Annotated in this window: 114 protein-coding genes (1 of these 114 running past the window's edge); 52 read left to right on the forward strand and 62 right to left on the reverse strand. The window is 63.5% G+C overall.

What is annotated here, in order from left to right; translation table 11 throughout:
* The 17 genes from K3174_RS02890 to K3174_RS02970 form a co-directional block, all read right to left on the reverse strand.
* Positions 1-761: outer membrane protein (locus tag K3174_RS02890; protein WP_221555423.1), on the reverse strand; the 761-nt coding region annotated here is incomplete at its 3' end.
* A gap of 191 nt (positions 762-952) precedes the next feature.
* A complete protein-coding gene (locus tag K3174_RS02895) occupies positions 953-1411 on the reverse strand; it encodes a DUF2793 domain-containing protein (RefSeq protein ID WP_247711857.1) in 459 nt (152 codons plus the stop codon).
* Positions 1412-1423: 12 nt separating this feature from the next.
* Positions 1424-3610, reverse strand: a complete 2187-nt coding sequence (locus K3174_RS02900; protein WP_221555424.1) for a phage tail protein — start codon at positions 3608-3610, stop codon at positions 1424-1426.
* Complete coding sequence (locus K3174_RS02905) at positions 3598-4029, reverse strand: NlpC/P60 family protein (protein WP_247711858.1); 432 nt, start codon at positions 4027-4029, stop codon at positions 3598-3600. Before K3174_RS02905 ends, K3174_RS02900 begins: the two co-directional genes overlap by 13 nt.
* Positions 4026-4841: a DUF2163 domain-containing protein gene (locus K3174_RS02910; protein WP_221555425.1), complete on the reverse strand. Its 816-nt coding sequence runs from the start codon at positions 4839-4841 to the stop codon at positions 4026-4028. The genes K3174_RS02905 and K3174_RS02910 overlap by 4 nt, the downstream gene beginning before the upstream one ends.
* On the reverse strand, positions 4838-7153 hold the full coding sequence (locus K3174_RS02915) for a DUF2460 domain-containing protein (RefSeq protein ID WP_221555426.1): 2316 nt from the start codon (positions 7151-7153) through the stop codon (positions 4838-4840). The genes K3174_RS02910 and K3174_RS02915 overlap by 4 nt, the downstream gene beginning before the upstream one ends.
* Before the next feature lie 146 nt (positions 7154-7299).
* On the reverse strand, positions 7300-7869 hold the full coding sequence (locus tag K3174_RS02920) for a tail tape measure protein (protein WP_221555427.1): 570 nt from the start codon (positions 7867-7869) through the stop codon (positions 7300-7302).
* On the reverse strand, positions 7862-8056 hold the full coding sequence (locus K3174_RS02925) for a phage tail assembly chaperone (RefSeq protein WP_221555428.1): 195 nt from the start codon (positions 8054-8056) through the stop codon (positions 7862-7864). The genes K3174_RS02920 and K3174_RS02925 overlap by 8 nt, the downstream gene beginning before the upstream one ends.
* Positions 8057-8171: 115 nt before the next feature.
* Complete coding sequence (locus tag K3174_RS02930) at positions 8172-8477, reverse strand: gene transfer agent family protein (protein ID WP_221555429.1); 306 nt, start codon at positions 8475-8477, stop codon at positions 8172-8174.
* Complete coding sequence (locus K3174_RS02935; protein ID WP_221555430.1) at positions 8477-8893, reverse strand: phage major tail protein, TP901-1 family; 417 nt, start codon at positions 8891-8893, stop codon at positions 8477-8479. Before K3174_RS02935 ends, K3174_RS02930 begins: the two co-directional genes overlap by 1 nt.
* A 219-nt stretch (positions 8894-9112) precedes the next feature.
* The gene (gp17, locus tag K3174_RS02940; RefSeq protein WP_221555431.1) at positions 9113-9505 is read right to left on the reverse strand and encodes a tail completion protein gp17; all 393 of its coding nucleotides are present in this window, start codon (positions 9503-9505) and stop codon (positions 9113-9115) included.
* Entirely contained in the window at positions 9506-9646 is a 141-nt protein-coding gene (locus tag K3174_RS02945; RefSeq protein ID WP_221555432.1) for a hypothetical protein, read from the reverse strand. It lies immediately after the preceding gene.
* Entirely contained in the window at positions 9643-9927 is a 285-nt protein-coding gene (locus K3174_RS02950; RefSeq protein WP_221555433.1) for a head-tail connector protein, read from the reverse strand. Before K3174_RS02950 ends, K3174_RS02945 begins: the two co-directional genes overlap by 4 nt.
* A gap of 154 nt (positions 9928-10081) precedes the next feature.
* Positions 10082-11233 carry a phage major capsid protein gene (locus K3174_RS02955; RefSeq protein WP_221555434.1) on the reverse strand — a complete coding sequence of 384 codons (1152 nt, stop codon included), beginning with the start codon at positions 11231-11233 and terminating at the stop codon, positions 10082-10084.
* 249 nt (positions 11234-11482) lie between these two features.
* Complete coding sequence (locus K3174_RS02960) at positions 11483-11905, reverse strand: HK97 family phage prohead protease (protein WP_345719572.1); 423 nt, start codon at positions 11903-11905, stop codon at positions 11483-11485.
* On the reverse strand, positions 11902-12210 hold the full coding sequence (locus K3174_RS02965; RefSeq protein WP_221555435.1) for a DUF6127 family protein: 309 nt from the start codon (positions 12208-12210) through the stop codon (positions 11902-11904). Before K3174_RS02965 ends, K3174_RS02960 begins: the two co-directional genes overlap by 4 nt.
* The gene (locus tag K3174_RS02970; protein ID WP_221555436.1) at positions 12207-13364 is read right to left on the reverse strand and encodes a phage portal protein; all 1158 of its coding nucleotides are present in this window, start codon (positions 13362-13364) and stop codon (positions 12207-12209) included. The genes K3174_RS02965 and K3174_RS02970 overlap by 4 nt, the downstream gene beginning before the upstream one ends.
* Positions 13365-13496: 132 nt before the next feature.
* Here K3174_RS02970 and K3174_RS02975 point away from each other — a divergent pair, with 132 nt between their 5' ends.
* Both K3174_RS02975 and K3174_RS02980 read left to right on the forward strand, forming a co-directional pair.
* Complete coding sequence (locus K3174_RS02975; RefSeq protein WP_221555437.1) at positions 13497-13796, forward strand: GIY-YIG nuclease family protein; 300 nt, start codon at positions 13497-13499, stop codon at positions 13794-13796.
* 181 nt (positions 13797-13977) lie between these two features.
* Complete coding sequence (locus tag K3174_RS02980) at positions 13978-14496, forward strand: hypothetical protein (protein WP_221555438.1); 519 nt, start codon at positions 13978-13980, stop codon at positions 14494-14496.
* Here the strand turns inward: K3174_RS02980 and K3174_RS02985 are convergent.
* The 3 genes from K3174_RS02985 to K3174_RS02995 form a co-directional block, all read right to left on the reverse strand.
* Positions 14493-15851, reverse strand: coding sequence for a DNA-packaging protein (locus K3174_RS02985; RefSeq protein ID WP_221555439.1), 1359 nt, complete (start codon positions 15849-15851; stop codon positions 14493-14495). The genes K3174_RS02980 and K3174_RS02985 overlap by 4 nt on opposite strands.
* Positions 15844-16512 (reverse strand): hypothetical protein, encoded by a 669-nt coding sequence (locus K3174_RS02990; protein WP_221555440.1) that lies wholly within the window; start codon positions 16510-16512, stop codon positions 15844-15846. The genes K3174_RS02985 and K3174_RS02990 overlap by 8 nt, the downstream gene beginning before the upstream one ends.
* Positions 16513-16965: 453 nt before the next feature.
* Positions 16966-17466, reverse strand: coding sequence for a hypothetical protein (locus K3174_RS02995; protein WP_221555441.1), 501 nt, complete (start codon positions 17464-17466; stop codon positions 16966-16968).
* Between the two features lie 241 nt (positions 17467-17707).
* Between K3174_RS02995 and K3174_RS03000 the strand changes: the two genes are divergently transcribed.
* On the forward strand, positions 17708-18370 hold the full coding sequence (locus tag K3174_RS03000) for a YqaA family protein (RefSeq protein ID WP_221555442.1): 663 nt from the start codon (positions 17708-17710) through the stop codon (positions 18368-18370).
* 107 nt (positions 18371-18477) lie between these two features.
* Here K3174_RS03000 and K3174_RS03005 read toward each other — a convergent pair whose 3' ends face one another.
* A complete protein-coding gene (locus K3174_RS03005) occupies positions 18478-19164 on the reverse strand; it encodes a Crp/Fnr family transcriptional regulator (protein WP_221555443.1) in 687 nt (228 codons plus the stop codon).
* A gap of 64 nt (positions 19165-19228) precedes the next feature.
* Between K3174_RS03005 and K3174_RS03010 the strand changes: the two genes are divergently transcribed.
* Positions 19229-20083 carry a sterol desaturase family protein gene (locus tag K3174_RS03010; RefSeq protein ID WP_221555444.1) on the forward strand — a complete coding sequence of 285 codons (855 nt, stop codon included), beginning with the start codon at positions 19229-19231 and terminating at the stop codon, positions 20081-20083.
* A gap of 49 nt (positions 20084-20132) precedes the next feature.
* On the opposite strand, the gene K3174_RS03015 is transcribed toward K3174_RS03010, so the two are convergent.
* The 5 genes from K3174_RS03015 to K3174_RS03035 all read right to left on the reverse strand — a co-directional run bounded on the left by K3174_RS03015 (position 20133) and on the right by K3174_RS03035 (position 23266).
* The gene (locus K3174_RS03015; RefSeq protein ID WP_221555445.1) at positions 20133-20564 is read right to left on the reverse strand and encodes an OsmC family protein; all 432 of its coding nucleotides are present in this window, start codon (positions 20562-20564) and stop codon (positions 20133-20135) included.
* A gap of 70 nt (positions 20565-20634) precedes the next feature.
* The gene (locus K3174_RS16775) at positions 20635-21207 is read right to left on the reverse strand and encodes a hypothetical protein (RefSeq protein ID WP_247711859.1); all 573 of its coding nucleotides are present in this window, start codon (positions 21205-21207) and stop codon (positions 20635-20637) included.
* A gap of 99 nt (positions 21208-21306) precedes the next feature.
* Entirely contained in the window at positions 21307-22557 is a 1251-nt protein-coding gene (gene spt / locus K3174_RS03025) for a serine palmitoyltransferase (RefSeq protein ID WP_221555446.1), read from the reverse strand.
* A complete protein-coding gene (locus K3174_RS03030; protein ID WP_221555447.1) occupies positions 22557-22799 on the reverse strand; it encodes an acyl carrier protein in 243 nt (80 codons plus the stop codon). Before K3174_RS03030 ends, spt begins: the two co-directional genes overlap by 1 nt.
* Positions 22800-22897: 98 nt before the next feature.
* Positions 22898-23266: a response regulator gene (locus K3174_RS03035; protein WP_221555448.1), complete on the reverse strand. Its 369-nt coding sequence runs from the start codon at positions 23264-23266 to the stop codon at positions 22898-22900.
* A 104-nt stretch (positions 23267-23370) separates the two neighbouring features.
* Here K3174_RS03035 and K3174_RS03040 point away from each other — a divergent pair, with 104 nt between their 5' ends.
* From K3174_RS03040 to K3174_RS03060, 5 genes are read left to right on the forward strand one after another with little or no spacing between them, the layout of a single operon-like run.
* The gene (locus K3174_RS03040; RefSeq protein WP_345719573.1) at positions 23371-23607 is read left to right on the forward strand and encodes a DUF3572 family protein; all 237 of its coding nucleotides are present in this window, start codon (positions 23371-23373) and stop codon (positions 23605-23607) included.
* A complete protein-coding gene (locus K3174_RS03045; protein WP_221555449.1) occupies positions 23604-24233 on the forward strand; it encodes an HAD family hydrolase in 630 nt (209 codons plus the stop codon). Before K3174_RS03040 ends, K3174_RS03045 begins: the two co-directional genes overlap by 4 nt.
* The gene (locus K3174_RS03050) at positions 24230-24685 is read left to right on the forward strand and encodes a RidA family protein (RefSeq protein ID WP_221555450.1); all 456 of its coding nucleotides are present in this window, start codon (positions 24230-24232) and stop codon (positions 24683-24685) included. Before K3174_RS03045 ends, K3174_RS03050 begins: the two co-directional genes overlap by 4 nt.
* Positions 24660-25430 carry a glycerophosphodiester phosphodiesterase family protein gene (locus tag K3174_RS03055; RefSeq protein ID WP_221555451.1) on the forward strand — a complete coding sequence of 257 codons (771 nt, stop codon included), beginning with the start codon at positions 24660-24662 and terminating at the stop codon, positions 25428-25430. The genes K3174_RS03050 and K3174_RS03055 overlap by 26 nt, the downstream gene beginning before the upstream one ends.
* Positions 25427-26563: a GNAT family N-acetyltransferase gene (locus tag K3174_RS03060; RefSeq protein WP_221555452.1), complete on the forward strand. Its 1137-nt coding sequence runs from the start codon at positions 25427-25429 to the stop codon at positions 26561-26563. The genes K3174_RS03055 and K3174_RS03060 overlap by 4 nt, the downstream gene beginning before the upstream one ends.
* A 3-nt stretch (positions 26564-26566) precedes the next feature.
* Here K3174_RS03060 and K3174_RS03065 read toward each other — a convergent pair whose 3' ends face one another.
* Entirely contained in the window at positions 26567-26896 is a 330-nt protein-coding gene (locus K3174_RS03065; protein WP_221556518.1) for an SEL1-like repeat protein, read from the reverse strand.
* A 289-nt stretch (positions 26897-27185) separates the two neighbouring features.
* On the opposite strand from K3174_RS03065, the gene dksA reads away from it, so the two are divergent.
* The 7 genes from dksA (at position 27186) to kynU (ending at position 32849) form a co-directional block, all read left to right on the forward strand.
* Positions 27186-27641 carry an RNA polymerase-binding protein DksA gene (gene dksA / locus K3174_RS03070; RefSeq protein ID WP_221555453.1) on the forward strand — a complete coding sequence of 152 codons (456 nt, stop codon included), beginning with the start codon at positions 27186-27188 and terminating at the stop codon, positions 27639-27641.
* 68 nt (positions 27642-27709) lie between these two features.
* Positions 27710-28114: a PilZ domain-containing protein gene (locus tag K3174_RS03075; RefSeq protein ID WP_345719574.1), complete on the forward strand. Its 405-nt coding sequence runs from the start codon at positions 27710-27712 to the stop codon at positions 28112-28114.
* 46 nt (positions 28115-28160) lie between these two features.
* Complete coding sequence (locus K3174_RS03080) at positions 28161-29621, forward strand: ABC transporter substrate-binding protein (RefSeq protein ID WP_221555454.1); 1461 nt, start codon at positions 28161-28163, stop codon at positions 29619-29621.
* A gap of 6 nt (positions 29622-29627) precedes the next feature.
* Complete coding sequence (locus K3174_RS03085; RefSeq protein ID WP_221555455.1) at positions 29628-30044, forward strand: DUF4112 domain-containing protein; 417 nt, start codon at positions 29628-29630, stop codon at positions 30042-30044.
* A 36-nt stretch (positions 30045-30080) separates the two neighbouring features.
* Positions 30081-30872: a tryptophan 2,3-dioxygenase gene (locus tag K3174_RS03090; RefSeq protein WP_221555456.1), complete on the forward strand. Its 792-nt coding sequence runs from the start codon at positions 30081-30083 to the stop codon at positions 30870-30872.
* Positions 30869-31534, forward strand: a complete 666-nt coding sequence (kynB, locus tag K3174_RS03095) for an arylformamidase (RefSeq protein ID WP_221555457.1) — start codon at positions 30869-30871, stop codon at positions 31532-31534. The genes K3174_RS03090 and kynB overlap by 4 nt, the downstream gene beginning before the upstream one ends.
* On the forward strand, positions 31527-32849 hold the full coding sequence (gene kynU / locus K3174_RS03100; RefSeq protein WP_221555458.1) for a kynureninase: 1323 nt from the start codon (positions 31527-31529) through the stop codon (positions 32847-32849). The genes kynB and kynU overlap by 8 nt, the downstream gene beginning before the upstream one ends.
* Before the next feature lie 40 nt (positions 32850-32889).
* On the opposite strand, the gene K3174_RS03105 is transcribed toward kynU, so the two are convergent.
* A complete protein-coding gene (locus tag K3174_RS03105; RefSeq protein ID WP_221555459.1) occupies positions 32890-33510 on the reverse strand; it encodes a TetR/AcrR family transcriptional regulator in 621 nt (206 codons plus the stop codon).
* Positions 33511-33618: 108 nt separating this feature from the next.
* On the opposite strand from K3174_RS03105, the gene K3174_RS03110 reads away from it, so the two are divergent.
* Together K3174_RS03110 and K3174_RS03115 are read left to right on the forward strand one after the other, a co-directional pair.
* On the forward strand, positions 33619-34740 hold the full coding sequence (locus K3174_RS03110) for an aromatic ring-hydroxylating oxygenase subunit alpha (RefSeq protein WP_221555460.1): 1122 nt from the start codon (positions 33619-33621) through the stop codon (positions 34738-34740).
* Positions 34737-35138, forward strand: a complete 402-nt coding sequence (locus K3174_RS03115; protein ID WP_221555461.1) for a PaaI family thioesterase — start codon at positions 34737-34739, stop codon at positions 35136-35138. The genes K3174_RS03110 and K3174_RS03115 overlap by 4 nt, the downstream gene beginning before the upstream one ends.
* Positions 35139-35351: 213 nt before the next feature.
* Here the strand turns inward: K3174_RS03115 and K3174_RS03120 are convergent, their stop codons facing one another.
* Positions 35352-35960 carry an HNH endonuclease gene (locus K3174_RS03120; protein WP_221555462.1) on the reverse strand — a complete coding sequence of 203 codons (609 nt, stop codon included), beginning with the start codon at positions 35958-35960 and terminating at the stop codon, positions 35352-35354.
* 227 nt (positions 35961-36187) lie between these two features.
* On the opposite strand from K3174_RS03120, the gene gluQRS reads away from it, so the two are divergent.
* From gluQRS to K3174_RS03145, 5 genes are all read left to right on the forward strand, one after another.
* Positions 36188-37018 (forward strand): tRNA glutamyl-Q(34) synthetase GluQRS, encoded by an 831-nt coding sequence (gluQRS, locus tag K3174_RS03125; RefSeq protein WP_221555463.1) that lies wholly within the window; start codon positions 36188-36190, stop codon positions 37016-37018.
* Between the two features lie 12 nt (positions 37019-37030).
* Positions 37031-37261, forward strand: a complete 231-nt coding sequence (locus K3174_RS03130; protein ID WP_221555464.1) for an HIG1 domain-containing protein — start codon at positions 37031-37033, stop codon at positions 37259-37261.
* A gap of 17 nt (positions 37262-37278) precedes the next feature.
* A complete protein-coding gene (locus K3174_RS03135) occupies positions 37279-37857 on the forward strand; it encodes a cob(I)yrinic acid a,c-diamide adenosyltransferase (protein WP_221555465.1) in 579 nt (192 codons plus the stop codon).
* A 71-nt stretch (positions 37858-37928) separates the two neighbouring features.
* Positions 37929-38801 (forward strand): 3-hydroxyacyl-CoA dehydrogenase NAD-binding domain-containing protein, encoded by an 873-nt coding sequence (locus K3174_RS03140; RefSeq protein ID WP_221555466.1) that lies wholly within the window; start codon positions 37929-37931, stop codon positions 38799-38801.
* Between the two features lie 49 nt (positions 38802-38850).
* A complete protein-coding gene (locus K3174_RS03145) occupies positions 38851-39171 on the forward strand; it encodes a hypothetical protein (RefSeq protein ID WP_221555467.1) in 321 nt (106 codons plus the stop codon).
* Here K3174_RS03145 and K3174_RS03150 read toward each other — a convergent pair.
* The 3 genes from K3174_RS03150 to mutS are packed head-to-tail and all read right to left on the reverse strand — an operon-like array spanning position 39168 to position 42669.
* Positions 39168-39599 carry a YidH family protein gene (locus tag K3174_RS03150; protein WP_247711861.1) on the reverse strand — a complete coding sequence of 144 codons (432 nt, stop codon included), beginning with the start codon at positions 39597-39599 and terminating at the stop codon, positions 39168-39170. The genes K3174_RS03145 and K3174_RS03150 overlap by 4 nt on opposite strands.
* A 17-nt stretch (positions 39600-39616) precedes the next feature.
* The gene (locus K3174_RS03155; RefSeq protein WP_221555468.1) at positions 39617-40021 is read right to left on the reverse strand and encodes a hypothetical protein; all 405 of its coding nucleotides are present in this window, start codon (positions 40019-40021) and stop codon (positions 39617-39619) included.
* Between the two features lie 23 nt (positions 40022-40044).
* Complete coding sequence (mutS, locus tag K3174_RS03160; protein WP_247711862.1) at positions 40045-42669, reverse strand: DNA mismatch repair protein MutS; 2625 nt, start codon at positions 42667-42669, stop codon at positions 40045-40047.
* Between the two features lie 114 nt (positions 42670-42783).
* Here mutS and K3174_RS03165 point away from each other — a divergent pair, with 114 nt between their 5' ends.
* Together K3174_RS03165 and K3174_RS03170 are read left to right on the forward strand one after the other, a co-directional pair.
* Complete coding sequence (locus K3174_RS03165; protein ID WP_221555469.1) at positions 42784-45045, forward strand: NADP-dependent malic enzyme; 2262 nt, start codon at positions 42784-42786, stop codon at positions 45043-45045.
* Between the two features lie 8 nt (positions 45046-45053).
* Entirely contained in the window at positions 45054-46190 is a 1137-nt protein-coding gene (locus K3174_RS03170; RefSeq protein ID WP_345719575.1) for an aminotransferase class V-fold PLP-dependent enzyme, read from the forward strand.
* 12 nt (positions 46191-46202) lie between these two features.
* On the opposite strand, the gene K3174_RS03175 is transcribed toward K3174_RS03170, so the two are convergent.
* The 3 genes from K3174_RS03175 to K3174_RS03185 all read right to left on the reverse strand — a co-directional run bounded on the left by K3174_RS03175 (position 46203) and on the right by K3174_RS03185 (position 47809).
* Positions 46203-46679, reverse strand: coding sequence for a hypothetical protein (locus K3174_RS03175; RefSeq protein ID WP_221555470.1), 477 nt, complete (start codon positions 46677-46679; stop codon positions 46203-46205).
* Positions 46680-46685: 6 nt separating this feature from the next.
* A complete protein-coding gene (locus K3174_RS03180) occupies positions 46686-47072 on the reverse strand; it encodes a DUF6152 family protein (protein ID WP_247711863.1) in 387 nt (128 codons plus the stop codon).
* A 65-nt stretch (positions 47073-47137) separates the two neighbouring features.
* Complete coding sequence (locus K3174_RS03185; protein ID WP_221555471.1) at positions 47138-47809, reverse strand: SDR family NAD(P)-dependent oxidoreductase; 672 nt, start codon at positions 47807-47809, stop codon at positions 47138-47140.
* Between the two features lie 195 nt (positions 47810-48004).
* Between K3174_RS03185 and K3174_RS03190 the strand changes: the two genes are divergently transcribed.
* Positions 48005-48613 (forward strand): outer membrane protein, encoded by a 609-nt coding sequence (locus K3174_RS03190; protein ID WP_221555472.1) that lies wholly within the window; start codon positions 48005-48007, stop codon positions 48611-48613.
* Between the two features lie 61 nt (positions 48614-48674).
* Here the strand turns inward: K3174_RS03190 and trmB are convergent, their stop codons facing one another.
* Positions 48675-49376, reverse strand: coding sequence for a tRNA (guanine(46)-N(7))-methyltransferase TrmB (gene trmB / locus K3174_RS03195; RefSeq protein ID WP_221555473.1), 702 nt, complete (start codon positions 49374-49376; stop codon positions 48675-48677).
* A gap of 18 nt (positions 49377-49394) precedes the next feature.
* Positions 49395-50159 (reverse strand): sulfite exporter TauE/SafE family protein, encoded by a 765-nt coding sequence (locus K3174_RS03200; RefSeq protein WP_221555474.1) that lies wholly within the window; start codon positions 50157-50159, stop codon positions 49395-49397.
* A gap of 189 nt (positions 50160-50348) precedes the next feature.
* On the opposite strand from K3174_RS03200, the gene K3174_RS03205 reads away from it, so the two are divergent.
* The gene (locus K3174_RS03205; protein ID WP_221555475.1) at positions 50349-51173 is read left to right on the forward strand and encodes a helix-turn-helix domain-containing protein; all 825 of its coding nucleotides are present in this window, start codon (positions 50349-50351) and stop codon (positions 51171-51173) included.
* Positions 51174-51288: 115 nt separating this feature from the next.
* Here the strand turns inward: K3174_RS03205 and ctrA are convergent, their stop codons facing one another.
* The 3 genes from ctrA to lptB form a co-directional block, all read right to left on the reverse strand.
* Positions 51289-51984: a response regulator transcription factor CtrA gene (gene ctrA / locus K3174_RS03210; RefSeq protein WP_221555476.1), complete on the reverse strand. Its 696-nt coding sequence runs from the start codon at positions 51982-51984 to the stop codon at positions 51289-51291.
* Between the two features lie 145 nt (positions 51985-52129).
* Positions 52130-53587: an RNA polymerase factor sigma-54 gene (gene rpoN / locus K3174_RS03215; protein WP_221555477.1), complete on the reverse strand. Its 1458-nt coding sequence runs from the start codon at positions 53585-53587 to the stop codon at positions 52130-52132.
* Between the two features lie 26 nt (positions 53588-53613).
* Positions 53614-54399, reverse strand: coding sequence for an LPS export ABC transporter ATP-binding protein (gene lptB / locus K3174_RS03220; protein ID WP_221555478.1), 786 nt, complete (start codon positions 54397-54399; stop codon positions 53614-53616).
* Between the two features lie 193 nt (positions 54400-54592).
* On the opposite strand from lptB, the gene K3174_RS03225 reads away from it, so the two are divergent.
* A complete protein-coding gene (locus K3174_RS03225; RefSeq protein WP_221555479.1) occupies positions 54593-54967 on the forward strand; it encodes a hypothetical protein in 375 nt (124 codons plus the stop codon).
* Between the two features lie 72 nt (positions 54968-55039).
* Positions 55040-56386 carry a TldD/PmbA family protein gene (locus K3174_RS03230; protein WP_221555480.1) on the forward strand — a complete coding sequence of 449 codons (1347 nt, stop codon included), beginning with the start codon at positions 55040-55042 and terminating at the stop codon, positions 56384-56386.
* A 37-nt stretch (positions 56387-56423) separates the two neighbouring features.
* On the opposite strand, the gene ppa is transcribed toward K3174_RS03230, so the two are convergent.
* Positions 56424-56957, reverse strand: a complete 534-nt coding sequence (gene ppa / locus K3174_RS03235) for an inorganic diphosphatase (protein WP_221555481.1) — start codon at positions 56955-56957, stop codon at positions 56424-56426.
* A 384-nt stretch (positions 56958-57341) separates the two neighbouring features.
* Between ppa and hisS the strand changes: the two genes are divergently transcribed.
* The 7 genes from hisS (at position 57342) to K3174_RS03270 (ending at position 65788) form a co-directional block, all read left to right on the forward strand.
* Entirely contained in the window at positions 57342-58589 is a 1248-nt protein-coding gene (gene hisS, locus K3174_RS03240) for a histidine--tRNA ligase (RefSeq protein ID WP_221555482.1), read from the forward strand.
* Positions 58590-58891: 302 nt separating this feature from the next.
* A complete protein-coding gene (gene prfA, locus K3174_RS03245; protein WP_221555483.1) occupies positions 58892-59959 on the forward strand; it encodes a peptide chain release factor 1 in 1068 nt (355 codons plus the stop codon).
* Positions 59956-60786: a peptide chain release factor N(5)-glutamine methyltransferase gene (gene prmC, locus K3174_RS03250; RefSeq protein WP_221555484.1), complete on the forward strand. Its 831-nt coding sequence runs from the start codon at positions 59956-59958 to the stop codon at positions 60784-60786. The genes prfA and prmC overlap by 4 nt, the downstream gene beginning before the upstream one ends.
* 240 nt (positions 60787-61026) lie before the next feature.
* Complete coding sequence (locus K3174_RS03255) at positions 61027-61686, forward strand: DUF4167 domain-containing protein (RefSeq protein WP_247711864.1); 660 nt, start codon at positions 61027-61029, stop codon at positions 61684-61686.
* A gap of 42 nt (positions 61687-61728) precedes the next feature.
* Complete coding sequence (gene lnt / locus K3174_RS03260; protein ID WP_221555486.1) at positions 61729-63324, forward strand: apolipoprotein N-acyltransferase; 1596 nt, start codon at positions 61729-61731, stop codon at positions 63322-63324.
* 30 nt (positions 63325-63354) lie between these two features.
* Entirely contained in the window at positions 63355-64593 is a 1239-nt protein-coding gene (metK, locus tag K3174_RS03265) for a methionine adenosyltransferase (protein WP_221555487.1), read from the forward strand.
* 16 nt (positions 64594-64609) lie between these two features.
* Complete coding sequence (locus K3174_RS03270) at positions 64610-65788, forward strand: DUF418 domain-containing protein (RefSeq protein ID WP_221555488.1); 1179 nt, start codon at positions 64610-64612, stop codon at positions 65786-65788.
* Between the two features lie 28 nt (positions 65789-65816).
* On the opposite strand, the gene K3174_RS03275 is transcribed toward K3174_RS03270, so the two are convergent.
* The 6 genes from K3174_RS03275 to K3174_RS03300 all read right to left on the reverse strand — a co-directional run bounded on the left by K3174_RS03275 (position 65817) and on the right by K3174_RS03300 (position 70698).
* Positions 65817-66221, reverse strand: a complete 405-nt coding sequence (locus tag K3174_RS03275) for a hypothetical protein (protein ID WP_221555489.1) — start codon at positions 66219-66221, stop codon at positions 65817-65819.
* Positions 66222-66307: 86 nt separating this feature from the next.
* Positions 66308-66856 (reverse strand): GbsR/MarR family transcriptional regulator, encoded by a 549-nt coding sequence (locus K3174_RS03280; RefSeq protein ID WP_221556538.1) that lies wholly within the window; start codon positions 66854-66856, stop codon positions 66308-66310.
* Positions 66857-66946: 90 nt separating this feature from the next.
* Positions 66947-68086, reverse strand: coding sequence for a CaiB/BaiF CoA transferase family protein (locus tag K3174_RS03285; RefSeq protein ID WP_221555490.1), 1140 nt, complete (start codon positions 68084-68086; stop codon positions 66947-66949).
* Positions 68087-68122: 36 nt separating this feature from the next.
* Positions 68123-69262, reverse strand: a complete 1140-nt coding sequence (locus tag K3174_RS03290; RefSeq protein WP_221555491.1) for a nitronate monooxygenase — start codon at positions 69260-69262, stop codon at positions 68123-68125.
* A 57-nt stretch (positions 69263-69319) separates the two neighbouring features.
* Complete coding sequence (locus K3174_RS03295; protein WP_221555492.1) at positions 69320-70246, reverse strand: 5'-nucleotidase, lipoprotein e(P4) family; 927 nt, start codon at positions 70244-70246, stop codon at positions 69320-69322.
* The gene (locus tag K3174_RS03300; protein WP_221555493.1) at positions 70243-70698 is read right to left on the reverse strand and encodes a Cif family virulence factor; all 456 of its coding nucleotides are present in this window, start codon (positions 70696-70698) and stop codon (positions 70243-70245) included. Before K3174_RS03300 ends, K3174_RS03295 begins: the two co-directional genes overlap by 4 nt.
* A gap of 385 nt (positions 70699-71083) precedes the next feature.
* Here K3174_RS03300 and K3174_RS03305 point away from each other — a divergent pair, with 385 nt between their 5' ends.
* Positions 71084-73411, forward strand: a complete 2328-nt coding sequence (locus K3174_RS03305; protein ID WP_221555494.1) for a CDC48 family AAA ATPase — start codon at positions 71084-71086, stop codon at positions 73409-73411.
* On the opposite strand, the gene K3174_RS03310 is transcribed toward K3174_RS03305, so the two are convergent.
* From K3174_RS03310 to polA, 3 genes are read right to left on the reverse strand one after another with little or no spacing between them, the layout of a single operon-like run.
* Complete coding sequence (locus K3174_RS03310; protein ID WP_221555495.1) at positions 73408-74496, reverse strand: mechanosensitive ion channel family protein; 1089 nt, start codon at positions 74494-74496, stop codon at positions 73408-73410. The two genes, K3174_RS03305 and K3174_RS03310, sit on opposite strands and share 4 nt — an antisense overlap.
* Before the next feature lie 39 nt (positions 74497-74535).
* Positions 74536-75831: a sensor histidine kinase gene (locus K3174_RS03315; RefSeq protein WP_221555496.1), complete on the reverse strand. Its 1296-nt coding sequence runs from the start codon at positions 75829-75831 to the stop codon at positions 74536-74538.
* The gene (gene polA / locus K3174_RS03320) at positions 75813-78677 is read right to left on the reverse strand and encodes a DNA polymerase I (RefSeq protein WP_221555497.1); all 2865 of its coding nucleotides are present in this window, start codon (positions 78675-78677) and stop codon (positions 75813-75815) included. The genes K3174_RS03315 and polA overlap by 19 nt, the downstream gene beginning before the upstream one ends.
* 248 nt (positions 78678-78925) lie before the next feature.
* Between polA and K3174_RS03325 the strand changes: the two genes are divergently transcribed.
* Entirely contained in the window at positions 78926-79180 is a 255-nt protein-coding gene (locus K3174_RS03325) for a hypothetical protein (RefSeq protein ID WP_221555498.1), read from the forward strand.
* Positions 79181-79267: 87 nt separating this feature from the next.
* Here K3174_RS03325 and K3174_RS03330 read toward each other — a convergent pair whose 3' ends face one another.
* Positions 79268-80284: a serine hydrolase gene (locus K3174_RS03330; RefSeq protein WP_221555499.1), complete on the reverse strand. Its 1017-nt coding sequence runs from the start codon at positions 80282-80284 to the stop codon at positions 79268-79270.
* A 139-nt stretch (positions 80285-80423) separates the two neighbouring features.
* Positions 80424-80831: a baeRF12 domain-containing protein gene (locus K3174_RS03335; RefSeq protein ID WP_221555502.1), complete on the reverse strand. Its 408-nt coding sequence runs from the start codon at positions 80829-80831 to the stop codon at positions 80424-80426.
* Positions 80832-80936: 105 nt separating this feature from the next.
* Between K3174_RS03335 and K3174_RS03340 the strand changes: the two genes are divergently transcribed.
* The 3 genes from K3174_RS03340 to K3174_RS03350 all read left to right on the forward strand — a co-directional run bounded on the left by K3174_RS03340 (position 80937) and on the right by K3174_RS03350 (position 85961).
* Positions 80937-82286, forward strand: a complete 1350-nt coding sequence (locus tag K3174_RS03340; RefSeq protein ID WP_221555503.1) for a phosphotransferase — start codon at positions 80937-80939, stop codon at positions 82284-82286.
* Positions 82286-83578 carry an acyl-CoA dehydrogenase family protein gene (locus tag K3174_RS03345; RefSeq protein WP_221556540.1) on the forward strand — a complete coding sequence of 431 codons (1293 nt, stop codon included), beginning with the start codon at positions 82286-82288 and terminating at the stop codon, positions 83576-83578. The genes K3174_RS03340 and K3174_RS03345 overlap by 1 nt, the downstream gene beginning before the upstream one ends.
* A gap of 91 nt (positions 83579-83669) precedes the next feature.
* Entirely contained in the window at positions 83670-85961 is a 2292-nt protein-coding gene (locus tag K3174_RS03350) for a DUF305 domain-containing protein (RefSeq protein WP_221555504.1), read from the forward strand.
* 80 nt (positions 85962-86041) lie between these two features.
* Here the strand turns inward: K3174_RS03350 and K3174_RS03355 are convergent, their stop codons facing one another.
* The 3 genes from K3174_RS03355 to groES all read right to left on the reverse strand — a co-directional run bounded on the left by K3174_RS03355 (position 86042) and on the right by groES (position 88727).
* The gene (locus K3174_RS03355) at positions 86042-86440 is read right to left on the reverse strand and encodes a DUF4168 domain-containing protein (RefSeq protein WP_221555505.1); all 399 of its coding nucleotides are present in this window, start codon (positions 86438-86440) and stop codon (positions 86042-86044) included.
* 297 nt (positions 86441-86737) lie between these two features.
* Entirely contained in the window at positions 86738-88384 is a 1647-nt protein-coding gene (groL, locus tag K3174_RS03360; protein ID WP_221555506.1) for a chaperonin GroEL, read from the reverse strand.
* Positions 88385-88439: 55 nt separating this feature from the next.
* Entirely contained in the window at positions 88440-88727 is a 288-nt protein-coding gene (gene groES / locus K3174_RS03365) for a co-chaperone GroES (RefSeq protein ID WP_221555507.1), read from the reverse strand.
* Positions 88728-88945: 218 nt separating this feature from the next.
* Between groES and K3174_RS03370 the strand changes: the two genes are divergently transcribed.
* Positions 88946-89779 carry a mechanosensitive ion channel family protein gene (locus K3174_RS03370; protein ID WP_221555508.1) on the forward strand — a complete coding sequence of 278 codons (834 nt, stop codon included), beginning with the start codon at positions 88946-88948 and terminating at the stop codon, positions 89777-89779.
* A gap of 1 nt (position 89780) precedes the next feature.
* Here K3174_RS03370 and K3174_RS03375 read toward each other — a convergent pair whose 3' ends face one another.
* The 5 genes from K3174_RS03375 to K3174_RS03395 form a co-directional block, all read right to left on the reverse strand.
* Positions 89781-91205: an MATE family efflux transporter gene (locus K3174_RS03375; protein ID WP_221555510.1), complete on the reverse strand. Its 1425-nt coding sequence runs from the start codon at positions 91203-91205 to the stop codon at positions 89781-89783.
* Between the two features lie 215 nt (positions 91206-91420).
* Positions 91421-91801 (reverse strand): 50S ribosomal protein L7/L12, encoded by a 381-nt coding sequence (rplL, locus tag K3174_RS03380; protein ID WP_221555511.1) that lies wholly within the window; start codon positions 91799-91801, stop codon positions 91421-91423.
* Between the two features lie 82 nt (positions 91802-91883).
* Positions 91884-92399 carry a 50S ribosomal protein L10 gene (rplJ, locus tag K3174_RS03385; protein WP_221555512.1) on the reverse strand — a complete coding sequence of 172 codons (516 nt, stop codon included), beginning with the start codon at positions 92397-92399 and terminating at the stop codon, positions 91884-91886.
* 327 nt (positions 92400-92726) lie between these two features.
* The gene (locus K3174_RS03390; protein WP_221555513.1) at positions 92727-92993 is read right to left on the reverse strand and encodes a hypothetical protein; all 267 of its coding nucleotides are present in this window, start codon (positions 92991-92993) and stop codon (positions 92727-92729) included.
* A gap of 153 nt (positions 92994-93146) precedes the next feature.
* Positions 93147-93392, reverse strand: coding sequence for a hypothetical protein (locus K3174_RS03395; protein ID WP_221555514.1), 246 nt, complete (start codon positions 93390-93392; stop codon positions 93147-93149).
* Between the two features lie 458 nt (positions 93393-93850).
* Between K3174_RS03395 and rpoB the strand changes: the two genes are divergently transcribed.
* The 4 genes from rpoB to gltX all read left to right on the forward strand — a co-directional run bounded on the left by rpoB (position 93851) and on the right by gltX (position 106372).
* Positions 93851-98056 carry a DNA-directed RNA polymerase subunit beta gene (gene rpoB / locus K3174_RS03400; RefSeq protein WP_221555516.1) on the forward strand — a complete coding sequence of 1402 codons (4206 nt, stop codon included), beginning with the start codon at positions 93851-93853 and terminating at the stop codon, positions 98054-98056.
* Positions 98057-98115: 59 nt separating this feature from the next.
* Complete coding sequence (gene rpoC / locus K3174_RS03405; protein WP_221555517.1) at positions 98116-102441, forward strand: DNA-directed RNA polymerase subunit beta'; 4326 nt, start codon at positions 98116-98118, stop codon at positions 102439-102441.
* Positions 102442-102615: 174 nt separating this feature from the next.
* The gene (locus tag K3174_RS03410; protein ID WP_221555518.1) at positions 102616-104988 is read left to right on the forward strand and encodes a putative bifunctional diguanylate cyclase/phosphodiesterase; all 2373 of its coding nucleotides are present in this window, start codon (positions 102616-102618) and stop codon (positions 104986-104988) included.
* A gap of 40 nt (positions 104989-105028) precedes the next feature.
* The gene (gene gltX / locus K3174_RS03415; RefSeq protein ID WP_221555520.1) at positions 105029-106372 is read left to right on the forward strand and encodes a glutamate--tRNA ligase; all 1344 of its coding nucleotides are present in this window, start codon (positions 105029-105031) and stop codon (positions 106370-106372) included.
* On the opposite strand, the gene pyk is transcribed toward gltX, so the two are convergent.
* Positions 106369-107835, reverse strand: coding sequence for a pyruvate kinase (pyk, locus tag K3174_RS03420; protein WP_221555521.1), 1467 nt, complete (start codon positions 107833-107835; stop codon positions 106369-106371). The genes gltX and pyk overlap by 4 nt on opposite strands.
* A 49-nt stretch (positions 107836-107884) precedes the next feature.
* Between pyk and K3174_RS03425 the strand changes: the two genes are divergently transcribed.
* The 3 genes from K3174_RS03425 (at position 107885) to K3174_RS03435 (ending at position 108918) form a co-directional block, all read left to right on the forward strand.
* Positions 107885-108199: a DUF1244 domain-containing protein gene (locus K3174_RS03425; protein ID WP_221555522.1), complete on the forward strand. Its 315-nt coding sequence runs from the start codon at positions 107885-107887 to the stop codon at positions 108197-108199.
* A 78-nt stretch (positions 108200-108277) separates the two neighbouring features.
* Positions 108278-108514 (forward strand): DUF2312 domain-containing protein, encoded by a 237-nt coding sequence (locus K3174_RS03430; RefSeq protein WP_050601763.1) that lies wholly within the window; start codon positions 108278-108280, stop codon positions 108512-108514.
* A 56-nt stretch (positions 108515-108570) separates the two neighbouring features.
* Complete coding sequence (locus tag K3174_RS03435; RefSeq protein WP_247711865.1) at positions 108571-108918, forward strand: heavy metal-binding domain-containing protein; 348 nt, start codon at positions 108571-108573, stop codon at positions 108916-108918.
* Position 108919: 1 nt separating this feature from the next.
* Here the strand turns inward: K3174_RS03435 and K3174_RS03440 are convergent, their stop codons facing one another.
* Positions 108920-109666, reverse strand: coding sequence for a CPBP family glutamic-type intramembrane protease (locus tag K3174_RS03440; protein WP_221555531.1), 747 nt, complete (start codon positions 109664-109666; stop codon positions 108920-108922).
* A gap of 69 nt (positions 109667-109735) precedes the next feature.
* Here K3174_RS03440 and K3174_RS03445 point away from each other — a divergent pair, with 69 nt between their 5' ends.
* The 3 genes from K3174_RS03445 to K3174_RS03455 all read left to right on the forward strand — a co-directional run.
* The gene (locus tag K3174_RS03445; protein ID WP_221555533.1) at positions 109736-110479 is read left to right on the forward strand and encodes a YebC/PmpR family DNA-binding transcriptional regulator; all 744 of its coding nucleotides are present in this window, start codon (positions 109736-109738) and stop codon (positions 110477-110479) included.
* Between the two features lie 7 nt (positions 110480-110486).
* On the forward strand, positions 110487-110960 hold the full coding sequence (ruvC, locus tag K3174_RS03450) for a crossover junction endodeoxyribonuclease RuvC (protein WP_221555535.1): 474 nt from the start codon (positions 110487-110489) through the stop codon (positions 110958-110960).
* Between the two features lie 241 nt (positions 110961-111201).
* Positions 111202-111428 carry the 5' portion of a DUF4238 domain-containing protein gene (locus K3174_RS03455; protein WP_221555537.1) on the forward strand. It continues 715 nt past the right edge of the window, so 227 of the gene's 942 nt are visible here — the first part of the coding sequence; it begins with the start codon at positions 111202-111204; its stop codon lies beyond the right edge, outside the window.

Below are 111428 nucleotides of genomic sequence, written 5' to 3' on the forward strand. Positions count from 1 at the left end.
TCCCAGTTGAAGAAGACGATGTACGGACCCGTCTCGCAGACCGGCGCCGGAGGCGGCGGGGGCGGAGGCGGCGGAGGCGGCGGAGGCGGCGGAGGCGGCGGAGGCGGCGGAGCCGCAGGTTCGCCGAAGTTGTACGCCAGCGTCGCCATCAGCGAGTGCGAACGGAAACCGACCTTCGCATCGCGCCCATCGAACGCGACCAGGTCGTTGCCGAACTGGTTGTAGAAGCGATACTTCAGACCGAGGTCGATATTGTCGGTGATCGGAGCGCGAACACCGGCAAGCGCCTGCCATGCGAAACCGGAATCGCTGTCGGCAACGTCGATCGACGGAAACGCGGTAAGCACGCCAACCTTGACGCGGCCAACGCCGGCACCACCGCCGACGAAGCCCTGCAGGCCGTCATCGGGGCCGAAATCGACCAGGCCGTTGAGCATGAAGCTCAGCGCTTCTGCACCACCGCCGACTTCGGGATCGTCCAGGCCGACATTATTGTCGGTATAGCTGTCTTCTTCGGCGCGACGGAAGCTGACTTCAGCTTCCATACGGAACGGACCGAAGTCGTAACCGACGATACCGCCGACATCGTAACCGATACCGGTATTGAGTGTACCAACTTCATTGGAACCCGAGATGTTGTCGATATCTTCGACGATCACAGCACCGGCATCGAGTTCGATATACCAGCTATCATCTTTGGCCAAGGCCGGCGATGCAAGGGCCGTAGAGGCCATCGCCATTCCTATGACGAATTTCCGCATTATAGTTTCCCCTTTTTGCGAATTGGAGCCACCGAGTGGGTTATATCTAACTTTCAAGCCCCATGGTGGCAAGCAAACAATCGACGGGAACTGTTGCATTAATGCCTCTTTTCCCGCGCTGTAAGAATGAGTTCCGAGAGATTGGACCCTTTCCGTATCTGGCGAACGTCATTGTTCGGATGGGGTTCCCGTCAATCGGACGGAAAAATCGCAAGTGTGGCAAGCATGTCGACAATCGCCGCTATCGCCGCTCGCGCTTCCGCGTCGACAGTCGCACCTCCCGACGGAAGGTCGGGCCGGGCCGCTCGACGCCACCCGTCGACATAGGCGATACGACCGCCGCTTGACCGATCGACGACATGCATGCCGTCCACCGGTTTGCAAAAGGTCCACTGGGTTCCGTCCCATGACGCCAGGGCTCCCTCGTGACCCTGCCAGTCGTCGGTCGCCGGAGCTTGGACGAGCCAGCACTCGCCCGGCACCGGGTCGATGGGCGGGGCGCTCGCTTCGCCTTCGATGGCCGCGTGCAGCAGGGCATCGATCCGCGCCAGCGCTTCGTTGACGAATAATTCCCGCTGTGCCTGGCCCGCAGCCAGCATGGCAAACGAATGGCGGGGGGTGGTCGTATCGAAGGCGACCGGTTGGGTCATGTCAGGCTCCTGTCAGCTGGAGGGAAGGGTGGTGAGACGAAGCGGTGGCGAGACCGCGAAACTGCCCTTTTGGCGCACCCATATGGGTTTGCCGGGATGGAGCACGGCAAGCGAACCGACCTCCGACGCGTCCAGCCGGAGGCGGGGTTCCAAGGTGGTCCATACCCGATCGGGCCGTTCCGAATCGCCCAGCCCGACCTCGTATATCTCCGCCTGTTCGACGAGCGGCTGTTCGACCTCGTCGAGCCAGGCCCAGCCGCCGCGCGCGCGGCGCGTCCAGCGCAATAGCAGATTGCCCTCCGGGTCCGTCTCGCCGCGCGGCTGCACCGGCAGGAGCGGGCGCCGTGTCCGCCCGACATTCTCGATCGCCGCGAAGACCGGATCGCTGTCGGCCAGGCCAATCGCGGCGAAACGGTCCTTGCCACCGGGATCGATATCCGCAGAAAGCGCCCGGAGCCTGTTGTCCAGCAGCGTGACGCGCGCTCCGGCGGCATGGCCCGCCAGCGCCTCAATCTCGGTGCCGCCCCGTCCGCGCAGCAGCCCGGTGAGGAGCCAGATGCCGCTGCCTTCGGCTTGGCATTGTGCGAACTGCACGATCTCGCCGCCGACCAGCAAACGATTGGCGCCGCCGGCAATCGCATCGAGGCCGACCGGCGCGAAACCGGCGTCATGGTCGTCGAGCTCGACGCGCAGCATGGCCGCCGCCTCGAACCGCAATCCGGGGCTGGCCCCCAGAGGCCCTGCCAGTTTCCCGCCGACCGCGCGAACAGGTCCGCTGCTTCCCGTCGGAATGAGCGTGCCGCCGCTCTCGCGGTAGAGCGATGCACCGGACCAGCGCCCGGTGGGAGCGCCGACCGCGGCATAGACCTGCGGCGTGCCCGGCGATGCAACGCCATCCCATGGCAGCTCGAACACGCGCAGGAGAGTTTCGACCGCCAGCCGGTCCGGCGCCGACCAGGCCAGCCCGCTATCCGCCGCGCTGCTGGCCATGGCGGGCGCGACATGGCGAACCAGTTCGAGTTCGATCCCGCGCTCGCGCCATTCCCGGCCCTCGATCCGCCAGAGACCCGGATGGCCCGGCGCGCGCACGATACGGCCCGGCCCCAAGGCGGGATCGAGTTCGACGATCCGCCACGAGAGCGTTTCGCCGCGCTGCCGCGCGCGGTGCGAAGCTCTTTCCAGAAGGCCGCGCGCGGCGGCGGCTTCGAACACGCCGGGAAATTCGAGCGTCTGGCCCGCAATTCCCGGCTCCATGCCGTCCGCGCGCTGGAGGCTAGGCTGATAATCGCGCGAGGGATCGTAATAGCGCAAGGCCGACAATGTCTCGCCGACCGGCGATCTGCGCGCCAGGTCGGTGCCATTGTCGCGCCCGAAATCGCCTTCGTCCCATGCCGCGGGTGGTGGTAGAACTGGGACCTCCCCGACCGGCTGCTCGCCGCCCTTGATCGCCGCGCGTCCATCGCGCGTCACGGCATCGAGCGGCCTGAGCCGGTCGAACTGCGCGAGCAGCGCCGCCAGGCTGCCGCCTTCGTGAATGAAGCCGTCGAGCTCCGGAAAATCCGCCCGGCTGCTATCGATATCGACCTGTCCTGCCAGTTCGCTCACAATGTCGGCGGCGGAACCTGCGAAAACCTCGAAGCTGATCGCGGGAATGCGATTGCCGAAATCCTCGAGCGCCAGATCCTCGAACACCACATAGGCGCAGCCGCGATGCGCGGGACATTGCGCGCCGATGCCGGCGGCCATCAGCGGGTCCGGCAACTGGTCCGCGTGACCCCTGTGAATGCGCAGCTTGCCTCTGGTCTTGAGATCGCCTTCCTTCCCACGGAGTAGATTCCCGTCGGCCCAGATGCGGCCGACCCGGTCTATCGGCCGGCTCGACAGCGCCACGGCGAGCGACACCGAATAGCTGTAGGCGGTCGTTCCCGGCGAGCCCTTGCCTCCGCTGCTGCTGTCGCGACGTTCCGTAAGGTCGGTCGCCCACACGATCGTGCCCGGAACGCGCACCGTCCCGTAGAGCGCGGGGATCGGCTGGCCGTAGCTCGACGTGCTGATCGCCAGTTCCTTCAGCCGCGGGCCTTCGCGGCGCGGCGTGCCGATGATCGCGGTATCGAGACTGCGGCCGAGGGTGGCGCCGATGGCGCCGCCCAGCGGGCCGCCGACCAGCGTTCCGACTGCTCCGAGGACTAGCGTGGCCATGATTGCTCCGGGATGGAAGCGACCCGCCACTGCGCGAGTAGCGGGTCGAGGGGGACGAGATGCTGGACGACCACGCGCCGCAGCCCGGCATGGGCATGGACGAACCGGTCGCCGCCCAGCGCGACGAGGAGGTGATGCTGGCCGGGGCCGGGCCGTGTGAGCAGAATGTCGCCGCGCCGGATCGGGCCTGCGCAAGCCGCGAGGCCGTTCGCTTCGGCAAGGTTCAGCCAGCGCGCGATATCGGCATTGCGCAGGCCGTATCCCTGCGGCCAGCGCACGTCCTGCCCGCAATCCATCAGCGAGGTGCCGACCAGGCCGATGCAGTCGAGGCCGGTCTCGCGGCTGCGTCCATGCAGCCGGAAGCGGGTGCCGATCAGCGCTTCCGCCGCCCGGGCGATCACTTCGCCGCACGCACTCATCGCGGCACCGGATATTGGGCGAGCATGTCGTTGCCCGGCAGGAAAGGCTCGCCCTGGAAATTGACCGCATTGCCGAAGCGGGCGGCGCAGGTCGCCACCGTCTTGTCGCACCCTTCGCGCAGGCGCACCCGCAGGCCGGCAGCCCATTCGACATCGATCCGCTCGGCCAGCGTCAGCACATTGCCACTCGTCGCCACGATCCGCGCGGCAAGCCCGATTGCAGGCCCGTCGAGCCAGCGCAACGTGCCGTAACGATAGGCGGACGCATCGGCGGTCGCGACGCTCACCGTCCCCGCATCGCTGTCGATCGCCGTCACTTCCGCCCGCATGTCGAACGCCGCCGGGTTCAACCCGCAACCCGGCCCGCAGAAGCGGGCACGGCAGGATGGGCCGGTCAGCGGGATCGGGTCGTGCGCCAGCCGCGCCTTGGCCGATGCCAGTTCGGCGCGGAACCCCGCCGCCTCGTAACCGACGCCGACAATGCTGCCGATATAGAGCAAGGCATTTTCCAGCGTATCCCAGTCGACCACGCCGCTGGCGATTCGCGCGCCGTCGAACCGTCCGCTCGCCAGATCGGCGGCGGTCACGCTGGCATGGCTCAGCGCGCCTTCGACGTCGCCCGGATCGTCCTCGAACCCAGCGGTCAAGCGGATGGCGGATGGCAGCATGCCGGGTGCGGCGCGGTGGAGAATGCCGCCGAACCACAGATCGCGGTTATGGGTGGTAAAGCCCAGCGTCACCCCGTCGCGTCGGTAGATGCGCCACCAGGTCGCCGCAGTGTCGAGCTCGGCGGCGAAGAAGACCCGGCTCATGCCGCCTCGCGGATTTCGATCAGCGGCACCGATGGCGCTTCGCCCGCCGCGAAGGACAGGCCGCTGACGTCCAGCCGGTCCTCGGCGAAGCGGACGGGCACGTCGAACAGGAAGCCCGCCGTAATCCGTGCGCCAGCGGCGGGCGCGGTATCGAACACGATCCAGCCGCCCGCTTCATATGCCCATCCCCCGGTCACAGCCCCGCCCACCGCCACCGCAATGCTGGCCATGTCGGGCCGCGTGATTACGCGCGCCTGCTCGCCATAGGTCTTCACCAGCCGGAAGCGGCTGGCCATGCCGTCGCCCACGCCCAGCAACTGGTCGGTCGCGGCAGGCGCGCCGGTCATCCCGGCGGAGCTGAAATCGAACGGATCGCGCAGGCGAAAGCCGCGTGCCGGGCCATAGCGCGCGCGGAAGAAGGCGATCAGCGTGCCCAGTTCCGCCTCGGACCGGATCCCCGGCCCCACATCGTAGCGCATCCGCGCATCGGACCACAGCGCATTGCGATGCTCGTAACCCGATGCGGTCACCGCGACCGAGGTCGAGAATTCGGGGCTCGCCGCCGCATCGCGGCCGAGCGCGAGCGGATAGGCGACATCGTCGAAAGGGGTCATTGCGTCTTCTCCGGGGGGTGGCAGGCGGGTGTATCCGTCGCGCGCGACCTGCGGCAGCGCCCAGACGAAGCGTTGGGTCACGCCGCGCCGCCGCGCTTCGTCGAGCGCCGCATCGATCCGCGGCCAGTAGGTGTCGGCATGTTCGGGCAGCAGCACGAAGCCCGCCATGTAATCCTGCCGCGCGACCGGGTAGCCGAGCCGCTGGGTGACGAAGGCGATACCCCGCCGCCGTTCGGCCTCGGCCCCGCCGGTCAGCCAGTCGTAATCCTCCAGCTGCAACCGGTCGAAGGCGGGCCAGGCCCAGCCTTCCGGCAGGTTGGCACGATAAAGCTCGGGCATGGCGGGATCGAGCAGGGTCGGCGTGAAGGCCAGCAGCAGGATCTCCGCCGTGCCGCCCGCGGCATCGCGCACGGATTGCGCCAGCGCAGCGGTCGATTGCGCCAGCAGCACGCCCGCCGCGTCCAGCACATTGCGCTGCGCTGGGTTCAGCGGCGCGCGCATGTCGGTTATCGCCGCCGGCGATCCGCCCAGCGCCGCCTGTGCCGCCGCATCGTACAGGCAGGGTGCACCGCTGGCGGGCTGGACCCACCACCAGGGCTCGCCGATCTGGAACAGCACCGGCAGGCCCGCGCCCCGCGCGATACCCACGAACGCCGCAGCGACCTGCCGCAGATAGCCCATCGCCCCGCCATGCGCGGGCGACAGCAGCGTCGATGGCGGTTCCCAGCCGGTCAGCGCGGGCGATCCGTCATGCGCGCGCTGCTTCCAGTCGTTCCAGCAATGCGCGTCGAACAGTTCGTAGGAGAGCGACCAGATCACCTCGAAACCGTGCCGCTTCGCCTCGGCGGCGAAGGATCGATGCCAGGCCGCGCAAGGCGCGTTCAGCACGCCGCCCGCCAGGCTGACATAATGCCCGCCGCCCAGCGGTTCGAGCCGGAAATAATGGCTCATACCGGCATAATGGACGATCCGCCCGCGATAGCCGAGCCCCTCGACACAGCGCAGCAGCCGCGCCGGGGTCTGGTTGAAACAGTCGTCATAGGCGGTGGCGATCTGCTCGCCATGCGCGGGCACCAGCACATCGCCGATTGCCAGCATGGCGCGCTCGCCCTCGCAGCTTATGCCGGACATTTCGGCCCAGCCCTCGACCCGCGCGGGCAGCACCTCCTCGCTGCCTTCGACATAGCCCTGCGGCACCAGGCTGACGAACATCCGGTCGATATCGTGCGGATGCACCGCCTCGCCCGGCAGCACGTAACCCGATTGGAGGGCGGAAAACGGAAGCTCGATCTGCGCATCGGTGGGCGTCCCGCTGGCATAGTTCCACAGCCGGACATACCATGCGCGCGCAGTGCCGGCCGCGTCGCGCCCCTCGATCGTCAGCGTCGGCCCATGCGGCACGTCGAGCGCCAGCACGCCGCCGCTCCGCCAGCGAAAGCGCAGCACGCAATGCGCGTAATCGCGCTGCGTTTCATAAGCCAGCAGCGGATGGTCGAGCGTATCTGCGCTATCCCAGATCAGCCCGGCCAGCTCGCCCTTGTGGTAGAAGGTGCAATCCACCCGCAGCGCATCGGGCGCGGTGGTCACCACGCTCGCCATCATCGGGCGGGGGAAATTGACTGCCCAGAACCGCGGATCGAAGCGCTGGATATGATCGGAATGCTGCCCGTTGCGTTCGCGGGCAAGCCAGAAGGTCATGTCTGGTCTCCACCGGTAAGGATTCGTCACCCCGGACTTGATCCGGGGTCGGGCTACTGGCGGCGCAGTGAGACCCGCGAAGAAAAGCACCGCCCCGGATCAAGTCCGGGGTGACGGCGATGCAAAGTGAGCGCGTATTGTCCGCGTTACGTCGCCAACACCCGCCGCACCGCGCTTGCCACCTGCCGCGCACTGCGTTGCATGGCCACGGGCGCGCCGGTGCCGCGCGGGCTCGTAAGATTGATCGCCACCCGCACTTCGCGCGCGGACGCGGTGCCGGCATTCGCCTCCACCCGCCCGGCGCTGGCGGGCACGAACAGTTCCGGCCCGCGCTCGCCGACCAGATAGGGGCGCTCGGGCGACACGATCCCGCCGGTCGCGCGTCCGGGCAAGCCGAACAGCGCGCCCACCGCCCCTCCGATCGCCCCGCCCAGATCGCCGCCGCCCGCACCGCCGAACAGTCTGTCCAGCCCCAGTTGCAGCGCCTGCGCCGCGATCTGGTCGAGCGCGCCCGACGCCACCCGTTTCAGATCGTCGAAGCCCAGGCTGCCCTTGCGGATCGCGGACAGCAGCCCGCGTTCCAGCACCGTGCCCGCCCGCTCGAACCCGTCGAGCAGCGTCGTGTCGAACGAGCTGCGCAGCGCGCGCATATCCGCGCCGAAGGCCTGCGTATCGGCGCGCACCGCCACGATCAGTTCGTCGATATCGTCATCCATGGGCATCCCTTTCGATCAGCGCCGCGATCTCGGCGCGCGTAGGCGGCGTGTCGGCGGGCAGCGGCTGGGCGAGGGAGGCGGCGAGTTCGGACGGCGTCGCGCCCCAGAATGTGCGCGGCGTCCAGTGCAGATGGACCGCGGCGAGCGACGCCAGCCGCAGCGCGCCCGCCGCGAAAGTCCCGCTCAATTTCCCCCCTCCCTTGAGGGAGGGGCCGGGGGTGGGTGTACGGCGCGTCCCTGGCAGGTCGAACCCCCACCCCTGACCCCTCCCCACGGGGAGGTGAATTGCGTTGGTCGAAAGGTCACGACTGCCCCTTCAAAATCTCGCCAAGCAGCGTGCGCAGCGGTTTGGCCGCGGCGGCAAGGCCTTGCGCCAGCACCGCCTCGCCCACTGCTTGGCGGGTCGTTTCGCCGCGCTCGGCCAGGCAGTGCCAGAAAAGCGCGGCGATTTCGGACAGCCGTAATTGGCCTTGGCCCGCGCGCTCGACCAGCGCGAACAGCGGGCCGAGCTCGTCCTCGGCACGCACGAGCGCATCGAAGCTCGGGCGCAGCAGACAGGGCCTGCCGCCAATGTCCAGCGTGGCTTCGCCTCTCGCGGAATTGCTCATCACGGCGCCCCGACCGGCACCACCGCGCCGGAGCTTTCGAGCTGCACCGCATAGGTCCGCTCGCCATTGAAATCGCCCGCATAGTCCAGCCGCTGGACGAGGAAGCGCCCGCGCATCTTCGCGCCGTCTTCGAAACTCAGCTCGTATTCGTCCAGTGTCCCGGCCAGCGCGTGGCTGCGGATCGCAATCTCGGCATCGGACGCCAGGAATATCCCGCTGGCGGACACCGAGACCGAACGCGTCCCCGCGCCCGACAGCAGCTCGCGCCAGCCGCCGCTGCCCTTGTGGGTCACCACCACCGTATCGCCATTGACACTCATCTGCGTGGTGCGAAGCCCGGCCACGGCCTCGTAGGTGACGGGCGCGCCGCCATCCCCGATCTTGAGCAGGAATGCGGCACCTTTCTGGGCTGTCATTATGAGGGTCCTTTCGATTGATACGGGGCAGGGGCGCGCGCAGATGCCGCGGCCATCTCGTGGGGGCGGCGAAGCCGCAGGGTGTCTCACACGAAGACACGAAGATCTTCGTTTGGGGGCGCAGCGACGCGCTCCATCTTCGTGTCTTCGTGTGAGCCTAATCGCCGCTACGCGGCAGGCCGGACGCCCTGCGATCTCTGCGCGAAACGAAGTCAGGGATCAGTCATCCGCCAGCAGTTTGAACGCAAACTCCAGCAGCACCGCGCGGGCATTGCGGCGGCGGCGCTCCACGCGGCTGCGCAGGAAGCGCGTCACCACCACGCGAAAGCCCCCTTGCTGCGGGGCCAGCGTGGCGATGCGCTGTTCGATGCGGGTCGCGAGGAAGCCGGTTTCGGCAGGATCGTCGCCGCGCCCGATCAGCTCCAGCGCCAGCCGGACCTCGCGGCCCGTGGCGGTCTTGGTCGACCAGTCGGTGCTGGCGCTGGCGGCGATGGCGATGTTTGGCGGGCTGGCGGCGGCCGGCCCTTCCTCCGCGATGGTGTTGACCATATCGGCGAGGAAGGGATCGGCCCGCAGCCAGGCGATGATGGCGATGCGCAGGGCGGTTTCCATCTATCGGCCCCCCTTGGTGAAGATCGGCCACAGCAGGTCCGCGCGGTGCCACGATGTTTGGCCGCGCCGCGCGCGCAGATGGCTCTCCGCCCGGGCGGCGGCGCGGCGCGTCAGGCGCTCCGCCAGCGCGGCGAAGCTCACAGCCGCACCATGCGATAGGGCCGCCACAGCGCGGCAATGGCGGCGGGCAACTGCGCCGCGCCCTCGTCGCGCTCGCGATAGTGATGCGCGGCGAAGCGCACGATCCCGTGGCGCAGCGCCTCGTCGAGATCGGCCCATTCGGCTGCGCCATGGCCGGTAAACCGCGCACAGATCTGCCACGCAGTATCGAGCAGGCGCAGCAGCAGCGCATCCTCGCCCGCCGTGCCGATCGCCAGCCATTGCTTGAGGTCGGCCAGCGGCTGGCCGGATAGGTCGGGCATGGAGTTATCCTTCTTCTGAAAATCCTCCCCGAAACGGGGAGGGGGACCACCGCAGGTGGTGGAGGGGCACGATCGGCTTTCCGGAACCGCGGCGGGTGCCCCTCCACCCCGAGCCGCTGCGCGTCTCGCGGTCCCCCTCCCCCGGCGGGGGAGGTTACAATTCCACCTTCAGCAGCTTGATCGCATTGCTATCCAGCACCTGTCCGCCCACGCGCTTGGTGGCGTAGAAGTGGACGAACGGCTTGTTGGTGAAAGGATCGCGCAGCACCTGTGTCGCGCTGCGTTCGGCGATCAGATAGCCGTGGCGGAAATTGCCGAAGGCGATGGGGCAGGCATCCGCCGCGATATCGGGCATGTCCTCCGCCTCGACCACCGGATAGCCCAGCAGGCGGTCGGGCTGGCCGTCCACCAGGCCCGGCTGCCACAGGAACGCGCCATCCGCGGTCTTGAGCTTGCGCACCTCGGCCAGCGTGGCCGAATTCATCACGAAGCTCGCGCCCTGCCGGTGCCCGGCCTTCAGCGTGTGGACCAGATCGATCAGCTTCGCATCGGGATTGGCATCGAAGCCGCCCGCATCGCCGCTGGCGATATATTGCAGCGTACCGAAGGGCCGGTCCCCGTCGAAATCCTCCGACATGGGCGCGGCGAGGAAGCCCTTCGGCTGGTTCACGCCGGTCCCGTTCACGAAGGCCGCCCCTTCCGCCCGGGCGAATTCGGTCGCGATCTCGGCGGCCAGCCAGTTTTCGATATCGAAGCCGGCATCGTCCAGCATCGCCTGGCTCGCCGCGGGATTGGCGAACAGCTCGCCCGTGGGCGGGGCGATTTCCGCGAAGTTCGGCGTGCCGGTTTCCGGGCGACCCGCCGTCTCGGCAACCCAGCCGCTCGCCGTGCTGCCGGTGGTCACGAGCTTGCGATAGCCCGCACTGCCCGTCTGCACCACTTGCGCGATGGCGCGGATGGGGCTGATGTCGGTCAGCGCGCGGGCGATGGCCGCGTCGATCTGGCGCGGCACGGCATAGCCGCCATCGGCGGGCACGGTACCGGTGATCGACTTGAACTCGGCGGTCGATCCGCGGCGCAGATAGCCTTGGACGAAGCCCTTCACCTCGGGCGCAGTCTCGTCGGCGGCGGCAAGGGCAGGGCGGGCGGCGGCACGGCCAATCCGCTCCACGCGCGCCTTCACCTCGTCGACATCGGATCGCAGCAAAGCGACATCGGCTTCGGTCTTGTCCTGCCGGGCGACGATATCGAAACTCGCCTCGGCGGGGTCTGTGGTGGTATCTGTCGTGGGGGTAGTAGCGTCCATGGGTGGTCCTTTCCTGGAGTGTGAAAAATTCGGTGGGCGGGGGCGGAGTTCGCGCAGAGGCCGCGGCAATTTCTGCACGCGGCGAAGCCGCAGGTTTCGCACACGAAGACACGAAGATGTCCGTTCGAGGGTGCGGCTGCGCACTCCATCTTTGTGTCTTCGTGTGAGTCTATCTTCGTGTGAGTCTAATCGCCGCTGCGCGGCAGGCCGGACGCCCTCCGGCATCTGCGCGAAACGAATGTCTCGGGATCAGCTCATGAAATGCACGCGCGCCCCGTATTGCAGCGGATGCGTCACCACGCTGACCTCGAACAGCTCGATGTCCTTGAGTTCGCGGCCCGCGGATGTCTGGCGATAGCGCCGCGCGCGATAGCCGAAGCTCAGGCCGTTCACCGCTCGCTCGCGCAGCAATTTGGCGGCGCGGCCATCCGGATTGTCGACACTCGCGATGATCCGCAGCCCGCGCGCATCCTCGCCGGCGGTCTCGACCCAGCCGATGCGCCGGTCGGGCCGGTGCTGCCAGTAGAGCGGATAGCGCTCCTGCCGCTCCGCCAGCGTCCGCGCGAAGGCCCCGCGCCGGATCGTATCGCGCGCCCCGTCGGGCCGGTCGAACAGCGCGGCATAGCCCGCAATGCGCAGCACCCGCTCACCCCGGACCTGTTCCGCGGTCACGACAGCATCTCCCCCACGCCCAGCCGCACCGCGATGCCGACCAGCAACAGCGCCAGCACGCCCTTGACCAGCCAGTCCACCGCCGCCTTCCACGCGGAAGCCTTGGCATCGCGCCAGGCGCCCAGCAGCTCGCGCAATTCGTCGATATCGCCCTGCGCCGATGGATCGCCGAGGCCGAGCCGGTCGAGCACGCGGTTCGCGCCCAGTTCGCTCGCTTCCTCGACGATGGCGCGCAGGGTGATCAGCTCCGCCCCGTCGCGGTCGGCCTGCGCGATCAGCCGCGCGAGCATGTCGTCCGTCGTCATTGCCTGTTCTCCATTTTCGCCAGTCCAAGAAGCTCTCGTTTCTCCAGATCGGTTAGAAAACTCGCCCCGCTGACCTGCGCCCACAGCTTCTCGCGGTCCTCCGCCAGCGCGGGCACCCGGTCGAGATCGACCGTCGGGCCTTCCGCGAACCAGTCGGCCAGCCCGGCATGCAGCCCGTTCAGGATCTTCGCGGCGAGCGGCAGCAGCGTCAGCCGCCACAGCGCGCGGTTCGCCTCGCGGTAATTGGCATAGGTGTTGTCGCCCGGCAGGCCGAGCAGCATGGGCGGCACGCCGAAAGCCAGCGCGATATCGCGCGCCGCGGCCGCCTTCAGCGTGGCGAAATCCATGTCGGCGGGGCTGAGGCTCATCGCCTTCCAGTCGAGCCCGCCTTCGAGCAGCATCGGCCGCCCGGCATTGCCGTGGCCCTGGAAGGCGCTGTGCAATTCGGCCTTCAGCCGCTCGAACTGTTCGCCCGTCAGCCCGCCCGCATCGCCCCCGCCCAAGACCAGCGCGCCGCTGGGCCGCGCGGCATTGGCCAGCAGCGCGCGGTTCCACTCGCTCGCCGCATTGTGGATCGCCACGGCGGGCGCGGCGGCGGCCAGGCAACCCGCGCCGTAATGATCGTCGCTCGGGTGGAAGCCCTTGAGGTGAATCACCTCCGGCCACCCGTCCTCGTCCTCCAGCGGCAGGGCGATCGTGCGGTCGGCCAGGATATAGCGATAGGCGGCGGGCCACCCATCCTCGCCCGCCACCACCTGCACCCGCTCGGGCCGCAAGGGGTACAGCTCGATCGGCAGGCCCGCCCCGTCCTTCACGATCTGGACATAGGCATTGCCGTGGAGCGCAAGCTGCGCCGCCAGCACTTCCGGCAACGGCTGCGATCCGCAGGAACAGGCGATCAGCTGCGCCAGCCGCGCATCCGCACAGGCGATCGGCGCGCCGCCGACCCCCTCGGCGACGATCCGCACCGCGCGCTGCGCCACCGGATTGGCCAGATAGGCCTCGGCCACCTCGCGGGCATAATCGAAGGGCCTGCGCCCCGGCAGCCCGCCATCGAAAGCGGCCGCCCAGGGAGAAACGAACCCGCGCGACACCGGCACACGGGCACCGCCCCCGCCCTTGAAGGCGGAAGCGAGGGTTGTGAGGAAGGACATGGGGTTCTCCGGTTGGGGTTAGGCAAGGCGCACCGGCCCCGGATCGGTGTCCGGGGCGACGGCAAGTTCGGTATTTCGCTTTATCGTCGGCCCGGGCTTGACCCGGGCCAGTGCTTACTCTTTCGAACAGATGTGGATCGCGAACCACTTGGCGGCTGGGTCTACATCATGGCCGATCGCTATCGCGGCGCGCTCTATGTCGGCGTGACGAGCTCGCTGGCAGCCCGGGTCACGCAACACCGCGAAGGCACCGGCTCCGACTATTGCGCGCGTCGCGGTCTCACGCGGCTGGTATGGGCGGAACGCGGCGATGCGATCGACGACTGCATCGCGCATGAGAAACGCCTCAAACGCTGGCGCCGCGCATGGAAGTTCGCCTTGATCGAGAAGGCCAATCCCGATTGGGAAGACCTGTTCGACGTGATCCTGTAAGTCGAGAAAAGCACCGGCCCCGGATCAAGTCCGGGGCGACGGGGAGAGAGTATCCCACACCCCAATCGTCGGCCCGGGCTCGACCCGGGCCAGTGCTTTCTTCCGAACCTCCCAAGCCTATGGCTCTGCCTCTCATCAGTTTTCATTGCGAAATTTTATCGGAGTAGACACAGATTCTGTTATGCGCATCTCAGACTATTTGGCTGGCATTCCGATGGTTTTTCATTCGCCATTGCCGCAGGATATCGTGACCAGCCGGATCAATTCCGCCAGCAAGTCTGTACTCAATCCATTCGCGCTGAGTGTGACGGGCTATGTCCGTTTTGGAAAGGTCATGCTCGAACACAGGTCGTTTCCTTACTATAACGCACAACCACGGTTATCAGCGCGCCTTATTCAGAATGGCGCAGGCACTACTATCGAGGGAAGATTTGGCGCGGCGACCTGGCATAAGGTATTCTTTGTCTTTTGGTACGTCTTCCTTACTTTCCTGACTATCGTCTGGATATCGATCTACTTGGGTAATTCCGACACCGGCGAGTTCTTCGGACGATTCGGCTTCTTCCTGCTCCTGTTCTGGGTTGCGCCTTTCGCATTCCACTTCATGTTCACGATGGGATGGAAGGCCGATATGGAGCGCATCGCGCAGTTTCTTGAGAAGGAAGTCGACGCCCAGATGGCTTTGGCCCAACCAATCTAACCCGATAGCTGCCAAATCCGCGGCCTTGCCCGCTTCACCAGCATCAGCTCGCTCAGCGCCCATACCAGCGCATCCGCCCTGTCCGGCGAACGCCCCGGCCCTTCGTAGCCGCCACCGGCCATCAGCCCGCACATCTCGTCCTCCAGCGCGGCGAACAGGCCCGCGTGCCTCACCCGGCCCGCCTCGTAGAGCGCGGCGACCGGTTCGGCGCGGGCCGCCTTGCCGCGGCTGGCGTGGACCAGCTTGACCGGCAGGGCGATATCCGCCGCGCGCAGCACGCTGGCCACCATCGCGCCGCCCTGATTGGCTTCGGCCACCACGCGGTCGGCCTGCCACGCCTGCGCGGCAGCGGCCACGGCGCGGGCCCAGCGTTCGGGCGTCGCCTTCGTCACCGAACAATCGGCGCGCACATAGGCCAGGCCGTCTTCGCCCAGCATGACGACCACGATCCCGCAGGCATCGCCCGATGCGCTGGCGGGCGGATCGACCGCCACCACCACGCGCCGCGCGCGTGGCACCGCGCCGGCGAGGCGGCATCGGTCGATCAGTGCACGGTCCCACAGCGCGCCTTCCATCGCGGCGACCATCTCGCCCTGCAGCTCCTGCCGCCCGAAATTGCTCGCTTCGAACTGTTCGACCATGGAGGCGAGATAATCGGCGGGCAGGATCGCGCGATTGTCGAATGTATCGCCGCGCGCCATTGCCACCTTGCCCGCTTCGGCATCCGCCATGATCCGCCGCATCAGCGCGGTCTGGCGCGGGGTGGTGGTGGCGACCACCCGTGGCACGTCGCCCAGCCGCATGGTCAGCTGCAGATTGTTCCAGCATGACATGGCGCGTTCGCCGGAATTGTCCCATTTGGCGATTTCGTCGCACCAGGCATGGCTGTGCTGCGGACCGCGCAGCGTTTCGGGCTCGGCCGCCGAATAGAGCCAGGCGATGGCTCCGTTCTCCCAGGTCAGCTTGCGCAGGCTCGGTTCGAATTGCGGGGCCAGTGCGCCGGGCGCCGCGGCCAGCACGCCGCTATCGCCTTCGACCATCACATTGCGCACCTCGGTCAGACTCGCCCCGACCAGCGCGATGCGGGCATTGCCGTCGTGTCGCGCCACGTCGCGCACCCATTCGGCCCCGGCACGGGTCTTGCCGAAGCCGCGTCCGGCGCAGATCAGCCAGGTCCGCCACGCCTCGCGCGGCGGCAGCTGCGCATCGCGGGCCCAGCCTTCCCAGTACCAGCTGCCCAGTGCGTCCAGCTCGTGCGGCTTCAATTGGCTGGCGAGTTCCTCGCGTGCGTCATCGGCTTCCTCGCCGGGCCGCCGCAGCCAGCCGCCACGCGACAGCAGTTTCGCCCTAGCCATTGCCGCGCGCCTTCGCGGCGGTCCGGCGTGCCTTGCGGATTGCCGCATCGCCGGCCCTGGCCTGCATGCGCATGGCGTCGATCTTTTCGTTGATGCTGGCGATGGTGGCGACTTCGTCGGCCAGTCTGCGCCGACCCTTTTCACGCGCGACGTTCTCGCGATGCGCGGTCAGGCAGCGCAGCGCGGTGGCGGTATCGAACTTGCGTTTCGCGGCAATGTCGGCGGGACTTTCGCCGCTGCGCAGGTGGTGCAGCAGTTCCATCTCCAGATTGTCGTAGCCTTCGGCCAATGCGGCGTACCACTGGCGGGCGAAATCGGGATCGGTGCGGCGCAGGCGATAGATCCTGTGGATCGGAATATCGGCGATAGCGGCTGCGGCGGCGACGTTCGACGTTTCCGCCAGTTCGTGGAGGAATTGTTCGATCCGCTGCGCTTCGCGCCGGGGGCGCGGGCCGCCCTTGCGCTTCGTGCGGCGGCCGTCGACCGGCTGGATCGCGTCCCACGCCTCGCGAAAGGCCTGGTTCTTGCGGCGCCGGTCATAGGGGGTGGCAGAGGTTATCCCGGCTTCGCGCGCGGCGGCGCGAACGCCCTGGCCCGTTTTCAGCGCGACCAGAAATCGCGCCACCCATGCCGGTTCTTTCCGGTTGTCGCCCTTGCTCATTCGCATCCCTTTCGTCTGCGGCGATAGCGGAGACGCAAACGGGCGGTGCCGCAGCGGCCCGCCCGTTCGAATCGCACTTTTCCGATGTTCCGGTTATGTACCCAAACAGCGTGACGGTGTCAATCAAAAAGTACCAAATAGGTTACTACCTCGGCAAATCCTCCCCGAACCGGGGAGGGGGACCGCCGACACAGTCGGGGGTGGAGGGGCACGGTCCAATGTTCCGAACCGTCGACCGCTCCCGCCATCCCCACGTCATCGCGAGAAGCGCCAGCGACGCGGCGATCCATCGCGCCCCGCCCGCCGCCAGACCGACGCCATGGATTGCCGCGCGGCCGCGCCGCTCGCAATTACGGGATGGGGAAGCGATGCTGCGCGGGCTTCGCAACTAAGCGATGGACAAGGCCTCGCACCCGCATGCCGGGGAGAATCCGGCGCGCACAACGCGATCCGTTACCTGTCTTGCGTGGCGCGCTTGAAATAGGCCAGCGGCCCCCAATTCGCGACGTGGGCCCAGCCATCTGCCTCCATCGCTCTCGACGTCCCCGATCCGCCGATCCGGCGGCAGTATTCCCACGCCCGGCCGGTATCGCGAAAGGATAGCATCAGGAAGCCGATCCTCATCAGCTCGCGTCCCCGTGCCCCTTCTTCGCGCAAGATCGCCATTTCGTTGAAGGCGTTCGCGCCGTAACGGACCACCTCTTCGCCCGGTGCGTCGGCAAGGATGCCGTTCTCCTCGGGTCGAAAACGCTGCTGGGCTGCCTGCCGCGAAATGCCCAGAATCGCGCCGATCTCGGCCCAGCTGAGACCGGCCCTGCGCCCCGCGTCGACCCAGCGCCCCAGTGCCGCACGGCCTTCGTCGGCGACGAGGTGCGCAACCGTGATCGCTTCGGCGAAACCGTCGACAGATCCGCCCGAGAAGGGCGGGTCGCGGGTGTCAGCCCAGTCGGTCACGATCCCCGCGGTCCGGTTTCTGATGCTCTGTTCCAAGGAGAGATTCATTGCGCTTCGCCTTTCTGTCAATGTTGTGTTGACATGTCGTCAATGATCTCTTGACGCGACATTGTCAACAGAAAGTTGACGAAAATCACGACACAAGCGCTTGCCCGATTACGCCCGCAAACTCCCCGTTGCTCAAGCCTTGCGGCTCGCCTAATCCCGGCCGACTTCCGGGACGCGAGGGATCTCCCCAGACATGCTGATGAAACCGCTGCGCGGGCTCTACAACTGGACGATGGACAAGGCCTCGCACCCGTATGCGGTGTGGTGGCTGGCCTTTTTCAGCTTCGTCGAATCCTCGTTCTTCCCGATTCCGCCGCATCCGCTGCTGGGGCTGATGTGCCTCGCCGAACCGAAGAAGGCGGTCAAGTTCGCGATCGTCTGCACGCTCGCCTCGGTCGCGGGCGCGCTGCTCGGCTATGCCATCGGCTGGGGGCTGTACGATACGGTCGGGGTGTGGCTGATTTCCGCGCTGGGCCTGACCGAGGCGTTTCCGGTCGCCGCCTGCCATTTGCGCGAATACGATTTCGAAGCGATCCTCATCGCGGGGGCGACGCCGGTGCCGTTCAAGCTGCTGACGATCACCGCCGGTTTCGTGGGCATGAACCTCGTTACCTTCGTGTTCTCCAGCCTCTTCGCCCGCGCGCTGATCTTCATGACGGTCGGCATATTGTTCCGCGTGTTCGGCGCCCCGATCAAGCGGGTGATCGACCAATATCTCGGCACGGTGACCACGGTCTTCGTGCTGCTGGTGGTCGGCGGCGTGCTGGTCCTGACCCAGCTCGGTGGCAGCGAGGACGAGGACGGCGGAGTGTGCGCGAATGCGACGGAGGTGCAGGGCGAGGCGTTGTCGGGCTGAGCGGCGAAGCGCTCGATTGTCATCACATTCCCATGAAATCGCCGCGCTTGTGCGCCGCCAAACCTTCCCATCCGCTTAAGCCCGCGGCCGTGCCATGCCGCACCCGACTAGCCCATCGCGTGGGCGGCCAGCGCGTCGCGGTCGGGGATGCGGATCGTGCCGTAACCGCGCTCTACCAGTCGCCGCTGCTGCAGCTCGCGCAAGGCGGCATTGGCGGTGGCGCGGGTCACGCCCAGCAGGTCGGCCAGTTCCTGCTGGGTGATGGTGACGCCCGCCGGGCCGGGCGCCTCGCCCGCCATGGTCGCCAGCAGACCCGCCAGCCGCTCCGGATTGGTCCCGCGCCGCAGACCGGCCAGGATCGACAGCGTGTCCTGCAACTGCTCCGACAGCGCGCCGAGCAGGGCGCGGCTCGACGCCGGATAATTGCCCAGCGCGTCGAGGAAGGGCTTCGCCGCGATCAGCCGCAACCGGCTCTCGCCGCGCGACAGGGCATCGACGATGCGCGGCTTGCCCGAGAATACCGCCAGCTCGCCATAGGAATCGCCGGGGCCGAGCAGGGCGACCGCGCGGAACTCGCCATCGGGCAGGAACTGGCCGACGCGCACCGCGCCGTGCTCGATCAGCCAGAAGCCGTCGGCCTTGTCGCCGCGCTGCTGGATGATCTGCCCGTCGGCGAATTCCCGTGCGCGCGAGATGCGGATCAGATGCGCCTGCAAACCGCTGTCGAGCGCCGAAAACAGCATCGGCGTGACCAGCGATCGGCGCGTCGCAGTCAATTGTACAATTCTTGACATTCCTCGATTCGCGTAGCCGCTATGCAGGAAATCGACAAGTTCGCACCGGGAGGAGAGAGGACCCATGCCCGCAACGACCATCGCCATCGTCGCGATCTATATCGGCTTCGCCCTGCTCGAATTATGGCGCAGCAATCTGTTCGCCAAACCCGAACAGACCCGCGATGACGGAATCGTGGAAGCGGTCAGCATCGTCGTGCTGCTCGGCATCACCCAACCGGTCGTGCTGTTCGCCTCGGCCGCGCTGGCGGGGACGATCGCACCGGACTATGCCGGCGCGCTGGCCGGGCTGAATATCTTTGCCGCAATCGCGCTGTTCCTGCTGCTCGACGACATGATGCAATATTGGTGGCACCGCGCCGCGCACACTTTCCCCTGGCTCTACAACCTGCACCGCCCGCATCACAACGCGCGCTACATGAGCGTGCGGCTCGTCTACCGGAACAATCTGTTCTACTATGCGATGATGCCCGGCATCTGGCTGTCGGGCGTGCTGATCTATCTCGGTCTCGGCTGGGTCTATGCGGGCTATATCGTGGTCAAGCTGGCGGTGATTACCGGCGCGCATTCCGACCTTCCCTGGGACCGGCCGCTCTATGCGATCACGTGGCTGTCACCCGTGATGTGGCTGGTCGAACGCACCATCTCGACGCCCGCGACGCACCATGCACACCACGGCCGTCACGCGAGCGACCCGGCGGTCCATTACAAGGGCAATTACGGGAACCTGCTGTTTTTCTGGGATATATTATTCGGTACAGCGAAGATCACCCGCTCCTATCCGCAGAGCTACGGAGTGGAAAACCTGCCCGAAACCTCGCTCGGCGAACAACTCGCCTGGCCCCTTTTCGGCAGCATTCCGAAGGAGCGGGATTCCGGCAGACCGGTCGGAGAGGGGACGGCGCAAACCGCCGCCTGACGGGGGCGCACCGGTCGGGTTCGGAGAGGCCTGGCCGGTGCATCTCGCATCAGCCCTCGAACTGCGTGTCCAGCGTGATTTCGGCATTCAGCAATTTGGAGATCGGACAGGTCGCCTTGGCCTCGGCGGCCAGTTCCTCGAACTTTGCCCGATCCATCCCAGGCACCCTGCCCTTGGTCGACAGCGCCGATTTCGTGACCGTGAAACCGTCGTCGCCTCTCTCCAGCGTGACCTCGGCACTGGTGGTCACGCTGCCGTCGCTGAAGCCTGTCTCGGCCAGCTTGAAGGACAGCGCCATGGTGAAACAGCTGGCATGGGCTGCTGCAATAAGTTCTTCCGGATTGGTGCCCTTGGCATCCTCGAAGCGGGTGTTGAAGCCGTAGGGCTGATCGTCGAGCGCCCCCGATCCGGTCGATACATGGCCTTTGCCGTCCTTGCCAAACCCTTCATAGGTCGCACTGCCGCTATTGGTGGTCTTCATGGAAAAACTCCTTTCGGGAGGGAGACGTCCCGACAGGAGCGATGTTCCACCGGCTCACGAAAACGCGTGGTCAGTCGTCACGGACGCGGCGCCTTTCGCCTCGCCGTTCGCGACGCTGGTCGCGTCGCGCCTCGCGGCGAGCGTTCTGTCTGGCCTGTTGCCGGACCTCCTGTCGGGCCGCGCGCCGGTTGTCGCGCCGCGCTTCCTGCCGGGCATCTCGGCGGGCATCGCGCCGTGCTTCTTGGCGGGCGTCACGACGTGCGTCCCTACGCGCCTCCTGGCGAGCGTCTCTGCGTATGTCGCGGCGATACTCCCTGCGTACCTCCCGGCGCTCGGCCCGCCGTTCCCAACGATTCCAGTTGTCGCGGATATGGCGCCGGTCGCGAATGGCGGCGCGGCGCGCCTGCCAGTAACGGCGCTGACGATCAGTCCAGCGATGCGCCCGTCGGTCCCGATCGTAAACGTAATAGCCCGTTCCCGGGTAGTAGTAATTGTCGTACCAGCCGTAATAGCCGTCATCGTAATACGGATCGCCGTAATAACTTGCGCTGGCGACGCCATATCCGTCATAGCCGGTGCTGCATGCGCCGAGCAGCGTGGTCGTCGCGGCGAGCGCGATTGCGGTCCTCTTCGAAAGTCCCATCCCATAATCTCCTCAACCGTCTGGAGATTGTCTAGAAAGGGTGCGTTGAACCGGCTCTGAACCTCTGGTCAGGCGGGGTTCATGGCTACGATGCGGCGATCAGATAATCCCGACCGCTTTTCCCGCAGCCTCGAAAATGCCAAGGATTTCCCTGACTTCCTCCTCGCTGTGTTCGGCGCATAGCGAACAGCGCAGCAGCGTCATGTTGGCGGGCGTTGCCGGGGGTCTTGCGAGGTTCACGTAGAGCCCGCCCTTGATCAGCGCCTCCCACATTGCTGCGCCCTGTTCGAGATCGGGCATGATCACCGCGATGATCGCGCTTTGCGGCTCCGCTGTGCCGAGCTGGAAGCCGAGCTCGCGCAGACCCTTGTGGAGGGTCTTGGAATTCTCCCACAGATGCGCCCGCTTGTTCGACCCCCGCATCAGCTTCCGGATGCTTGTTTCCGCGGTCGCGACCACGCTGGGCGGCAGCGATGCGGTAAAGACGTAGGGGCGACAGACCAGCCGCATGATCTCGAACTTGGGGTGGTTCGATACGCAGAAGCCGCCCACCGTGCCGACGCTCTTGGAGAAGGTGCCGATGATGAAATCGACATCGTCGATCACGCCCGCCTGCTCCACCACACCGCGGCCGTTTTCGCCGATGAAGCCCATCGAATGCGCTTCGTCGACCAGGACCATGGCGCCGTATTTCTTGGCGACGGCGACCATTTCCTTCAGCGGCGCGATATCGCCCAGCATCGAATAGACGCCTTCGAGCACGACCAGCTTGCCCGCGCCCTCGGGGATGCGCTTGAGGCGCTTTTCCATCGCCTCGATATCGTTGTGCTTGAACGGCACGACTTCGGCATTGCCCATCGCGCAGCCATCCCAGATGCTGGCATGGCTATCGATGTCGAGGACGATGTAATCGCCCTTGCCCGCGATCGTGCTGATGATTCCCAGATTGGCCTGGTATCCGGTCGAGAAGACCATGGCGTGATCCATGGCGTAGAAGTCCATCAGCGCCTGCTCGACTTCCTTGTGCCCCTGGTACGTCCCGTTGAGCACGCGGCTGCCGGTTGTGCCGCTGCCGAAATCGGACAATGCCTGCCTGCCCGCTTCGACCACGTCGGGGTCGAAGGTCATGCCCATGTAGTTGTAGGTGCCGAGCAGGATCGTATCGCGCCCGTTGCAGATCGCGCGGGTGGGCGAGAGGACTTTCTCCATGACCAGATTGAACGGATCCTCGACCCCGGTGGCGAGAATGCCTTCGCGCAGGGCGATCATGTCGTCGAACTTGGAGAAGAGATCCTTCCCTTCTCCGTCGATATCCTCGGGCCGGTCCGGCTGGATGATGCCTTCGCTCATCAGTCGGCCTGCAGCTTGGTGACGGCATCGACCAGCTGGCCGTAATTCTCGATCTCGGCCTGCTGGTTCATCGAAATGATGATGTCGAACTCGTCTTCGATCTCGGCGACGAAATCCATCACGGTCAGGCTGTCGAATTCGAGGTCGTTGGCGAAGGTCGTGTTTTCCGTGATCGTGACGCCCTTCTTGTTGAAGGATTCGGCCAGTTCGCGGATTTTGGTGTCGACTGCGCTGCGGTCCATTTCGGGGTCCAGTTCTCTATCATGGTGCGGCCTGCATGGTGCGGACCGTGCGTCAATGGCGCGGCAAAGCGGTTTGTTGGGCCGCTTGTCAAGCGCAGCTATTCGGGAAGCAGGGCGCGCACGGCCGCCATGAAGGGCCCTATCGACACCGGCTTGGCCAGATAATCGGCGGCCCCGGCATCGCGAATCCGTTCCTCGTCACCCTTGCCGGCATAGGCGGTCACCGCCAGCACGGGGACTTCGGCCAGGTCGCCTTCGCCCTTGAGTTTCACGATCAGATCGATCCCGCTGACATTGGGGAGCTGGATATCCATGATCACCAGATGCGGCTGGAAGCGCTTGGCCGTGCCCAGCACGTTCTGCCCGTCGGCCACGGGCACCACTTCATATCCGTTTGCCTTCAGCACGTCACAGAACAGCTTACGATTGAGATCGTTGTCCTCGACAACGAGGATTCTGTTTGCCACTTGGCGGCTCCTTCGCGAATGCGCGAGGGCCATATGGAAAAGCGGGAGCGCTGACAATTATTCGCGATGAAACGACAGGTGCGGGCGAGCAAAGAGCGCCGGAAGTGCTGGCACTGGAGGCGCTCGGCTGGGCGCTGGCCGATGACCGGCGCGCCGAACGCCTGCTATCGCTCACCGGCCTGACCCCCGACCGGCTGCGGAACGGCTTGAGCGATCGCGGCGTTCAGGCAGCAGTGCTCGAATTTCTTGCCAATCACGAACCCGATCTCGTTCTCGCCGCCGATGCGCTGAACACTACGCCGGAGGTGCTGGTCGCCGCCGCACGGGAGCTGTCCGCGTGAGCCGCCCGCTGATCATCTCCGATTGCGACGAAGTGCTGCTCTACATGGTCTCGCCCTTCCGCGACTGGCTGGCGGAAACGCAGGGCGTCGAATTCCGGATGGAAGGCAACGATTTTTCGCGGGCGCTGAGCTGGCAGGACAGCGGCGAGGTACTGGCGCCGGAAGATATCTGGAAGATGCTGGGCGGGTTCTTCGATACCGAGATGTATCGCCAGACGCCGATTCCCGGCGCGATCGAGGGTATCGGCGCGCTGCGGGAACATGCGGATGTCGTGATACTCACAAATCTCGTCGACAAGCGGCAGGAGATGCGGACCGCGCAGCTCCTGGAACATGGTCTCGATGCGCGCGTCTTCACCAATCAGGGCCCGAAGGGTCCGGCGCTGCAGGCGATCTTGGAAGAGTACCGGCCTTCGAAAGCCATTTTCATCGACGACCTTGCGCAGCACCATCGTTCCGCGCGCGAGACGATCGGAAATATCACCACGCTCCATCTCTGCGGCGAACCGCTGCTCGCCCCATATATCGATTGCGCACACACCTCCGGCCATGCCGATGCGCGGATCGATAGCTGGGACAAGGCGCTGCCATGGCTGTTGGGCGAAATCGAAAAGGAAACCGCATGAGCATCGAAGCCAAACTCGCCGAACTCGGCATCGACCTGCCGGAAGCGGCCGCACCGGTGGCTAGCTACCAACCGCTCGTGGTCAGCGGGAGCACGGCCTATATTTCGGGCCAGCTTCCCTTTGTCGGTGGCAAGCTGGTGACGGGCAAGCTCGGTGACACAGTGATGCTGGAGCAGGGGCAGGAGGCGGCCCGCGCCTGCGGCCTGATGATCCTGGCACAGCTCAAGGCGGCGGGTCTGCTCGAGCGCGTCGAGCGCGTGGTCAAGCTGGGCGGGTTCGTCGCCAGCGTGCCGTCCTTCTCCGACCAGCCCAAGGTGGTGAATGGCTGCAGCGACCTGATGGCCGAAGTGTTCGGCGAAGCGGGCAAGCATGCGCGCAGCGCGGTGGGCGTGCCGGTCTTGCCACTGGACGCCGCGGTCGAGGTCGATGCGATCGTTGCTCTCAAGCCTTGATCGCTTGTTCGTGAGGCCGCCCGAACCCGCCCGGGTCGGCTGGCTGCGCGAATGGCCCTATGCCCATCGCGGGTTGCACGGCGCCGGCGTCCCCGAAAACTCGCTCGCAGCCTTCGCGGGCGCGGTCGAGTGCGGAATGGGTATCGAATGCGATATCCAGCGCAGCCGCGACCATGCGGCGATGCTGGTCCACGATTGGGAGCTGGAGCGGCTGACCGGCGTAACCGGCCCCACGGCAGGCTATACTGCCGACGAACTGGCCCAAATCGCCTTCCTCGACAGCGAGCACAAGCTCGCGCGGCTGGACGAGCTGCTGGCATTGGCCGAGGGCCGGGTTCCGATCCTGATCGAGATCAAGTCGCGGCGCGGCTACGATGTCGAGGAAAGCTGTATCGCCGTGCGCGACGCTCTGGCTGGCTACGATGGCCGCCATGCGGTGATGAGCTTCGACCCGCGGGTGTCGCGCTGGTTTCGCGAACACGCGCCGCAGACGGTGCAGGGTCTCGTCATGCGCGAAGACGAACTCGGCCTGACGCAGAAGCTCTGGCAGCGGCATTTGGCCCTATGGCTCGCGCGGCCCGATTTTATCGCCTATCATGTCGTGGCCTTGCCCAATCCGATGATCTCTTCGCTGCGCGCTGGCGGAATGCCGGTCCTCACATGGACCGTGAATTCGCCGGAGCTGCTGGCGCATGCGCGCCTGCATGCCGATGCGCCCATCGCCGAAGGGCCGGGCGTCCCATGAGCGATGGCGGTCTCGCCGCACGCGTCGGCGGGTCGGTCGGCGCTTTCGACCGCGATCAGTGGAATGCGCTGGCAGGCGCCGACAACCCCTTCGTCAGCCATGAATTCCTGACCGCGCTGGAGGATTCGGGCAGCGTCGGGCCTGGTACGGGCTGGCAGGCGACGCCGCTGGTCATCAGCGAGGAAGACGGCCCGCTGGTCGCGGCCATGCCCGCCTATCTGAAGGGACACAGTCAGGGCGAGTATGTCTTCGATCACAATTGGGCCGACGCCTATGAGCGGGCAGGCGGGCGCTATTACCCGAAGCTCCAGATCGCGGCACCGTTCACGCCCGCGACCGGCCCGCGCCTGCTGTTGTCGGACGACGTTTTTGCCGCCCCGCTGCTGGCCGCGGCGGAGCAGCTCTGCCTGCAGAACCGGTTTTCGAGCGCTCATGCGACCTTTATCGAACCCGCACAGCAACCCCTGTTCGAAGATGCGGGCTGGATGCTTCGCGGCGATATCCAGTTCCACTGGCACAATCGCGGTTTCGACAGCTTCGACGATTTCCTCGCCACGCTTGCCTCGCGCAAACGCAAAGATCTGCGCAAGGAGCGGGCCGCCGCGCAGGCAGAAGTAGCTATCGTTCGTCTGCGCGGCGACGATATCCGATCGGAACACTGGGATGCTTTCTGGCGCTTCTATCAGGATACCGGAGCGCGCAAATGGGGTTCGCCCTATCTGACGCGTGAGGCTTTCGACCTGTTCGGCGAACGGCTGGGGAGCAGGGTTCTGTTGGTGCTGGCTTTGCAGGATGGCGATCCGGTGGCGGGCGCGCTCAACTTCGTCGGCGGCGACGCGCTCTACGGCCGCTACTGGGGCTGTGCGCGCGATATCCGCTTCCTGCATTTCGAACTGTGCTATTATCAGGCGATAGACGCGGCGATCGAGCTGGGCCTCTCCCGCGTCGAAGCGGGGGCGCAGGGCGGGCACAAGCTCGCCCGCGGATACGAGCCGGTCGAAACGGTTTCGGCACACTGGATCGCCGATCCCGGATTGCGCGAGGCGATCGAGGATTTCCTCGAACGCGAACGGGCGGGCGTCGCCGCGGATCGCAATTACCTCGCGACCCGCACTCCGTTCAGGCGGGGATAGTCGTCAGGCAGCCTGGCGGCGGCCTTCGGCCAGCCATTCGCGCGCGCGGCGCTGTGCTTCGGCGATTTCGCGGGCAGTCATTTCGTCCGCTACGTCGGCCCGACACCAGCTGGCTTCTTCATGCCCTTTCGATGCGGCGATGTTGAACCATTTATGTGCCTCGATCATGTCGCAGACCGTGCCGTGGCTGCCGGTCGAAAAGGCGACGCCGAGGTCGTAGAGCGCATCGAGGCTGCCCTGTTCGTATTTCGCGAGACAAGCGGCGACGAGCGCGCTGGCCTGCTCGCCCTGGATGATCTTGCCGTTGCCACCTTCGATACTGAAAAGCTGCATGGTCATTCCCCCAAAAAGGACCGGCAACCCCCTGCCGGACGATCCAGCTGTGCCAAGATCGCGGTCAAGAAATGGTTAACGCGATGCCAACTTTCGTGCCGTGGCTTTGAAAATTAACCTATCCGCCACGTATTTCAGGCAAATCCTCCTCTCGTCGGATTGTCGCTTGTATGCCCCGGGAGCCTTGCCTATAGGCGCGCCCATCGGGACACTGGGGTACCGGAAGCATCCGGATCCGCAGGATGGTGGTGACCGGCACGATCGAATTTGCAGGATGAGAGGGTCCTCAATGGCCTCTGTGGCAAGCGACAAAGAACAACTGGCCAAGGCACGCGCGGCGGTCGGTGATAACTACGTTCCCGGCGACGACGAAGAATATATGAACGAGCGGCAGCAGGAATATTTCCGCATACTCCTGCTCGACTGGAAGAAGTCGATCCACGATGCCGCCGGCCAGACTCTGCAATCATTGCAGGACGGCCCGATCCGCGAGCCCGACCTCAACGATCGCGCCTCGTCGGAAACCGACTGGGGGATCGAGCTGCGAACGCGCGACCGCCAGCGCAAGCTGATCTCCAAGATCGATTCCGCTTTGCGTCGTATCGATAAGGGCGAATATGGCTGGTGCGAGGTGACGGGCGATCCCATCGGCCTCAAGCGCCTTGTTGCGCGTCCTGTCGCCACCATGACGGTGGAGGCGCAGGAAGCGCATGAGCGCAAGGAAAAGATTTCGCGCGACGATTGACCGTCCGCTTTCCCAATTCTTAAGGTCTGGACCTTAACCTTCTCTCCATTGTGAACCGGCCCCGGTCGGTGCCGAGACAAGCACACAGGGGTATCAAGAACGTCATGTCCTCGCTCGATACACGTAATGTCGCGCGTGACAGCCTTTTCCTGTTCGCGGAGCTGACGTTGGAAGGTCTGCCGCAGGCGGCCCGGGTGAAGGTGCGGAATCTTTCTGCGGGCGGAATGATGGCCGATGCGGGCGGCCTGGAGGTGTCCCGCGGGGATCGGCTCACGGCCGAACTGCGCACAGTAGGCAGCGTCAAGGGAAGCGTCGCCTGGGTGCAGGGCGAGCGCATCGGAATCGCTTTCGAGACTGCGATCGATCCGGCTGTCGTGCGCGCCCCGATCGTGACGGATAATGATTCCCCGCGTTACGCTCGCCCCGTAATCGCATCCCCGACGCATGGGGATCATCCGGTCCGCAGCATCTGAAAAATGGCTTGCTGACGGGGGGAGCACGCGCTGCTAACCGTCACCCATGCGCGCCACCTTCCTCGCTTTCCTGTCGGTACTTATGGCTGCATGCAGCGCGGGCACCGACGATGGCGTAGTCGATGTCGCCTTTATTGCCGAGCCGTCGGAACTCGATTCGGATGGTGTTCGGCTGGGCAATGCCGGCCAGCACGTCCGCGCTGCGCTGTCGACCGGTCTGGTCCGCATAGATCCGCGTGGCCAGGTCGTCCCGGGCGTCGCCGAACGCTGGATAGTGACCGATGGCGGGGCCAGCTATATTTTCCGGATCAACGAGTTCGACCTTGCCGACGGGACGCCTCTGACCGCGCAGGCAGTGCGCGATGCGCTCCAGCGGCGCGTGCGCGAGCTGCGCGCCACTTCGCTGGGCTTGGATCTCGCCAAGATCCGCGACATCCGCGCAATGACCGGGCGCGTTATCGAAATCCGGCTGACCAGCCCGATGCCCGATTTTCTGCAGCTGCTGGCCCAGCCCGAACTGGGGATCGACCTCGGCAGCCGGAGTGCTGCGCTCATGGCTCGGGATCCGGGAGACGAGGGTTTGCTGCTTGCCGCGCTGCCGCCGGAGATGCGCGGTCTGCCCGAACAGCCCGGTTGGGAAGATGCAGTGCGCGAAGTGCGCGTCCACGCTGCCGGAGCGGAAGAAGCGGTCGAAGGGTTTGCCCAGGGACGGTTCGACCTTGTGCTGGGCGGCCGGTTGTCCGCCCTGCCGCTGGCCAGCACGGGGCCGCTGTCGCGCGGGAACGTGCGTCTCGATGCGGCGATCGGCCTTTTCGGTCTCGATGTAAGCGAGCCGAAGGGCTTTCTCGGCGTTCCGGAAAATCGCGAGGCTCTGGCGATGGCCGTCGATCGGCAGGGCTTGATGCAACCATTCAATATCGGCGGCTGGTTCGCGTCGACGCGGATCGTCCCGACCGCGCTGTCGACCGCAGCCGAACCGCCGGGCGAGCGCTGGGCGACGCTCTCGCTCGAACAGCGGCGGAGCGAAGCCCGCCAGCGCGTTGCCCAGTGGCGTGCGGCGAGCGGGCGGGATCCGCAGGTCGGCATTTACCTGCCACCGGGTCCCGGATCCGACCTGCTGTTCGAAGGGCTGGCAGAGGACTTCGCCGTTATCGGCGTCTCGGCCACTCGCAGCGACGCCCCGGCCGCTGCCGACCTCGTCCTGCGCGACCGGGTAGCACGCTATGCTTCACCGCGCTGGTTCCTCAACCAGTTCCAGTGCGGCATCAGCGCGGCGCAATGCAGCGAGGATGCCGACTACCTGGTATCGCTGGCACTCGACGCGCGCGATTCCGCCGAAGAGGCATCCTATCTCTATGAGGCCGAGAGCACCCTGCTTGCGACCAATCTCTACATTCCGCTCGGCGCGCCGATCCGCTGGTCGATGGTGCGCGCCGATATCGAAGGCTTCAGTGAGAACCCGTGGAACGTGCATCCCTTGTTCCCGCTTTCCCGCGCCCCCATTTAGAGAGGGATGGAGCAACAGAACCAGCCGCGCCCGATGGCGTTCGAACTGCCGACCGGCACCGATCCCGTTTCGATTCGCAAACGGATCGAAGCGATGGAGTACGTGCTCGAACGCAGCCTGGTCATTCCCGGCACCAATTATCCCATCGGCCTCGACACGATCGTCGGCTTCGTCCCAGTCCTCGGCGATATCGTGACCGCGGCCATGGGCGCTTACATCGTCTGGGAGGCAAAGAATCTCGGCCTCCCGAAATGGAAGCTGTGGCGCATGGCCGGCAATATCGCGGTCGATAGCGCCATCGGCGCGGTGCCGATTGTCGGCGATGCCTTCGACGTGGTCTATCGCTCCAACACCAGGAACCTGCGCATCGTCCGCAAGCATCTCGACAAGCACCACCCGCATACGCGGGTGATCGAGGGGTAGTTTCATCGACGGGCTTTGCGCGCTAGGGCAGCGCGCATGGCCAGCGACGTCACCTATTCCAGCTATCTCGACCTCGATCGCATCCTCGCCGCGCAGCATCCCGCGTCCGAGGCGCATGACGAGATGCTTTTCATCATCGTCCACCAGGCCAGCGAGCTGTGGCTCAAGCTGTGCCTGCACGAACTGTTCGCCGCGCGCGAATGCATCCGGGAAGACCGGCTGCGCCCCTCGTTCAAGATGCTCGCCCGTGTGGCCCGCGCGCAGGGGCAGCTGATCCAGAGCTGGGACGTACTCAGCACCATGACGCCGCACGATTATTCGACCATTCGCCCGCATCTGGGCGGGTCGAGCGGGTTTCAGAGCGCGCAGTACCGGATGATGGAATTCCTCCTTGGCGGGAGGAAGCCGGACATGGTCACCATGCACGAAGCCACGCCCGTGGTGGCCGGGGAACTGCGCGAGGAACTGGCGCGCAAGTCGATCTATGCCGAGGCGATCGCGCTGTTGGCGCGCCGCGGCTTCGCCATTCCCCAGGATGTGCTCGATCGCCCGGTCGGCGAACCCTGGGCGCATTCGCCCGAGGTCGAGGCTGCCTGGGCCGAAATCTACCGCGATCCCAGGGAATACTGGGATCTCTACGAACTGGCCGAAAAGCTGGTCGATCTCGAATACCATTTCCAGCGCTGGCGCTTCGGCCACCTCAAGACGGTCGAACGGATCATCGGCTTCAAGAAAGGCACCGGCGGCACGCCGGGCGTGCCCTATCTGGCGGGCGTGATGAAGGCTGCCTTCTTCCCCGAACTGCTTAGTGTGCGGACCGCGATATGAGCAGCTGGCGATCTGGGCGGCGGATATGGGATATTTCCCAGACCCTGCGCCCCACCAATGAGCAACGGGGCCTGCCGGTCTGGCCGGGCGATACCGCATTCGCTTTCGAGCGGACGTGGAAGATGGAGGACGGTTCGCCGGTCAATGTCGGGCGGATGACCATGTCCACCCATTCGGGCACGCATGGCGATGCGCCGCTGCATTATTCCGAAACCGCCGCCGATATCGCCCGTGTCGAACTCGATCCCTATATCGGAGAGTGCCTGGTCGTGGATGCCACCGGCGTAAGCGGAGGGAGCATCTCCGTCGGCGACCTGCCGCACCTCGATAGTGTGGATCGCGTCCTGTTCCGCACCTTCGCGCGCTTCCCGCATGACGCGTGGGACAGCACATTCACCGCCATCGAAGCGGATACAATCCGCTGGCTCGCGCTGCAAGGCGTGAAGCTGGTCGGCACCGATGCGCCGAGCGTCGATCCGCAGGAATCGAAAACGATGGACGCGCACAAGGCCGTGCTCGAACACGATATGCGCATCCTCGAAGGGCTGGTGCTCGACGATGTCCCGGAAGGGCGGTACGAACTGATCGCACTGCCGCTCAAGATTGCGGGCGGCGATGCCGGATTGTGCCGCGCGATCTTGCGGGAACTGCCGGATGCTTGAACGTGCACGCATCCTGGACGAGGGCGACCCGCTGAAGGAGTATCGCGAGCGTTTTCTCGTGCCCGAAGGCGTGATCTATCTCGACGGCAATTCGCTCGGCTGCCTGCCCCGGGCGACGCCCGCGCGGTTGGAGCAGGTCGTGCGCGAGGAATGGGGCAGCGATCTCATCCGTAGCTGGAACAGCGCAGGCTGGATCGACCTGCCCGCCAGAGTGGGCGCGAAGATCGCCCCGCTGATCGGCGCGCAGCCGCACGAGGTGATCGCCTGCGATTCCACCAGCGTGAACCTGTTCAAGCTGATCTCCGCCGCACTGGCCATGCGCCCCGGGCGCAAGGTCGTGCTCAGCGAACCGGGTAACTTTCCGACCGATCTCTACATGATCGAAGGGCTGGCGAAGCAGGGCCTCGCCGAACGCCGGCTGGCCCCGCGCGAAACCATCGCCGATGCGCTGGGCGCCGATGTCGCGCTGCTCATGCTCACCCACACGCATTACAAGACCGGCGAATTGTTCGACATGGCGGCGCTGACCAGGGCGGCGCATGCAGCGGGCGCGCTGGTGCTGTGGGACCTGTCGCATTCGGGCGGCGCACTGCCAGTCGACCTGAACACCTGCGAGGTCGATTTCGCCGTCGGTTGCGGCTACAAATATTTCAACGGCGGCCCCGGCGCGCCAGCCTATGCCTTCGTGGCCGAGCGGCATCAGGAGGCGGCGCAACAGCCCCTGACCGGCTGGATGGGGCACGCTGCACCCTTCGCCTTCAGCGACGATTATGCACCCGCTGCCGGGATCGACAGGATGCTGTGCGGCACGCCCCCGATCCTCGGCCTCGCCGCGCTGGAGGTGGGCGTCGACCTGATCGCCGAAATCGGCGTCGAGCGCCTTTACGCGAAATCGCAGGCGCTATCCGAATTCTTCCGCCAGTGCCTATCGGAAAGCGGCATTCTAGCCCTCTCACCTTCAGGGGAGAGGGTTGGGAGAGGGGAGAATGAGCCAACGCAGCACGACTCCCCTTCCCCCCAACCCCCTCCCCTGAAGGGCAGGGGGAGTGCGCTCGATCTCGCCAGCCCAACCGACCCCTCTCGCCGCGGCAGCCAGCTCTCTTTCCGCCATCCCGACGCCTACGCCATCTGCCAGGCCCTGATCGCGCGCGACGTCATCGGCGATTTCCGCGATCCCGACATCCTCCGCTTCGGCTTCGCCCCCGCCTATCTGCGTTTCGAAGACATGGTCGAAGCCGCGCGGCATCTGGCAGAGGTGCTGGCGAGCGGCGAATGGCAGAAGACGGAGTTCAGCGAGCGGGCGATGGTGACCTGACATCCGCTAGTGGGGTAGAAAGCGGACCTGAGCTTCAGCCTCAGTCCGCAGGTCCCGTTTGCAACATCGCTCCAACGGTTGTTCGCAGTTCATTCGCGAACGCGCTATCGACCTTGGTCATTATCTCCGTGCCGAAGATGCCGTGAAAGGTGGGAGCCGATACTGAGTGATAGTTCACCGCCCCGAGAAGCTGGATGACCGTGGCGAGTATGCTCTCGTGGCCAGCTTGCGACCATCCTGGCACGGCTCGCAACATGGCAATCAGTTCCTCTAGGAAAGGTTTCAGATACCAAATTCCCGCTGCTTGTGCCCGAGCGCGGTTATCAAGAATTTCCCGCATTAGCAGCCTTGTCCGATCCACCTTGGTGGGCGTGTCGGCAATCATCGCTACGAGATAATCGGTAAATTGTTCTGCCGGATCATCGCTGGCCCCCACTTCTGATCGCAGCGTCGTTAGCTCCTCTGCGATCTGCCCAAGTACAGCTCCGTAGAGTTTTTCCTTGGTCATGAAGTAGTGCAGCACGCCCTGTTTGCTCAGCCCCAGAGCTTTCGCCACCTGAGCTGTGCTCACTCCATAGAAGCCCTTTTCGGCAAAAAGTGCTCGCGCGCAGATCAGGATGCGTTGGCGTGTCAACTCAGCCTGTTCCGCCCTGCTTGCCATGATCCGGCCATTGACACCTACTTAGTGGTAGGTCAAATACCTACCTATAGGTAGGCAAGGCGGGAGGCGTTGATGGAACGCTTAATCGAACTCGAACTGATCGACGAATTGCTCGAACTCAAAGCTGCCAAATCACCCTTTCTCGATGAGCAGGTCGTTCTCAGTCCTGTCGAGAATTACCTGAGCGACGAGCAGTTCAAACGTGAGCAGATGGCGATCTTCCGGCGATTGCCGCATTCGCCTGCACATTCGAGCGAACTTGATGGTGCGGGTGCATTCCTACGGTGCGAGGTCTCGGGCCTGCCAGTGCTGTTGACGAGGGACAAACAAGGTGTCGTGCGCGCATTCCTCAATGTGTGCCGCCATCGCGGCGCGCGTCTGGTGGAAGAGGACGCTGGCTGCAAACATCGCTTCACCTGCCCTTATCACGCCTGGACCTATGTCAGTTCTGGCGAGCTAATCGGTGCACCGCATTTTGAGAGCGGCTTTGAAGGTGTCGATAAGTCCAAGATCGGTCTGAAGGAGTTGCCCACCAAGGAAGCATACGGATTGATCTGGCTTGTTCCTGATCCCGGCGGCACGTTCGATTTCGATGATTACTTCGCTCCTATGGCTGACGAGATAGAGAGTCTGGGCATGGCCAATATGGTGATCGCGGCGGAAGATCGGATTGAGAGCGCGGCAAACTGGAAGATCATCGTCGAAGGCGGAATCGAGGCTTATCATTTCCGGATCGCTCATCGCGCCACAATCGGACCCTACTTCGAGGACAATCTGTCCAGTTACCGTGCCTATGGTCCGCACATGCGATCAGTTCTTCCGCGTACCAGCATGGCTTCGCTCAGCGATGAAGATCGCGAGCAATGGCGTGTGCGCGATCACGCCAATGTGCTTTATACCTTGTTTCCTACAACCCAACTGTTGGTGCAGCAGGACCACGTCGTGTGGATTACCAGTCAGCCTACCGGCCCCGGGCAGACGGGACTGAGGCTTGTCACTCTGGCTCCCAAGAGCGGGCCTTTGGCTGAAGGCAAGGATGACGCCTATTGGCGGCACAATCACAAAATCACGATGATGACTCTCGAAGAGGACTTTGAGATCGGCGAAGGTATCCAGGCAGGTCTGGCATCCGGCGCCAACGATGTACTGACTTTCGGCAGGTTCGAGGGCGCTCTCGATCAATTCAACCGCACCATTGATGACTATCTCGCGAAAAGCGAGGCAGCATGATCGACACGCGTTTCAATCCACCGAACGGCGGCCTTGTGCCGCATATGCGCATTACTCTGGTGAGTGAAGGTGACGGTTGGCTCGAAGCCAAGATGGAGATTGGCCCGGTCCACCTTCGCTCCGGTGCCAACGCACTGCACGCGGCAAGTGTGGTTGCGCTTGCGGACTCTGTGTGCGGGTTTGCGGCGGGCAATGCTCTACCGATTGGAGCAAGGGGCTATACCACCGTCGAGCTCAAATCGAATTTCGTTGGCACTGCGAGCGACGGCACACTCATTGCTCGTTCGTCAGCTGCACATCTTGGGCGCAGCACGCAGGTATGGGACTCCATTGTCACTCACGAACAAACTGGACGGAAGATCGCCTTCTTCCGGTGCACTCAGATGATTCTGTACTGAGACGGATTGATGTGCGTTATTGGGGTCGCGAAGCGACATTAGGTTAAAGCTGTCCTACATCGCCCGATCCGTGCCATCCCGGCAGAATGCACCGTGCTTTGCCTTATCCCCTACTCAACCCGAAAGCAGTCCATCCACCCTCCGGCTTTTTAGCCCTTGGACAGTGTAACAGGCGGTCCATGTGTCAGCTGCAGGTCCGCGAAGCTGAACGAATCACTCCTCCAGTTCGATGTCCCAGTAGAGCCAGTCGCGCCAGGTTTCGTGGAGGTAGTTGGGCGGAAACATCTTGCCATGCTGTTGCAATTGCCAGTGCGTCGGCCGGATCGGCTCGGCATAGAGGTGCATGCCGGCCTGTTTCGGCGTGCGGCCGCCCTTCTTCATGTTGCAGGGCGCGCAGGCGGTGGCGATGTTCTCCCACGTGGTCTTGCCGCCCAGCCGGCGGGGGACGACATGATCGAAGGTGAGGTTGTGCATGTCGCCGCAGAACTGGCAGGAAAAGCGGTCGCGCAGGAACACGTTGAAGCGCGTGAAGGCGGGAAACTCGCTCGGCTTCACATACTGCTTCAGCGCGATCACGCTGGGGATCTTCATATCGAGCGAGGGGGAGTGGACTTCCCGGTCGTAGGTCGCGATCACGTCGACCCGGTCGAGGAAGATGGCCTTGATCGCGGTCTGCCACGGCCACAGGCTGAGGGGGTAGTAGGAAAGCGGAGTGTAATCGGCATTGAGAACGAGCGAAGGACACGACTGCAGATTGCGAGTCGGATCCTCGGCGGTACTTCGGAACCTTGCGGCCCGTTCCAGCAGTTCGGCCTTGAACACGTCCGGCGTTCCTCCCCGATAGCGGTGAAAATGCACTTGCAAGGAAAAGCGTCAAGCCTGTTACACACACACTATCCACAAGCTTATCCCGCGAGTCGCGACATATTTGACTCACCTCGCATCCGTTATTGCGAGCCTCTGCAGGAGGCGCGGCAATCCATGGCGATGGATGTGAGGTTCGGCGCCATGGATTGCTTCGTCGCTTCGCTCCTCGCAATGACGGGGCAATGGTAGTTACCCGCTTCGCTCCCAGCCCCAACGGCCCGCTGCATCTCGGTCATGCCTTCTCGGCTATCGTGGCGCATGATCTGGCGCGCGAGGCGGGGGGGCGCTTCCTGCTGCGGATCGAGGATATCGACGGCCCCCGCTCGCGGCCCGAACTGGCGGACGCGTTCCGCCGCGATCTCGAATGGCTGGGCCTCGAATGGGACGAGGTGCCGGCGCAATCGACGCGGCTCGACACCTATGAAGACGCAGCGCGTGGCTTGCTCGAACGCGGCTATCTCTATCCCTGCACCTGCACCCGGGCGGAGATCGAGGCGCTGGAGCCGCGGCTGGGATCGCAGGGCACGATCTATCCCGGCACCTGCAAGGGCCGCCTGCTCGATCCGGCCAGGCCCGCCGCGCTGCGGCTCGACGTCGAACGGGCGATGGCGGATAGCGGCGAGCTGGTGTGGGAGGACGAACTGGCCGGCCGCAAGGTGGCCTATCCGCGCGAGGCGGGCGATGTCGTGATCGTGCGCAAGGATGCGCCCGCCAGTTACCACCTCGCCGCGACGCTCGACGATGCGGCGGACGGGGTGACGCTGGTGACGCGCGGGGCCGACCTCTTGCCGGCGACGGATATCCACCGGCTGCTTCAGGCGCTGCTCGGCCTGCCCGTGCCGCGCTGGCATCACCACGGCCTGCTGCTGGACGGGAGCGGGCAGAAGCTGGCCAAGCGGCGGGGCTCTCCTTCGCTGGCGGACCGGCGCGAAGCGGGCGAGGATGGGCGTGCCCTCGCCGCGCAACTGCGGGCGGGCGAATTCCCCGCTGGCATTACGCTGGCGAGTGCCTAGATAGGACGGGTTATGACTACCTTCCTCACTATCCTCCTCGTTATCCTCATGGTTCTCGTGGTCGCCTCGCTCGTTCGCGGGATCGTGGCCTTCCTGAAAAGCACCAAGATCGATCTCGAAAGCGGTGAGCAGACCGACGCGACCGAAATGCAGTTGCTGCAGAACAAGATGATGTTCGCGCGCATCAAGTATCAGGCGCTGGCGGTGGTGGTGGTCGCGGTCATCCTCGCCATCGCGAACTGACCGGTACGGGTCGCAGCGTGGTCAAGCTCAACAAGATCTATACCCGCACCGGCGATGACGGGACCACCGGCCTCGTCGACGGGTCGCGCCTGCCCAAGCACGATGCCCGCATGGAGGCGATCGGCGCGGTGGACGAGGCGAACTCCGCGCTCGGCCTGGCGGCGGTTGCGCTTGTCGAGAGTGAGTGGGCGGAGCCGCTATACCGGATTCAGAACGACCTGTTCGACCTTGGCGCGGATCTGGCGACGCCGGCTGCCGAGGACGACGATTTTGCGCCCTCGGAGATGGTCCTCAGGGTCGTATCCGCTCAGGTCGCATGGCTCGAACAGGCGATCGATGGCGCCAACGCGCGGCTCGAACCGTTGACCAGCTTCGTCCTGCCGGGCGGGAGCGAGGCTGCTGCGCGCCTCCATGTCGCCCGCGCCGCCACCCGCCGCGCCGAACGCGCGATGACGGCCATGGCCGCCTCCGTACCCACCAATCCGCAGGCGCTGGCCTATATCAACCGCCTGTCGGACTACCTCTTCGTGCTCGCCCGCGTCGCCAATGACGACGGGCGCGCCGATGTGAAGTGGATACCCGGCGCCAACCGTTGACGCCACGCTAGCCAGCGCAGATCGTCTTCGCTAGTGCACGCGCTTTGCTGCACATGCGAAGGGAAGTTTCGATGAACACAACGGTCGCCATCATCGGTGCGGGCCAGATGGGCTCCGGCATCGCGCAGACCGTGGCCGCGCACGGCATGGACGTGTTGCTGGCCGATGTCAGCCTGGACGTGGCCGAGAAGGCCCATGCGGGGATCGACAAGGCGCTCGGCAAGCTGGTCGGCAAGGGCAAGATCGAGATCGCCGATGCCGAAGCGACGCTGGGGCGCATCGTCCCCATCGGCGATTATGCCCCGATGAGCGACGCCGGCCTGATCATCGAAGCCGCAACCGAGAAGGAGGAGATCAAGAAGGCGATCTTCCAGAAGGTCGGCGACATGCTTGCCGCCGATGCGATCATGGCCTCCAACACCAGTTCGATCCCGATCACCCGCATGGCGAACTACGCGCCCGATCCGGCCCGTTTCATCGGGCTGCACTTCTTCAATCCGGTACCCGTGATGAAGCTGATCGAGGTCATTCCCGGTCTCGCCACAGCGCAGATGACGACCGACCGCACAACCGCCTTCGCCGAAAGCCTCGGCAAGGAAGTGGTCCTCTCGCAGGACGAGCCCGGCTTCGTGGTCAACCGCATCCTGTTGCCGATGATCAACGAGGCCATCTTCGTGCTCGGCCAGTCGACCGCCGATATCGAAGACATCGACAAGGGCTGCCGTCTCGGCCTCAACCATCCGATGGGGCCGCTGCAACTCGCCGATTTCGTCGGGCTCGACACCTGCCTCGACATCATCATGGTGCTCTACAAGACCACCCGCGATGCCAAGTACCGCCCGGCGCCGCTGCTGGTCAAATATGTCGAAGCCGGCTGGCTCGGCCGCAAGACCGGACGCGGTTTCTACGACTATTCGAACGGCGAACCGGTGCCGACCCGGTAGGAACCGCGTGCCGGCGCCATCCGTTGATCTCACAAAAGGAGATTAGACGATGAGTACCCCCCAGGACATGGCGCCCGAAACCCATAACGACGAGCAGGACGACGAGCGCAACCAGGCCCAGACCGTCAGCGCGCAGGCGCAGGCCACGACCAGCGAAACCTCGTCGCCGACCGAAAGTTCGAAGGGCAAGAATACAAGCGGCCTGATGAACGATTCAACGCAGGATACGGTCGATCACATGCGCGACATGGAAAGCTCGGGCCGCATCGACATGAATGCCTATCGGGGCGAGGATAATCACGACGATAACGAGGACAAATACGGCGAGGCCGCAAAGGTCGATCCGGATTTGCTGTCCGATGGAAGCTAGGGTGCGATAGCTCCGTCGTTGAGGATCCACAGCCCGGCGATCAACAGGACGGATCCGGCAGCGACGGAATAGGCGAGCACGCGGAAATTCGGGGTCGAAATCGCTTCGAACTTGTGCGTCTCGAGCCGCTCCAATGTGCGGCAGGCGCGTTTCTGGGCAGTGATGGCGAGCCAGGCCCCGGCGAGGATGAATACCGTGGCGATCGCCTTGGCGAGCCACGGCGGATCGAAGGCGCCGAAGACGGCCTTGAAACCCAGTCCGATACCGATGGCGGCGAAAGCGGTGCGCATCCATCCGGCAAAGGTCCGTTCCATCGCCATGATATTGCGATCTTCGGCAAGGTCGGTGCGCAGTTCGGCCCATTCGGTCGACTTGTCGGAATTGTCCGGAGGATCGTCCTGCGCCATGCCGAAACAATGGACAGGCATCCGGTGAGGTTCCGTCTCTATTCCACCGGGGCGGGCGGCGAGCTGTCGACCACGATCGAGGACGGGGCGGCAATCGGATCGGTCGAGACGAGCGGTTTGGCATCGTTGATGAGATGACTGTCGTCGACCGGGCTCGGCTGGACCGGCTGGGGATCGACCGCTCCTGAACTATCGGACTGCGCGTACCACGAAGAGAGGCCGGAATCCTCTCTGGAAGCGGTCGCCGGTGAACTGTCGAAACGTTCGACTGGAGAAGGCAGCTGAGCGACATCGGCAGTCGTGCCCGGGGGCGAGCCAATTTCGGCGAGGTCCCCGATAACGCCCGGGTCCTCCTCGCCTCCGACAAGGATCGTGACCAGCACGAGAAACACCCCGATCGCAATAAGCTTCTTGCCCTGACCGAAGAACGTGTTTCCCGCCATGCAACTAGCTTAGCACGCGCGCGTTAAACCTTGGTTTCTCCCGATTCGGCCTTGAGTTCGTACAGTTTTTCGAGCGCTTCGCGCGGGGATAGCGCGTCGATATCGAGAGTCCGAAGAGCATCGCGCAAGCTGTCGCTCTCCTTCTCCTCGGCCTGTGCCGTAGCCGCAAACAGCGGCAGCTCGCCAAGGCCCGCTGCCAGTCCACCGGTTTGCTCGCGCCCCTTCTCGAGCTTGTCGAGCACGGCTTTGGCACGCTTCAGGACGGGCGCGGGCACACCGGCCAGCTTGGCGACGGACAGGCCATAGCTGCGATCGGCAGCACCCCTGGCCAGTTCATGCAGCAGGACGAGATCGCCTTTCCATTCGCGCGCACGGACGTGGTGGAGGCTCAGCGCGTCGCAGGTATCGGCGAGGCGGCTCAGCTCGTGGTAATGCGTTGCGAACAGACAGCGGCATTTCAATTGCTCGTGCACCGCCTCGACCACGGCCCAGGCCAGCGCCATGCCATCATAGGTGCTGGTGCCGCGGCCGACCTCGTCGAGGATGACGAAGCTGCGTTCCGTAGCCTGCGACAGGATTGCCGCAGTCTCCACCATCTCGACCATGAAGGTGGACCGTCCGCGCGCGAGATTGTCGCTCGCACCGACGCGGCTGAAGAGCCTGTCCGCCAGCCCGACCCGTGCGCTTGCCGCCGGGACGAAGCTACCCGCCTGCGCCAGCAGCATGATCAGGGCGTTCTGGCGCAGGAAGGTCGACTTCCCGCCCATGTTCGGGCCGCCGATCAGCCACAATCTGTCATCTGGCTGCAGTGTGCAGTCATTGGCCACAAAACGCTCACCGATCTTCGCCAGCGCCTGCTCGACCACCGGATGCCGTCCGCCGTCGATCTCGAGGCAGGGCTCGTCGCGCATTTCGGGCCGGGTCCAGTCGCCCTCGACCGCACGTTCGGCCAGCGCCGCGCAGACGTCGATCCGCGCCAGCGCAGCGGCCGTCGCTGCAATCGTTTCGCGTGCGGCGACCACCGCGCCCACCAGTTCCTCGAAATGCGCATCTTCCGCCGCCAGCGCATGCGCCCCGGCCTCGGCGATCCGGGTCGCCTCCTCGTGCAGGCCCAGCGAATTGAAGCGCACCGCGCCGGCCATGGTCTGGCGATGCGTGAAGCCACTATCCGCTGCCATCAGCTTGTCGCCATGCTTCGCCGGCACTTCGATGAAATAGCCGAGCACCTTGTTGTGCTTGATCTTGAGCGAAGCCGTGTCGGTTTCCTCGCGGTACTTCGCCTCGAGCGCGGCGATGGCCCGCCGCGCATTGCCACTGGTTTCACGCAAGGCGTCGAGCGAATGATCGTAGCCGTTCGCAATGAAGCCGCCCTGACCCCGTTCGGTCGGAGGCGAGGACACGAGCGCGCGGGCGAGATGGTCCACCAGCGCGGCATGACCGCCCAGCGCGTCCGTCATGCGGGTCAACAGTTCGGGCATGTCGTTACTGACGGACAGCATCTCGCGCACCCGGCGCGCCTCCGACAGGCCATCGCGGATCTGGCCGAGATCGCGCGGGCTGCCGCGCCCTGCCACCAACCGTCCCAGCGCCCGCCCGATATCGGGCGCCTGCCGCAATACGCCGCGCAGGTCTGCGCGGAGCAATGGCTCGGCATGGAAGTGATGCACCGCCGCCAATCGCGCTTCGATGGCACCACGGTTGGCGAGGGGCGCGGCAAGATCTTCCGCCAGTTGACGCGCTCCGGCACCGGTTACGCAGCGATCCACGCACGCAATCAGGCTGCCGGCGCGCTCGCCGCTTTGCGCCTCGAGAATTTCGAGGCTTGATCGGGTCGCCGCGTCCATTGCCAGATGCGCTTCGCTTCCGCGCGCGACCGGCGGCAGCAGGAAGGGTAGTGTCCCGCGTCCGGCATGGTCGAGATAGGCGATCAGTCCGGCCGCCGCCGCTAGCATCGGCCGGGTGAAATTGCCGAGCCCGTCGAGCGTCGCGATGCCGTGAATGTCCTTCAGTCGTGCTTCGCCCGTCTCGCTGCGGAAATCCGCCCGCGGACGCGCGATGACGTCTTCGGGGGCGTCCTCCCAGTCTTCGGGTACGACGATCTCGCTCGCGCCAAGCCGCGCCAGTGCCGCATCCAGAGCGTCCGGCGCGCATTGCTCCAGTTCCATCCGGCCGGTGGAAATGTCGCAGGCGACCAGACCGATGCCGTCGCGTACCGGGGCGATCGCGACCAGCAAATTCGCTCGCCGCGGTTCGAGCAAAGCTTCCTCAGTCAGCGTGCCGGCCGTGACGAAGCGGACGATATCGCGCGCGACCAGCGCTTTCGATACGGGCGCGCCTTCACGTTTCGCCCGCTCCCTTGCCTCGTCGGGCGTTTCGGTCTGCTCGGCGATGGCGACGCGGCAACCGCCCTTGATGAGACGCGCCAGATAGCCTTCTGCCGAATGTACCGGGACGCCGCACATCGGCACCGGCTCTCCTTCATGTTCGCCGCGCGATGTCAGCGCGATGTCGAGCACACCGGAGGCCACCCTGGCATCGTCGAAGAACAGCTCGAAGAAATCGCCCATCCGGTAGAACAGCAGCGCATCGCCGGCTTCGCGCTTCAGCGCGAGATATTGCTGCATCATCGGGGTGGGCGTGTCGGCCATGCTGCGGGCCTAGCGATGGCCGCGACGATTCGGGAGTCGGTGAAGCCAGCCTTTCCCCTATGACTTCGCTGCGCAAGCCGTTAGGGGCGGGCACCGCAAGACAAGGGAACGCCGATGGCCGACGAGAAATCCGCATTCACTACCCGCGAAGCGCTGTTTTATCACGAGACGATCCGCCCCGGTAAGATCGAGATCATTGCTTCGAAGCCGATGGCCAGTCAGCGCGATCTCAGCCTGGCCTATTCGCCCGGCGTGGCGGCTCCGGTGGAAGCGATTGCGGCCAATCCCAAGGATGCGGCGCGTTACACCGCGCGCTCCAACCTTGTTGCGGTCATATCGAACGGCACGGCGATCCTCGGCCTGGGCAATCTGGGGGCGTTGGCTTCAAAGCCCGTCATGGAAGGCAAGGCGGTGCTGTTCAAGCGCTTCGCCGATGTCGATTCGATCGACCTCGAACTCGACACCGAGGATCCGGAAAAATTCATCGAGGCGGTCGCGTTGATGGAGCCGAGCTTCGGCGGGATCAATCTGGAAGACATCGCCGCGCCCGAATGCTTCATCATCGAACAGGCCCTGCGCGAACGGATGAACATTCCGGTCATGCATGACGACCAGCATGGTACCGCGATCATCTCTGCCGCCGGGCTCATCAATGCCTGCCACCTTACGGGGCGCGACCTGAAAGACGTGAAAATGGTGGTCAACGGCGCGGGCGCCTCCGCGCTCGCCTGTACCGCGTTGATCAAGGCCATCGGTGTGCGCCACGAGAACGTCATCGTCTGCGACCGCTCCGGCCCGATCTATCCGGGCCGCGACAATGTGGACCAGTGGAAGAGCGCCCATGCGGTGGAAACCGAGGCGCGCAGCCTCGAAGAAGCGCTGGAGGGCGCCGACGTCTTCCTCGGACTTTCGGCCGCCGGTGCGCTGAAGCCGGAATGGGTCGAGAAGATGGCCGACAAACCGATCATCTTCGCCATGGCTAACCCGACCCCGGAAATCATGCCCGAAGATGCCAAGGCAGTCCGCCCCGATGCGATCATCGCCACCGGACGCAGCGACTATCCCAACCAGGTCAACAACGTGCTAGGCTTCCCCTTCATCTTCCGCGGCGCGCTCGACGTGCAGGCGACTGCGATCAACGAGGAAATGAAGATTGCCGCGGCGCATGCCATCGCCAAGCTGGCCCGCGAACGCGTGCCCGACGAGGTCGCCGCCGCCTACGGTGTCAGTCACCAGTTCGGTGAGGAATACATCATCCCGGCGCCTTTCGACCCGCGGCTGATGGAAGTCGTGTCCAGCGCAGTGGCAAAGGCGGCGATGGACAGCGGCGTCGCGGAGGCGCCGATCGAGGACTTCGACGCCTATCGACTGGCGCTGAAGATAAGGCTCAACCCGACCACTGCAGCGCTGACCAACATCTACGAGCAAGCCAAGGCCAGCCCCAAGCGGATGGTCTTTGCCGAGGCGGAAGAGGACGTCGCGCTGCGTGCGGCCATCCAGTATCGCGAATTCGGCTATGGCGAGCCGATCCTTGTCGGCCGCACCGAAAAGGTGCGCGAAAAACTGGTCGAGCTGGCTGTCGACGATCCCGACGACTGGATCATCGAGAACTCCGCCGTGTCGGACAAGATCCCGGCGATGGTCGGCTATCTGTACAAGCGCCTGCAGCGACGCGGCTATACTGAGCGCGACGTCGGACGGATGGTCAATCAGGAACGCAACGTCTTCGCCGCACTGCTGGTGGCACTCGATCATGGCGATGCGATGATCTCGGGTCTGACCCGCACGTTCAGCCAGACCGCCCGTGAGATCGGCCGTGTGCTCGATGAAAAGCCCGGCGCAGTGCCGTTCGGCGTTCACATGATGATCGGCAAGAATCACACGACCTTCCTTGCAGATACGACCATCAACGAACGGCCCACGGCCGAACAGCTGGCGCATATTGCGCGCGAGACGGCGGCAGTCGCACGACGCATGGGGCATGAACCGCGCGTCGCCTTCCTGTCCTATTCGACCTTCGGCAACCCGTCGGGCCAGTGGCTCGCCAATATCCGCGATGCGGTGGCCCTGCTCGATGCGGATGACACCGTGGCGTTCGAATATGAAGGCGAAATGGCGCCTGATGCCGCGCTCAATCCCAAGGTCATGGCGCTTTATCCGTTCAGCCGCCTGTCGGGTCCGGCCAATGTGCTGATCATGCCGGGTCTGCAATCGGCCAATCTCTCGGCCAAGCTCCTGCGCGAACTGGGTGGGGAAACCACGGTCGGACCGATGATGATCGGCATGGGAAAGCCGGTGCAGATCGCCCCGATGACCTCGATCGCACCCGATATCCTGACGCTGGCGGTGCTCGCGAGCGCGGGCGTGCTCGGCTGACGCAGCCCGTGACCTGCTCGATGCGCGACCGTTTCGCCATTCCAGAGGGCGTGCACTATCTCAACTGCGCCTACATGGCGCCGCTGGCCCATAGCGTCAGTGCAGCGATGGTGGACGGCGCGCGGTTAAAGGAACAGCCGTGGAAATTCCGGCCGACGGATTTCTTTACGGTGGCCGAAGAATTTCGTGGACGCGCGGCCCGGCTGGCCGGAGTGGAGACCGAATGTATCGCGATCGTGCCGTCGGTCAGCTATGGGCTGGCGGTCGCGGCGCGCAATCTCCCGGTCACCAAGGGCCAGCAGATCGTCACCCTTGCCGACCAGTTTCCGTCCAACGTCTATGCCTGGCACGAACTGGCGAAAGCGAATGGCGGCGAGGTCGTGGCGGTTCGGCGGCCCTCGCAGGATTGCTGGACCGGGGCGGTACTCGATGCGATCGGGCCCGATACCGCCATCGTCGCCTTGCCCAATAATCACTGGGCCGACGGGCGTGTGGTCGATCTCGTGGCCGCAGGTGCGAGATGTCGCAAGGTGGGGGCGGCGCTGGTCCTGGATCTGACCCAGTCCCTCGGTGCCATGTCGATCGATTTCGCCGCGGTACAGCCCGATTTCGCGGTTGCGGCCTGTTACAAGTGGCTGATGGGGCCTTATGGCGTGGGCATGATGTATGTCGCACCGAAGCACCATTCGGGCCGGCCGATAGAGCACAACTGGATCAACCGCGCCGGTTCGGAGGATTTCGCCAGGCTGGTCGACTACCGTGAGGATTTCCAGCCCGGCGCAAGACGGTTCGATATGGGTGAGAAATCGAATCCGCCGCTGCTGATGGGTGCGAGCGCGGCGTTCGATTTTCTGGCCGAATTCGGTGTCGAGGCGATCGAGCGGGCGCTTGGCAAGGCGACGCAGGCCATTGCGGAGGAAGCGGCCGAACTCGGCCTGTCCTCGGCCGGTATCGGCGTTCGAGCCCCGCATTTCCTGTCGCTGGAATTCCCGGAGGAAATTCCCGACGGTCTGACCGAACGCCTGGCGCAGAATCAGGTCTATGTTTCTCAGCGCGGCAAGTCGCTGCGGGTCACGCCGCACCTCTACAACACCGATAGCGATTACGCCGCGCTGGCGGCGACGATCCGCAAATGCCTCGCCTGACCTGAGCCGCGGCTAGAACGCCAGCAACCGTCCGCACAGTATGGCGGCCGTCCATAAACTCAGGGACAGGGCAGCCGAGGCACGAAGTCGTGTGGGAATTGCATTGCTGCCGGCCAGGATGTCGCGCCATCCGTGCGCGCGGTGCAGTGCCAGTGCATGGACCGTCGCCACCGCGATCAGAGCGAGTTTTACCGGAAAGACCGGGTGCACGACGTAGTCGAACGGCGCGACCGAGAACAATGCCAGGCCTGTCAAACTGGCGATCGCCAGCCCACAGGCAGCGATCCGTGGCAGAACCAGTGCGAGTGGCCGAACCGGGATCTGGCTGAACAGGCCGAGCAGGCGCAAGTCCAAGGCCAGGATCGGGCCGAACAGGGCGGCCAGCCCCAAGATGTGCGCAGCGTTGACCAGCGGATAGGCATAACGCGAAGAGCGCAGCGCCTCCGCGGCGGCATTGGTCTCGAGCGCGGTCAGCGCTGCGTCGAACACGAAAAACTAGCCGGCTGGTTTCAGCGTCTTCGCCCGGCGCGGATATACATCGTAGGTCTTGCCATTCACTGTGATCGTCTCTGCCTTGAAGCCGAACGTCTTTGGATCCCGGGCACGATGCCCGGTAAAGCTTGCACTGTCTCCGGGTTTGGCCACGCCTTCGACGAAACCGGCCCTGCTCGTTGCGGAAGGCGGAGCCAGATCGACTTCCCATACGCCCTGCGAATTGCGCACCGTCAGATGCGCATGCGGGTTGCCGTAGTGAACGGTCACGATCGTACCGGAGAGACGGCTTTCCTCGTCCTCCGTCCAGCTCCAGCCGTGGTGTGCAAGCGCGGCGGTGGGCACCGTCAAGGCGGCGAGCGCCAGGGCCATTTTACGAACTCTGTTCATCGGTCTCTCCTCGGATTGCTCGGTGTGTACACTATCGCGCAGGCATCGTCTGCCGGAACCACGGGTCAGAACGGTATTTGCTTGCCGCTGTAATCTACGAAGCGGAAGCCGCCACCGCCGGAGCTTGCGACGACATCGGCAAGCCCGGTGACGCTTTCCTCGATCGTCAGATGCGCGTTGGGCCCGCCCATGTCGGTTTGTACCCAGCCCGGATGGAGTGCGAGGACTTCGATCTTGCGTGGTCCCGCATCTTGCTCGGAAATGCCCTTGGCAAGCATATTCAGCGCGGCCTTGCTCGTCCGGTAAAGCTCGTAGCCTCCGGAGCTGTCCTCGATCGAACCCATCAGTGAGGACATGACGCCGAGCGTTCCGCCGTCTTTGAGCGCGGGCAGCAGCGTCTTCGCTGCACGTGCCGGCCCGAAGGCATTGGTCATCATGACATGCGCGACTTCGTCCGGTGTCGCCTGCGTCGAATCCTGATGGCTCGCTCCGATAATTCCGGCATTGATGATGACAGCATCCAGTTCGCCGGGGGAGAGATCGAGATCGGCATAGCTGTCCGGTTCGGTAATATCGGCAGTTGCGATCCGCAGGGCATCGCATGCGAGCGCGTGCAGGTCTGCGCCGTGCGTGCGCTCGCTCGCGACGACCTGCCAGCCGCGATCGAGTAATGTCTTTGCCAGCCCCAGCCCGATGCCGCGCGAAGCGCCGAAAATGAAAACCGTTTTATCTGCCATCGATCATTTCTCCTTGTTCCGAGTCCAAAGCGCGGCGACGGGTCACGTGTTCCGTCGATTCTGCTCAACGGTTGATCGACGACTTCGCCTGCCCGTCCTCTAATCGCCACGCATCGTCATCCGGTTCATTGATGAGCAAGCGCTGCGGCGGCAACGGCCCGCGCGTGCAGAAAATCGCACGCGAAAGGAATATGAATGAAAAAGACAATCGCAGTGGTCGCAATCGCAACCGGCATGTTCGCCGCTCCGGCCATGGCACAGGGCCAGAACGTCGCGCCGGGTGGCTTTTATGTCGGCGCTCTGGCCGGCTACGAAGGGCTCGACGTCGAATCGGACGATGGCAGCGTTACCGCCGATGCCGACTCCGCAGTGTATGGAGTTACCGTCGGTTACGACCTGTCGCTTGGCAGTGCCTTCGTCGGTGTCGAGGGCGAACTGTCGACGAGCGGTGGATCGACCGAATTTCCCGACAGCTTCGGCGGGGCGCGCGAAGGACTGGACGCCGATGGCCAATATTATATCGGCGCGCGCGCGGGCTTTGCCGTAACACCCGGCATCGCAGCCTATGGCAAGATCGGCTACACCGCCCTGGACACCCAGGCATTCACCGATAGCGGATCGCTCTCCGAACTTGATGAAAACACCGACGGGCTGCGCTTCGGCGGCGGCCTTCAGGTACAGCTACCCGGGCCGCTCGAGGGACGTGTCGAATACCGTCGCTCGAACTACAAGGGCATTTCCGGCAGCGACGTGGGCGATGTCTCGACCGATCAGGTCGTGGCGGGCATCGGCCTGCGCTTCTGAGGTACGTCTCGGGCAATTACGATGACAGCGGAGGCCGTCCCGGTAACCGGGCGGCCTCTTGCTATTTGCGCCTGAAACGGAAGTACCACACTTCGTGCCCGTACACGGTCCGCGCCTTGTGTTCGTAGCGGGTTTCGGGCCAGCCTGAAGGCCGGTTTTGCCAACTCGATGGGCCGTCGACGATCCATTCGAACTCGTCGGTGAAGCGGCGCATCACCATCAGCGCGTGACGCAGATAGACCGGGTGATCGGTGCCGAAGCGGAACTCGCCGCCGGGTTTCAGCTTGTCGGCGAACATGCGCACCGGCCCGTCATTCATCATGCGGCGCTTGGCGTGCTTGTTCTTCGGCCAGGGGTCGGGATGAAGCATATAGAGCATGGTCAGCGCGCCGTCGGGCAGGCGGCGCAGCACTTCCAGCGCATCGCCGTGATGGATGCGGACATTGGCCAGCGTTCGGTCGCGGACGTGGGTCAGCGCCTGCGCCACGCCGTTGACGAAGGGTTCCGCGCCGATGAAACCGTGGTCGGGCAGCAGGTCCGCACGCTCGGCCAGATGCTCGCCGCCACCGAAGCCGATCTCGAAATGCAAGGGGCGATCGAAGCCGAACAGGGCCTGCGACGTCACCGGTCCTTCTAATTGCACGGAAATCTCCGGCAGTAATCTGTCGACCAGTTCCTGCTGTGATGCGCGGAGGGGCTTGCCCTGGCTGCGCCCGTAAAGCCGGTTGAGGGTGGTCGGATCGCCTTCCTTGTACGCTGACATGGGCGAGCGCCTAGCGAGCTACCCCCATGCCGTCCAGATGCCGTAGGCGCTCGTCACGCTCAGCACGATGCCGACAAGGATCAGCATCAGCTTTGGGCTGAAATGCTTGGCCGCCATCGCGCCGAACGGTGCCGCGGCGATCCCGCCCACTATGAGGCCAAATGTCGCGCCTGCGATGTGCGAAATCCCCAAATGATAGATGAAACTGGCCGAGATGCTGAGCGTCAGGAAGAACTCGACCGAATTGACCGTGCCGACGACCTTGCGGGGTTCCGCCCCCTGTACCAGCAGGTTGGAGGTGACCACCGGCCCCCAGCCGCCACCGCCCGCCGCATCGAGAAACCCGCCGACCAGTCCGAGCGGCGCGACATGCCTGGCTTCCTTCAGCGGCGGCGGATAAAGCAGGCCCCGCACCAGCAGCCATAAACCTACGCCTGCCAGATAGATCAGCACGAATGGCTTGATGACATCGCCATCGATCGAGGTGAGCAGATAGGTGCCCGCCAATCCGCCGATCACGCCGGGGATCAGCAGGCGGAAGAATAGCGGCTTGTCGATATTGCCGTGCAACAAGTGGCTGATGCCCGATGTCGCGGTGGTGAAACACTCCACCAGATGGACGCGCTGCGATGCGAGCGCCGGCGGCACGCCGAGCAGGCCGACCATGAGCGTATTGGTGATGACCCCGAAGGCCATGCCCAATGCGCCGTCCACCATCTGTGCTGCAAAACCGATCAGGATGAAGGGGACGATGGCCCCCAAGTCGAAACCGAACAGGTCCATATAGAGCGGGCGCCTTCAGCCGTTGTTGCCGGCGGTAAATACTGCGCTCTCGCATGCTTAGCGATATGGAAAAATCGAGCGGGTCAAAAGAAAAACGCCCGGTGGCCAAGGCTCCAGGTGTTTCCGGTCCAACCGCCTCCCAAAAAAATCGTTCTGGACCCTCGTTTGGCCATGTGGTGAGCAAGTGCCATGGCATCTACGCAACTCTCGCGCCGGTCTCTTGCCGCCCTTACCGATACGGAACTGGAAATCCTGCGACTGCTTGCCGCCGGTCACACCGCCAAATCCATTGCTGCCGAACTGGGGCGGTCGGAAAGCTCGATAAACGAGCGCCTGCGCGATGCGCGCCGCAAGACGGGGATCGGCAGCAGCCGGGAACTGGCGCGCCTGCTCGACGCCCAAAAAATCTGGAACAAGAAAATCGATCTAGCGGCACAGGGCTCCGGCCCCGACACCTTTGGACAGGCCCTGACCAAAGGGCCCAAATGGTCGAAAGGAAAGATTATTATGCTCGTATCATTACCGCTAGTTGCTGCCGGTCTCGTCGTCATGGCAGCGATATCGACGGATCAGGCCGGGTCCTCGCAATCCACTCAGGCCGAAGCAATGGGCACCTCGCCGCTGGTCGGCCGCTGGTCGCTCGATGTGTCGCGTATCCCACCCGAAGAACGCCCGCAAAGCGTCACGATCGAATTCGATACCTCGCCGGACGGCAAATGGACGACCCATGTCGAGATCGTCGATCCCGATGGCACCAGGCGCTATGCCGAAAGCACGGCGCGGCCCGACGGCGTTTCGGTGCCGTTGACCGGAAACATGGCCTTCATCGATACGGGCTCACTGCGCCATCCCGAAGCGAACACGCTGGTCGTGACCTTGGGCAAGGCCGGGAAACCTGTCTCGACCAGGGTCTATACCGTCGCCGACGACCGGCAATCGATGACCGAGACGATTATCTGGGCGGGCGATGGCATCCCGAAACTGCCGACGACCCATTTCAAGCGGATCGGTTGACCGGGCCCAGTGCTTGCCATCACTGCTCCGAGCGAAAGACCAGACAAGAACGTACTCGAACGAAAAAAGGCGGGGGCCGCAAAGCCCCCGCCAATTCGTCCAATCTTGCAGAGGATCAGGCGGCTTCCGCCTCTTCGTTCGGGTCGCGCAGCACGTAGCCGCGGCCCCAGACGGTTTCGATGTAATTGTCGCCGCCGCAGGCATGGCTGAGCTTCTTGCGCAGCTTGCAGATGAAGACGTCGATGATCTTGAGTTCGGGCTCGTCCATGCCGCCGTAGAGGTGGTTGAGGAACATTTCCTTGGTCAGCGTGGTGCCCTTGCGCAGCGAAAGCAGCTCCAGCATCGCGTATTCCTTGCCGGTCAGGTGGACGCGGGCGCTGTCAACTTCGACGGTCTTGGCGTCGAGGTTCACGGCCAGCTTGCCGGTGCGGATCACCGACTGGCTATGACCCTTGGAGCGGCGCACCACGGCGTGGATGCGGGCGACCAGCTCTTCGCGGTGGAACGGCTTGGTCACGTAATCGTCGGCACCGAAGCCGAACGAGCGGATCTTGCTGTCCATTTCGGCAATACCCGAAAGGATCAGGACCGGCGTCTGCACCTTGGCGACGCGCAGCTTCTTGAGCACGTCGTACCCGTGCATGTCGGGCAGGTTCAGGTCGAGCAGGATGATATCGTAATCATACAGTTTGCCGAGATCGAGGCCTTCCTCGCCGAGATCGGTCGAGTATACGTTAAAGCCTTCTGTCGTGAGCATGAGCTCGATGGCTTTGGCGGTTGTCGGCTCGTCTTCGATCAGCAGTACACGCATTGGGATGTCCCCCGTTGGTTCCCTAAGTGTCCGTCGGTAACACCATAGCAAGAGGTGTTGCCCTGTATTAACCACAAGAGGTCTGAAGGAAAAAGGTTAACGCCAGGTAAAGCGCGTTAACTTTTTTCCCTGTGGCAGACAGGTGTCACAGCGCCGCCAGCTTCTTCTGCCGCCTTCGCTGCGCGCTGGACCCGATCCCGATCGCCTCCCGGTATTTGGCGACCGTGCGCCGCGCGAGATCGTAGCCTTCCTGCTTGAGCAGTCCGGCCAATGCCTCGTCCGAAAGAACCTTCTTGGGGTCCTCGGCATCGCACAGGGCGCGGATACGGGCCTTGATCGCCTCGGCCGAAGCGCCTTCGCCATCGGCCGCGGCGACTCCGCTGGAAAAGAAGTATTTCAGCTCGAACGTGCCGCGCGGGCAGGCGAGGTATTTGTTGCTGGTCACGCGGCTGACGGTCGATTCGTGCATCTCGATCTTCTCGGCCACTTCGCGCAGGGTCAGCGGCCGCATCGCGGTAACGCCTTCGCGAAAGAAGCCTTCCTGCCGTTTAACGATTTCGGCGGAGGTCTTCAGGATCGTCTTCTGGCGCTGATCCAGCGCGCGGATCAGCCAGTCGGCCTCGCCCAACTGTTCGTTGAGCCAGCTCTGCGACGCCTTGTCGCGGGCGCCGCCCCTCAGTTCGAGATAGTACTCGCGATTGACGACGAGGCGCGGCAGGCTCGCTTCGTTGAGGCGGATGTTCCACCCATCGGCGCTGGGCGACACCAGGACGTCTGGGACGACGGCTCCTTCCGCGCCGCCTGCATAAGCGAGCCCCGGCTTGGGATCGTAGCCGCGCAATTCGGCGAGCATGTCGGCGAAGTCCTCGTCGTCGACTTCGCACATGCGCTTCAATCGCCCGATATCGCCGGTCACGACCAGTTCGAGATTGTCGATCAGCCGCGCCATGCACGGATCGTAGCGATCGGCTTCGCGCGCCTGGAGGGCAAGGCATTCCGCCAGCGAGCGCGCGCCAACCCCGGTCGGGTCGAGCGTCTGAACCGTGGCAAGGGCTCGTTCGGCCTCGGCCAGCGGCACGCCCAGTTCGTCGGCGATCACCCGAAGTTCGGTCGGCAGGTAGCCCGTTTCGTCGAGTTCGCCGATGATCCGCAAAGCGATCAGGGCTTCGCGCTGGTCATGTGCGACCGTGCCGATCTGTCCGGAAAGGTGCTCGGTCAGCGTCGGGCCTTCCGACGAGCGGTTCTCGAGATCGGGCAGCTCACCCGCAGTCCCGATATCGCCGCGACTCCAGTCACCACCTTCGCCGTGTGCGAAATCGCCCGGTGCAGCCTCCGGATCGAGCGCATGGTCCGCCACGTCGAGGGCACTCTCCCCGTCGAAATCGGGTGCGCTGTCGTGTTCTTGCGGGTCGGGGGAGGAATCCTCGCCCGCTTCGCGGCGGACCTCGCCCATTTCGAGCAGCGGGTTGGATTCGAGCGCTTCGGCAACGAAGGTTTCGATCTCCAGATTGGACAACGCCAGCAGCTTGATCGCCTGCTGGAGCTGGGGAGTCATCACCAGCGATTGGGTTTGTCTGAGATCAAGGCGCGGCCCCAGCGCCATGAGCTAGCTCCTCCCGATGCGGTAGATCACAGAGTGAAGCTCTCGCCCAGATAGAGGCGGCGGACGTTCTCGTCGGCGACCAGCGCTTCGGGAGTGCCCGCGAACAGAACCTGTCCGCCATAGATGATGCAGGCGCGATCGACGATCTCGAGCGTTTCTCTGACATTGTGATCGGTGATCAACACACCGATGCCGCGGGTCTTCAGATCCTTCACCAGATCCCGGATGTCGCTGATCGACAGCGGGTCGATCCCGGCGAATGGTTCGTCGAGCAGCATGATCGACGGCTTGGCCGCCAGCGCGCGGGCGATTTCGGCCCGCCGCCTTTCGCCGCCCGAAAGCGCCATGGCCGGGCTGGCGCGCAGGCGGGTCAAACCGAATTCCTCCAGCAGGCGCTCGAGTTCCCGTGCACGGGTATCGTCGTCCGGCTCGACCATTTCGAGCACGCAATTGATGTTCTGTTCCACGGTCATGCCGCGAAAGATACTGGTTTCCTGCGGCAGGTATCCGAGGCCCAGGATCGCCCGGCGATACATGGGCAGATTGGTGACATCGTCGCCATCCATCATGATACGCCCGGAATCGGGCCGGACCAGCCCCATGATGGAATAGAAGCAGGTGGTCTTGCCGGCTCCGTTGGGCCCGAGCAGGCCGAGCACTTCGCCCTTGCCCACGGAGAGCGAGATATCGGTCAGGACCGCACGCTTGTCGTAGCTCTTGGCGATCGACACGACTTCCAGTCCGCCCTGCGGGATGGGTGGGGCGGCATCGTGTACCGCGTCGTTCTCAGGGCTCGTTCCGATATCGGCCATGGGCCGCGACATAGCATGCGATATGGCCTTGAAAACCCCGCGCGAAGGCCTTTTCGACGAACTGGCAGGATTCGTGCATGGGCCGCGTTGTGTATCGCTGTTGGACGGTTTGGGCTTCGCCGCGCACGATTGCTTGCCAGTTCGCAGCATTTTTGAAACAATGCGATTCGGGTTGGAGAAAAAGGAGAGGCACGTGAACAAGGCGCTCCACGAAGCCGATGTCGCCACCGTTCATGCGACAGCTCGCAAACGCGACTGGCGCAAAGCAATGAGCGATAATGTAGCGCTCGCGCTGCTCGTCTATACCGGCCTGCAGATATTCATGACCGTGGGTGCCATGAAGCAGGGCGTTTCCTCGATAGTTCCCTATCTCGCCCTCATCATTCTCGTCGCCGGCATCATTCCGGCTTGTCGCTGGTTCGAACGCCGCTGGACGGGCTTGTCCGATGACGAAGCGACCGACGTGGGTCTCAAACCGGCATTCCGCCGGGACCAGATCATGCTCTGGCTACTGGCTATCGGCTTGCCGGTGGCGCTGACGATCTTCTTCAAGCTGATCTTTTCCTGACCGGACACCGGTTGCCAGCGGGCAGCGCGCATCCTACCTCGCGCGTATGATTGCGATATTCCGGCTTAAGCCATGATCGGGTCCGAAACGGCGCTGGCCCGCTGCCACGATCTTGTCGAACTGGCGCGCAAGATGGGTGCCGATCAGGCCGATGCTGTCGCCCGCGCATCGTCTTCCGAAAGCGTCGGTGTGCGTCTTGGCGCTCTCGAGGAAGTCGAACGCTCCGAAAGCGAAGAGATTGGCCTGCGGGTGTTCGTCGGGCGGCGGTCGGCCTCGATCAGTACCAGCGATTTCGCGCCCGAGGGTCTGCAGATGCTCGCCGGGCGCGCCGTGGAAATGGCGCGGCTCGCTCCGGAGGATGCCTATGGCGGGCTGGCACCTGCCGATGCGCTCTTTGCCGGCGACGGTGTCGATCTCGACCTGACCGATGGGGCGGAACCCTCGCCCGAGGAATTGCGCGAGGCTGCACTGGCTGCCGAAGACGCGGCGCGCGCCATTGCCGGGGTGACGAATTCGAACGGCGGCAGCGCGTCCTCGTCGCGCTCGGTCTTTGCTCTGGTCACGAGCAGCGGCTTCGCGCGCGGCCATTCGGGCGGTTCGCACACGCTTTCCGCCAGCGTCGTCGCTGGCGAGGGCGGCGACAAGCAGACCGACTATGCCTATCGCACCCAGCGGCATCGCTGCGATTTGCCCGATCCGGCCGATATCGGCCGCGAGGCGGGAGAACGCACGGTCCGCAAGGTTGGCCCCGGTTCGATCCCGTCGCGAAAGATGCCGGTCGTATTCGATCCGCGCGTTGGCGGCGGAGTGCTCGGCCACCTGCTCGGCGCGATGGCTGCGCCTTCGATCGCGCGCAAGGCCAGCTTCCTGATCGGGCGCGAGAACGAGCAACTGTTCGATAGCACTATCAAAATCGTCGAGGAGCCGCATCGCCTGCGCGGCCTGCGTTCGCGCAACTACGATGGCGAAGGCGTTGCCAGCACACCGCGCGCGCTGGTGGAGGACGGCCGTATCTTCGGCTGGCTGAGCAATGTTTCAAGCGCCGCGCAGCTGGAACTCGGATTGACCGGCCATGCCAGCCGCGGTGGCGGCGGATCACCCGGCGTCGCGGCCAGCAATGTCTTCATGGAAGCAGGAGCGCCAAGCGTCGCCGAGCTGATCGCCGATATCGAGGACGGCCTGTTCGTGACGGACCTGTTCGGCCAGGGCGTCAACCTCGTCACCGGCGATTACAGCCGCGGGGCCAGCGGGTTTCGCATCCGCAACGGCGAACTGGCCGATCCGGTGTCCGAGATCACTATTGCCGGGACGCTGCCCGACATGTTCCGGGCGCTGATACCGGCCAACGACCTGGAACTGGTGCGCGGGGTAGACGTGCCGACCTTCCGCATCGACGGCATGGCGGTGGCCGGCCAGTAAGGCGTCGGCCCGCGACCCCGTCCGGGTCGGTTAGCGCCTATTTCGCGTCGTTGTAGCGCTCGATACTCTCAAGTACGATTCGCTTGGCATCGGCTGCATCGCCCCAATTTCCGATACGCACCCACTTTTCTTTCTCCAGGTCCTTGTAGTGGGTGAAGAAGTGCTCGATCTGCTGGAAGATGATCGACGGCAGATCCTTCGTTTCGCCGACATCCGAATAATAGGGGAAGGTCGTGTCGACCGGCACGCAGACGAGTTTCTCGTCGCCGCCATGTTCGTCTTCGAGGTTCAGCACGCCGATCGGGCGGGCGCGGACAACACAGCCCGGAATGAACGGGCTGCGCGAGATCACCAGCGCATCGAGCGGGTCGCCATCGGGCGAAAGCGTGTGGGGGACGAACCCGTAATTCGCCGGATAACGCATCGGCGTGTGCAGGATGCGGTCGACGAACAGCGCGCCCGAGTCCTTATCGAACTCGTATTTCACCGGCTCGCCGCCGGTCGGTACTTCGATGATGACGTTTAGGCTCTCGGGCGGATTGTCGCCGATGGGGATCATGTCGATGCGCATTGCGTGGTTCTCTCGTTGCGTTCGGCCCCTCTCCCCAGAAAGACTTCCCGCAGCGCCCTAGCGGGGAGTTCACTCATGCGGAAGGGGTTTGGTTGAGGAATTTCGCGCAGAGGCACACAAGCGAGAGGCCTTTGGGCGCTCACCAAGGCACAGCGGCGCGGAGGTGTTTCGCCGAAGGCGACTTAAGCCCATCTCTATAGCCGCCTGCGCTCTAATTTATGGCGCCTGCGTCGCGAGCCTCTCTCTCTCTCTCTCTCTCTCTGTGTGTGTGTGTGCCTCCGTGCCTCTGTGAGCGCGAATCTCTGCGCCCTCGGCGTCTCTGCGCGAAACCCCACCATGCGCGGCGATTGCAGAAACCCCCGCTTCGCCTTAAGCGCGCGGCCCATGGCAAAAACACCTCAAGCCATCCGTGGCACCCAGGATATTTTCGGCGCAGATGCCGAGGCGTTCGCTTTCGTGGTCGAAACATTCGAGCGCGTGCGCAAGCTCTATCGCTTCCGCCGGGTCGAAATGCCCGTGTTCGAGAAGACCGAAGTCTTCAGCCGCGCCATCGGCGAGACGACCGACGTGGTCAGCAAGGAAATGTATTCCTTCGACGATCGCGGCGGGGAAAGCCTGACCCTGCGCCCCGAATTCACCGCTGGAATCGCGCGGGCCTATCTCTCCAACGGCTGGCAGCAGCACGCGCCGGTCAAGCTCGCCACGCATGGGCCGCTGTTCCGCTATGAGCGTCCGCAGAAGGGCCGCTATCGCCAGTTCCACCAGATCGACGCAGAGATCATCGGCGCTGCCGAGCCGCAGGCCGATGTCGAACTGCTCGCCATGGCCGATCAGCTACTGAAAGAGCTGGGGATCGAGGGCGTCACGCTGCATCTCAACACGCTGGGCGATGGCGACAGCCGCGAGGCCTGGCGTGCCGCGCTGGTCGAACACTTCCGCAGCGTGAAGGACGAATTGTCCGAAGACAGCCAGGAGCGGCTGGAAAAGAACCCGCTGCGCATTCTCGACAGCAAGGACCCGCGTGACAGAAAACATGTCGATCATACGCTTGATATCGACCGTTTCCTGACCGACGGTGCCAAACGCTTTTTCGACGAGGTAACGGCCGGGCTGGACGCTGCCGGGGTCAAATGGACACGCGCGCCAAGCCTCGTGCGCGGGCTCGACTATTATCGCCACACCGCCTTCGAATTCATTCCCGACGAGGGTAGTGAGGCGGCGGGCAAGCTCGGCAGCCAGAGTACAATCCTGGGCGGCGGGCGTTATGACGGACTAATGGAAAGCCTCGGCGGTGCGCTGACGCCTGCGGTGGGTTGGGCCGCCGGGATCGAGCGGTTGGCGATGCTGGTGGGGGAGAGAATGCCGGAGCGCCTCGAAGCGGTCGTCCTTGTAGAAAACGACGCCGGAATGGCTGAAGCGATCGAACTAGTATCCGATTTGCGAAGAGGCGGCGTGATCGCCGACCTCATGGCCACTGGATCTCCGAAGAAGCGCTATGACAAGGCTGTGAAGCAAAATCCGCAGTATATCCTGCGTGTAGATGACGGGGGTTATCACGGGATTTCGGGTGAAGGTGACGCCAGCAAGATTGTTGCGGTGTTGAGCAATCGAAATCCGTCACCCCGGACTTGATCCGGGGTGGTGCTGTCTTCTGGGACCGAGCTTGCCGCCAGAAGCCTGATCCCGGGTCAAGCCCGGGATGACGGTAAAGAGGTCGGTGATTTGACCATTCTCGCCCAACGCCTTTCCTACAGGCCGCATCCTTCGCTAAGGCAGGCCCGTCCAATTGGCAGGAACCAAACCGGCGGGGGCCTCCCAGCGCAAGTGCCACCCGGTTATTGCGTAAAATTTATATTATGAAAGAAAGAGTTAGGCTAGAAAAGCGGAGTTGACACCCTGTCGCCTTTGTCGCCCATCCGCCAGATGAAAATCCGATGACCATACCAGCCGAACGCCTCGACCAGATCGCCAATCGCTTCGCCGAGCTCGAGGCACGTATGGCTTCGGGTACGCTCGAGGGTGAGGAATTCGTTCAGGCGAGCCGCGACTATGCCGAGCTGGAGCCGGTGGCCAAGATCGCCGCCGAGGTGAAGGCGGCACGCGAGGAAATCTCCGAGCTGGAGGACATGCTCGCCGATCCGGAAATGAAGGCGATGGCGGAAGAGGAAATCGCCGCGCTGAAAAAGCACCTGCCCGAGGCGGAGCGCGAACTGGCGATCGCCATGCTTCCGCGCGATTCTGCCGACAGCAAGCCCGCCATGCTCGAAATTCGCGCCGGCACGGGCGGCGACGAGGCGGCGCTGTTCGCGGGCGATCTCTACCGCATGTATGAACGCTTCGCCGCCGAGCAGGGCTGGAAGGTCGAACCGGTCAGCATGAGCGCATCCGAGGTGGGTGGATTCAAGGAAATCGTGGCTAACGTCACCGGCAGCGGAGTGTTCGCCAAGCTGAAATTCGAAAGCGGCGTCCACCGCGTCCAGCGCGTACCCGAGACCGAGAGCGGCGGGCGCATCCATACCTCGGCGGCGACCGTGGCCGTCCTTCCCGAACCCGACGAGGTGGATGTCCAGATCGAGGACAAGGATCTCAAGATCGACACCTATCGTGCCAGTGGGGCGGGCGGCCAGCACGTCAACACCACCGACAGCGCGATCCGCATCACGCACCTGCCCACCGGCCTCGTCGTGACCTGCCAAGATGGTCGCAGCCAGCACAAGAACAAGGAAAAGGCGATGCAGGTCCTGCGCACGCGCCTTTACGATGCGCAGCGCGAGGCGACGCAGGGCGCCGAGGCCGAAGCGCGCAAGGCCATGGTCGGTTCGGGCGACCGCTCCGAACGCATCCGTACTTACAATTTCCCGCAAGGCCGCGTGACCGACCACCGGATCGGGCTGACGCTGCAGAAATTGCCGCAGATCATCGCCGGGCCTGGCTTGGGCGAACTGGTCGATGCGCTGATCGCCGAGGACGAGGCCAAGCGTTTGGCGGCGATGGCCGAATGACCGTCGCCGACGCGATCCGCACAGCGGCAGAGCATCTTTCCACTACCAGCGATACCGCCCGGCTCGATGCCGAACTGCTGATGGCGAATGTGCTCGGGGTATCGCGCTCGCTGATGCTGCTCACGCGGATGCGCGACGAGGCCGAACCGCATCTCGCCGTGTTCGAAAATCTCGTCTCCCGTCGTGCGGTGTGCGAGCCGGTCGCGCATCTGCTTGGCGTGCAGGAATTTTTCGGGCTCGAATTTGCGGTAACACCCGATACGCTTATTCCCCGCGGCGACAGCGAAACCATGGTGCAGGCGGCGCTCGATGCCGCGCCCGCCGATGCCCGCGTTCTCGACATGGGGACCGGATCGGGCGCATTGTTGCTGGCGGTCCTGCACCACTGCCCCTCCGCGACCGGTATCGGGATCGATTCTTCGGCGGCCGCGCTCGACATAGCCGCTGCCAATTGCAAGAGGCTGGGCCTTGCCGGGCGGGCGCAGTTCCTGCGGGCCAGCTGGCTGGAGGAAGGCTGGGCCGATCGGCTGGGGGCGTTCGACCTCGTGCTCTGCAACCCACCCTATGTCGAGACCGATGCCGTGCTGGACCCGGATGTGCGCGACTACGAACCCGCCGCGGCTCTTTTCGCGGGGCCCGACGGGCTTGACGACTATCGCGCGATCGTCCCGCAGCTTGGCAAGCTTCTTGCGCCCGGCGGTCTCGCCATATTCGAGATCGGGGCCACGCAGGAAGAGGCGGTTACCGGCCTTGCACGCGACTCGGGTTTCGCCGTAACCATGCGCCGCGACCTTGCGGGACGACCGCGTGCGCTGCTTTTGCGATAAAAGACTTGGCAAAGCCGATTCGAGCGCTTAACTCTGGCCATAGGCCAGTGGTGCGCGGCTAACGCCTCCCCACCGGTTCCAGCTCCGACATGGCAGTTTTGGTGCGAGGCTCCGGCCCCGCATACCATGCACAAAACGGGGCACGCGAACTGCGACAGGCGCAGTCGCGCAAGGGGTCACGCGGCCATTTGCGGACCGGTTTTGGGTTCGTGCCGCGCATTGAATGAGGACCAGCTACCCTTGAACAACAATCGCAACAACCGTCGTCGCGGACGCGGTAACCGCAATCAGGGCGGGGCCAATTCGGCCAACCGGATCGACAGCCGCGCACGCGGCAATGCCCCGCAACTGCTCGACAAGTACAAGAAGCTCGCTCAGGACGCCCAGCATAATGGCGACCGCGTTCAGGCGGAGTACTACTTGCAGTTCGCCGACCACTATTTCCGGGTGATCGCCGACAACAAGGCGCGCCAGGAAGAAGCCAAGGCGAAACGGCAGGACGACCGCGGGTCGAATTTCGACGACGACGATGACGACGACGACGGCGAAGATCGCCGCAACAACCGTCGCCCGCGTGGTCGTCGTGACGATCAGGACGACGACAATCGCAAGCCGCGTGGCCGCAAGCCGCGCAATGACGACGACGATGACGACAATCGGTTCGAGCCGTCCGAGAATCCCTTCACCCGTCGGGACGAAGAGGACGAAGCGCCCAAAAAGCGCCGTGCCCCGCGCAAGGCGAAGAAGAGCGAAGAAGGCGCCGTCGGCAATGAGAGCGAGATCGACGCAACCGTCCTTCCGCCCTCGATCAGCGCGAACGACACCGACGAGGCCAAGCCCGCACCGCGTCGTCGCAAGCGCAAGCAGGAAGACGACAACGAAGTGAGCGCGGTCGGCTGATCGCGCTTGCAGTGCTGATCTGACCATCTAAGGGGCAAGCCGATGGAGAAAATCCCCGGCTTGGCCCGCTCGCACCCCAATATCGCCGCGCTGCTGCTGGGCGCGGCGTCGGCGTTCGGGTTCCAGCCCTTTCATTTGTGGCCGCTTGGCCTCGCGGCGATTGGCGCCTTCGGCTGGCTGGCATGGCAGTCGCCAAGCTGGAAACGCGCGCTGCTGGCAGGGTGGCTGTTCGGTGTTGCGCATTTCACCGTAACCGACAACTGGATCGCCACCGCCTTCACCTATCAGGCTGAGATGCCCGCCGTCTTCGGCTGGGCCGCGGTGCCGCTGCTGGCGTTGTATCTCGCGGTCTGGCCGGCTTTTGCGACCTGCGCCGCCTGGCTGGTGGCGCGCAAGGGCAATCTACCGAATTTCGCGTTGGCTTTCGGAGCGATATGGATCGCCGCCGAATGGCTGCGCAGCTGGGTCTTCAGCGGCTATAGCTGGGGGCCGTTCTCGATGATGCTGCTCGGTCCGTGGGATCGGCCCGGCCTGGGCATGGTGCTGCCCTTTACCGGCAGTTATGCGCTGTCCGGGCTCGCCGCGAGCCTGGCCATCCTGCTCGCCTATCTCGTGCAGGCGAGGCGCTTTGTGGTTCTTGCGCTCTCGTCCGGTGCCATCGTCGCGATGGTTTATCTTCCCGCCGGCGCAGGCAGGGAAGGGACGGTGCCGCTGACCCTCGTCCAGCCCAATCTAGGACAGGACGAAATCAATGACGCGTCGCGTTTCGAAGAACAGTTCCAGCGTATCGCCCGGCTCAGCGTGCCGCTGGCATCGCAAAGCCAGCGGCTGGTGCTGTGGCCGGAAAGCGCCGTTCCCGACTATCTGCGCGACGGTTATCCGCAGCGCTACTACACCCAGATGACCGCGGCAGGCGATCCCGCCTTCGCCCGCGCCCGCATCGCACAGGTGATAGGCGCCGACAGCCTGCTGCTGACCGGGGTGGTGGATCTGGAGATCGCTACGGTAGACGGCCGCGAAAAGGCTGTCGGGGCGTACAACACCGTGACCTCCATCGACCCGCAGGGACAGCTGGGCGAACGGTATGCCAAGGCCCATCTGGTGCCTTATGGCGAATACCTGCCGATGCGAGGTCTGCTTGAGCCTCTCGGCCTGACCCGGCTGGTGGCGGGCACGCTCGATTTCATTCCGGGGCCTGGGCCGCAGAGCCAAAAGCTCGGTGATTTCGGAAGGGCGGGGGTGCAGATCTGTTACGAGATCGTGTTTTCGGGCGAAGTGGTCGATCGGACGAACAGGCCGGATTACATCTTCAATCCGTCGAACGATGGCTGGTTCGGCCTATGGGGGCCGCCGCAACATCTCGCCCAGGCCCGCATGCGTGCAGCCGAGGAGGGGCTGCCAGTGCTGCGCTCGACCACCACTGGGATCAGCGCAGTGATCGATGCGCGCGGCGTGGTGCGCGAACATATCGGCCGCAATGTCGCAGGGCGGATCGATACCCTCGTTCCCCCAGCGCATGCGCCCACACCGTTCGCCCGTTTCGGGCACTTGCTCACGCTGGCTTGGGGGATCGGCCTGCTGGCGCTTTCACTGGTTGCCATGCGCGGTTTGGGCGGCTACCGCGCGAACGACACATAAAGACTTCTTTATATCGGGATTTCATTCCTTATGCGCAGCAGCTTCCTCTTTACCTCCGAAAGCGTCTCGGAAGGCCATCCTGACAAGGTGTCCGACCAGATCTCCGATGCCATCGTCGATCTGATGTTGGCCCGCGATCCCGAGGCACGCGTCGCCTGCGAAACCATGACCACTACCCAGCGCGTGATCCTTTCGGGCGAAATCCGCTGCGCGCCAATGTACGATGCCAAAAACCCGGACTGGGCCGAAAATGCCGGATGGGCGCCAGGCGCCAAGGAAGAGATCGAGCGGGCGGTCCGCCATACCGTGCGCGAGATCGGCTACGAACAGGACGGCTTTCACTGGAGCACGCTGACCTTCGAGAACCATCTCCACGGCCAGTCCGCGGAGATCGCGCAGGGCGTCGATGCCAATGGCAACAAGGATGAAGGCGCCGGCGATCAGGGCATCATGTTCGGCTTCGCCTGTGACGAGACACCCGACCTCATGCCCGCGACGCTCGACTACAGCCACAAGATCCTCGAGCGACTGTCGGCCGATCGCAAGAGTGGCGCTGCGCCCTTCCTCGAACCTGATGCCAAGAGCCAGGTCACGCTGCGCTACGAAAACGGCAAGCCAGTCGCCTGCACCGCTGTGGTCGTCTCGACCCAGCATGCCAAGGGCTATCACGAGGGCGAGAAGGAAGCCGAACTCAAGGCCTATGTGAAGCGCGTGGTCGCGGAACTGCTTCCCGAGGGTTGGCTGACCGACGATACCGAATGGCACATCAACCCCACCGGCGCTTTCGAGATCGGCGGACCCGATGGCGATGCCGGCCTGACCGGCCGCAAGATCATCGTCGATACCTATGGCGGCGCGGCGCCGCATGGCGGGGGGGCTTTCAGCGGCAAGGATCCGACCAAGGTCGACCGTTCGGCGGCCTATATCACGCGTTACCTGGCGAAGAACATCGTCGCCGCCGGGCTGGCGAAGCGCTGCACCATCCAGCTATCCTATGCGATCGGGGTGTCGAAGCCGCTTTCGCTCTATGTCGACACCCACGGCACGAGTGCCGCAGGCGTGACCGACGAGGCGCTGGAAGATGCGATCCGCGGCATGCAGAAACTGGGTGGACTGACGCCGCGCGGCATCCGCGTGCATCTCGGCCTCAACAAGCCGATCTATCGCAAGAGTGCGGCCTACGGGCATTTCGGGCGCCAAGCCGATGGTGAATTCTTCCCGTGGGAACGCACCGATCTGGTCGACGATCTGAAAACTGCCTTCAACTGATGCGGTCCGGGCCGGTATGACTGGCCCGCCCGCTTCCCCGGATCGCATCGTCGAACTCGACGCGCTGCGCGGGATGGCCGTGATCGGCATAGCGTGGATGAATGTCTACGTCTTCGCGCTGCCCCTGCAGGCCTATCACAACCCGGCTGCCTACGGCGCCGATGGTGCGATTGACTATGCGCTATGGGCCGTCAGCTTTGTGCTGGTCGAAGACAAGTTCCGCACGCTGTTCGCGATGCTGTTCGGCCTCGGCATCGCACTTATGTGGGATCGCGGATCGGGCTGGCGCGACCATCTGGCGCGCATGGCGGTCCTGCTGTTGATCGGTATAGTCCATGCGACACTCTTGGCCAGCAACGATATCCTGCGCGTCTATGCGCTTGCGGGGATCGTGCTGCCGTTCTTTTTGCGCCTCGGCTGGCATGGATTGGCGGCTGCGGGCATTGTTGCGGTCGGGCTGCATCTGGGGGGCGGCTATGTCTGGCTCTCGGGCCTGTCGGCCGATTATCTCGCACTCAATTACGGCACACGGCCAGACGGCATCGCCCAGGCGCTCGACCTGGGACGCGAAAGGTTCGGTGAGCGGATCGTGCGCAGGCTGCATTCGCTGCCCGCGTCGTTCGTCCCCGTTGCGGCTGCGATACCGATCAATCTGGCAGCCATGTTGGCGGGCGTCGCGCTTTGGCGAAGCGGAGTGCTGCCGTCCAAATGGTCGCGCGGAAGGGCGCTCGGCCTGATTGTCCTTTGCCTGCTCATCGCACTGCCCGCGCTGGGTTTGATTGCTTTCGGGACGGGTTCGCTACGATTCGATCCCGAGACGGTGGCGCGCAATGGCCTGATCGTGTCCGCACCCTTCGATCTTCTGCTCGGCTGCAGCTATGCGATCGGTCTGCTGGCCGTTTTCACGCGTAGCAAAGACCGGCTGCTCGTCCGCCTGCTGGCGGCAGCCGGAAGGCTGTCGCTGACCAACTATCTGATGACCAGTGTGGTGTTTGGGGCGGTCTTTTCAAGCTGGGGGTTCGACCTATTCGGCAGGGTATCGCGAGCAGAAGCGTTTGCGCTTTCGTTCCTCGCTACCTTGCCGATACTGCTTTGGTCCCCTTTGTGGTTGTTGCGGTTCGGGCAGGGCCCGATGGAACGCTGCTGGCGCGCTGCAACCCGTATGTTGACGCACAAGCGGCGCGGGAAGGGATAGCCCGCGCCGCTTGCTGAGGCGTGCCAACTCAGCGCACTACTACTCCTTTGCGCGGTTCGCCCTCGTGGCCGAGCACGTCTTCGCGCAGCCACTGGCCGACCTTGCGGCCGAACTTGGCGATCGCGTTCATGTTGAAGAAGTGCATCGCCCCGAGAACCACCACGACCAGCCCGACCTTGCTAGACAGGAATTCGAGCACGTCGGCCAAGTTCTGCGGCTCGCTGCCGAAACGCAGCGTCAGCAGAATCCAGCCCAAGTTGACGAGGTAGAAGCCGACTACCAGTAAATGGTTGGTGCTGCGGGCAAGGATTTCGTCATGGCCGAAACATTCGATCAGGAAAACGATCCCGTTTTTCGACAGCGTCCGCGCAACCCAGACCGTGAGGGCGAAGCTGACGACGAGGTAAGCGACATAAGCTGGAAAGAGATACACAAGCTTTCTCCTCGAATTTCTGAAATTTGAGAAATCTAATTTGATATCTGTGCTGTTGCGGGTCTCCTCGGTGTCTTCGAAGTGGGTTAGTCCTTGATCTTGCCGCTGCCGGGCAGAAGCCGCGCAACGCGGCCGCCCAGCTTCATCAAAGTGACGAGGGTCGATTTCGGCAGCCGCCGGACATCGGCATACCATCCGGCAAGACTGCCGATGAATTCGTGCATCCGCCCGATCCGTTCGCGCACATGGGCAGGTACATCACCGCGGCCTGCCAGCCCTTCCGAGAGTTCACCAAGCAGTTGTATCGTCGGGTCGATCTCGCGCCGCTTGCGCTCGGCAGCTATCTTCATGAGCATGTCCCACAGATCGTTGTCGGCGATGAAATGGTCACGCCGGTCGCCTTCGACGTGAACGCGTCGCACGATCTGATAACTCTGCAATTCCTTGAGGCCGTTCGAGACGTTCGAGCGGGCAAGACCCAGCTTCTCGCAGATGTCCTCCGCGTGGCGAGGCCGGTCGGAAAGATAGAGCAGGGCGTGGACCTGCGCGACCGAGCGGTTGACGCCCCATTGGCTGCCCATCTCTCCCCAATGGAGGATGAAGGCACGCGCCTCGGGAATGTTCATGATATCCACCACGACTCGGCCCCTTTTGATAATTACTGAAATTACAGAAATAACAGAGTAGGTCAAGATATAACGATGATGGCCAGATGGATTGAGGGTTTACCCGTGCTCACCCTTTCGCGGGCTGGGATGATCCAATGCCAGCTCGGCATCGGAAAAGGTGAATGGGCTGCGCACGCCCGGAATGCCGTCAAGATCGATACGCATGCCGCGCGCTTCTACCTGGCGATCCTCGAACACCGCATCGATCGGATTTATTGGCCCGGCAGGTATGCCGTCCTCGGCGCAGTCGGCCAGCAGTTCCTCCAATTGCCACTTGCGGGTCTCCTCGGCGATGATCGCATCGAGTTCCCCGCGATTGGCAAGGCGGGTTTCGTTGGTCGCGAAACGCGCATCGTCGAGCAGATCTTCGCGCCCCAGCAGGGTGAGTAAGCGTCGAAACAACCCGTCATTGGCGGGTGCCAGAACCACTTCGCCATCGGCTACCGGAAACACGCCATAGGCGCTGACCTGCGCGTGCTCGTTACCCATGCGTGGCGGGTTTTCTCCGGTCGCGAGGAAATGCGTGGCCTGGCTGGCGAGCAGACCGACCGAACAATCGAGCAACGCCATGTCGACATGTTGGCCGTGCCCGGTCCGTTCGCGCATGCCAAGCGCCGCCTGGATGCCGATGACCGAATAGAGTCCGCAGGTGAGATCCGATATGGAAATGCCCATTTTCATCGGTTGGCCCTTCGGATCGCCGGTAAGTGCCATGAGCCCGCTCATCGCCTGGATGACGAAATCGTAGCCCGCCTCATGCGCGCGAGGCCCGGTTTGGCCGAACCCGGTGATCGAGCAATAAACGGCGCGCGGATTGGCTTCCGACACCACTTCGTAGTCGAGCCCGAACTTGGCGAGCGCGCCGGTCTTGAAATTCTCCAGCACCACATCGGCACTCTCCGCCAATGCGCGCACACGGGCAAGATCATCCGCATCCTTGAAATCGGCCACGATCGAGCGCTTGCCACGATTGGTCGCATGGTAATAGGCCGCCTCCCGCTCGCCATCGCCGCGCTCGATCCATGGCGGGCCCCATTTGCGTGTGCCGTCGCCATCGGGGCTTTCGACCTTGATGACGTCCGCCCCGAGATCGGCGAGAATCTGCCCGGCCCAGGGTCCGGCCAGCACGCGGGCAAGTTCGAGAACCTTGAGCCCGGCAAGTGGGGCGTTCGGATTGCGCGGGGTATCGAGCCACATGGCCGTGGCTTGCGCGGGCGGTTCGCGTCGGTCAAGTCACTCCGGGCCCAGTGCGGCGGAAAGCCCGGCTACGGCATCGACAAATTCCTCACGGAAATCCTGCACGACCTGTCGGCTGGAGCGCACCTGCTCGACCAGCCCGACACCCTGACCGACGAAATAGCTGACCAGTTCGCGCGCCGCCTCGTTGCCCGTCGCAGCCTCGCGCTCGATTCGTGCGAAGGCGGGCTCCGAGACCATACCCATCAACGGCATGGGCAGTGTTCCGGGCCCTTGCGGGTCGTCCCAGGCATCGTGCCAGGCCGTTTTGAGCTGGCGCGCAGGCTTGCCGGTGCGGCTGCGCGAGCGCACGGTATCGCGGCTGCTCGCGGCGACCATCTTCTCGCGGAAGGCTTCGCTCGTTTCGGCCTCGGGCGTCGCCAGCCAGATCGATCCGGTCCATACCCCTTGCGCGCCCGCCGCCATCATCCCTGCCATTTGGCCGCCGGTCATGATACCGCCTGCGGCCAGTACCGGGATGTCGTGGCCCTTGCGAGCCAGTTCGCGCACTACCTCGGGGATCAGCACCAGCGTCGAGACCTCGCCGCAATGCCCGCCAGCCTCTGTGCCCTGAGCCACGATGATATCGACGCCCGCCTCGGCCTGGCGGATCGCATGCTCTTTTGCCCCGACCAGCGCCGCCACCGGCACGCCGCGTTTCTTGCCTTCCTCGATCATTGCAGGTGGGGCTATGCCGAGCGCATTGGCGATTAGCCTGATTGGATGGCGAAAGGCGACTTCCATGAGCGCGAGGCCGTTTTCCGGTGTGATACCCATTCGCTCGGCTAGAATCGGCATTTCGGCTTCGGGAGCAATACCGTACCTGCCCAGCACCGAATTGACGAAGCTCTGATAGGCCGAATCGATTGCCTCCGCCCGGCTCCTGTTATCCGAAAGCTCGCGAACGCGCGCGTCGATCACCTCGGGAACGAGAACGTCCACACCATAGGGCGCGCCGTCAACGTGAGCGTCGATCCAGGCAAGCTCCTCCTCGAGTTGTTCGGGACTGAAACGCGTTGCGCCAAGCACGCCGAAGCCACCTGCCTTGCTGACTGCGGCGACAACATCGCGGCAATGGCTGAAGGCAAACAGGGGAAATTCCGCCCCCGTCATTTCGCATACGCGGTTCATCGGCATGGGTGTCTCCTCTCGCGGAAGCACCCTATCCCGCAGGCATTGTGGCGCAAGTCGGCTCTATTGCTGTCCCATCGTCAAGGGCGCGTCGCTTGGCGATGGTTTCCAGCGTGCCTCCGGTGGGAACACTTCACCGACATTGCCATGCTGCCAAGCCCCGTAAACCGGGTTCGGCATGAGGAACCAGCCATTGCCCCATAACTGCGCATACTCCCCGCGCGCGACCATGGCGCGGCGGGCCGCGATGGCGCTTTCATCGGCGTTGAAGACATCGGCGAAATCGCCGAGATTGTCGCCCGCCATCGCAATCACGCAATGGCTTTCGGCTATGGTCGCCCGGCGACCGTCTTTCCTGCCGCCCATATCGTCGTCACCGCGCAGGAAGAGGCTTTCGAGATGGACGGCCGGTCCGGCGCCGGCGGCTTCCAGTGCGGCGATGGTCCCCGCCGCAGTGTCCGAATTGCGATTCGTATTGAAGATCACCGCGATACCGGCTTCGCGCAAACGCCGGAGGCCGGTCACTGCGCCCGGAACAGGTTGCGCAATACCGGCACCATTGTCCGCCCATTGCTTCCATTCATCGGCATCGAAAGGCTTGCCGGTCAACGCCTGCCAATACTCATATCCGGTGTTGAGCAGAACGGTCTCGTCGACATCGAAGACGGCGGCGAAGGGCTTGGTCGTTCCGTCGGCCTTGATGCAGGAGGGCGTTCCGATGCCACCATCGACTGCAGGCAAGCCGAGCGGCACCGATTGCGGAACCTTGCGCTGACGCGAGATGGCAATCGCATAATCGGCGATTTGGCGCCAAGTCTGGATCGACGCACCCGCCGCTTCGCCCGAACCGTAAAGCCAGCGCATCGTATCGGGCGCCGGTTTTTCGTCGCTCGCAGCCGGTGTGGTCGTGCCGACTACCGACCCGGCATCCGCTGTGGCGCAACCTGCCAGTGCGATCGCGCTGGTGGCGAGGGTCAGAATTCGTATCATCGCGTTGCGTCCATATCGGTCGGGAGAGGAAGGTCGGGGGTTTCGACTTGCCAGAGGAGCGAATGTATACGCCAGTTACCTTCCTCGTCGCGTCGCAGCTGGAAGGAATTGATCCCTCTTGTTCGCCCCGGGTTCCCTTCTGGCTCGATCCAGTCTCCCGAATAGGACGACCACACATGGGCCATGTCGCCATATATCTCGATCCGGTTGACCAGTGTGCTCTCGGAAAAGCCGTTTTGGGTCAGGAAATCGCGCTTGCCGGCGATATACCGTTCCACAGTGCAAATCTCGATACCGTCGGGACGCATTGCAGTCATGCGTGCGCCAGGCAGATACATGGCGCGCATGGTGTCCCAGTCCCGCTCGGCGCCCTTGGGGCCGAAAATGACGGCATAGGCCTGGGTTACGACTCGCTCGACGGCTGCAGCTGCATTGCCGGTATTTTTGCTCATGCGAAGCGCTCTACCTCCTACAGATATTCATGTCACTCTGGTCCCGTCCACGGCCTCCAATGTTGTGCGACGCAGCAGGATTTGATGCAGTGCGACAGAGTCCGCCTGGCAGGAGCTGATGTATTTGCTCGGTTTTTCGCTCAATTGTTGCATGTCGCGCAACAAAAATTGTCGTTTTCGCACTTGCACAATAGGGCGCCTTCCAGCATATGTCGTTGTGCCTTTTAGGCATCCTCTCCCAAGACTTCCAAGCCCGGTTGGTTCGCCAGCCGGGCTTTTTTCTTGTCCCGAACGGACCCTCACGCCGTCTTCGTTCATTGCATCCCAAGGGGTCCACCCCCAAGTGGGCCAAGCAGGACGAACAGGAAACGGGAGCCACACCCTCATGGCCGATGCAGATGCCGCAACAGCGGTAGAAGACAAGACAGTCAGGCTGCAGGTAGCCGCGGCACGGCAGGAAGAAAGCGGGCAGGGTATCGCTCGCATGCCCCGTTCGACCTTTCAGGCGCTCGGCATCACCGAAGGCGATGTCGTCGAGATTACCGGCAAGCGGGCGACCGCGGCGATTGCGATGGCGGCTTACGACGAGGATCAGAGCCTCGATGTGGTGCGGCTCGACGGCCTCCAGCGCGGCAATGCCGAAGTCGGATCGGGCGAGCACGTCAATATAGTCGTGGCCGAGTCACGGCCTGCCACCCGTGTCGTCTTCGCGCCTGCACAGCGTGAGATGCGATTGCAGGGCCCCGCACAGGCCCTGAAGCGAAATTTCTTTCGAAAGCCGCTTGTCGCTGGCGACCTCGTTGCGACGACCGGCCAACAGCCGGTGCAGAACATGCCGCCCGAAGTGCGTCGGATGTTCAACGCCCCAGCCTATGCGCTCACCCAGATCCGTCTGAGCGTCGTCGCGACTACGCCTAAAGGCATCGTCCATATCGACGAGGACACCGAAGTCGAATTGCGGGCCGAGTTCGAAGCGCCGCGCGATGCCCGCGCGGTCGTCAATTACGACGATGTCGGCGGCATGGGCGAGACCATCCAGCAACTGCGCGAGATGGTCGAACTGCCGCTGCGTTATCCCGAACTGTTCACTCGCCTCGGGGTCGATCCGCCCAAGGGTGTCCTGCTGCACGGCCCTCCTGGAACTGGCAAGACGCGTCTCGCGCAGGCAGTGGCCAATGAAAGCGACGCGAATTTTTTCACCATCAACGGGCCGGAGATCATGGGTTCAGGCTATGGCGAAAGCGAGAAGGCGCTGCGCGAAGTGTTCGAGCAAGCAGGCAAGTCTGCTCCCGCGATAGTCTTTATCGACGAGATCGATTCGATAGCTCCCAAGCGCGATCGGGTACCGGGCGAAGCGGAAAAGCGGCTCGTCGCGCAGTTGCTGACGCTTATGGACGGGTTGGAGGCGCGCTCGAATCTGGTTGTTATTGCAGCAACCAACCGTCCCGATGCGATCGACGAGGCTCTTCGCCGTCCCGGCCGGTTCGACCGCGAAATCGTGATCGGAGTGCCAGACGAAAGCGGGCGCCGTGAAATCCTCGGGATCCATGCGCGCGGCATGCCGCTGGGCGACAAGGTCGATCTCAACGAACTGGCCAAGGCAACTTACGGGTTCGTGGGTGCAGATATCGCGGCCCTGGCCCGCGAGGCGGCGATCGATGCCGTTCGTCGGATCATGCCACGCATCGATCTCGACGAGCGCACGATCCCGCCCGAAGTGCTCGACGATCTTTATGTCGGGCGCGAAGATTTCCTGTCCGCTCTGAAGCGAATCCAGCCCAGCGCCATGCGCGAAGTCATGGTGCAGATGCCGAATGTCGGCTGGTCCGACATCGGCGGCGTTGGCGATTCAATCGAGAAGCTCAAGGAAGGCATCGAACTTCCGATGAAGAACCCAGAGGCTTTTCATCGTCTCGGCATCCGGCCTGCGAAGGGTTTTCTGCTCTATGGCCCTCCCGGCACGGGCAAGACCCTCCTTGCCAAGGCGGTGGCGAGAGAGGCGAAGGCCAATTTCATCTCGATGAAAAGCTCCGATCTGCTGTCCAAATGGTACGGTGAAAGCGAGCAGCAGATCGCGCGCATGTTCAAGCGCGCTCGGGCGGTCGCCCCCTGTGTCGTCTTCATCGACGAGATCGACAGCCTGGTTCCGGCACGAGGGAGCGGTCAGGGCGAACCGCAGGTGACCGGTCGCGTGGTGAATACTATTCTTGCCGAAATGGACGGGCTGGAAGAGCTGCAATCGGTAGTGGTCATCGGTGCAACCAATCGTCCGACGCTGGTCGATCCGGCGCTGCTGCGCCCCGGTCGCTTCGACGAGTTGGTCTATGTGGGGACTCCCGACGTGCAAGGCCGTGAACAGATACTCGGTATCCATACGCAGGAAATGCCTCTGTCGGCGGACGTCGATCTCGCCGATGTGGCGGGGAAGACGGAACGCTTCACCGGGGCGGACCTCGAAGATGTTGTGCGCCGGGCGGGTCTGAACGCGCTCCATCGCGCAGGCGGCGATGTGCAGGAAGTAACGGCTGCCGACTTTGCCGAGGCGCTGGAAGACAGCCGCGCGACCGTCACTTCGCAGATGGAAGCGGAGTACAAGAAGATGCGCGGCGAACTGAAGAAGCGCGCTGCTGAAGTACGGCCGATCGGCTTTCTCTATGATGGAATGGTCGAAAGTACCCGGGGCGAAAAGCACGGGTCGGACGCTGGAGACTAGGGTGCCGCCGGCTCTTCTGCCTTGGCATGGCCGCCGGGCAGCTCGAGCCGATGCCGGATCAACGCATCGGGCTGGTTCTGTTTGAGCCACCACAGCATGTGTTCGCGCACGGCACAGCGCAGCGTCCACAAATCGCCGATCGTATCGGCGCTCATCGAAAGACGCAGGGCAATGCTTTCGGGATAGGCGTCGGTCATCAGTAGCTGAAGATTGCGTCCATCCCACAAATCGTGTGCCTGAACGAAGCGTTCGAATTCTTCACGGATTGGTTCGACGTCGGCGATCGGATCAAGATGCAACATGACCGGTCCGGTCAGCTTCTCGCTGACCCGCGACCAGTTCTCGAAGCTTTGATCGAGAAACCGACTGGTCGGCACCACGAGGACGCGCTCATCCCATGTCCGCACGGTGACGTAACTCATGCGGATTTCTTCCACGCGCCCCGCTTCGTCATCGACCTTGACAAGGTCGCCGATGCGCAGCGGCTGGGTCATTGCCATTTGCAATCCGGCGATCAGCGACTTGAGGGCGGGTTGGGCAGCTGCGCCTACGGCTAGTGCAGCGAGGCCCGCCGAAGCAAGCATAGTCGTACCGACATCGCGCACACCCGGTATGTTGAGCATCAGTAGCGAAACGGCGATGATGACGATCGCTACTCTCGCCGTGCGTGAAAGGATCGCGATCCGCGTCAACCGTCCGCGCTGGGCTACTGGATCCTCGGCCGCCAGAATCTGAGCTTCATACCCATGGGCAAGACCGCGAACCAACGCATAGGCCACCCAGCCCACTACCGCGGGAGTAAGGAAACTGGCCAGCACGTCCCAACCGCGACCAACCAAGGCATCGTTATCTGCAGCTACGGCGATCGCGAAAGCGACGGCGGCCCAGCGTAGCGGCTTGCGCAGCGCGTCGACGACTACATCGTCGAGCCCGCTGTCCGACGTCCTAACAATGCGGCGGATGATAGCGAACAGGGCCCAATGCACTGCAAAGGCCAGCAGAACCGAGCCACCGAGCACGATCGACGTATGCAGCAGCCCTTCGAGGGAAATCGGCCAGTTTCGCGGATCGTATCGTTCGAGCATCGGAAGCGTCGGTATGGAGAGCCGGCCCGGAACGCAAGCCTACTCTATGGCAGGCAGCTCGATGGACACGTGCAATCCGTCCTTGGTGAAATTCCGTTCGAAAGAGCCGCCGAACTGGCGCGCTGCACTGGCCATCAGGAGGCTGCCGAAGCCCTGGCGCTCGGGCAGTTCATCAAGCTCGGCACCGGTTTCGCGCCAAGTCAGTTTGACCGCACCGTCATTCAAGGTCCAGTTGACATGTACGGTGCCCTTGTTTCTCCATGCTCCGTATTTGACCGCATTGGTGGTCAATTCGTGTAGGACGAGACCTAGCGGAGTAACTCGCTTGGCTGGCAACATGATGTCGGGGCCGTCGATCTCGGCCGGGTGCTCGCTCGATCGGTAGGGCGCGAGCGACGTTTCGACCAAAGCCCGCAGCGATGCAACCGGACGTTCGAGTTCGCCCTGGCTGACCTCGTGAGCGGTCAGCAGGGCGCGGATACGCTGTGCAATGCTGTCCGTGACTTCCTTGGCTTCGGGCTTGTCACGCGCACTCATTTGAACGATCGCAAGGATCACGGCGAACAGATTTTTCACCCTGTGGTTCAACTCGCGCGCCAGCAGATCAGCGCGGTCGCGTGCCTCGCTGACCGCGGCTGCCTGCGATGCTTCGGCCTCGGCCCGCGCCGCGCGTCCCACCAGCCGGGCGCCGGCCAACATGGCGATGATCAGCAGCACGAACAGGGCGCCGAGTAGCGGCAGCACTCGCGCTTCGCTTCGTGCAGCCTCGGCCGCGCGCTCGGCGAGGATTTCGCTTTCGATATCCTCCATTTCCGCAATGGCTCTGCCGAGCCGCTCCATCGCCTCGACACCTTCGTCGGTCAATGTGGCCCGGCGAGCATCGAGCAGGCGTCCACTTTCCAGCAATTCCACGCTGTCGGCCATTTCGTCGAACTTGGCCCTGGCCAAAGCATCGATCTGATCGATCAATTCCACCTGGCGCGCGGTAGCATCGTCTCCCAACAGGATGCGCACGCGGTCTAGCGATGGTTCGATCTGTTCGCGAGCCGTCTGATACGGCGCGAGATAGCGCCGATCGAGAGTAATGAGGTAGCCGCGTTGACCGGTTTCGCCGCTCAGCGTCGCGCGGTTGATCTGGCGCAGCTCTTCCAGCACTTCGACCGTACGTTCGACCTGATCGCGCTGCGCGCGCTCGGCCTCGACGGTTTGGTAGGCCAGAAAGATGGTCGCGAACATGGCTGCGGCTATGACCGTCAGCAGCGCGACGTTCAGCCAGCGCGGATTGCGCGTACGCGCAACAAATTCGTCAAGTTCGCTCAGTGTGCCGCCCCCCAACTGGTCCCGGTACCGATATCTACGCCGAGAGGCACGTCAAGCTTTACAGCAGGTTCGGCTGCTTCAGCCATGACCTTCTCGATGATTTCGCTAGCTGCGTCGACATCGCTTTCGGGCAGCTCGAAAACCAGCTCGTCATGGACCTGAAGCAGCATGCGCACGTGGCCGAGTCCTGCTGCTTCGAGTGCGGGCATCATCCGAAGCATGGCCCGCTTGATGATGTCGGCGCTCGTCCCCTGGATCGGCGCATTGATCGCCGCCCGCTCGCTACCTTGCCGCTCAGTCTGATTCTTGGATCCAATCCGCGGAAACCAGGTCTTGCGACCGAACAGCGTTTCCGAATAGCCAAATTCGTGCACCTGTTCGAGCGTGCGGACAATGTATTTCTGGATACCCGGGAAGCGCTGGAAATAGGTATCGATCATCGCCTGCGCCTCTTCCGCCTCGACACCGAGCCGACCGGCGAGCCCCCAGCGCGAGATGCCATAGAGGATGGCGAAGTTGATCGTCTTGGCGCGGGCGCGCGTGTCGCGATTGACCTCGCCGAACATCTCGGTGGCTGTGCGGGCGTGAATATCCTCGCCCTCTGCAAAAGCTTCCTTGAGGCTCGGGACATCGGCCATATGCGCCGCCAATCGCAGTTCGATCTGTGAATAGTCGGCGGCGAGCAGGACATTGCCTTCCTCGGCGACGAACGCGTCGCGGATCTGACGGCCGATTTCGGTCCGGATAGGGATGTTCTGCAAGTTCGGATCGGTCGAAGACAAGCGCCCCGTTTGTGCGCCGACAAGGCTGTAGCTGGTGTGGACGCGGCCCGTTTCCGGATTGATCGCTTCCTGCAGCGCGTCGGTATAGGTGCTCTTCAGCTTGGCTAGCTGGCGCCATTCAAGGACCTTGTCGGCGATTTCCGCGCCTTCCCCCGAAAGGCGCTCCAACACGCTCTGGTCGGTCGAATACTGTCCGCTCTTGCCCTTCTTGCCGCCCTTGTAGCCGAGCGTGTCGAACAGCACCTCGCCAAGCTGCTTCGGGCTGCCGACGGTAAATTCGGTCCCGGCTATGCCGTGTATTTCCTTTTCCAGACGTGCCGTTTCGCTGGCGAATTCTTCCGAGAGCTTGGCGAGGCGGCTACGGTCGACCCTGATCCCGTGGCGTTCCATCTGCGCGACCACGGGGACCAAGGGGCGATCGACACGCTCGTAGATTCTGGTGCCACCTTCGGTTGCCAGTCGGGGTTTGAGCTGCCGATAGAGGCGCCAGGTAACGTCGGCGTCTTCGGCGGCATATTCGGTTGCCTTGTCGAGCGGCACTTCGCCGAATGGGATGGCTTTCTTGCCCGTGCCACAGACTTCCTTGAAGCTAAGGCATGTATGGCCGAGGTGCCGATCGGCCAATTCGTCCATTCCATGCCCGCCACCAATTCCGTCGAGCTGGCGGCCTGCATCGAGGTCGAAGCTGACGATCATCGTATCGTCGATCGGTGCAACCTCAATGCCGTTGCGGGCGAAGACGTTGAGGTCGTATTTCCCGTTATGAAATATTTTGAGTACGGCATCGCTGGTCAGCAGCGGATTCAGTGCTTCAAGCGCCGCGGCCCTGTCGATCTGGTCGGGTTTTTCCGCGAACATGTCGCTGCCGCCATGACCGAGCGGAACATAGCATGCATCGTTCGGACCCAGCGCCAGACTGATCCCCACCAGATCGGCGCGAACGGAATCGAGGCTGCTGGTTTCAGTATCGACCGCAACCAGCCGCGCAGCATGCGCGCGGTCGATCCACTGTTTCAGCCGTTCCATGGTCTGCACGCATTCATACGCCGATCGGTCGATAGGGGGATAGTCGGGAAGCGGTTGGCGATTACCCTCAGTATTAGCTTCGGCGCCCTTCGTATCCTGCTTGGCCGGATTGAGATCGGTCGCGCGTGAAGGACTGCCGGTCCCCGCGTCGAGGCGCTTCAGCAAGCTGGTGAAGCCGTGCTTCCGCAGAAACGCTGCAAGCGGTTCGCTCGGCACGTCCTCCAGTTTCATATCATCCAGCGAAACGGGCAGACCGCAGTCTTCCTTCAGTGTCACAAGCACGCGGCTGAGCTCGGCATCGGCGCGGTGTTCTATCAGGCGCTCTTTGAGCTTGCTTTTCTTCATGTCCACTGCGGCATCGAGCGCGGCGGTTAGAGTTCCATGTTCGGCGATGAGCTTGCTTGCTGTCTTAGGACCAACACCGAAGATACCCGGAATGTTGTCGACCGAATCGCCCATCAGCGCGAGAACGTCGCCCACCAGCTCGGGGGGCACGCCGAACTTCTCGATCACTTCCTCGCGCCCGATGCGCGCGTTCTTCATGGTGTCGAGCATATCGATGCAGCCGCCGGTTTCGACGCCCGGTTCGCGATCCTCTTCGGCGCACTGGCCGATCAGCTGCATGAGATCCTTGTCGGAAGAGACTATCGTGACGTCCCATCCCTTGCGCGTGGCGGCGCGCGCATAAGAGGCGATCATGTCGTCCGCTTCGACATCGGGTTCCTCGATGCATGGCAGACTGAATGCACGCGTCGCGTCACGGATCAGCGGGAACTGCGGCACCAGATCTTCTGGAGGATCGGGCCTGTTGGCTTTGTACTGGTCGTATATCTCGTTGCGAAAGCTGTGGCTCGACTTGTCGAGAATCACCGCAAGGTGGGTCGGTCCGTCAGCCTTGTGAAGATCGTCGGCCAGCTTCCATAACATGGTGGTATAGCCGTAAACCGCGCCGACCGGCGTGCCTTCGGGGTCGGTCAGCGGCGGTAGCCGGTGGTAGGCGCGAAAAATATAGGCCGAGCCGTCGACGAGATAGAGATGCGGTTTGTCACCCATGGCAGGGGACTTAGCAACGGCTCGATGCGTTGGGGAGCGCCTTTTTCCTTTCTATGGAAGCTCATATATTTCCAGCGGTTTCGACCAGATTGCGGCGAAAATGTGGCGCCATTTTCGGAAAAGCGCTTGTCGCGCCTCAATTCGGCCACTATTTAGACATGGTGAGGCCCCAATTGGGGGCTCGCGCGGAGAGGGGGCCAAGGCTTCCAATCTGCTAGTAAAACTCGCTGTTCAAGGGATTTATACCTATGCGCAAGATCGCTCTTTTCGCTGCCGCTTCGGCCGCTGCTCTCACCCTCGCTGCTTGCTCGGAAGCAACCCAGGACGCTGCTGAAGCGACCGCTGATGAAGCCGCTGCCGACGCTGAAGCCAACATGGAAGCTGTCGAAGCAACCGCCGACGAAGCTATGGCCGACGTCGAAGCGACCGCTGAAGACGCCGCTGCCGAAACGGAAGCTGCCGTCGAAGGCGACGAAACTCCTGCCGAAGCTGCTGCCGACTAATATCGCACGCTTCGCGGACGGTTTTCGTTCACGAACAGAAAGGGCGGTGCCTCACGGCGCCGCCCTTTTTCTTGTTAAGATAATATCTTAGTTGCTGCCGTAATCGGCACTGGCCCAGTTGCGACCATCGCCAACATCGTGCCCGAACCCGTTATACAAGGCTTGAGTAATGCTCGAAATGCGTGAATCGCGATTGGCTCGGGCGTTCAGCTTTTCGCCGCGGCTACCATTTTCGATGGCCATCGAAGGGCTTTGTCCGGTGACATAGATTGCCGCCGCAATTGCGCGGCCGTCGGGCGTCAGGAAGATGCCGATATCGCTGGCGGTGCGTGCCAGCGTCCCGGTCTTGTGCGCAAGATTGGCACTGACGGGCAAAACGGATCGCATACGCTGCTTGCCGGTCGAAGTTTCCAGCATCGCATCTAGCAAAACGCGGCGCGAATGGTCGCTTAGCCATTTGCCCTGATAGATGCCGGCAAGCAGCTGGCCCATCGCTCGCGGCGTTGCACTGTCTTTCGTATCGACGCTCCACGCCGGATCGATGTGACCGTCCTGGCGAATAAGGGTCGCGATGTCGCGGGTGAGCTCGAAACCGTCGATGCCTGCCTGCCTAATCCAGCTGTTTACCGCAGCGGGGCCGCCGACCGCATTGAGCAATGCGTCGGTACAATCGTTGCAGCTCTTGCTGATCATCAAGCTCAGGTGGCGATAGGCCGGCATATAGGCCCCGCCTGGACGCGGGAGACGAAACTCGCTTGTCAGGCTCCAACGGCCCTGATCGACACCGGCAAGGTAGGTCGCGGCGATGGCCACCTTGCTGGTGCTTGCCATCGGAAAACGCTGGTCGGCCAGCACGCCGATCTCGCGCCCTGACGTCAGATCGACCGCGTAAACTCCGATCCGGCCGTTCGACCCGTCGGCAAGCTGCGCGATCTGACGCTCCAGTGGCGAGGAATAAAGTGCATCGTGACTTTGCGGCACCCGGAGTTCGGTGCCCAATGTATTGTCGAACTGGGCCTCGAAACCGCTACCTTGAGCCAGCGCCGGGGTGGCGAATGCCACTGCCCCGATCGCCAGCAACCGTCCAAATAGTCCTTTTCCCATACCGACCCCATATACCCGTCCATGGTTAGGGAAAGCTTAATGCCCGGAGAATGTGTCGATACAAGGGCCTGGCGACGAAAAGTGTTGCCGGCGCGACAGTCTATTCCGTCCGGTTGTTATAAACCGAACGGAATGCACATCAGGAATTGGCGATAACTTGCTCGATCTTCGCCGTCGGTTCGCCGGATAATGTTTTGCCGATCTCGCCGACCAGTCGCTTTTCCAGCTCCGTGTGATAATGGCGGCGCATTTCGCCCAGGGTCTTGGGATCGGCGATGACCAGTATGTCGGTGATCTCGCCGGCGATCGATTTCGCATTGAGCCATTCCGCAGCTGCCGCACCATGTGCCAGTTCGTTTAGATCGGTTCGGCCATGCTGCTGGCTGACAGGGTCTTGATGCTTAACTCCAGCGCTGAAGTTGGTCGCAGCCAGATCGGGTTTTTCAGACAGACCCAGCTTGGGCTCGAATGGCGTGCCGCTATTGCGCATGACGGTGAAGTTTTCGCCATCGACGATCGCGACGTGGGCATTGTTGGGAAGGCGCATGGGAAGTGTCTCCTCTTGTTGTCGACCTATGGAAACACCAACGGAGCAACCCGCCAAGAGGTCCGGGCTTGAGCGGCAAGACGTTTCGCTGCACACGTGAACCGCATGGGAGAGATCGAAAGCGCACACGCGCTCGAGCAGGGACTGGGGAAGGCGCTGGCCCGCGTGGGCCTCGCCCCGCCGACGGGACTCGCACGGCTGACAGGCGGTGCGACCATGGAAAGCTGGCGCTTTTCCAGCGGAAGCGATGGTTTCGTACTGCGCCGTGCGCCAAGTCTGGCGTTCATGCAAGGGCGACCATTCGGTCACGCTTCCGAGGCGGCGATCATTCGGGCAGCACATGATGCTGGGGTAACCGCGCCGGAAGTTATCGTCGAACTCCGGCCGGATGACGGAATCGGCAGCGGTTTCGTGATGCGCGCCTTGCCTGGGACGCCCGACCCACGGGCGATCTTGGCAATGGAGAAGCCAGAGCGACTGCTGCGCGAAGCGGCACGCAATCTGGCGAGAATTCACGTCCTTCGACCTCAGGCCCTACCCGAAGACTTACCGGAAATGGATTATGGCGAGGCCGTGGAGGGGCTGGCGGGGCAATTCGAAGAGGCGGGAAGAGATCGCCCGATCGTCGCGCTCGGCCTCAGATGGCTGCGCGAAAATTTGCCCGAGCGCGTCGAGCCTGTTCTCAACCACGGCGACTTCCGCCTCGGCAATCTCCTCGCCGAAGATTCGCATCTCACAGGTGTGCTGGATTGGGAACTCGCGCATTTCGGCGATCGTCATGAAGACCTTGCCTATGGCTGCATGGCGGTATGGCGTTTCTCGCGGGTCGACCGGCCGGCACTCGGGCTCGGTGCGTTGCAAGACTACGTGGCTGCTTACGAGGCGGAAAGCGGTATGCGCGTCGATGCGGGGCGGTTTCGCTACTGGCTAGTCTATCGCACCGTCTGGTGGGCGCTGGGCTGTCTGCGCAATGCGAATATGTGGCGTAGCGGCGAGGACAGGATGCTGGAACGCGTCGTGATCTCACGCCGGACGAGTGAGCAGGAGCTTGATTTGCTGCTGCTGCTCGAAGAGGACGCCCCCGAAGAAGAGCAGGCACGGCGTATTCCGCCTGCGAATGACCCGCTCGAAGCGGAAGGCGAGGCGAGTGTTGGCGAGATCGCCACGGCAGTGGCCGAATGGCTTTCTACCATAAAGGATAGCGTCGAGGGACACGACCGCTTTCAGCTGGCCGTGGCGCGCAATGCGCTCGGCATGATCGCGAGAAACGATGTGGTCGGGATACACGGCGAGGATGCTATGCTCGCCCTCGATCTGCTCGACGGCGAGGTTTCGCTGGCGACGCCCGGCCTGCTTGCCATGCTGCGCCGCGCCGCGCTCGATAAGCTCGCGGCCGACGTGCCCAAATATCCGATGCTTGCACTGGCACGCGCCAAGTGGACAGGAGAGGAATGATGGATTTCGCGATACCACAGGACCTGGAGGCATATTACGCCGAGCTCGAAGCCTTCATCGAGAAGACCATCGAACCGATGGTCGCGAAGGGCGACAACGTCCGCTTCTTCGACCATCGGCGCGAAGATGCACGGACCGATTGGCAACGCGGGGGGCTGCCCACGCATGACTGGGAAGAGTTGCTGCGAGAATGCCGCAAGGCTGCCGACGCGGCAGGTCACTGGCGGTTCTCCGCGCCCAGGAAATATGGCGGCAAGGACGGCTCGAACCTCTGGATGGCGGTGATCCGCGATCGTTTCGCGCAACGCGGGCTGGGCCTGCACAACGATTTGCAGAACGAACACTCGATCGTCGGCAATTTCCCCTTCGTCGCCATGTTCGAAACCTTCGGCAGCGAAGCGCAGAAGCAGGAATTCATCACCGGCGGCTTCGAAGGCACGCGCCGCGTCGCCTTCGGTCTGACCGAGCCTGACCACGGCAGCGACGCGACGTGGATGGAAACGAAAGCGGTCCGCGAAAAGCGTGACGGCATCGATGGCTGGCGGATCGACGGCGAGAAGATGTGGATCACCGGCATGCATGTCGCCACGCATTGCGCGATGTTCGCCCGCACGAGCGGCAAGAACGGCGATGCCAGCGGGATCACCTGCTTCCTCGTCCCCAACCCCACGCCGGGCCTCGATATCCAGGAGTGGATGTGGACCTTCAACATGCCTACCGACCATCCGCGCCTGTCCGTCAACAATGTCTGGGTCCCGGACGAGGCCATCCTGGGTGTCGAAGGGCGCGGTCTCGCACTGGCGCAGAGCTTCGTTCACCAGAACCGCATCCGGCAGGCGGCGAGCAGTCTCGGGGCCGCGCAATACTGTGTCGAGGAAAGCGTCAAATATGCGCGGGAACGCAAACCATTCGGTGAAGAGCTGGCGAAGAACCAGGCGATCCAGTTCCCGCTGGTGGAACTCGCGACGCAGTGCGAAATGCTTCGCCTGCTGATCTACAAGACGGCCTGGGAGATGGACAACATGCCGCATGAGGAGATCGAGAAGACGATCTCCGACAAGGTTTCCATGTGCAATTACTGGGCGAACCGGTTGGTTTGCGAGGCCGCCGACCGGGCGATGCAGGTCCATGGCGGCATCGGCTATTCCCGTCACAAGCCGTTCGAACACATCTATCGTCATCACCGCCGCTACCGCATCACCGAAGGCGCGGAAGAGATCCAGATGCGCAAAGTGGCGGCCTATCTCTTCGGCTATCTCGGCCCGAGAAGAGACAAGCTTGCACGTAGCTGACGGGCCTCACAAAGCATTTGGTAGAATTGGCGCTTGACCCCTGCCGCCGCGCACGGCCTTGTGGACGCGAGGAAATTTGGGGACTGCCAACATGACCAAGAGTTTTCGGGCGCTGGCCACGGGCCTGCTTCTTTCAACTGCCAGCGCGGCAATCGCGCAGCAGGCACCGATCGTGCTTCCGGGTGCGCCAGGTGCGCAATCGCGGGTGATCGACAAGGACGAGGCGATCCGCCTGTCCGACACGCGTTATTCGCCCGCCGACGTCAAGTTCATGCAGGACATGATCGTCCATCACCAGCAGGCGGTCGAAATGGCGGCGCTGGTCGCCAAACGGACCAGCAATGAAGGCGTGCGCACGATCGCGGACCGCATCGACGGGTCGCAGGCGGACGAGATTGCTTTCATGCGCGGATGGCTGGAAGATCGCGGCGAGAGCATGGGGGCGACCGATCATTCCAACATGCAGCACCACGCAGGCATGGACCATACCGGAATGGATCACCGCAAGATGGATCAGGCCGAGCATCATGCGATGATGGGCATGGCGACGCCGGCGCAGATGGCAGCGCTGGCCGAGGCCGATGGTGCGGAGTTCGACCGCCAGTTCCTCACTCTGATGATTCGCCACCATCAGGGCGCGATCGACATGGTGGAAGACCTGCACGAACAGCCAGGCAGCGCTTATGATCCGGTGATGTTCGAATTCACCAACGATATCGTCAGCGACCAGGAAACCGAGGTCGAGCGCATGAACGTGATGCTGTCGCAGCTTTCGGCCGATCCGCGCGTCGGATTGGCTGCGGGCTTTCGCGATGCGGGCGAAGCGATCAGCAATCTGCGGATTGTCGCCGCGCTGCCCAAGCCCACCGGCTTCTTCGATCCCGATAACCCGGCGCAGCTCCAGCCCGAAATCGAGGAAGATGAAGACGAAGCTTCCGACAAAGATACCAAGCGTGCGGATGCCGAGGGCTCGACCGAGCGGGACGAGGATGGCGACGACGAGGACCGGTTCGGCCAGCGATCGTCCCTCCTGAGCTTCGCCAATACCGACATGGCGTTCTCGGGCGACCTGCTGGTCGCGGGCAGCTATCACGGCTTCAACGCCTATCGGCTCGGCGAAGACGGGAAGCCGAACCTCGTCAGCTCCATCGTCTGCCCGGGCGGGCAGGGCGATGTCTCGATCGTGGGCGACCTGCTGTTCATGAGCGTGCAGGACAGCCGGGCCCGTGTCGATTGCGGTCTTGGCGGTGTGGCGGACCGGGTCAGCGATGAGCGCTTCCGCGGCCTGCGCATTTTCGATATTTCCGACGTCACGCGCCCGGTCCAGGTCGGCCAGGTGCAGACCTGCCGCGGCAGCCACACGCATTCGGTGGTCAGCGCGGACGACAAGCGCATAGTCATCTACAATTCGGGCACGTCATATGTGCGCCCGAACGAGGAACTGGCGGGCTGCTTCGAGAACGGGGGTGACAACACCGCGCTGTTCAGCATCGACGTGATCGAGGTGCCGGTTGCCAATCCGGCGGCATCGCGCATCACATCGTCGGCGCGCGTTTTCGCCGAGGACGATCGGATCGCGGGCTTGTGGCTCGGCGGCGACCATGGCACCGCGGCCGATGGCGGTCCCACGCAGGATACCAACATCACCGATCACTGCCACGATATCACCGTCTTCCCGTCGAAGAAGATCGCGGCGGGCGCGTGTTCGGGGAATGGTATCGTGCTCGATATCTCCGATCCGCTGCAACCAAAGCGCATCGACGATGTGACCGAAACCGGCTTTGCCTATTGGCATTCGGCGACCTTCAACAATGACGGCACCAAGGTGCTGTTTACCGACGAATGGGGCGGTGGCGGGCGTCCGCGCTGCCAGGCTGGCGATCCCATGGAATGGGGCGCAAACGCGATCTACGAGTTGAAGGACGGCAAGCTCGAATTCAGCAGCCTCTACAAGCTGCCCGCGCCGCAGACGGATAAGGAGAACTGCGTCGCACATAACGGATCGATCATCCCGGTGCCGGGGCGCGATATCTTCGTCCAGGCCTGGTATCAGGGCGGCATTTCGGTCATCGATTTCACCGATGCTAAGAACCCGGTCGAGATCGCCTATTTCGATCGCGGGCCGGTGAGCGAGGACCAGTTGATCACCGGAGGATACTGGTCGGCATACTGGTATAATGGCCGTATCTACGCCACCGAGATTACTCGCGGTCTCGACGTCTTTGCGCTGGAGCCGAGCGAGTTCCTCACTGCAGAGGAAATCGCAGCAGCCGAAGGCGCAGTTTATCCCGGCGGCCTGTTCAACCCGCAGACACAAACTCAGGTAACCTGGCCGGACCAACTGGAGGCGGCGGCTGACCGTCCCTCCATTAGCGGCGGATAAATCCGCTCTGCCCAAGGCCGACATGAACAGGCCCCCGCCGAACTTTCCGGCGGGGGCCCGATTTTTGTAGCGCTCGACTGTTAGCCGGTAGGCTGGGACTGCAGTTCGGCGGCGGCAAGCTGCACACGCTGTGCAAGTGCCGGATCGGTCTGCATCGCGGTACCGATTGCGTTGAAAGTTTCGGCGTCGAGGCCGGAGTTCGCCACAATCTGCGCGGCCTGCTGCTGCTTGGTAGCGTCATCGCCCGGCAGCGCCTGGATTTCTACCGCTGCCGCCGCAAAGCTCTTGACCTCGGCATCGCTGAAAGTGGCATCCGCAGCCTGATCGCCCATGGCGGGTTCAGCCGGAGCAGTCTCGGCTGGAGCTTCCTGAGCTGGCATGGTCGCCGTGTCGGCCGCCTGTTCGTCCATGGCCTGCGCTGCGGCGCCGCTGGCAAGAACCATGGCAGAGCCGGCGAAAAGAATATTGAGGGTTTTCATAACGTGCGTTCCTTTGGACTGGTGTCCCCTGTGCACCCCACATGAGGGCAGCGAGGAGGTTTGCGAACACCTGCCGGGTTCGATTGTGTCTAAAGAAAGGCAGAAAACCCGACCCGTCGCTGAGCTGCGACGAGTCGAGTGCCGCTCGGGAGCCGTTCGGCGGTCAATCGTCGAAAACGAGAGGTGCCGACAGGAGGGATTCGGTCCCGCGGAGGCCGGCTAAGAGATGAGTTGGAACGAAAGGCCCGGCAGGATCGCTCCTGCCGGGCCTCGTTCGTCAGGTCGGTCGGACAGGCCTTAGAAGCCCATGCCGCCCATTCCACCCATGCCGCCCATGTCGGGCATCGGGGCAGCCGCCTTGTCTTCCGGCTTTTCGACGATCGCGGCTTCGGTGGTGATCAGGAGACCGGCAACCGAGGCAGCGTTCTGCAGGGCAGTGCGCACGACCTTGGTCGGGTCGATCACGCCGGCCGACACCAGGTTTTCATAGGTGTCGGTTGCAGCATTGAAGCCCAGGCTTTCGTCGTTGCCGTCGGTCAGCTTGCCCGCGACGACAGCGCCGTCATGGCCGGCGTTGGCTGCGATCTGGCGCACCGGAGCGGCCAGCGCACGGCGGACGATGTCGATACCGCGGGTCTGGTCGTCATTGCCGCCAGTCAGGCCGTCGAGCGCTTTCGCGGCATAGAGCAGCGCGGTACCGCCGCCCGGGACGATGCCTTCTTCGACTGCTGCGCGGGTTGCGTGCAGCGCGTCGTCGACGCGGTCCTTGCGTTCCTTGACTTCGACTTCGGTGGCACCGCCGACCTTAATCACGGCCACGCCGCCAGCCAGCTTGGCCAGGCGTTCCTGCAGCTTTTCGCGGTCGTAATCGCTCGAGGTGTTGTCGATCTGCGTGCGGATTTCACCCACGCGGGCCTTGATGTCGGCTTCGTCACCGGCACCGTCGACGATGGTGGTGTTGTCCTTGTCGATGGTGACGCGCTTGGCTTCGCCCAGCATGCCGAGAGTGACGTTCTCGAGCTTGATGCCGAGATCTTCGCTGATCATTTCGCCCTTGGTCAGGATCGCGATGTCGCCCAGCATGGCCTTGCGACGATCGCCGAAGCCCGGAGCCTTGACCGCAGCAACCTTGAGGCCGCCGCGCAGCTTGTTGACCACCAGGGTGGCCAGTGCTTCGCCTTCGATGTCTTCCGCGATGATCAGCAGCGGACGGCCCGACTGGACAGCCGCTTCGAGCACCGGCAGCATCGACTGCAGGTTCGACAGCTTCTTCTCGTGGATCAGGATGTACGGATTGTCGAGTTCGACCGTCATCTTGTCGGGGTTGGTGATGAAGTAGGGGCTGAGATAGCCGCGGTCGAACTGCATGCCTTCGACGGTTTCGAGCTCGAATTCGAGACCCTTGCTCTCGTCGACGGTGATCACGCCTTCCTTGCCAACCTTCTCCATCGCTTCGGCGATCTTCTCGCCGACTTCGATGTCGCCATTGGCGGAGATGATGCCGACCTGGGCGATTTCGCTGGAGCCCGAAACGTCCTTCGAACGGGCGGCGAGATCTTCGACCACCTTGGCAACTGCGACATCGATACCGCGCTTGAGATCCATCGGATTCATGCCGGCCGCAACCGACTTCATGCCTTCGGTCACGATCGACTGGGCGAGCACGGTGGCGGTGGTGGTGCCGTCACCCGCGGCGTCGTTCGACTTCGAAGCGACTTCCTTGAGCATCTGCGCGCCCATGTTCTCGAACTTGTCCTTCAGTTCGATTTCCTTGGCGACGGTGACGCCGTCCTTGGTGATGCGCGGAGCGCCGAAGCTCTTGTCGATGACGACGTTGCGGCCCTTGGGGCCGAGCGTCACCTTGACGGCGTTGGCGAGGGTGTCGACGCCGCGCTGAATGCCTTCGCGCGCGTCGCGGCTGAACTTTACGTCCTTGGCAGCCATTGGTGTTTCTCCTGGATTTGGTATTTAGTTGAAGAAGTACATCCGGGTCCGGCGATCAGCCGATGATCCCCATGATGTCGCTTTCCTTCATGATCAGCAGGTCTTCGCCGTCGAGCTTGACTTCGGTGCCCGACCACTTGCCGAACAGCACGCGATCGCCGGCCTTGACGTCGAGCGGGGTAACCGTGCCGTCTTCGGCCTTGGCGCCCGAACCGACGGCGACGATTTCACCTTCGCTCGGCTTTTCCTTGGCGCTGTCGGGGATGATGATACCGCCTGCGGTCTTCTCATCGGCTTCGATGCGACGGACCAGAACGCGGTCGTGCAGCGGACGAAATGCCATTGTCTGTGACCTCTTGAATGAGTGTGAACGTTCGTTGGCACTCCCACTACGAGAGTGCCAGCGCGGGGCATTTGGGGGCAGCGCCACGGGGAGTCAACGGGGACCCGGTCAAAAAATTCGGCGATCGCGACAGACCGGGGCCGGGGGTGGCCAAGACGCGGCAGCTTCCCTATCGCCCGCCCGAATTCCGGACAAGTCAGCAGAAAGGGCCGCCCACCATGACGACAGACCAGAATATCGCCGCACTCACGATCCCGGAGCAGATCCTGCTGTGGCTGAGACTCAATATGATGGACATTGCCGGCGCCTTCGCGGTGCTGGTCATCGGCCTGTTGCTGGCGGGAATGATTTCGCGCTGGGTCGAACGGACGATGACGCGCTCGCCGCGGTTCGAGCCCACGGTCGCCAATTTTCTTTCGAACGTGGTCAAATACGCGCTGTGGGCACTGGTCCTCGTCACCGTCCTGGCGCAGTTCGGGGTGCAGACGACCAGCATCCTCGCCGCGCTTGGCGGGATGGCGCTGGCCGTCGGCCTGGCACTGCAGGGCACGCTGTCGAATGTCGCTTCGGGCGTCATGATCCTGGTCCAGAAGCCCTTCAAGGTAGGCGAAGGCATCACGGCGGGTTCGGTGACCGGGACGGTCCAGCAGATCGGACTGTTCACCACGGAACTGAAGCAGTTCGACGGCCTCTTCGTCATGGTGCCCAATTCGGAATTGTGGAATCAGCCCATCGTCAATTTCAACCGTCACCCCATTCGCCGGTTCGAGCTGATCGTGGGCATCGCCTATGGCGACAGCATGGAACGGGCGCGCAAGGAACTGGTGGCGCTGGCCGAGGCGGACGAGCGGGTGCTGGCCGATCCGGCGCCCCAGGCCTTCGTCAACTCGCTCGACGACAGTTCGGTCGGTATCGGCCTGCGCGTCTGGTGCGCGACCGGCGATTATCTGGCGCTGACCTGGGACCTGACCGAAGCGGCCAAGGCGCGCTTCGACGATGTCGGCATCTCGATCCCGTTCCCGCAGCGCGAGATCATGCAGCGCGCCGCCTGAATTATCGGCTGGCGGGGCGCGTGGTCAGTCCAAGCGCCTCGCGCCGATGCCAGCGCCAGCCGAGGAGAGCCGCTGCGAAAATCAGGCCGGTCGCCAGGCCGATCCACACCCCGACACCTTCGAGCGGCGTGGCGAAGCCCAGCACGAGCGCGGTGCCGATGCCGGGAACCCAATAGGCGAAGGCCGCGATCCACATCGGGATGCGGGTATCCTGCAATCCGCGCAGTGCGCCCGCGGCCACCGCCTGCATCCCATCGAACAGCTGGAAGGCGGCGGCGATCACGATATATTGCAGCGCGAAGCCGACCAGCACGGCGTTCTTGGGATCCCATGGATCGACATAGATCGCGATCAGGGGCTTGGGGATGACGATCATGGCGAGCGCTGTCAGCACCATGAAACCGGTGCCGACGACGATCGCCGTCCACCCCGCGCGCTTCATGCCCTCGCTATCGCGCGAGCCATAGAAATAGCCGACTCTGATGGTTGCGGCCTGACCGACGCCGAAGGGCACCTGGAACGCCAGCGCCGCGATCTGCAGGGCAACGGTGTGCGCCGCCAACTGGCTGGCGCCGATGTTGCCCATGAGGAAGGCGGCGGCGCCGAAGATCCCGGCTTCCGCGGTAATCGTCAGGGCGATCGGGGTGCCGACATTGGCTATGTGTCTGAAGCGCGCCCAGTCGGGCGACCACCAGCGACCGAAAACCCGATAGCGGTGGAGCTTGGGATCGAGCCGGATGGCGACGATGTAGGCGGCCAGCGTCACCAGAGTGGTGATGATGGTGGCGACAGCAGCCCCTTTGAGGCCGAGCTCTGGCGCGCCGAGATTGCCGAAGATGAAGGCGTAATTGGCCAGCGCGTTGACGAAGATGCCGCCTGCGGTGATCGCAGTGGCGAAGATCGGCCGGTCGAGCGTGGAGACGAAGCTGCGCAACACATTGTTGAACAGCATCGGCACCATCGAAAGCACCAGCAGCGTGTTGTATTCGATCGCCATGGCGACGATCTGCGGTTCCTGCCCGGTCACCCGCATCAGGGGGCCGAGCAGCAGGCACAGGCCAATCCCCCCGATCCCGCCGAACAGCGCCAGCCACAGCGCCATGCGCACCGAACGGCGGACCGGGCGCAGTGCCGGCGCGCGCTCGCCCAGCTCGGCCGCTGCAACGGGCGCGACGGCGCCCGTCAGCCCCGACAGCGCCCATAATACGAGCCCGAAAAGCGCGATTGCCAATGCGGATGCGGCCAGCTGGTCCTCGCCCAGCCGCGCGATGAAGATCACGTCGATGGCGTAGGTCAGCATCTGCAACAGGTTCGCCGCCGCCAGCGGCCAGCTCAGCCGCAACGTCGCGACCAGTTCGTCGCGCCAGCCGTCACCGCCCGGTTCCGCAATGGGGGGCAGGGGCTCCATGGCAGTCTCGTGCGTCATGCAGCCGGCCCGGATAGGGAAAAGGGCAGGCCTACTCAAACGCCAAAGGCTGCGGTTCCGATTTAACGGGCCGGATGAGGCCGACGGGTCACACTCTCGCTCTGCCGAGGGCACAGGCGACGAAAAAGGGCGGCACCTTGCGGTACCGCCCTTCGTCTGATCTCGCGAACGAGATCGAAGCGCAAACCGATCCCCGCATGTGCGGAGACAGGGGCTTACTTGAGTTCGACGGTACCGCCGGCTGCTTCGATCTTGCCCTTGATTTCTTCTGCTTCCGCCTTGTTGACGCCTTCCTTGATCGGCTTGGGCGCGCCTTCGACGAGAGCCTTGGCTTCCGAGAGGCCCAGGCCGGTGATGGCGCGGACTTCCTTGATCACCTGGATCTTCTTGCCACCGTCGCCGGTCAGGACGACATCGAATTCGTCCTTTTCTTCGGCTGCGGCACCAGCGTCGCCACCACCGGCGGCGGGGCCGGCAACGGCAACGGCAGCGGCGGCGCTAACGCCCCACTCTTCTTCGAGCGCCTTGGCAAGCTCAGCGGCTTCCATGACGGTCAGCTTCGACAGTTCTTCAACAAGCTTGGCGATATCGGCCATGATGTTTCACTCCAAATATAAGGCCGGGGTGCCCCGGTTGGGTCTGCCCCGATGAATATGTGTTCGTGCGTCGAACCAGCTCTTACGCGGCTTCCTTGGCGCCATAGGCACCGAAGACACGGGCGAGCTTGGCTGCGGGTGCGTTGACGACCTGGGCAACCTTGGTTGCCGGGGCGTTGACGAGACCCACGATCTTCGCCCGAAGTTCGTCGAGGCTCGGCATCGAGGCGAGTGCCTTGACCCCTGCTTCGTCGAGCTTCGTTGCGCCCATCGAACCGCCGACGATTTCGATCTTGTCGGTGGTCTTGGCGAACTCCACCACGGCCTTGGCCGCAGCAACCGGATCCTCGGAATAACCGAGGGCGGTCGGACCGGACAGGTACTCGTCGAGACCTGCGTAGTCGGTGTCCTTCAGGGCGAGCTTGGCGAGACGGTTCTTCGCAACCTTGTAGGACGCACCGGCTTCGCGCATCTTCGTACGCAGTTCGGTGGACTGGTCCACCGTGAGCCCCAGATTGCGGGTGACGACCACCACGCCGGACTGGGCGAAGACTTCGCTGAGCTGGGCGACCGCATCGGCTTTCTGCGAACGATCCATGCCATACTCCTTCACTATGGCCGCCTGCTTGCGGCGGACGACCGGCTACGTTTGTCCATGCCGAGAAATCGACACGGGCGAGTCCGTTGATGGGGAAGGAGTGCGCCACCATTCGAAATGGAGAGCGGCGCGAAACGACGATGCACAACATCGCCGGAAATCTCTGTCCCCGTCTAGGCTGGAAATTAAGACCGGCATATTCCGGTCACCAACTGTCTCGGACGGATGAACGGGCAAACCGAAAAGGTCGCCGTTCGGTGGCGGGCCTCTAAGGATTTGAGCGATTCTGTCAAGCGGAACCAGCTCTGCGGTCCATCGCCGGCGTAATTACTCGGTGGCCGGGTCGGTTGCCATAGGATCAGTGGCGGTGCCGTCGGCCGGCTCGGCGGTCATACCGTCATCCATCGTGCCGGTTTCGGTTTCGGTTCCCGTCATCATCGGTTCCGGGGTTTCGACCGGGTCGGTCATCCCCTGATCCATCGGTTCGACGGCATCGGCTTCGAGATCGGCGGTGTCGGTACCATCGATCGAATCGCCGCAGGCCGCCACCGACAAGGCAATGGGCAGAGCGATAATCATGGCGAACTTCGTCATGTCAGTATCTCCTTTCGAGAGCATTGCCATGAAACGGCCACGATTATCGTACGTTCCGAGAGCTGCTATGAGCAAGAAAAAGGCCCGCCCCGCATGGGGCGAGCCTCTCGCTTTTCGAACCGTTCCGCGCGTCACGCGCGGACGGCTGATCGATTATTCGGCCGGAGTGGTTTCTTCGGCAGCCGGAGCTTCTTCGGTGGCGGTGGCGGTGTCGTCCATCATCGCACCTTCTTCGGCCATCGGGTCGACAGCCGGGGTTTCTTCGACCATCGGAGCTTCTTCGGTCATGGTTTCAGCCGGAGCCATTTCTTCAGCCGGAGCTTCTTCGGCGGCCTGTTCACCGCAGGCGGCGAGGGTCAGAGCGAAGGGAAGGGCGGCGACGAGAGCGATCTTCTTCATGTGATAATGTTCCTGTAACGCCGTGATTGGCGTAGCCTTAAAATAGCCACATTTCGTCCGCCGAAAAGAGATATTCTGCATCCGGTCATATTTTTTGCACTGTCGGGCGATCCAAATCGCCGGAGAGTCGATGAATTGACGAGCAGGCGGCTGGCTCTGCCATATCGTGCGAATACCCGTTTGACAGCGGGGTGCCCAATTCCTACATGCCCTGTCGACCGCACGCTTCGAGCGAGTCCGATTCATGCGCGGGGATCGGATACAGGATGGAAGCGGCGTTTCCATAATCGCGACGCTAGAGAAGCTGCAACAGGCCGCCGGAACCGGTGCGCAAGACGTTGCGGCCTTTTCGCGTCCCGGTCATGGATCTCACGTGCATGAGACAGGAATACCGAGAGGCTGCTCGCCCGGATGACGGGGCAGCGTCCGGCGCACACGAGAAGAGGTACTTACCCCTTATGGCTACCAAGGCGAAGGCTCCGAAGAAAACCCGGGGCGCGAACGCACAGGGCACGGCAAAGCGTCGTATCCGCAAGATCTTCGGCGACATCCACGAAGTGGTCGACATGCCGAACCTGATCGAGGTCCAGCGCGAGAGCTATGAGCAGTTCCTGCGCTCGAACAAGGAGACGGGCTACGTCTCCGGCCTCGAGAAGACGCTGCGCAGCGTGTTCCCGATCCGCGATTTCGCCGGTACCGCCGAACTGGATTTCGTCCATTACGAACTCGAAGCGCCCAAATACGACATCGTCGAATGTCGCCAGCGCGGCATTACCTATGCCGCCCCGATGAAGGTCACGCTGCGCCTGATCGTGTTCGAGGTCGATCAGGAAACCGAAACCCGTTCGGTGCTCGATATCAAGGAGCAGGACGTCTATATGGGCGACATGCCCCTGATGACGGGCAATGGTACCTTCATCATCAACGGGACCGAGCGCGTGATCGTTTCGCAGATGCACCGCTCGCCGGGTGTGCTGTTCGATCATGACCGCGGCAAAACGCACTCTTCGGGCAAGCTGCTCTTCGCCGCCCGCATCATTCCGTATCGCGGTTCGTGGCTCGATTTCGAATTCGACGCCAAGGACATCGTCAATGTCCGTATCGACCGCAAGCGCAAGCTGCCGGTCACGGCACTGCTGTTCGCGCTCGGCCTCGACAGCGAAGACATCCTCAACCACTTCTACAAGACCGTCACCTGGAAGCGGGCGACCGGCAAGAAGGGCGAAGGCTGGAATATCCCCTTCGTTGCGGAACAGTGGCGCGGCCAGAAGCCGGCCTTCCCGCTGATCGATGCCAAGACGGGCGAGGAAGTCTTTCCTGCCGGTCAGAAGATCTCGCCTCGCGCCGCCAACAAAGCAGCCAAGGACGGGCTTGAAACGCTGCTGCTGCCGACCGAGGAAATCTTCGGCCGCTACGCTTCGCGCGACATGATCGACGAGAAGACCGGCCGCATCTACATCGAAGCGGGTGACGAGGTTTCGGCCGAGAATCTCGAAGTGCTCGACGCTGCCGGCATCGATGCGATGGACCTGCTCGACATCGATCACGTCAACACCGGTCCGTGGATGCGCAACACGCTCCAGGTCGACAAGGCCGAGAACCGCGACGAGGGCCTTGAGGCCATTTACAAGGTGATGCGCCCGGGCGAGCCGCCGACCAAGGAAACCGCCGAAGCCTTGTTCGAAGGCCTGTTCTTCGACGGCGAGCGTTACGACCTCTCGGCTGTCGGTCGCGTGAAGCTGAACATGCGCCTCGAACTCGATGCGGAAGACACGGTCACCACGCTGCGCAAGGAAGACATCCTCGCCGTGGTCAAGGAACTGGTCGACCTGAAGGACGGCAAGGGCGAAGTCGACGATATCGACAATCTCGGCAACCGCCGCGTCCGCTCGGTCGGCGAGCTGCTGGAGAATCAGTACCGCGTCGGCCTGCTGCGGATGGAGCGCGCTGTGAAGGAGCGCATGAGCAGCGTCGACGTATCGACCGTCATGCCGAACGACCTGATCAATGCGAAGCCCGCCGTGGCTGCGGTGCGCGAGTTCTTCGGTTCCTCGCAGCTCTCGCAGTTCATGGACCAGACCAACCCGCTGTCGGAAGTCACCCACAAGCGCCGCGTTTCGGCACTTGGCCCGGGTGGTCTGACGCGCGAACGTGCGGGCTTCGAAGTGCGCGACGTTCACCCGACGCACTATGGCCGCATCTGCCCGATCGAAACGCCGGAAGGCCCGAATATCGGCCTCATCAACTCGCTGTCGACCTTTGCGCGCGTCAACAAATACGGCTTCATCGAAACGCCGTATCGCAAGGTTGCGGACAACAAGGTCACCGACGAGGTCGTCTACCTGTCTGCGATGGAAGAGCAGAAGCACACCGTCGCGCAGGCTTCGGCCGAGCTTACCGAAGACGGCTCCTTCGTCGAGGAACTTGTTTCGGCGCGTCACGATGGCGACAACCTTATGGCGCCGCGCGAAACTATCACCCTGATGGACGTCAGCCCCAAGCAGCTCGTCTCGGTCGCCGCGTCGCTAATCCCGTTCCTGGAAAACGATGACGCCAACCGCGCGCTAATGGGCTCGAACATGCAGCGCCAGGCGGTGCCGCTGGTCAAGGCCGAAGCGCCCTGGGTCGGCACCGGCATGGAAGAAACCGTTGCGCGCGACAGCGGCGCGGCCATCGCGGCGACCCGCGGCGGCATCGTCGACCAGGTCGATGCGACGCGTATCGTCATCCGTGCGATCGGCGATGTCGAACCCGGCCAGTCGGGCGTCGACATCTACACGCTGCAGAAGTTCCAGCGTTCGAACCAGGACACCTGCATCAACCAGCGCCCGCTGGTGAAGGTGGGTGAAACGGTCGAACCGGGCGACATCATCGCCGACGGTCCTTCGACCGATCTGGGCGAGCTGGCTCTGGGCCGCAACAGCCTCGTCGCCTTCATGCCTTGGAACGGCTACAACTATGAGGACTCGATCCTCATCTCCGAGCGTATCGTGAAGGACGACGTCTTCACCTCGATCCATATCGAGGAATTCGAAGTCATGGCCCGGGACACGAAGCTCGGCCCCGAAGACATCACCCGCGACATTCCCAATGTCGGCGAGGAAGCCCTGCGCAACCTCGACGAGGCGGGCATCGTCTATATCGGCGCCGAAGTGCATCCGGGCGATATCCTGTGTGGCAAGATCACGCCCAAGGGCGAAAGCCCGATGACGCCGGAAGAAAAACTCCTGCGCGCCATCTTCGGCGAAAAGGCCAGCGACGTGCGCGACACTTCGCTCCGCCTGCCGCCGGGTGTGGCCGGTACGGTGGTCGAGGTTCGCGTCTTCAATCGCCACGGTATCGAGATCGACGACCGTACGCGGGCGATCCAGAACGAGGAAATCGAACGCCTCCGCAAGGACTCGAACGACGAACGCGCCATTCTCAACCGTGCGACCTATAACCGCCTGCGCGACATGCTTGTCGGTCAGACGGCTTCAGCAGCGCCGAAGGGCGTCAAGAAGGGTTCGGAAATCACCGAAGAAGTGCTGGACGAGGTCGAGCGCCACGAATGGTTCAAGTTCGCGGTGGCCGACGATGGCCGTCAGGCGCAGCTCGAAGCGGTCAAGTCGCAATACGACGAAGCCGTGAAGTTCATCGAAGAGAAGTTCGAAGACCGTAAGGAAAAGCTCGAACGTGGTGACGAACTCGCCCCGGGCGTGCTCAAGATGGTCAAGGTCTTCGTTGCGGTGAAGCGCAAGCTGCAGCCGGGCGACAAGATGGCCGGACGTCATGGAAACAAGGGTGTCATCAGCCGCATCCTGCCGGTCGAGGACATGCCGTTCCTCGAAGACGGGACGCCGGTCGACATCGTCCTCAACCCGCTGGGCGTGCCTTCGCGCATGAACGTCGGACAGATCTTCGAAACGCATCTCGGCATGGCGGCCCGCAATCTGGGCCACCAGATCGGCGAGCAGCTCGAAGAGTGGAAGCGCGCAAACCCGAACGCTTCGGAAGACTATGCCGCGGCCAAGCCGCCCGAAGCCGTTATCGAGCGCCTGAAGGACGTCTATGGCGAGCAGTATTACGACGCGATCGACAGCCGTTCGACCGCCGAAGTGGTCGAGCTTGCAGGCAACCTGACCGCGGGCGTGCCGATGGGTACGCCGGTGTTCGACGGTGCACGCGAAGGCGATGTGACGGTCGAACTCGAAAAGGCGGGTCTCGACAGCTCGGGCCAGTCGGTCCTGTTCGACGGGCGCACGGGTGAAGCCTTCGACCGCAAGGTAACCGTGGGCATCATCTACATGCTCAAGCTGCACCACCTCGTCGACGACAAGATCCACGCCCGTTCGATCGGCCCCTACAGCCTCGTTACCCAGCAGCCGCTGGGCGGTAAGGCCCAGTTCGGCGGCCAGCGCTTCGGTGAAATGGAGGTCTGGGCGCTCCAGGCCTACGGCGCCGCTTACACGCTGCAGGAAATCCTCACCGTGAAGTCGGACGACGTGATCGGCCGTACCAAGGTCTACGAAGCGATCGTCAAGGGTGACGACACCTTCGAGGCGGGCATTCCGGAGAGCTTCAACGTGCTCGTCAAGGAAATGCGCAGCCTGGGCCTCAATGTCGAACTCAAGTCGCTGGCCGACGACGAGGACGACGACGGCCTCGCGATAGCGGCGGAATAGGGGGCTCCGCGCCCCCTCCGCTTTCCGCCCATCAGAAATACCCCTTAGGGAATTAAGTCATGAACGAACTGACCAAATTCACCAACCAGCTCGCCAAGCCCGAGACGTTTGACGAGATCCAGATCGGCATCGCCAGCCCCGAGCGCATCCGCTCGTGGTCGTTCGGCGAGATCAAGAAGCCCGAGACGATCAACTACCGCACGTTCAAGCCCGAGCGTGACGGGTTGTTCTGCGCGCGCATCTTCGGTCCGGTGAAGGACTACGAATGCCTGTGCGGCAAGTACAAGCGCATGAAGTACAAGGGCGTCGTCTGCGAAAAGTGCGGCGTCGAGGTGACCGTGACCAAGGTCCGCCGCGAGCGCATGGGCCACATCGAACTGGCCGCGCCGGTTGCGCATATCTGGTTCCTCAAGAGCCTGCCTTCGCGCATCGGCCTGCTGCTCGACATGCAGCTCAAGCAGCTTGAGCGCGTACTCTATTTCGAAAGCTACATCGTCACCGAGCCCGGCCTGACGCCGCTGGAGAAGTTCCAGCTCCTTACCGAAGACGAGCTGCTCGAAGCGCAGGACGAATACGGCGAAGACAGCTTCAGCGCCGGTATCGGTGCCGAAGCGGTCAAGTTCATGCTGATGGATCTCGATCTCGAACAGGAGAAAGAGGACCTGCTGGAAGAGCTCGCGACCACGAAATCAAAGCTCAAGCCCGCCAAGATCATCAAGCGCCTCAAGGTCGTCGAAAGCTTCATCGAATCGGGCAACCGTCCCGAATGGATGATCCTCGAAGTCGTGCCGGTCATTCCGCCCGAACTGCGCCCGCTGGTGCCGCTCGACGGCGGCCGTTTCGCGACGTCGGACCTCAACGACCTCTATCGCCGCGTGATAAACCGCAACAACCGCTTGAAGCGCCTGATGGAGCTGCGCGCGCCGGACATCATCGTCCGCAACGAAAAGCGCATGCTGCAGGAAGCGGTCGATGCGCTGTTCGACAATGGCCGCCGCGGTCGCGTGATCACCGGCGCCAACAAGCGTCCGCTCAAGTCGCTCAGCGATATGCTCAAGGGCAAGCAGGGCCGCTTCCGCCAGAACCTGCTCGGCAAGCGCGTCGACTATTCGGGCCGTTCGGTCATCGTGACCGGACCGGAACTCAAGCTGCACCAGTGCGGCCTGCCGAAGAAGATGGCGCTCGAACTGTTCAAGCCGTTCATCTACGCCCGCCTCGACGCCAAGGGCCTCTCCATGACGCTCAAGCAGGCGAAGAAGTGGGTCGAGAAGGAACGCAAGGAAGTCTGGGACATCCTCGACGAAGTCATTCGCGAGCACCCGGTTCTCCTCAACCGCGCCCCGACGCTCCACCGCCTCGGCATCCAGGCGTTCGAGCCGGTCCTGATCGAGGGCAAGGCGATCCAGCTCCACCCGCTGGTCTGCGCCGCCTTCAACGCCGACTTCGACGGCGACCAGATGGCCGTTCACGTCCCGCTGAGCCTCGAGGCGCAGCTGGAAGCGCGCGTCCTGATGATGTCGACCAACAACATCCTCTCGCCCGCCAACGGCAAGCCGATCATCGTGCCTTCGCAGGACATGGTGCTGGGCCTCTACTACCTCTCGATGGAGCGGCAGGAGAAGAAGCCCGAATTCGCCGAGGATTCGGACGGCAACAAGGTCGAGAAGCTGCAGATGTTCTCGGACATGGCCGAGGTGCACCAGGCGCTCGAAACCAAGCAGGTCTCGCTGCATACCAAGATCCTCGCCCGCGTTCCGCAGGCCGATGAGGCGGGCAATATCTCGATGCAGCGCTTCGAGACCACGGCCGGGCGTATGCTGATCGGCGAATGCCTGCCGAAGAACCACAAGGTTCCTTTCGACATCGTCAACCGCCTGCTGACCAAGAAGGACATCGCCGACGTCATCGACGAGGTCTATCGCCACACCGGCCAGAAGGACACCGTGCTGTTCGCCGACGCCATCATGGCGCTGGGCTTCCGTCACGCGTTCAAGGCCGGCATCTCTTTCGGCAAGGACGACATGATCATCCCCGAAGAGAAGATCGAACTGGTCGAGGCGACCAAGAACATGGTTGCCGATTACGAGCAGCAGTATCAGGACGGCCTGATCACCCAGCAGGAAAAGTACAACAAGGTGATCGACGCCTGGAGCCGTTGCGGCGACCAGGTGGCCGACGCGATGATGGAAAAGATCAAGGCGCGCCCGATCGACAAGGACGGGCTCCAGGCCGAGATCAACTCGATCTACATGATGTCGCACTCGGGGGCCCGTGGTTCGCCGGCGCAGATGAAGCAGCTCGCTGGCATGCGCGGCCTGATGGCCAAGCCGTCGGGCGAGATCATCGAGAACCCGATCATCTCGAACTTCAAGGAAGGCCTCAACGTCCTCGAATACTTCAACTCGACCCACGGCGCCCGTAAGGGCCTCGCGGATACGGCGTTGAAGACGGCAAACTCGGGTTACCTGACCCGCCGCCTCGTCGACGTGTCGCAGGATTGCGTCATCATCGAAGAGGACTGCAAGACCGAGAACGCGCTGGAAATGCGTGCGATCGTGCAGGGCGGTTCGGTTATCGCATCGCTCGGCGAACGCATCCTGGGCCGCACCGTGGCCGAGGATATCGTCAATGCCGCCACCGGCGAAGTGATCGCACCGGCGGGCACGCTGCTCGACGAACCGATGATCAAGGTCATCGAGGAAGCCGAAGTGCAGGTCGCCAAGATCCGTTCGCCGCTGGTCTGCGAAGCCCAGCAGGGCGTCTGCGCCACCTGCTACGGCCGTGACCTGGCTCGCGGTACGCCGGTGAATATCGGTGAAGCTGTCGGCGTCATCGCCGCGCAGTCGATCGGTGAGCCCGGCACGCAGCTCACCATGCGTACCTTCCACATCGGCGGCGCCGCACAGCTCAACGAAACCTCGCACCTCGAATCCGTGTCGGACGGCAAGGTCGTCTATCGCGACATGCCGACCATCACCGACAAGAAGGGTCGGATCCTCTCGCTCGCCCGCAATGGCGAGCTGGCGGTGATCGACGCCGAAGGCCGCGAGCGCGAGATCCACAAGGTACCTTACGGTACCGTGCTGATGCACAAGGATGGCGCCAAGGTGAAGGAAGGCGATCGTCTGGCGGAATGGGATCCGTTCAGCCTGCCGATCATCACCGAACAGTCGGGTGTCGTGAAGTATCAGGACCTCGTCGACGGTACGACGATGGAAGAGCGCGTCGACGATGCCACCGGTATCGCCCAGCGTGTCGTCACCGAAATGCGCACGACCGGCCGCAAGAAGGACGATCTGCGTCCGCGCCTGACGCTGTTCAACGATGCCGGCGACGAGAGCGAGGCCGCGCGCTACATGCTGGCGCCGGGCACCGTGCTGTCGGTGGATGACGGTCAGCAGGTCGAGGCGGGCGACATCCTTGCCCGTGCCTCGCGCGAAGCCGCGAAGACGCGCGACATCACCGGCGGTCTGCCGCGGGTGGCCGAACTGTTCGAAGCACGCCTGCCGAAGGACAATGCGGTCATCGCCAAGATTTCGGGCAAGATCGAATTCGTTCGCGAATACAAGGCGAAACGCAAGATCGCGATCGTGCCCGAGGAAGGCGATGCAGTCGAGTACCTGATCCCCAAGACCAAGGTGATCGACGTGCAGGAAGGCGACCATGTGAAGAAGGGCGATACGCTCATCTCCGGCTCGCCCAACCCGCACGACATCCTCGAAGTGCTGGGCGTCGAGGCGCTGGCCGAGTATCTCGTCAACGAGATCCAGGAAGTCTATCGCTTGCAGGGCGTGAAGATCAACGACAAGCACATCGAGGTGATCGTTCGCCAGATGCTGCAGAAGGTCGAGATCACCGACGGTGGCGACACCGTGCTGCTGCCCGGCGAACAGGTCGATCTGGAAGAGCTGAACGAGACCAACGCCAGGCTCGGCAAGGGCAAGCAGCCCGCTGTCGGCACGCCGATCCTGCTGGGTATCACCAAGGCCAGCCTGCAGACGCGTTCGTTCATCTCGGCCGCCTCGTTCCAGGAAACCACGCGCGTCCTCACCCAGGCCGCGGTCGAGGGTAAGAAGGACACGCTGGTCGGCCTCAAGGAGAACGTGATCGTCGGCCGTCTCATCCCCGCCGGCACCGGCGCGGGCATGAACCGGATGCGCATCACTGCATCGAGCCGCGATGCTGCTCTGCGGGCCCAGTGGAAGAAGGCGCAGGAGGCGATCATCGCTGCCAACACCGCCGAGGAAGAGCACGAAGCCGAGCTCGCCCAGGGCCGCGAAGCGGCGATTGGCGACGATCCGCTGGCGGCCATGGAAGGTGAAACCCACGGCACCGATGCCGATGCGGGCGACTACCTGAACGAGGACGCGAAGGACGGCGAATAAGCCGCTTCGGCCATCGACCGAACGGAATGGGCCCCGCCGGATAGCTCCGGCGGGGCCTTTTCATTGGTGGCCGTCGCAAGGCCTCCTGTACGTGTTTGCTTGACGGCGGGGCGCGGCAGGCGCACGTTAAGTCTCGCGTGCGCAGGGGAACGTGGCCGCGATGCGGGGAAATTGGTGGCAGTAGATGAGCCCGACGCCGAGGTGCCTGAACCTGCCGGACCGGCGGGCGGAGCGGCAGCGATCGAGCTGTTGCTGCTGACCCGCAGGCTGAGGGATTTCACGACCGGGGCGACATTGTCCCTGCTCCCTGCGCTCGGATCGATTGCCGCGCTGGTCTATGCGTTTCGGGAACAGGTCCCCCTCGCAATTCTGCTCGGCTGGGCCGCAGCCCAGCTTATGCAACTGGCTGTTTACGTTGTTTTCGACCGCAGTCTCGACCGGGAGGATCCATCGCTTGCCGAGCTGCAAAGGCACTGGCGCCGCTTCATTGCTCTGCAATGGCTCGGATCGCTTATCTGGGCGGCGATCTTTCCCTATCTTGCAACCGTGGCAACCGGAATGGATGCGGTGCTTCTCGCGGTCGTCGCCATCGCCGTGCTGTGCGGCGTTTTGCTGGTCCATCGAACGGCGCCAAAGGCGGCAATCTTCCATATCGTCGCCATGGCGATATCGATTACCGCGGCCATCCTGATCCAGACGGGCGGTGCGGGCTGGCCCGCTCTCATCCTGCTGGCCTTCTTCGTCATTGCTCTGCTGGGTTCGACCCGCGAGCAGGAAAGACAGATTGTCGGCGGGGCGAGCGCCGAGATCAGCCGTCGCGAGGCGGCCGGCACGGTGCGTCTGCTGCTGAACGATTACGAAGAGCATTCCTCCGACTGGCTCTGGACCGTGGGGCCGTGCGGCAACCTGCGGGAAGTCACGGCGCGCTTCGCCACGGCGGCCGGCCGGCCGGTCGAAGAACTCGAGGCATCGCCCTTGATCGGCATGTTCGCCAAGGGAGAAGACCGGGACCGGCTTGCGCGGCATCTGATGGAACGCAGCCGCTTTCACGACCTGGTACTCAAACTGAGGGTCGATGGGGAGGTGCGCTTCTGGAAATTGTCCGCACGGCCGCGCAGCGATGGCCGGATGAGCGGCGTAGCCCGTGACGTCACGAACGACCGGATCATCGAGGAACGCGTCGCCTTCATGGCGCATTACGACAACCTCACCGGGCTCGCCAACCGCTACCTTTTCAACGATCGGCTGCGTGCGGCACTCGCGCAGGGCGAGCGGGCGCGCAACGTGGCGCTGTTCTATCTCGATCTGGACGATTTCAAGGCGGTCAACGATACCCGCGGACATTTGATGGGCGACAGGCTTCTGCGCGAAGTCGGTACGCGGATCGAACAGGCGGTGCGCGGACACGATCTGGTCGCCCGGCTCGGTGGGGACGAATTCGCAATCCTGATCGAAACGCGTGCGGGGGCAGGCATGCTCATCGAACGCGCGCATCGTTTCCTGTCGGTGATCCGCGATCCGTTCGAGATCGACGGACAGGTCTATCGCATTTCCGGCAGTGTCGGGATCGCGAAATGCTCCGAGGGCAATTGCGATGCCGAGGAACTCATGCGCCGCGCCGACCTCGCCCTGTTCGCGGCCAAGCGAAAGGGGCGCGATACGCTCGCGCTCTACGACCAGGCCATCGACCGTGCGGAGCGGGAGAGGCGCGAAATCGAGATGGACCTTCGCGAAGTGATCGCGCGCGGTCAGCTCAATCTCCACTACCAACCGGTGATCGATCTCGATTCGGGCGCGGTCGTCGGGTACGAAGCGTTGCTGCGCTGGTATCATCCACGGCGCGGAATAATCAGACCGGCCGACTTCCTCGAAGTGGCCGAAGAAACGGGCCTGATCGTCCCGATCGGCGAATGGTCGATCCGGCAGGCCTTCGCGGAAACCGCGAAATGGGCGGGCGATTTCCGGATCGCGATCAACCTGTCGCCGACGCAGGTACGCAGCCCGCATCTCGTGGCCATCGTCGCGCAGGCCATCCACGCCCATGGCATTGCGCCGGAACGCGTCGAGTTCGAGATTACGGAGCATGTGCTGATGCAGGAAAGTCCGCTCAGTATGGGCAATCTGCAAAAGCTGCGTCAATTGGGCGTCAGGATCGCACTCGACGATTTCGGTATCGGCTATTCGTCGCTCAGCTATCTACGCCGTTTCCCCTTCGACCGGATCAAGATCGACAAGGATTTCGTCGAAGGGGTGGAAGATTCGGCCGACAATCAGGCAATCGTGTCCAGTATCACCCGTCTTGCCGATGCATTGGGCATGGCCACCACGGCGGAAGGGGTCGAGACCCGTGCCCAGCTCGATCTCCTCCGCAAGCTCGGTTGCCAGGAAGCGCAGGGCTATCTCATCTGCGAACCGGCCCCCGGCGAACATTTCGCCACGCCCGCTGCCATCAGCGCAGCGATGCGGAGCGGCGAGGCGAGCGGAATTCTCGACTATCGCAAGGCTCGCGAAGCCGCGATGAAGAACCGCCCGAGACAGGCCGGCTGACCTCTCGCCAAGCAGGTCTAGCTCGGCTATCGGCCCGGGCATGACCACTGTCACCCGTTTCGCACCATCGCCCACCGGGCGGCTTCACGTCGGGAATATCCGCACGGCGCTGCACAACTGGATGCTCGCCCGCAAGCACGGCGGCACCTTCCTGCTGCGGATCGACGATACCGATGCGGAGCGTAGCCGCGAGGAATATGTCGAGGCGATCCGCACCGATCTCGCGTGGCTCGGCATGGTGCCGGATGACGAGGAGCGCCAGTCCGAACGCCTCGCCAAATACGATCGCGCCTTCGAGGCGCTGCGGGATGCGGGGCGCGTCTATCCCTGTTACGAAACGCAGCAAGAGCTCGAACTCAAGCGCAAGATCAGGCTCGGCCGTGGACTGCCCCCGATATACGATCGCGGTGCGCTGGAGTTGAGCGATGAAGACCGCGCTGCAAAGGAAGCCGACGGGATCGCGCCGCACTGGCGTTTCAAGCTCGACCACGACGAGCAGATCGGTTGGGACGACGGCGTCCGCGGAACGCAGAAATTCGATCCGGCACAACTGTCCGATCCCGTAGTCCGTCGGGCGGATAATAGCTGGCTCTATATGTTGCCGAGCGCTGTGGACGACCTCGACATGGGCGTCACCCACGTGCTCCGGGGCGAAGACCATGTCAGCAATACTGCCGTGCAAATCCAGATGTTTACCGCATTGATTGCTGCGCAGCATAATGCGCAGCAAATTCCGGCTTTCGCACATGAAGCCCTGTTGGTCGGGAAGGAGGGCAAGCTTTCGAAAAGGCTCGGCTCCCTCGGCTGCGACGCCTTTCGCGAACGCGGGATCGAACCCTCGGCCATCGTTGCGCTGCTGGCGCGGCTCGGCACGTCGCTGCCGGTGGAACCCATTGCCGACCGCGCCGCCCTGCTCGAAACATTCGACCTGACGACATTCGGTCGCGCTCCTGCGCGGTTCGAGGATACCGAGCTTGAACGGATCAACGCCGCCATCGTCCATCAGATGGATTTTGCCGAGGTCGCGGATCGCCTGCCGGTGGGCATGGACGAAGCCGGCTGGCATGCGATCCGACCGAATCTGTCGCACGTGCCCGAGGCAGCAGACTGGTGGCGGCTCGTTACCGGTCCGATCGAACAGCCGGATTTTTCGGCCGAGGATCGCGACTATCTTGCCGAGGCTGCAGGCCTGCTCGAATGGGGCGACGATCCATGGACGGCCCTGACCGGTCGGCTCAAAGAGGCGACCGGGCGCAAGGGCAAGGCCCTGTTCCTCCCGCTCCGTCAGGCGCTGACGGGAATGGACCATGGGCCCGACATGGGCGAATTGTTACCCCTCATCGGCAAGGATGAAGCGCGGGCGCGCTTGCTCGGCCAGTCCTAGCCTTCGTGTTTCTCCAGCTCGTCTCCGCTGACGGTGACGACGTGGAGCAGATTGGTCGATCCCGGTGTGCCGAAGGGAACGCCGGCCAGCGCGATCAGCTTGCTGCCGGCCTGGCCGAAACCATGGCGCAAAGCCATGCGTTTGCCCTTGGCGATCATCTCCTCGAAACTGCCGATGTCCTTGGTCGCCACGGCATGGGCCCCCCATAGCAGGCCGAGGCGGCGTGCGGTGTTCATGCTCGGCGTGAGCACCAGCATCGGCACGTTGGGGCGTTCGCGGGCGACGCGCCGGGCCGTCGAGCCGGAGCCTGTGAAGACGGTAATCGCACTGACCGGCACCGTGTCGGCCACGGTCATGCAGGCGTGCGCCAGTGCGTCGGCCGTCGTCCGGTCGGGCGGCGTTTCGAGCAAGCGGACGCGCTCCAGATAGGCCTCGTCGGCTTCGACCTGGCGTGCGATCTTGTGCATGATCGTGACCGCTTCCTCGGGCCAGTCGCCCGCAGCGGTTTCGGCCGAGAGCATGACCGCGTCGGCGCCATCGTAAACCGCATTGGCCACGTCGGACACTTCGGCGCGCGTCGGGGCAGGGCTTTCGATCATGCTTTCGAGCATCTGCGTCGCCACGATCACCGGCTTGCCCTTCAGACGCGTGGCATTGACGATCCGCTTCTGCAGCGGCGGGACTTCCTGCGGCTCCAGCTCGACGCCGAGGTCGCCGCGGGCGACCATGATGCCGTCGCTCATGTCGATGATCTCGTCGAGCCGGCGCACGGCCATCGGCTTTTCGATCTTGGCGCACAGCGCTCCGTATCCGCCCATCAGCCGTCGCGCTTCGGCAAGATCCTCGGGGCGCTGTACGAAGCTGAGGCCGATCCAGTCGACGCCCTGCGCGACGGCAAAGGCCAGATCCTTGCGGTCCTTGTCGGTCAGCGCGGGGATCGGCACTTCGGCATCGGGGACGTTGACGCCCTTGCGGTCCGAAATCACCCCGCCGACTTCGGCCGAGCAGAGGATTTCGTTTTCGTCGGCGCGGATCACCTTGAGTCGGATCTTGCCATCGTTGATCAACAGCCGCTGACCTTTTTGGAGCAGCCCGAACAACTCGGGATGCGGCAGCTCCACACGCGTTTCATCGCCCGGCTCCGGGTTGCGATCGAGCGTGAAATGGCCCGAATGGCGGATCACCGCCTGCCCGTCCTTGAACTTGCCCACGCGCAGTTTGGGACCCTGCAGATCGGCCAGGATCGCGATGGGGCGCATGAACTGCTTTTCCAGCGCGCGGATACATTCGATGGTCTTTGCATGATCCGCATGTTCGCCATGGCTCATATTCACGCGGAAGGCATCGACCCCGGCCTTGAACAGGCGAGCGAGCATTTCGGGAGAACGGCTGGCGGGGCCGACGGTAGCGAGGATCTTGACCTTGCGGCCGCGCGGATCGAGCTTGGGGGCGGAAGTGACCATGGAATGCGCCTATGGCAGCGCCATGCGACAAAGCAAGGACGATAGAAACATGACTACGAATGCTCCCGATCCGCTGGATAATCTTCCCGACGGTGTAGCGGCGCAGGCTTTCCGGCGGCTGGTGCGGCACCTGCAGCACCGCCACGATGCGCAGAACATCGATCTGATGGGACTCGCCGGGTTCTGCCGCAACTGCCTGGCCGACTGGATCCGCGATGCAGGCTTCGAAGGCGACAAGATGGCTGCGCGCGAACTCATCCACGGCATGCCGCAGGACGAATGGAAGGCGACCCGTCAGACGCCTGCGACCGACGAGCAGTTGAAGCGCATGGAAACCAGCGTGGCGAAAAATCGCGTGGAGTAGCGAGTCGCCGCCTTCACCCGGAACGGCATGCTGGCTATCGAGCCGCCAACCGATTCTCATATTCTGGAGTGAAACAAGATGGCAGAAGCCACCGACGACCGCCTGCGCCTGCTGATCGAGCGCATCGAACGCCTCGAGGAAGAAAAGAAGGGCATCGCCGACGACATTCGCGACGTCTATGCCGAGTCGAAGGCGGTGGGTTACGACACCAAGATCATGCGCCAGATCATTCGCCTGCGGAAGATGAAGCCGGACGAGCGCAGCGAGCAGGAAACCATTCTCGACACCTACAAGGCCGCACTCGGCATGGGTTGATTCCAGGCGAGCGTGCCCTATCTTGCTAATACACCTGAAATGAGGAGATTGAGGATATGGCAGGCCCCTGGAAAGACGCCCGCGGGATCATCGTTACGACCACCCCGACCATCGAAGGGCGGCCGATTCAGGGCTATCTCGGCATCGTCACTGGAGAGGTGATCGTCGGCGCGAACCTGTTTCGCGATCTCTTTGCCAATATCCGCGATATCGTCGGTGGGCGGTCGGGCAGCTACGAACGGATCCTGCGCGATGCGCGCGAGCAGGCGATTCAGGAATTGCAGGCCGAATGCGGGGCGCTGGGCGGCAATGCCGTGGTCGGTATCGACCTCGACTACGAAGTGATCGGCGATACCGGATCGATGCTGATGGTCTCGGCCAGCGGAACGGCCGTCAAGATCTGAGCTACTTCGCTCCGGTCGCCAGCAGGACTAGCGAGATGAAGGCGCCGTTGTGCAGGATGTGGAGCAGCATGCTGCTCCACAGGCCATAGTTCACGCGCAAATAGCCGAGCATCATGCCCACGCTGAATTGCGGCAGCACCAGCGGCAGGATCGTCCACCACTCGGCTTCGGCGAAGTTGAGCAGGTGGATGGCGGCAAACAGCGCGCAGCTGATCCAGAAAAACAGCGGAAACAGGCGCTGGAACCAGCCCATCGCTCCTCGGTTGCGCAGCAGGATAACGGCCAGGATCGCACCGACCAGTGCCGTCCCGGCGACCGCGATCGCCTTCCAGTTGACCTCCGCCTCCGACCGGGTGAGATCGCTCGTCATGACCAGCGCGGCAGCGCCGAGGATCAGCACCGCCAGCACATGTCCCGGCCTGCCGGACACCCATCCGCGAAACATCGCTTCTTCCGTGATGGGCGCGACGAGCACGGCGAACACCACCAGCATCGCGCCCATTTCCATTCCGGCCAGGGCTGTTTCCGGGATGTCGATGCCGCTCAACATGGCCAATCCCGCTATCGACAGGAGCAGGCCCATGACGAGCAGATCGAGCAGCAGCAGCCGCATAACCGGAACGGCATGGGACAGCCGGAATGGCTCGGCCCGGTCGGGCAGCACCGGTCGTATCAGAAAGGCACCGAAGCGGGCCCATTCGCCGCGCGTCGAATTCGCGGGCGCAAGGCTTGTCGTTGCAACAGTCATGCGGCTAAGGCGACCCCCGAGAATCTCTGACGAGAAACGTTCCAACCATCCAAGCTACAAAGCGAAATCATGGCCGGCCATTCCAAGTTCAAGAATATCATGCATCGCAAAGGCGCGCAGGACAAGAAGCGCAGCGCGATGTTTTCCAAGCTGTCCCGCGAAATCACCGTCGCTGCGAAAATGGGCATGCCCGATCCGGATATGAACCCGCGCCTGCGCCTCGCCGTCAATGCGGCCAAGGCGCAGTCCATGCCCAAGGACAATATCCAGCGCGCGATCGACAAGGCGAGCGCGCAGGATGGCGAGAATTACGAAGAGGTTCGCTACGAAGGCTACGGCCCGGGCGGCAGCGCGATCATCGTCGAGGCGTTGACCGACAACCGCAACCGCACCGCCACCAACATCCGCACTGCCTTTTCCAAGAATGGCGGCAATCTGGGTACCGAGGGCAGCGTCGCCCACGGCTTCGAACGGCTCGGCCTGATCGTCTATCCTGCCGAGGCGGGGAGCGAGGACAAGGTGCTTGAAGCCGCGATGGAAGCCGGTGCGGACGATATCGCCAGCAGCGCGGACGGCCATGAAATCTGGACCGCCGCCGAAGACCTGCATCAGGTCGCGACCGATCTGGAAAAGGCGCTGGGCGAAGCGGAAACCGTCAAGCTCGCATGGAAACCCAACCTCACCGTCGACATGGACGAGAAGAACGCCGCCACCCTGCTCAAGCTCATCGATGTGCTCGACGACGATGACGACGTGCAGACGGTATGGGGCAATTACGACATTTCCGACGAAGTGATGGAAAAGCTGGATTGATCCGGCCATGCTCATACTCGGCCTCGATCCCTCGCTCAGCTGTACCGGCTGGGGCCTGATCCGGGCCGAAGGGCCACGCATTGCGCATGTCGCCAACGGGCAGGTGCCCACCGATGCGAAGGCGCCGATGGCCGTGCGGCTGGCGGTACTGCAGGCGGCGCTGTCCGAAGTGATCGTCGTCCACCAGCCCGATCGCGCCGCGGCGGAGGAGATTTTCCTCAACAAGAACCCGCAATCGACGCTGAAGCTGGCGCAGGCGCGCGGCGCGGTGCTGGCGGCATGCGGTATTGCGGGGCTGACAGTGAACGAACATGCCGCGCGACTGGTTAAGAAGGCCGTGGTCGGCACGGGTAGCGCGGACAAGCGGCAGATCGAGGCAATGCTCAAGATGCTGCTGCCGGGCGCGCCCGTTTCGGGAGCCGACGCCGCCGACGCACTGGCAGTGGCGATAGCCGATGCGCATCTCACGAGGACATTATGACGGTCGACGTTTCCGGCATTTCCAGCTGCGAGCAAGTTCAAGGGCTGTAGGAGCGATTGGAGGCTTAAAGACCGCTTTTAGGTAATCGCGACGATGGTGCTGATGGCCGATTATGGGTGGAAGCGAACTGCCGGCTCTCCCATGATGTTGTCGAGAGACAGACCTAGACTTGCCTGTTGATCCCGGCGCATCCACCTAGACCATTGGTCCCATTGGCATGGGCTGGGCTATGTCAAATCTAATGAGCATCAAATCTGCGAAACATCATTGGTGGCCCGAGACGCTATCAAGCCATTGGGCCGATCAGGAAGGGGGCGTAACTTGGGTTCGCCCTGACGGGACATCAATCAAGTCATCTCCTAAGAGATTCGGAGCGATTAAGGACGGGCACACCATCCGCATGAGCAACGTGCCAGGCGAAGAAACAGTCTGGGACGACTCTTTTGAGAAAGACTTTAGTCAAGCAGA

This window comes from Qipengyuania qiaonensis (assembly GCF_019711515.1).
Taxonomy (GTDB): Bacteria; Pseudomonadota; Alphaproteobacteria; order Sphingomonadales; family Sphingomonadaceae; genus Qipengyuania; species Qipengyuania qiaonensis.

What these genes read in the sequence shown, in the direction of transcription:
- K3174_RS02895 (WP_247711857.1), bottom strand. Translation starts at nt 1,411, where the DNA reads ATGACCCAACCGGTCGCCTTCGATACGACCACCCCCCGCCATTCGTTT.
- K3174_RS02900 (WP_221555424.1), bottom strand. Translation starts at nt 3,610, where the DNA reads ATGGCCACGCTAGTCCTCGGAGCAGTCGGAACGCTGGTCGGCGGCCCG.
- K3174_RS02905 (WP_247711858.1), bottom strand. Translation starts at nt 4,029, where the DNA reads ATGAGTGCGTGCGGCGAAGTGATCGCCCGGGCGGCGGAAGCGCTGATC.
- K3174_RS02910 (WP_221555425.1), bottom strand. Translation starts at nt 4,841, where the DNA reads ATGAGCCGGGTCTTCTTCGCCGCCGAGCTCGACACTGCGGCGACCTGG.
- K3174_RS02915 (WP_221555426.1), bottom strand. Translation starts at nt 7,153, where the DNA reads ATGACCTTCTGGCTTGCCCGCGAACGCAACGGGCAGCATTCCGATCAT.
- K3174_RS02920 (WP_221555427.1), bottom strand. Translation starts at nt 7,869, where the DNA reads ATGGATGACGATATCGACGAACTGATCGTGGCGGTGCGCGCCGATACG.
- K3174_RS02930 (WP_221555429.1), bottom strand. Translation starts at nt 8,477, where the DNA reads ATGAGCAATTCCGCGAGAGGCGAAGCCACGCTGGACATTGGCGGCAGG.
- K3174_RS02935 (WP_221555430.1), bottom strand. Translation starts at nt 8,893, where the DNA reads ATGACAGCCCAGAAAGGTGCCGCATTCCTGCTCAAGATCGGGGATGGC.
- gp17 (WP_221555431.1), bottom strand. Translation starts at nt 9,505, where the DNA reads ATGGAAACCGCCCTGCGCATCGCCATCATCGCCTGGCTGCGGGCCGAT.
- K3174_RS02950 (WP_221555433.1), bottom strand. Translation starts at nt 9,927, where the DNA reads ATGCCCGACCTATCCGGCCAGCCGCTGGCCGACCTCAAGCAATGGCTG.
- K3174_RS02955 (WP_221555434.1), bottom strand. Translation starts at nt 11,233, where the DNA reads ATGGACGCTACTACCCCCACGACAGATACCACCACAGACCCCGCCGAG.
- K3174_RS02965 (WP_221555435.1), bottom strand. Translation starts at nt 12,210, where the DNA reads ATGACGACGGACGACATGCTCGCGCGGCTGATCGCGCAGGCCGACCGC.
- K3174_RS02970 (WP_221555436.1), bottom strand. Translation starts at nt 13,364, where the DNA reads ATGTCCTTCCTCACAACCCTCGCTTCCGCCTTCAAGGGCGGGGGCGGT.
- K3174_RS02980 (WP_221555438.1), top strand. Translation starts at nt 13,978, where the DNA reads ATGCGCATCTCAGACTATTTGGCTGGCATTCCGATGGTTTTTCATTCG.
- K3174_RS02985 (WP_221555439.1), bottom strand. Translation starts at nt 15,851, where the DNA reads ATGGCTAGGGCGAAACTGCTGTCGCGTGGCGGCTGGCTGCGGCGGCCC.
- K3174_RS02990 (WP_221555440.1), bottom strand. Translation starts at nt 16,512, where the DNA reads ATGAGCAAGGGCGACAACCGGAAAGAACCGGCATGGGTGGCGCGATTT.
- K3174_RS03000 (WP_221555442.1), top strand. Translation starts at nt 17,708, where the DNA reads ATGCTGATGAAACCGCTGCGCGGGCTCTACAACTGGACGATGGACAAG.
- K3174_RS03005 (WP_221555443.1), bottom strand. Translation starts at nt 19,164, where the DNA reads ATGTCAAGAATTGTACAATTGACTGCGACGCGCCGATCGCTGGTCACG.
- K3174_RS03010 (WP_221555444.1), top strand. Translation starts at nt 19,229, where the DNA reads ATGCCCGCAACGACCATCGCCATCGTCGCGATCTATATCGGCTTCGCC.
- K3174_RS03015 (WP_221555445.1), bottom strand. Translation starts at nt 20,564, where the DNA reads ATGAAGACCACCAATAGCGGCAGTGCGACCTATGAAGGGTTTGGCAAG.
- K3174_RS16775 (WP_247711859.1), bottom strand. Translation starts at nt 21,207, where the DNA reads ATGGGACTTTCGAAGAGGACCGCAATCGCGCTCGCCGCGACGACCACG.
- spt (WP_221555446.1), bottom strand. Translation starts at nt 22,557, where the DNA reads ATGAGCGAAGGCATCATCCAGCCGGACCGGCCCGAGGATATCGACGGA.
- K3174_RS03030 (WP_221555447.1), bottom strand. Translation starts at nt 22,799, where the DNA reads ATGGACCGCAGCGCAGTCGACACCAAAATCCGCGAACTGGCCGAATCC.
- K3174_RS03050 (WP_221555450.1), top strand. Translation starts at nt 24,230, where the DNA reads ATGAGCATCGAAGCCAAACTCGCCGAACTCGGCATCGACCTGCCGGAA.
- K3174_RS03055 (WP_221555451.1), top strand. Translation starts at nt 24,660, where the DNA reads ATGCGATCGTTGCTCTCAAGCCTTGATCGCTTGTTCGTGAGGCCGCCC.
- K3174_RS03060 (WP_221555452.1), top strand. Translation starts at nt 25,427, where the DNA reads ATGAGCGATGGCGGTCTCGCCGCACGCGTCGGCGGGTCGGTCGGCGCT.
- K3174_RS03065 (WP_221556518.1), bottom strand. Translation starts at nt 26,896, where the DNA reads ATGCAGCTTTTCAGTATCGAAGGTGGCAACGGCAAGATCATCCAGGGC.
- dksA (WP_221555453.1), top strand. Translation starts at nt 27,186, where the DNA reads ATGGCCTCTGTGGCAAGCGACAAAGAACAACTGGCCAAGGCACGCGCG.
- K3174_RS03080 (WP_221555454.1), top strand. Translation starts at nt 28,161, where the DNA reads ATGCGCGCCACCTTCCTCGCTTTCCTGTCGGTACTTATGGCTGCATGC.
- K3174_RS03085 (WP_221555455.1), top strand. Translation starts at nt 29,628, where the DNA reads ATGGAGCAACAGAACCAGCCGCGCCCGATGGCGTTCGAACTGCCGACC.
- K3174_RS03090 (WP_221555456.1), top strand. Translation starts at nt 30,081, where the DNA reads ATGGCCAGCGACGTCACCTATTCCAGCTATCTCGACCTCGATCGCATC.
- kynB (WP_221555457.1), top strand. Translation starts at nt 30,869, where the DNA reads ATGAGCAGCTGGCGATCTGGGCGGCGGATATGGGATATTTCCCAGACC.
- kynU (WP_221555458.1), top strand. Translation starts at nt 31,527, where the DNA reads ATGCTTGAACGTGCACGCATCCTGGACGAGGGCGACCCGCTGAAGGAG.
- K3174_RS03105 (WP_221555459.1), bottom strand. Translation starts at nt 33,510, where the DNA reads ATGGCAAGCAGGGCGGAACAGGCTGAGTTGACACGCCAACGCATCCTG.
- K3174_RS03115 (WP_221555461.1), top strand. Translation starts at nt 34,737, where the DNA reads ATGATCGACACGCGTTTCAATCCACCGAACGGCGGCCTTGTGCCGCAT.
- gluQRS (WP_221555463.1), top strand. Translation starts at nt 36,188, where the DNA reads ATGGTAGTTACCCGCTTCGCTCCCAGCCCCAACGGCCCGCTGCATCTC.
- K3174_RS03130 (WP_221555464.1), top strand. Translation starts at nt 37,031, where the DNA reads ATGACTACCTTCCTCACTATCCTCCTCGTTATCCTCATGGTTCTCGTG.
- K3174_RS03140 (WP_221555466.1), top strand. Translation starts at nt 37,929, where the DNA reads ATGAACACAACGGTCGCCATCATCGGTGCGGGCCAGATGGGCTCCGGC.
- K3174_RS03145 (WP_221555467.1), top strand. Translation starts at nt 38,851, where the DNA reads ATGAGTACCCCCCAGGACATGGCGCCCGAAACCCATAACGACGAGCAG.
- K3174_RS03150 (WP_247711861.1), bottom strand. Translation starts at nt 39,599, where the DNA reads ATGCCTGTCCATTGTTTCGGCATGGCGCAGGACGATCCTCCGGACAAT.
- K3174_RS03155 (WP_221555468.1), bottom strand. Translation starts at nt 40,021, where the DNA reads ATGGCGGGAAACACGTTCTTCGGTCAGGGCAAGAAGCTTATTGCGATC.
- mutS (WP_247711862.1), bottom strand. Translation starts at nt 42,669, where the DNA reads ATGGCCGACACGCCCACCCCGATGATGCAGCAATATCTCGCGCTGAAG.
- K3174_RS03165 (WP_221555469.1), top strand. Translation starts at nt 42,784, where the DNA reads ATGGCCGACGAGAAATCCGCATTCACTACCCGCGAAGCGCTGTTTTAT.
- K3174_RS03180 (WP_247711863.1), bottom strand. Translation starts at nt 47,072, where the DNA reads ATGAACAGAGTTCGTAAAATGGCCCTGGCGCTCGCCGCCTTGACGGTG.
- K3174_RS03185 (WP_221555471.1), bottom strand. Translation starts at nt 47,809, where the DNA reads ATGGCAGATAAAACGGTTTTCATTTTCGGCGCTTCGCGCGGCATCGGG.
- K3174_RS03190 (WP_221555472.1), top strand. Translation starts at nt 48,005, where the DNA reads ATGAAAAAGACAATCGCAGTGGTCGCAATCGCAACCGGCATGTTCGCC.
- trmB (WP_221555473.1), bottom strand. Translation starts at nt 49,376, where the DNA reads ATGTCAGCGTACAAGGAAGGCGATCCGACCACCCTCAACCGGCTTTAC.
- K3174_RS03200 (WP_221555474.1), bottom strand. Translation starts at nt 50,159, where the DNA reads ATGGACCTGTTCGGTTTCGACTTGGGGGCCATCGTCCCCTTCATCCTG.
- K3174_RS03205 (WP_221555475.1), top strand. Translation starts at nt 50,349, where the DNA reads ATGGCATCTACGCAACTCTCGCGCCGGTCTCTTGCCGCCCTTACCGAT.
- ctrA (WP_221555476.1), bottom strand. Translation starts at nt 51,984, where the DNA reads ATGCGTGTACTGCTGATCGAAGACGAGCCGACAACCGCCAAAGCCATC.
- rpoN (WP_221555477.1), bottom strand. Translation starts at nt 53,587, where the DNA reads ATGGCGCTGGGGCCGCGCCTTGATCTCAGACAAACCCAATCGCTGGTG.
- lptB (WP_221555478.1), bottom strand. Translation starts at nt 54,399, where the DNA reads ATGGCCGATATCGGAACGAGCCCTGAGAACGACGCGGTACACGATGCC.
- K3174_RS03230 (WP_221555480.1), top strand. Translation starts at nt 55,040, where the DNA reads ATGATCGGGTCCGAAACGGCGCTGGCCCGCTGCCACGATCTTGTCGAA.
- ppa (WP_221555481.1), bottom strand. Translation starts at nt 56,957, where the DNA reads ATGCGCATCGACATGATCCCCATCGGCGACAATCCGCCCGAGAGCCTA.
- hisS (WP_221555482.1), top strand. Translation starts at nt 57,342, where the DNA reads ATGGCAAAAACACCTCAAGCCATCCGTGGCACCCAGGATATTTTCGGC.
- prfA (WP_221555483.1), top strand. Translation starts at nt 58,892, where the DNA reads ATGACCATACCAGCCGAACGCCTCGACCAGATCGCCAATCGCTTCGCC.
- prmC (WP_221555484.1), top strand. Translation starts at nt 59,956, where the DNA reads ATGACCGTCGCCGACGCGATCCGCACAGCGGCAGAGCATCTTTCCACT.
- lnt (WP_221555486.1), top strand. Translation starts at nt 61,729, where the DNA reads ATGGAGAAAATCCCCGGCTTGGCCCGCTCGCACCCCAATATCGCCGCG.
- metK (WP_221555487.1), top strand. Translation starts at nt 63,355, where the DNA reads ATGCGCAGCAGCTTCCTCTTTACCTCCGAAAGCGTCTCGGAAGGCCAT.
- K3174_RS03270 (WP_221555488.1), top strand. Translation starts at nt 64,610, where the DNA reads ATGACTGGCCCGCCCGCTTCCCCGGATCGCATCGTCGAACTCGACGCG.
- K3174_RS03285 (WP_221555490.1), bottom strand. Translation starts at nt 68,086, where the DNA reads ATGTGGCTCGATACCCCGCGCAATCCGAACGCCCCACTTGCCGGGCTC.
- K3174_RS03290 (WP_221555491.1), bottom strand. Translation starts at nt 69,262, where the DNA reads ATGCCGATGAACCGCGTATGCGAAATGACGGGGGCGGAATTTCCCCTG.
- K3174_RS03295 (WP_221555492.1), bottom strand. Translation starts at nt 70,246, where the DNA reads ATGATACGAATTCTGACCCTCGCCACCAGCGCGATCGCACTGGCAGGT.
- K3174_RS03300 (WP_221555493.1), bottom strand. Translation starts at nt 70,698, where the DNA reads ATGAGCAAAAATACCGGCAATGCAGCTGCAGCCGTCGAGCGAGTCGTA.
- K3174_RS03305 (WP_221555494.1), top strand. Translation starts at nt 71,084, where the DNA reads ATGGCCGATGCAGATGCCGCAACAGCGGTAGAAGACAAGACAGTCAGG.
- K3174_RS03310 (WP_221555495.1), bottom strand. Translation starts at nt 74,496, where the DNA reads ATGCTCGAACGATACGATCCGCGAAACTGGCCGATTTCCCTCGAAGGG.
- polA (WP_221555497.1), bottom strand. Translation starts at nt 78,677, where the DNA reads ATGGGTGACAAACCGCATCTCTATCTCGTCGACGGCTCGGCCTATATT.
- K3174_RS03325 (WP_221555498.1), top strand. Translation starts at nt 78,926, where the DNA reads ATGCGCAAGATCGCTCTTTTCGCTGCCGCTTCGGCCGCTGCTCTCACC.
- K3174_RS03330 (WP_221555499.1), bottom strand. Translation starts at nt 80,284, where the DNA reads ATGGGAAAAGGACTATTTGGACGGTTGCTGGCGATCGGGGCAGTGGCA.
- K3174_RS03335 (WP_221555502.1), bottom strand. Translation starts at nt 80,831, where the DNA reads ATGCGCCTTCCCAACAATGCCCACGTCGCGATCGTCGATGGCGAAAAC.
- K3174_RS03340 (WP_221555503.1), top strand. Translation starts at nt 80,937, where the DNA reads ATGGGAGAGATCGAAAGCGCACACGCGCTCGAGCAGGGACTGGGGAAG.
- K3174_RS03345 (WP_221556540.1), top strand. Translation starts at nt 82,286, where the DNA reads ATGGATTTCGCGATACCACAGGACCTGGAGGCATATTACGCCGAGCTC.
- K3174_RS03350 (WP_221555504.1), top strand. Translation starts at nt 83,670, where the DNA reads ATGACCAAGAGTTTTCGGGCGCTGGCCACGGGCCTGCTTCTTTCAACT.
- K3174_RS03355 (WP_221555505.1), bottom strand. Translation starts at nt 86,440, where the DNA reads ATGAAAACCCTCAATATTCTTTTCGCCGGCTCTGCCATGGTTCTTGCC.
- groL (WP_221555506.1), bottom strand. Translation starts at nt 88,384, where the DNA reads ATGGCTGCCAAGGACGTAAAGTTCAGCCGCGACGCGCGCGAAGGCATT.
- groES (WP_221555507.1), bottom strand. Translation starts at nt 88,727, where the DNA reads ATGGCATTTCGTCCGCTGCACGACCGCGTTCTGGTCCGTCGCATCGAA.
- K3174_RS03370 (WP_221555508.1), top strand. Translation starts at nt 88,946, where the DNA reads ATGACGACAGACCAGAATATCGCCGCACTCACGATCCCGGAGCAGATC.
- K3174_RS03375 (WP_221555510.1), bottom strand. Translation starts at nt 91,205, where the DNA reads ATGACGCACGAGACTGCCATGGAGCCCCTGCCCCCCATTGCGGAACCG.
- rplL (WP_221555511.1), bottom strand. Translation starts at nt 91,801, where the DNA reads ATGGCCGATATCGCCAAGCTTGTTGAAGAACTGTCGAAGCTGACCGTC.
- rplJ (WP_221555512.1), bottom strand. Translation starts at nt 92,399, where the DNA reads ATGGATCGTTCGCAGAAAGCCGATGCGGTCGCCCAGCTCAGCGAAGTC.
- K3174_RS03390 (WP_221555513.1), bottom strand. Translation starts at nt 92,993, where the DNA reads ATGACGAAGTTCGCCATGATTATCGCTCTGCCCATTGCCTTGTCGGTG.
- K3174_RS03395 (WP_221555514.1), bottom strand. Translation starts at nt 93,392, where the DNA reads ATGAAGAAGATCGCTCTCGTCGCCGCCCTTCCCTTCGCTCTGACCCTC.
- rpoB (WP_221555516.1), top strand. Translation starts at nt 93,851, where the DNA reads ATGGCTACCAAGGCGAAGGCTCCGAAGAAAACCCGGGGCGCGAACGCA.
- rpoC (WP_221555517.1), top strand. Translation starts at nt 98,116, where the DNA reads ATGAACGAACTGACCAAATTCACCAACCAGCTCGCCAAGCCCGAGACG.
- gltX (WP_221555520.1), top strand. Translation starts at nt 105,029, where the DNA reads ATGACCACTGTCACCCGTTTCGCACCATCGCCCACCGGGCGGCTTCAC.
- pyk (WP_221555521.1), bottom strand. Translation starts at nt 107,835, where the DNA reads ATGGTCACTTCCGCCCCCAAGCTCGATCCGCGCGGCCGCAAGGTCAAG.
- K3174_RS03425 (WP_221555522.1), top strand. Translation starts at nt 107,885, where the DNA reads ATGACTACGAATGCTCCCGATCCGCTGGATAATCTTCCCGACGGTGTA.
- K3174_RS03430 (WP_050601763.1), top strand. Translation starts at nt 108,278, where the DNA reads ATGGCAGAAGCCACCGACGACCGCCTGCGCCTGCTGATCGAGCGCATC.
- K3174_RS03435 (WP_247711865.1), top strand. Translation starts at nt 108,571, where the DNA reads ATGGCAGGCCCCTGGAAAGACGCCCGCGGGATCATCGTTACGACCACC.
- K3174_RS03440 (WP_221555531.1), bottom strand. Translation starts at nt 109,666, where the DNA reads ATGACTGTTGCAACGACAAGCCTTGCGCCCGCGAATTCGACGCGCGGC.
- K3174_RS03445 (WP_221555533.1), top strand. Translation starts at nt 109,736, where the DNA reads ATGGCCGGCCATTCCAAGTTCAAGAATATCATGCATCGCAAAGGCGCG.
- ruvC (WP_221555535.1), top strand. Translation starts at nt 110,487, where the DNA reads ATGCTCATACTCGGCCTCGATCCCTCGCTCAGCTGTACCGGCTGGGGC.